Genomic DNA, 113,189 nt, shown 5'->3' with positions numbered 1-113,189 from the left:
TCCGGTTCCTCGGCCGGGACCGTGCCGAGCAGGCCGTGGGCGTGGCAGTAGTCGTCGTCGAAGATGGTGTTCCAGTACCGCCACGGTCCGTCGGGGAAGATCGCGACGATGGTTCGGCCGGGGGCGGTGCGGGCCAGCCAGCGGGCCACCAGGGTGACGGCGCCGGTGCTCCATCCGCCCGAGACGTAGTGCTGGGCGGCCAGGGCGCGGCAGGCCCAGACCGCTTCGGCGGGGCTGACCCAGTGCACCTCGCTGAAGGCGTCGTAGGCGACGTTGCGCGGGTGGATGCTGGAGCCGAGCCCGCGCATCAGCCGGTTACGGGCGGGCTGCCCGAAGATGGTCGAGCCCACGGTGTCGACGCCCACCAGCTTCAGATCGGGGAAGTGGTGGTGGAGCACGCTGTGGATCCCCGCGCTGTGGCCGCCGGTGCCGACCGAGCACACCAGCGTGTCGATGTGGGGAAGCCGGCCCAGCAGCTCGTGCGCCAGCCCGGCGTAGGCGTCGACGTTGTCGGGGTTGTTGTACTGGTCGGGGCAGTAGGAGCCGGGGAGGTCGGCCAGCAGGCGCTGCACCCGCTCACGGCGGGCCTGCTGCCAGCCGCCGACGGGGTGCGGCTCGGTGACGATCTCCAGGCGGACGCCGTAGGAGGAGAGCAGCCGGCACATGAGCGGCTCCATCCCGGGATCCCCCACCAGCACGACCGGGTGGCCGTAGACGATGCCGGCCAGGGCCAGGCCGAGCCCCAGGGTGCCGCTGGTCGACTCGACGACCGTCGCGCCGGGCAGCAGCTCTCCTCGTGCCCGGGCCTGGCGGACCATGTGCAGGGCTGGGCGGTCCTTGATCCCGCCCGGGTTGAATCCTTCGAGCTTGGCCCAGAATCCTCCTCCCCCCGGTACGAACGGCTCGGAAATGAATGTCAGCGGGGTGTTGCCGACGGCGAGGGAGAGCGAAGAACGGCCCGTGAGCGAAAGCTCTTCTGGGCGCGCGAAAGTAACGTGTGATGACATTGGTGAATCCCCGAGGTGAAAGACGCAGTTCGCGGGCACGACTGACCGTCCGCAAATTTGCTTGGATAATTGCGGCTTATGGAATCGCGGGTCCTATATGCGCATCACGCAGAGATTTTCCAGGCAGGGCGCGGGCAAGCGGGCCGCGCCCGCCTGGGCGGACGGGGCCTCGCCGGCGGACATCGGAGAGGGGACGGACGTGGCGGCCGGCATCATCATGGTCGGCGTGCCCGCCGGGGTGATCGCCGAGCAGCCCTGTTCGGTGCCGTGCTGGTGGTGGGGCGGCAGCTTGCGATGCAGGCAGTCGACGCCGTGCGCGGCGCTCTCCACCAGGTGAGCCCTGTAGGCGACGTGCTCCGACATCTCCACGGCCGCACATGCGCCTCCGTGGGCGAACACCACACCGAGGAAGGCGATGAACGCGAGCGCCGCATGCGCCAGCGATCGGCCGGCGCCGGATGCGGCCGGCCGCCGGGAACGGACGGTTCGTGTCGTGAGCATCACGAGTGATAATGCCCGCACGCTTGCGGAACGCGCCCGGGGAAGTCAAAGATTCCGGTAAAGCCGCCGTCGTCACTCGCCCTGTCGGCTGTTCTCATCCGTGCGGACGTCGTTCAGTTCGGAGAGGCTTACCAATACGGGGAAATGACTGCCGAATCGCTCACTGTTTCCAGGTGGTGTTCATATGGTCCTGTCGAGGCGCCGGATCGTCACCGGCCTCGGTGCGTCGTTGGTCGCCGGCCCCGCGGTCGCCGGCGTGGTGCCGGTGGTGCCTGGTGGCGCGGCCGTGGGGGAGTTGGCCGGAGACGAAGGATTCTGGGCTGCCGTCGCCGGGCAGTTCCGCGTGAGCTCGGACTTCGTCAACCTGGAGAACGGCTACTACGGGGTCATGCCCGAGCCCGTCCGCCGGGCCTACCACCGCAATGTCGACCAGCTCAACGAACAGAACTCCCATCTGCTGCGCATCACGTACAAGGCCGCCGCCGACAAGGTCCGCGACCGCATCGCCGGCCTCCTCGGGGTGACCAGGGACGAGATCGCGCTTACCCGCGGCGGCACCGAGGCCCTGCAGAACCTCGTCTCCGGCTACGGCCGCCTGCGCCCCGGCGACGGCGTCATGTACGCCGACCTCGACTATCACAGCGGCCAGTACGCCATGAACTGGCTCCGCTCCCGGCGCGGCGTCCAGGTCGTACGCATCGTCATCCCCGAGCCCGCCACGCGCCAGGCGGTGCTGGACACCTACGAGCGCGCCCTGCGCGAGCATCCTGAGGTCAGGTTGCTCCTGCTCAGCCACATGAACAACCGCACCGGCCTGGTCACGCCCGCCCGCGAGATCGTGGCCATGGCCCGCCAGTGGGGTGTCGACGTGATCGTGGACGCCGCGCACTCATGGGGCCAGCTCGACTTCACCCTCCCCGACCTCGACGCGGACTTCGCCGTCTTCTCGCTGCACAAGTGGATGGGCGTGCCGCTGGGCGCCGGATTCCTCTACATCCGCAAGCGTCGCCTGGCCGACATCGACCTCCTCTACGCCGACGAGACCTACCCCGCCACCGACATCCGCTCCCGCGTCCACTCGGGCACCATGAACGTCGCCCCGTTCCTCACCGTTGACGCCGCTCTGGACTTCCACGAATCCCTCACCGCCGGTGCCAAGCAGGCCCGCCTGTGCTACCTGCGCGATCGATGGGTGCACGCGCTTCGCGACGTCGCGAACCTGGAGGTCCTCACTCCGGACGAGACCGGCATGTACGGCGCCATCACCGCGTTCCGCGTGACCGGGCGCACCACGGAAGCCGACAACACCGCCATCGCCGACCGCCTGATGAAAGAACACCGGATCTTCACCGTCGCCAGGACCGGCATGTCCGGCGGCGGCGCCGTTCGCGTCACGCCTGCCCTGTACACCTCCGCGGATGACATGGATCGGCTCGCGGCGGCGCTACGCGCGATAGCCGGACAAAACCGATGAAACTGAACGCCCTATATCTTGCTCGTGTGAACGGTTCTTCAGGTGATGGTGTGCTGGCGATAGACGGCTGCACGGTCAAGGTGGTCGACGGCGAACGGGTGACCGCCGTGCGCGAGCGGATGCCGGCCTCCGAGGACCTGACCGACACCGCGGACATCTTCGGGCTGCTGTCGGATCCGAACCGGCTCCGCCTGCTGGTGGCGCTGCTGGACGGCGAGTTGTGCGTGTGCGATCTGGCCGCGGTGACCGGTCAGAGCGAGTCGGCGGTCTCCCATGCCCTGCGGTTGCTGCGGGCGCACCGCATCGTCGCCGCGCGTCGCGCCGGGCGGATGGCCTACTACCGTCTGGAGGACCCGCACGTGCGGATGCTCCTCGACCTGGCGCTCGCCCACACCGAGCACACCGACGCCATCCATCCCGAACGCGACGGGAACACCTGACAGGCACGTAGTCCCGCGCCGGGTCATGGGCGGACGGTGCCGGCCGGGCGTGGCCTGGTGTCGCGCCCGGTCAGCCGGCTTCTCCGTCAGCGCTCGATGAACACCGGGTTGGAGTAGAACCACAGGTCCGCCCACGGGTCGGAGCCCTTCGGGTCGGGCTGGGGCTCGAGCTCGCCGGTGTTGGTGCCGCGGACGCGGACGTACATGGGGCCGTCGATGTCGCGCAGGGTGTGGCGGACGACGATCTCGTCACCCTGGCGCCGCCACTGGTTCGGGCCGTACCGGGCCTCGACCTTGGTGGTCGGGTTGGTATCGGAGGAGCGGTCCTCGGCCGGGCCGGTGACGCGGCCGGTGATGATGTCGACGCGGTTCACCTGGGGGCGCTCGCCCTTGGCGTTGGCCGTACGCGGCATGCGGAAGCGGACCTCGACCTCGGCGTCACGGTCGCGGCCGCGCAGCTGGAGGGTCTCGCCGACGCTCGCGGTGTTGCCGTTGGCCTGGCCCTGGGCGTGTCCGGTGCGGGACACCGTCAGGTCGAGCTGGTCGATCAGGTCGCCGATGACGACGAAGATCCGGCCGCTGCGCAGCCCGTCGAGGATGTCGGCGTAGTCCCAGCCCGCGTGCACGTACGTCTTGGAGTACTCGCCCGGCCAGAAGTCGCTGCCGCCGTCGCTGTAGTGGACGTGGGAGTCGGACGTGGAGGTGATCCACCAGCGACGTCCCTCGCCGAGCAGCGAGTCCCACAGGCCGCCCAGCCGGGCGGTCATCTGGTCGAAACCGCCAATCGTGGGGTGGTTGCCGTAGCCGCCGCGCACGCCGGTCGGCTTGATGCTGCCGTCCTTGTTGAGCGCGCCGGCCTGGTGGCCGGGAGCGCCCTCGAAGCCGTGGGCGATGTCCGGCGCGGTGTCGTTCCAGTTGCGGAACTCCGCCGGGGTGTCCTGGCCGTAGACGCCCAGCCCGGTGGCGGAGCGGGCAGGGTGGTTGGCGAACAGCAGCGGCTTGTGCGGCAACTGCTGCATCACCCGCAGGGCCTCGAGCATCTTCTGCTCGGTGTTGAAGCTCGGGTCGGCGGGGAACGGGTCGCGCGCGGAGAACTTGCTCTCCAGCTGGAACAGGATGTCCCGCTCGGTGGTCACCTTCGGGATGATCAGGCTGGAGTGGTCGGCGGCGGGGGTGTCCAGTTCCATGCCGTAGAACTGCAGCACCTTCGGCACGGACCGGCGCGCTTCCAGGAGGCTCGGGTAGCGCTGCTCGGCGTCCAACTTGGAGTGCAGCGGGCCGCCGTGGTCGGTGGAGACGATCCAGGCGAGCCCGAACTGCTGCGCGTGCGTGGCGTTGACCGAAAGAGGGTAGATCGCGTCCCCGCCGATGATCGGCTTGGGCGGGGTGGTGGAGTTGTCGTAGCCGACGCTGAACTCGCTGTGCACATGGTGGTCGCCCGGCAGCCAGCGGCGGCGACCACTGCCGGGTCGCCGGTCATCGGCCCAGGCCGGACCGGTCAGGCCGCCGACGGCGACCGCGCCGACCAGACCACCGGTCACGGCCAGCAACCGCCGTCGCGTCACAGATTCGGGATTCTCAGAAGCGGACATCGGGGCTAGTTCCTCTCCAAAGGGCGCCATACATCCGCATGAGTTCATCGATCTGACGTGACGGCCTGCTGAAGGGTCACCGACCCTTCAGAGAACAGTGGCGAACCGACGATGACCATGGTCGCTCCGCGCAATTTCTACGCGATGTCGAACTCAAGCCGTCGGACGCGCGTATCTCGTTCTGACGACGGCCGCGACCCCTTTGTGGAGGCAGCCCGAGAGTCCTCAAGTCCGGGCCACATCCACAGACGGAGAGAGGGATTATGAGACATCAACATGGCTCCCGCGTCCGACGAAGGACGGCGGGCATGCTCACAGCCCTGGCTGTCATGAGCAGCGGCCTCACGGCCGGCGCCGCGAACGCGGCGACAAGCGGGGCATCCGGTACGGCCTTCGCGCCGGCCATCTCCTGCCCCTCTGTGGCGGACAGACTGGGCCAGGTGCCCGATCGCGCTCAGGCGGAAGTTCAGCGGAATCTGCAGCAGTTGGAGAGCCAGATCGCTGAGGCCAATCGGCGGCTGGCGAGTTCGGCGGGGCAGGGCGGGGCCAACTTCGTCCAGAATGCGATTCTCGGACCGTTGAGAGACAAGCGGACGGCGGTCCTGCAACGGATCCAGATCGCCTTCCAGCGCGCCGGCGCCCAGGCTCCGACCGGCCTCCAGAACCTGGCCACCTGCACTGTGCAGGACGACGGGACCGGAAACAACAACGGCGACCAGGGCAATGGCAACCAGAACAATGGCGACCAGGGCAATGGCGACCAGAACAACGGCGACCAGGGCAACGGCGACCAGGGCAACGGCGACCAGGGCAACGGTGACCAGGGCGACGGTGACCAGAACAACGGCGACCAGGGCGACGGCAACCAGAACAACGGTGGAGCCGCTGGTCAAATCGTCTGTCCTGAGGTGGCGGACAGGCTGGGCCAGGTGCCCGATCGCGCTCAGGCGGAAGTTCAGCGGAATCTGCAGCAGTTGGAGAGCCAGATCGCTGAGGCCAATCGGCGGCTGGCGAGTTCGGCGGGGCAGGGTGGGGCCAACTTCGTCCAGAATGCGATCCTCGGACCGTTGAGGGACAAGCGGACGGCGACCCTGCAACGGATCCAGATCGCCTTCCAGCGCGCCGGCGCCCAAGCTCCGACCAGCCTCGGAACCCTGGCGGCATGTGACCTGCGGAACGGCAACCCGGGGAACGGGAACAACGGCAACAACGGCAACGGAAACAATGGAAACGGCGGCAACAACGGGAACAACGGCGATGGCGACAACAACGGAAACAATGGAGACGGCGGAGGTCAGGCCAGGGGACCCGTCCCGGAGGACTTCGTCGACATCCGTTCCGTGCAACCGAATGTGAGAACACCCCGCACGCAGCAGAACGGCTCCAGAGGAACGTTCAGCGTGGACTGCGGGCGCAACGAGAGGCGGATCTTCAACTCCGACAACGTCATCGTGGCACCCGGCGTGTCCAACGGCGCGCAGCACACGCACGACTACGTGGGAAACGTCTCCACCAACAACCAGTCCACCAACGAGAGCCTGCTGGCGGCCAGTACCACCTGCCGCAACGGCGACAAGTCCACGCACTACTGGCCCGTACTGAGGGCTCTGGGGCAGGAGGAATTCGACGCCAACCGGCGAGGTGGCGGGCTTGACCTGAACGTCGGCAAGATCCTCACCCCGGTCTCGGTGCAGATCACCTTCAAGGGCAACCCGACCGGCAAGGTGGTGGCGGCTCCGCAGTTCCTCCGCATCATCACCGGCAACGCCCGGGTCGGCGGAGCCGAACCCAACGCGGGATGGACCTGCACCGGGTTCGAGAACCGCCAGTTGACGGACAAGTACCCGCTCTGCCCGAGAGGCAGCAGGCTGGTGCGGGTCTTCGATTTCCAGAGTTGCTGGGACGGTCAGAACGTCGACAGCGCCAACCACCGCACCCATGTCACTTTCCCCCAGGCCGACGGCAGTTGCCCGCAGGGCTTCCAGCCCATCCCCGCGCTGGAACACCGGCTCGTCTACAACGTGCCGCAGGGCCCCAATTTCGCCGTCGACACCTTTCCCGAGGAACTGCACAAGCCGGTCACCGACCACAGCGACTTCATCAACCTGATGAACGAGCAGCAGATGGGACGGGTGGTCGACTGCATCAACAGCGGCAGGCGCTGCCGCTGACCCTGCACTAAGACCGTGGCGGAAACGAGGTTCGGCGTGGCCAGGCGACTGGCCACGCCGTCCTCGTCGCCAGGAGCAAGGCCAAATCAGGTGCGAGAAAGGGCAACATCATGGCTGGCTTCTCCCGACCGCGATGCGCTCAAGGCGCGGCGCGTCTGACCGGTGTCACCAGGAGGCGAGATCGCGGCGGCATCGTCCTGCCGCTGGCCGTCGCCGCGGCGCTCGCACTCACCGGATGCGGTGTGCAGGCCGAGGCGGACAGCGGGCCGAAATCGGCTGCCGGCGCCGCGGCCGGGGGAAGCGCACCCCGCACGTACACCGTCGAGCAATTGGCGGCCACCATCGGCTGCACGGCCGAGATCACCCTCAAGGCACTGGACTACAGAAAAGGGGAATGCACCAGAGACGGGATTCCCTATGTGTTCCTCGATTTCGTCACGGCCGAGGGCCAGCGTGAGTGGCTTGACTACGCCGAGATGTACGGCGGCCTCTACCTCGTCGGCGATCGATGGGCGCTGTCGGCCAAGTCCAAGTCCTTCATGCAGGAATTGAGCAGGAAACTCGGCGGCAAGGTCGAAGAACACGGCCCTGGCGCCTCCACCCCGTCCCCGAGCTGACGGGGCGCTCCCCGAGCCGTCGGGGAGCACCCGATCTCGCGCTGACGCCCTGCACGTGCTGAACACGGCCGGACCGTGGTCAGCCCAGGCCGTACCTGGCGGCCCATCCGGCGAGCTTGTCGCATTCGGCGCTGGGGCAGCGTACGAGGTCGCCGCTCCGGACGAACAGCCTGTTCTCCCTGTAGCCGAGTTCGCCCGCGTCCAGCAGCCGGTAGAAGACCTGCCGGCTGCCACCCGACCTGACCTTGTTGTAGAAGGGCGTGGAGATCGCGTCACCGGCGGGCCGGTCGTAGCGGAAGTCTCCCGTCAGAGTCCTGCCGAAGCCGGTCAGGCAGGTGGCGTAGCCGATCTTCGCCGAGATGGGCTTCATCGCGAAGCCCGCCATCAGGCCGTGGTCCTGGTAGCGATAGAGCTGCGCGCCTCCTACCTCCTTCACCCGGGCCTTGCAGCGCTTGGCGGAGGGCCCGGCGGCGGTGTCCTGACGCGTGAACGACTGGGACGGCTTGGCAGCGCCCTGGTAGCTGTACGTGAAGCTGGTGACCTTCGACGGTTTGGCGGTGTCGGCGCACTGCGGTGTGAGGTTGAGCGTCGGCCCGGAGCCCGCATTGCCGACCATGCGCTGCGTGATGCCCTCCCCCCGCCTCACCAGCACGAGGTGATACTCGCGGCCTTCGACGGTGGCGGGGTGGTACGCCCTGATGTCGGCTGACCTGCCGCCGGCCTGGACGAAGTGACCCGCCCAGTCGGCGCGGGAGGTCCCGCAGCCGTCAGTGGCGGCGGCCGAGGAGGTGGTCGCCGGCCCGGTTGCCGCGAAGGTCGCGGCGAGCGGCATGGCGGCCAGGGCGGTGGTGAGGCGACGCTGCACGACTCTCCCATCTCCGAAAGTGAGTGTCCGACTACTTAGAGTATGCGGAGAGTGTGGAGGTATACAGCTCCTGCCGGGCGTGTCACGTCCAATCTGTTGCTCGACCCCCTGCGGCTGCGGGCCGTTTCCGACGGGGCGTTCGCGGGCGACCTGCCGGGGCCGTGCACGCCGACCTCGGCAGGAAGACGCTCAGCCGAGCCAGGAGGTGATCTGGGTCATGGCGGTCGAAGACCAGCCGAGCTTGAGGTGGTTGAGTGTGAGCGTCGCGGTCGCGGCCCGGTTCGCGATGCCGTCGCCCGCAGCGCAACTCGCCACGAAGACGGCGCCGTCGGACGGCCCCGTGTGCTCGTTGTGCAGCAGCGCCATGTCCGGCATGTTGCCGCACAGCTGGTAGACCGGCACGCTCGACGGAGTGCCGGCGTCGATGAGGGGGCGTACCAGCGAGCCCCTGTCGATGGCCCACTGGATCCCGCGGCCGGCGGTGTAGAAGCCGGTGCCGCCGTAATAGGTGGTGTACCAGTCCTGCTCGGCGGTGGACAGCGGGTAGACGTCGTCCCAGCGATAGAGCATGTCGTCAGAGCCCGGGTAGGCGTCGCCCTCGTAGCTCAGCTCAGGGTGGTTGCGCCATAGGCCGTAACAGACCATCTGGGAGTGGGGCGCGGGCGCATTCAACGACCCCCCACATTCCGGAAATATGGCGAAATCGTGGGTCCAGCCGTGCCGGTACCCCCAGTCGAAGCCCTTGTTCGGCCCGCCGAGGAGGACGAGCTTCCTGACATCGCCCGAGTAGGCCGTGCCCCAAGGCTTGCGCAGCGACGAGACGTACATGCGCGCGTTGAACGCGCCCTTCGACCAGCCGATCACGTCCACCTGCGCAGCACCCGTCTTCGCCCGGATCCTGGCGACGGCGTCGTAGATCTGCTCCGCCCAGTAGTAGCCGTCCCCTGTGACGTGCGGGAAGCCGATCGCGAACACCTTGTAGCCCTGCCCGGTGAGGTGCTGCATGAGCCCCGTGGTGGGGCAACCGGCCTGGCCGCAGCCGTACGAGCCTCTGGCATTGGGGTTGGCCCAGGCCAGATCGGCGTCCTGGTTGGCGCCGTGCACCAGCAGCACGGGGGTGCTCTTGGCTCCTGTCTGCCAGCCCGGCGCGTGGTACAGCAGGAACCGTGAGGAGTGCGGCCGGGCGACGTCACCGAACAGGCGCCTGGTCTGCCCCGTCTGATCGCCACGCCCGTCGGGCGGGTAGGTCTCGGCCTGGAACCCGGTGGAGTTGTCCTTGAGGCGCTCGACCAGCGCCCAGCCGTTCTCCAGGCCCGAGGTGTAGGTGGCCTCCAGCGTCACCGACGCCGCCGCCGTCGCGGCGCCGGGCGTCGTGAACACCGCTCCGGCTGATAAAGCGAGGGCCGCTACCACTCGGCTCCACGAACGTCGTCCCATCAGACCTCCCATGAAGCTCGGATAAGCCACGTTCGCCCGATCCGGAGGCGCGGGTCAATGTGAGCCGCACCCATAGCCCTGTGTCGGGGTCGATGTCCCCGGGAGCGCCCCGTCGTCCCAGGGCGGGCTCCAGGCCGCACCGCCGCCGAATCGCGCTACTTTGGGCGATGTGATCGGCGCAGTGGTGATCGACGTGGACGACACGCTCTGCCTCACCGAGGCGGCCTATCACGAGGGGAACACGCGCTTCATGAAGCCCGACCCCCGGGCCTTCGACGAACTCCTCGCCGCCGCAGGGCTGCGGCCGGACGAATGCGTTTACGTGGGCGACTCGCCCGGTGACGCGCAGGCGGCCAACGGCGCCGGCTTACGCTTCATCGCCTGCCTGCAGAGCGGTATCAGGAAGCGCCAGGATTTCGCCGCTCATCGAGTCGACGCGTTCATCGACGCGTTCCCTGACGTGGTGGAGGCCGTCGCGAGCCTCGACGGAGCTCGATCCTGATCACGGCCCACTGATCGTCCCTTCGCAGATAATCCGCTCCGGGACGACTTGGGTAGGCTGGCGGCATGACGGCAATGGCTCCCGCGCGTACTGAAACCGACCTGTCCTTCCTGCTCGACCACACCGGCCACGTGCTGCGGACCCAGATGACGGCGGCGCTCGCCGAGATCGGGCTGACGGCGCGCATGCACTGCGTCCTGGTACACGCGCTGGAGGAGGAGCGCACCCAGATCCAGCTCGCCGAGCTGGGCGACATGGACAAGACCACGATGGTGGTCACCGTGGACGCGCTGGAGAAGGCCGGCTACGCCGAGCGCCGCCCGTCGAGCACCGACCGGCGGGCGCGGATCATCGCGGTCACGGACGCGGGCGCGGCCATCGCCAAGCGCAGCCAGGAGATCGTGGACGGCGTGCACCGGGCGGCGCTCGGCGCGCTTCCCGACGACGAGCGCGAGGTTCTGGTGCGCGCCCTGAACCGCCTGGTCAGCGGGCATCTCGCCACCCCCGCCGAAGGGCCCCAGCAGACGCGCCGGGCACGGGAGCGCGCAAATTAGATCCGAAGAGGATCGTCTACTACGGAACTATCTGCTACGGTCTCTCTTGTCGACTTGAGACGGGAGAGACCATGTCGTACGTGCGTAACTCGCGGTGGACCGCGCTGGGGGTGCTGTCCGCCACGGGACTGATGACGATCCTCGACGGCAGCATCGTGACGGTGGCGATGCCCGCCATCCAGCAGGACCTGGGCTTCTCGGGCGCCGAGCTGAGCTGGATCGTCAACGCCTATCTGATCCCCTTCGGCGGGTTGTTGCTCCTGGCCGGGAGGCTGGGTGATCTGATCGGGCGCCGGACGATGTTCCTGGCCGGAAACGCGATCTTCACCGCCGCGTCCGTGCTGGCGGGCGCGGCCACCGGGCCCGGCCTGCTGATCGCCGCCCGGTTCCTGCAGGGCGTGGGCAGCGCGCTGGCCTCGGCCGTGGTCCTGGGCATCCTGGTGACGCTGTTCACCGACGCCAGGGAGCGGGGCAAGGCCATCGCGATCTTCAGCTTCACCGGGGCGGCCGGCGCGTCGATAGGCCAGGTCCTGGGCGGAGTGCTCACCGACGGCCTGAGCTGGCCGTGGATCTTCTTCGTCAACGTGCCGATCGGCGTGATCACCATCGCGCTCGCCCTGATGGCGCTGCCCGCCGACCGCGGGATCGGCCTGGCCGCCGGCGCGGACATCGCCGGTGCCGTGCTGGTGACCGCGGGTCTGATGCTGGGCATCTACACCGTCGTCAAGGTCGAGGAGTACGGCTGGCTCGCCGCCCACACCCTCGGTCTCGGCGCGGTGTCGCTGGCCCTGCTCGCCGGCTTCGTGGTGCGTCAGGCCAGGGCCAAGGCCCCGCTCATGCCGCTGCGGATCCTGCGCTCGCGCAACGTGGTCGGCGCCAACCTCGCCCAGATGCTGGCCCTGTCGGGCATGTTCGCCTTCCAGGTCCTCGTCGCGCTCTACATGCAGCGGGTCCTGGGCTACGGGGCGCTGGACACCGGCCTGGCGATGCTCCCGGCCGCAGTGGGCATCGGCTCGATCTCCCTGTTCGCCTCGGCCCGGCTCAGCGCCCGCTTCGGCGCCCGTGCCGTCCTGATCACCGGCCTGGCACTGCTCATCGCGGCGATGCTCCTGCTCACCCGGGTGACGGTGGACGCCGGCTACGTGACCCACCTGCTCCCGGTGATGGTGCTGATCTCGGGTGGCGGGCTGGTGCTCCCGGCGCTGGCCACGCTGGGCATGTCCGGCGCCCGGGAGAGCGACGCCGGGCTGGCCTCCGGCTTCTTCAACACCACCCAGCAGGTGGGGATGGCCATCGGCGTGGCGGTGCTGTCCACGATGGCCGCCTCGCGCACCGGTGAGCTCCTGACCGCCGGAGCAGGCCAGGCCGCCGCGCTGACCGGGGGATACCGGCTGGCGTTCGGCATCTCCGCCGGGCTGCTGGTCGCGGCGTTCGCCGTGGCGCTCACCGTCCTGCGCCGGCCTGCCCCGGTCGCCGCCGACCTGCCCGTCGCCGAAGAGAAGACGGCCGCTGCCTGAGACGGGCCCCCTCCGCCCGGCGTGCTACGGCGCGCCGGGCGGTCTTCGCGCCACCGCTCGCACTCGCATTCGGCGGGCAGGTCGATCGACCAGTTGCCTGCCGTACGCGGCGGCCGGCCGAGCGATGCCCGAATGCGCATGTGACCAGCCCGGTAAGCGACCATCGATGCGGTCAGGCGGCGATCTCCGTCAGCGAACGGTCCCGGGTGCGGACGCCGAGGCGGATGATGCCGGCCGCGATCACGAGCAGTCCCACCATCACGAACGACGCCGGCCGTGCCCCGAAGGCGGTCAGCACGGGCAGCACCACGAGGGGTGCGACGGCGCCGCCCAGGTGGCCGACCCCGTCCGCGATGGCCGACGCCGTGCCCCGTGCCCGGGTGGGAAACACCTCAGCCGTGTAGGTGTAGGCGGGGGTGGCCATGAAGGCGATGCCGAACGAGCTGAACAGCGCCCCGACGGTGGCGACCGTCTCGCCCAGGTTGAGGGTGATGAGCAGCAGCGAGGCCGCGAACACCAGCGTGCCGATGATGACCATGGTGCGGCGTTCCATCCGCTCCACCAGCAGCACGGCGGCGAGCCCGGACACCAGCGGCATGGCGCGGGTGAACACGCTGACCAGAACCGCGTCGGAGGTCGAGATGCCGATGCCTTCGAGGATGAGCGGCAGGTAGCTGGCATAGCCGTACATGGCGATGTAGAAGGCGAACCAGAAGCCGAGCACGATGAGCATCCGGCTCCGGTACGGGGGCCGGAACAGGGCCCGGGCCGGCAGCCTCTCGTCGGTGGCCGCGGCGGTTCCGGCGGCGTCGGGGACGGAGACGGCGCCGCCCGGGGGCAGGCCGACGCGGGATTCCATCCGGCGGACGATGCGGTCGGCCTCGGCGGGACGGCCCATCGCGACCAGCCAGCGCGGCGACTCGACCAGCGCCTTGTCGTTGATCAGCGGCAGCACCAGGAGCACCAGACCGCCGAAGGCCAGCAGGTACCGCCACCCGCTGGAGGAAGCGGACAGCACCGGCAGCGACGCGAACCCGATCACCAGGAGCAGTACGGTGCCCACCATGTACAGGCGTGACAGGTAGCCGCCGCGCTGGTGCTTGGGCGCCAGTTCGCCGATGTAGGCCGAGCAGAGCGCGAGCACGGCGCCCATGCCGCAGCCGGTCAGGAACCGGAAGAACGTCAACGACCACACGTCCCACGAGAACGCCGTGAGGAATCCGCCGAGGCCGAGCGCGGCGATGGTCAGCGCGAGGCCCTTCTGCCGGCCGTGCCGGTCGGCGATGTGCCCGAACGCGTACGCGCCGACGCAGTAGCCGACGAGGTTCCACGTGACCGGGTACCCCAGCTCGGCCCCCGCCAGCCCGAGATCGTCCCGCATGGAGGGCAGCGTGATGGTGAGGACGGAGATGTCATAGTTGGCGAAGAAGAAGCAGAGCATGAGCGCGAACCACGCGGCGCGGCTGAGCCCGACCTTCGCCATGGCGTCGATGCGGGCATCGACGTTGCCGGCCGACACGGACACTGGCGAGGGGGGCTCCGGGGCGGGCGCGTCGGGGGGTGTCTGAGACATCGTGGCCTCCTAGGGGGTAGCGCAAGGGCACCGCTGCGGTGTCAGGGCACGGGCGGCGAACGCTTCACACCGGCCCTCACGCTGGCCCTCACGCTGGCAGGGTGAAGGCGGTGAAAGGCCTCACGTAGCGGTGTGCGTGGAACCGTAAGCAGGCCGCGCCGCCGGTGACCATTGCGCTTCGCGCACGTGCACGTATGCGAAAGCGCAACGTGCCCCAAGGTCAGAGGGTCAGGCGACGCCCGGCCCACTCCTGGCGTGCCACGCGGACGAGCTCCCGCACGACGTCGTCCTGCCGCGCCCGGGACCGGTGCCAGGCCACGCCGAGCAGGAAGTCCAGGTCGTCGCGGAGGGGGACGACCGCGAAGGCCGGGTCGTCGTAGACGCGGGCGCTGCCGCCGTTGCGCGGGTCGATCGTCAGCGTGACCCCGCCGTCGCGGCGGAGGTGGCTGGCCAGCATGACCGCGTCGTTGTTCGGCATCTGGTGGAACGAGGTGATGCCGGCCCTTTTGAGCCGCTCGTGGAACAGGTTGACCGCCACCGGCTGGGGCGTGGGCGGGGTGATGGTCAAGGTGCGGTGCGCGAGGTCCTCCAAGGTCAGCTCGGATGCGGTGGCCAGCGGGTCGTCGGCCCGCATCGCCGCCCAGAACAGGTAGCGGGCCACCACCAGGCTGTCGAGCCGGGGCCGGTCCAGCGGCAGGTGGACGAGGGCGGCGTCGAGCTCGCCACGCTCCAGGGCCGGCAGCAGCTCGGCGGACTGCGCCATCGTCGCTTCGACCGTGTGGGAGGGGAGCGCCTGCTCGGCCAGCGCCAGGAAACGGTCCATCACCGTCGGCGGGCACAGGTGCGTGCCGCCCACGCGCACCACCCGGCTCCTGGCAGCCCCCTTGAGCACGTCCCTCAGGCCGTCCAGCTGCTCCAGGATGTCGCGTACCCGGCCCGCCAGGATCGCGCCGTCAGAGGTGAGCTCCACCTGGTGGTAGCGGCGGACGAACAGGTCGACGCCCAGCTCCCGTTCGAGCTCCTTGACGGAGCGGCTGACCGGCGAGGGCGTCAGGTGCAGCCGCTCCGCGGCGCGGCCGAAATGGAGCTCCTCGGCGACCGCGAGGAAGCACCGAAGCTGCTGTACGTCCATGACCTGGAGTTTCGTGATGGTCGATGCCGCACGTCAACCACGTACGTTGCCGATTGGGACGCGTGGCACGTTGCCGATTCGGACGTTTTCCGGCGGGGCTCGGCATGGCAGTCTCACCTCAGGAACCTGTCCCCGCCGATCCGGACGCGTCGCCGCTCACGGGCCCCGGGACAGGTCATGTCCGGCGTACTCCGCACACACAAAGTGGGGTGATTCACCATGCCCGCAGCCGGGGACCTTCCCCTCACCGGTCTCCGCGTCATCGACCTGGCCGACGGCAAGGCCGAGATGTGCGGCCGGTTCCTGGCCGACCTCGGAGCCGACGTGATCCGCGTCGAGCCTCCGGGAGGCGCGCCGACCCGTCGGCGCGAGCCGCTCCACGACGGTGTGAGCCTCTACTTCGCCACGCACAACGCCGGCAAACGCGGCATCACCCTGGACCTGCACGACCCCGCCGGCCGCGACCGGCTTCTCGGCCTGGCCGCCGGGGCCGACTTCCTCATCGAGACCGAACGGCCCGGCACCCTCGACGGGCTCGGCCTCGGCGCGGACGCGCTGCTCGCGCGCAACCCGGCGCTCGTCGTCATCTCGATCACCGACTTCGGGCAGAGCGGCCCGTACCGGGACTGGGCCGGCACCGACTGGACGCACATGGCGCTCGGCGGTGTGCTGTCGCGTTCCGGCATCCCCGGCCGCGCGCCGGTCGTGCCGCCGGGCCCGCTGGCGTACGAGTCGGCGGCCGTCCAGGCCGCGTGGGCGGGCCTGCTGGCGTACACGAACAGGCTCGAAACCGGGCGCGGTGACCACGTCGACTGCTCGGTGTACGAGATGACCGCGCAGGTCCTGGACCCGGGCTTCGGCATCGGTGGCTCGGCCACCGGCGGCGTGCCCGCCACGAGACTGCCGCGTGGCCGCCCCGACGCCGGCAGCCTCTACCCGATCTTCCCGTGCGCGGATGGATATGTACGGATCTGCGTGCTGGCCAGGCGTCAGTGGCGGGGGATGTTCGGCTGGCTGGGGGAGCCCGAGGAGTTCGCCGACCCCAAGTACGACACCCTCGCGGGCCGCTACGGCGCCACCGAGCGGCTGCACGCGTTGATCGGCGACCTGTTCAAGGACAGGACCAGGGACGAACTCGTGGCCCAAGGCCAGGAGCGCGGCGTGCCGATCGCGTCGCTGCTCGACCCAGGGGAGGTGCTCGCCGGCCCGCATTTCCGCGCACGAGGCGGGCTGGTCGATGCCGAGATCGCGCCCGGCCTGACCGGCCGACTGCCGTCCGGGTACGTCGAGCTGAACGGCGTACGGGCCGGGTTCCGCGGCCGGGCCCCCGAAGTCGGGGAGCACAACGACGAGGTCTTCGCCGAGACGCCGCCGGCCACCCCGGACCCGGTCGAGGGCGGGCCCCGGCGGCGGCCGCTCGACGGGCTCCGCGTGCTGGACCTGGGCGTCATCGTGGTCGGCGCGGAACTTGGCCGGCTGCTCGCCGACCAGGGCGCGGAGGTCATCAAGATCGAAAGCCGGGCCTACCCCGACGGCAGCCGGCAGTCGCTGACTGGCGAGACCATCAGCGCCGGCTTCGCCTGGGGCCACCGCAACAAGCTCGGCGCTGGGATCAACCTCCGCTCGCCAGAAGGGCTGGAGCTCTTCAAACAGCTCGCCGCCTCCTCTGACGTGATCCTGTCCAACTTCAAGCCCGGCACGCTGGAGTCGCTGGGGCTCGGCTACGACGTCATCAGCGAGCTGAACCCCCGGATCGTCATGGCGGACAGCAGCGCTCTGGGCCCGACCGGGCCGTGGAGCCGCCGCATGGGCTACGGCCCTCTCGTGCGTGCCTCCACCGGACTGACCGGACTCTGGCGTGACGTCGGCGTCGAGGCGGGGTTCTGCGACGGCATCACCATTTATCCGGATCACATCGCCGCACGGGTCGGTGCCGTCGCCGTGCTGGCCGCGCTGATCCGGCGGCGGCGTACCGGGAAGGGCGGCACGGTCAGCGTCTCCCAGGCCGAGACCATCCTCACCCAGCTGTCCACGAGCCTGCTGCGCGAGTCGCTGGAGCCCGGATCGTTCACCGCCCATGGCAACAGCGGCGAGTGGGACGCGCCCCAGGGCCTCTACCCGTGCGCGGGGGACGACGAGTGGTGCGTGGTGAGCGTCGAGGACGACGAGCAGTGGCGGAGCCTGTGCGGCGTCATCGGCCGCGCCGACCTGCTCGCCGACGCGCGGCTCGCCACCTCCGCGGGCCGCCGCACGCACCGCGAGCTCGTCGACGCCGCCGTGACCGCGTGGACGGAGACCGCCCCGCCCCGCGAGGTCATGGAACGGCTGCAGGCGGCGGGTGTGCCGGCCGGTGCGATGCTGCGCGTGATCGAATACCTCGACGATCCCCAGCTCACCGCCCGCGGTTTCCTGCGCGAGATGCGCCACCCGCACATCGGGCACCCCCTGCGGACCGAGAACGGCCCGGCGACCTTCGGCGGGGTGGCCGACCCGGAGCTGCGCCCGGCGCCCCTGGCGGGAGAGCACACCCGGGTGGTGGCGACGAAACTGCTCGGCCTGGCCGAGCCGGAGATCCAGGCGCTCATCGAGGCGGGCGTGCTGGAAGAACCAGCTGAAGGGAGTTGACCATGGGTGAGCCCGCCGCGCTCGTCGAGCGCCGCGACCACGTCATGTTGATCACGTTGAACCGGCCCGAGGCGCGCAACGCGGTGAACGGGGCGATGACCCGCGCCGTCGGCGAGGCCCTGGACGAGGCCGACGCGGACGCCGGGATCCGGGCCGTGGTGCTGACCGGGGCCGGGGACAAGGCGTTCTGCGCCGGTGCCGACCTCAAGGAGGTGGCCCGCGGGGAGCTCTCCACCGAAGGGGTCAAACCGCATTGGGGCTTCGCCGGGTGCGTGACGCATCCGATCGCCAAGCCGGTCATCGCCGCCGTCAACGGGTTCGCGCTCGGGGGCGGCACCGAGATCGCCCTGTGGGCCGACCTGGTGGTCGCCGCGGAGAGCGCGCGGTTCGGCCTGCCCGAGGTCAAGCGCGGCATCATCGCCGGCGCGGGCGGCGCGTTCCGGCTGGCCGCGCAGCTCCCGACCAAGGTGGCCATGGAGATCCTCCTGACCGGCGAGCCCGTGACCGCCGCCGACGCCCTGCGGCTCGGCCTGGTCAACCGGGTCGCCCCGCAGGACCAGGTGGTGCCCGCCGCGCTCGCCCTGGCCGAGGCGGTCAGCGCCAACGCGCCGCTCGCCGTACAGGCCAGCAAGCGGATCGCGCGCGGCATCGCGGACGGCACGGTCGCCTCGGAGCAGGCCGCCTGGGAGCGGACCGCCGCGGAGGCGGCCACGTTGATGCGGTCGGCCGACGCGAAGGAGGGGCCGCGCGCCTTCGCCGAGAAGCGCGCCCCCGTCTGGGAGGGCCGATGAAGCGCGCCCCCGTCATCGCCGGGCTCGGCATGACCGAGCTGGGCAAGGTGTACGGCAGGACCGCCCCCGAGTTCGCCGCCGAGGCCGTCCGGCTCGCCGCCGCCGACGCCGGGATCGACCTGCACGAGGTGGACGGCCTGCTGACCAACACCGGCATCACCGGCGACGTCGGCCTGGGCCTCCAGCGCGATCTCGGGCTGCGCCACCTGCGCCTGCTGTCGGAGGTGCAGGCGTACGGCTCGTCGGCCGGAGCCATGGTGCAGTACGCCGCCATGGCCGTGATGTCGGGCATGGCGGACATCGTGGCCTGCGTCTTCGCCGACGCCCCGCTGCGGGACAAGTCGTCAGGCGGCGCCGCCGCCTACGCCGCCGCGGGCCGGCGGCCGACCGGCTGGCAGGGCCTGACCGCCGCCTCGGGCATCTACAGCGCCAACACCATGTACGCGCTGGCCGCCCGCAGGCACATGCAGAATTACGGCACCACGAGCGAACAGCTCGGCCACATCGCCGTCGCCCAGCGCGCCTGGGCGGCCGGGAACCCCCTGGCCCAGATGCGCGACCCGATCACCATCGAGGACCACCAGAACTCCAGGTGGATCGCCGAGCCGTTCCACCTCCTCGACTGCTGCCTGGTCAGCAACGGCGGCGTCGCCGTCCTCGTCACCTCCGCGGGCCGGGCCGCAGACCTCGCCCGGCCCGCCGTCCACATCCGCGGCTGGGGCCAGGCGCACCCGGGGTACGTCATGGGCAGGGACAGCGAGTTCGGCCTGGTCAGCGGCGCGGCCCTGTCGGGTTCCACGGCGCTGAAGATGGCCGGGATCACGATCGCCGACATCGACGTCGCCGAGTTGTACGACTGCTACACCTACACCGCGCTCATCTCGCTGGAGGACTACGGCTTCTGCGCCAAGGGCGAGGGCGGGCCCTTCGTCGCCGGCGGCGCGCTCGGGCCGGAGGGGAGCCTGGCCGTGAACACCGGCGGCGGCCAGCTCTCCTCCTACTACATGTGGGGCATGACCCCGCTGTCCGAGGCCGTCATCCAGGCCCGCGGCCAGGGCGGCGACCGCCAGGCGCCACGCAACGACATGATCCTGGTCAGCGGCAACGGCGGCGTCCTCGACCACCACTCCACCCTGATCCTCAGCCCGCACGCCCGATAGGAGCACGCCGATGCCCGTGGGAATCGTCCACCGCGACGCGGCCACCGCCGAGTTCTTCGACGGCACCGCACGCGGCGAACTGCTGATCCGGCGCTGCGCCGCCTGCGGCGCCCACTCCGCGCCGCAGGCGCGCACGTGCCCGCGATGCGCCTCGCCCGAGCTGTCCTGGACGGCCGCGGCCGGAACGGGCCTGGTGGTGAGCTGGTCCGTGGTGCACGCCAAGGGCGCGCCGCCGTTCGTGGTCGGCATCGTCGAGCTGGACGAGGAGCCGTGGATCCAGGCCCAGATCGTCGAGATCGCGCCCGAGCACGTGTACGGCGGCCTGCGCGTACGCGTCGCCTTCGAACACCCCGAAGGGGGCGAGGCGATCCCCGTGTTCCACCCGGCCTCGTGAGCCCGCGCGGCGGGGTGGATACCCTGGCCGGGTGGACATCCAGCAGCTGCGTTACTTCGTGGTCGTGGCAGAAGAGCTCCACTTCGGCCGCGCCGCCGAGCGGCTGCACGTGACGTCATCCCCGCTGAGCCGGCGCATCCGCGAGCTGGAGAAGGAGCTCGGCCACGACCTGTTCGACCGTCGTTATCACCAGGTCGAGCTGACCTCCTTCGGACGGACGTTCCTCGATCCCGCCCGCGACGTCCTGGCCCGCTTCGACGCGCTGTCCGAGCTGGCCGCCGGAGCCGCCCCACCGCCGACGGTCGTGCGCGTGGGGGCCACGCCGCTCGCCCCCGCCCAGGTCCTGGACCTGGTCCTGGAGACGTTCGCGGAGGTCAGCCCGGAGATCGAGCTGCCGGTGACCCTGGAGCCGTCCGCGGGGCTGCTCAGCCTGCTGTCGACGCGCAGGCTGGACATCGCCGTCGTCCACCTGCCCGTGGAGGCCGGCGACCTCGCCAGCCTCGCGCTGGCGGAGTACCGCTTCGCCGTCGCCATGCGCGCCGACGACCCCCTCGCCGACCGGCCCCGGATCACCCTCGCCGACCTCGCCGACCGGCAGATGCTGCTCACCTCGCACAAGGTGCATCCCCTGGTGATGAACGGGCTCCGCGACCACCTGCGCGCGGGCGGCGTCACCCAGATCCGCGAGCTGCCGCACAACGACGCGGTCCAGGTCGCCGCGCACGTCACCCATTCCAGAGCCCTGTCGTTGACCACGCTCAGCACCATGTCGGGCCGCATCTTCGGCGAGGCGGGCCTCGTCCTCGTGCCGCTGCACGACCCGGATCTCCACTTCCGGCTCGGCGTCGTCTGGCCCGCGAACGCGGAAGCGCGCGGCGGCCCGATCGCGAAGGTCCTCGACGCTCTGCGCACCCGGCGCGGCGACTCCCTCGCCATCCTCTGAGGACGTGCCCTGCCCTCCGACCCTCGATAATGGGCCTGTCCGGAGCCGCTCCACGGGCTCCCCGAGGTGAGGACGGTCGATGACCTTCACCGTGCCCCCCACCCGAGGCGAGGCGGCCGCACGGCAGTTGCGAGCCGAGATCGTCAGCGGTGTGCTGCGTCCCGGCGAGGTCATCAAGGACGCCGAGATCGCCTCCAGGCTCAGCCTCAGCATCACGCCCGTTCGCGAGGCGATTGCCCAGCTCGTCACCGAAGGGCTGATCGAGGCGGTGCCCAACCGGGTGCGCAGGGTCGCTCCCGTCACCCGCGAGAGCGCGATCGAGGTGATCGACGTGATGGGCGTGCTCGGCACCGCCGCTCTGGAGCGGGCGATGCCCGCGCTGACGCCCGACCTGCTGGCCCGGATGCGGGCCGAGCTCGACGCGATGGACGCGGCGCTGGCCATCGAGGACTCCGCGGCCGCCACCGCGGCGGGCACGCGGTTCACGCTGATCATGGTGCACGCGGGCGGCAACGGCGAGCTGGAGGCGCTGTGGAACCTGGTGATCGCCAGGGCACAGCGCCTCATGATGCTCACCGCCGCCAGCGGGTTCTGGCCGCTGTGGCAGTCCGGTTACGGCGAGACTCTGACCCTGCTGGAGGCCGGCGACCGCGCCGGCGCGCTCCAGCGGTTCGGGCAGATCTTCGTCACCGTGAAGGAGCACCTGGCCGAGGGGACGGCCGACGGGGTGATCCTCGGCGGTCAGGTGGAGAGCACGAATCCCGCATAGCCGTCCGCCGTGACCTGATCGCACTTCTGCCGGTAGGCGCCGACGCCGCCGACGTACGGCATGAACACCCGTGGTTTGCCCGGGATGTTGGCGCCCAGATACCAGGAGTTGGCCCGCGGGTAGAGCGTGTGGCCGGCGACCTCGTTGACGTGGTCCACCCAGGCGTCCTCGGCCGGCGGGTCGGCGTCGATGGTGGCGATGCCGTCAGCCCGCAGCCGCCGCAGGCAGTCGGCGATCCATTCGACGTGCTGCTCGATGGAGACGATCATGTTGCTGAGCACGGACGGGCTGCCGGGTCCCGTGATGGTGAACAGGTTGGGGAAACCCGCCGTCATCAGCCCCAGGTACGTACGCGGCCCGGCCTCCCACTTGCGCCGCAGCGACAGGCCGCCCTTGCCGGTGATGTCGATGCCGAGCAGCGGACCGGTCATGGCGTCGTAGCCGGTGGCGTACACGATCGTGTCGGCGGCGTACTCGGCGTCGGCGGTGCGCACACCGGTCCGGGTGATCTCCTCGATCGGCGCGTCGCGGACGTCGACCAGGGTCACGTTGGGACGGTTGTAGGTGGCGTAGTAGCCGGTGTCGATGCAGATCCGCTTGGTGCCGATGGGATGGTCCCTGGGCGCCAGCAACTCGGCCACCCGCGGATCCGTGACGATCTCGCGGATCTTCCCGCGGACGAACTCGGCGCTGATCTCGTTGGCCTCAAGATCGATCGCGGTGTCGCCGAAGGAGCCGAGGAAGGCCACGTCGCCCTTGGCCCAGCGGCTCTCGAACTCCCGCAGCCGATCTTCCTCCGTCGCCTCCAGCGCCGATGCGGTGTTGGAGGTGCCCATGACGCCGGCGGCGGAGGTGCGCATGGTGGCGCGGAGCTCGGCGTAATTGGCCTTCACCCACTGCGCGTACTCCGGCTCCATGGGCCTGTTCCACGCGGGCAGGCTGTAGTTGGCGGTGCGCTGGAACACCGTCACGTGCTCCGCCTGCGTGGCGATCACCGGGATCGCCTGGATGCCGGAGGACCCGGTGCCGATGACGGCGACCCGCTGCCCGGTGAAGTCCACGCCCTCGTGCGGCCACCGCCCGGTGTGGTGGCTGGGCCCCTGGAAGGAGCCGGCGCCGGGGAAGGCGGGTATCCGGGCCGTCGACAGGCAGCCCACCGCGGTGATGAGGTACGTCGCCGACACGTGGTCGCCGCGGTCGGTCTCGACGCGCCACAGGTTCGCGGTCTCGTCGTAGCCGGCGCGGGTCACCCTGGTCTCGAACCGGATGTCTTTACGCAGGTCGAAGCGGTCGGCGACGTGGTTGGCGTAGAGCAGGATCTCCGGCTGGGACGGATAGCGCTCGCTCCACTCCCACTCCTGCTGGAGCTCCTCGTCGAAGGAGTAGGAGTACTGCATGCTCTCGACGTCGCAGCGGGCGCCCGGGTAGCGGTTCCAGTACCAGGTGCCGCCGACGCCGTCGCCGGTCTCGAAGACGCGGACGGTCAGGCCCAGGCCGCGCAGCTTGTGCAGCATGTACATGCCGGCGAAGCCCGCGCCGACGACGACGGCGTCGACATTCATCGCAGGCTCCCGTCGATCGCCTCGACGACCATGGTGATCGCCGCCGCGCTGCCCGGCAGCACGTTCACCATCGTGAAGAAGGCATGCATCTGGCCCTCGAACCGCTTGAACCGCACCGGTACGCCGGCCTCGCGCAGCCGCTCCGCGTAGGCCTCGCCCTCGTCCCGCAGCACGTCGTGCTCGGCGGTCAGCACGACGGCCGGCGGCAGGCCCGACAGGTCCCGGGCCCGCAGCGGGGAGGCGTCCGCGTTCGCCCGCGTGGCCGGGTCGGGCGCATAGTGGTCCCAGAACCAGATCATGCTGTCGCGGCTCAGCATGAGCTGGTTGGCCGGGTCGGTGTAGGAGGCGTTGTCCAGGTCGTGATCGGTCACCGGATAGACGAGGATCTGCAGCGCGATGGCGGGGCCGCCCTCGTCGCGGCTGCGCTGGGCCACAACGGCCGACAGGTTGCCGCCCGCGCTGTCCCCGGCCACGATGATCGGCAGGCCCGGCTCCCCCGCGGTGGCCCAGCACAGAGCGTCGTAGGCGTCGCGGGCCGCGACGGGGTAACGGTGCTCGGGGGCGAGCCGGTAGTCGACCAGGACGACGGTGCAGCCCGTCCGGTGCGCCAGCGTCCGTCCCAAGGTGTCGAACTCGTCGAGGGCGCCGATGACCCAGCCGCCACCGTGGTAGTACACGATCACCGCCCGCGGGTGCTCGACCGGGACCAGCACGCGTGCCCCGAACGATCCGCCGTCCGCCGCCTGGATCACGACCTCCTCCACGCCGGCCATCTCCGGGCCCTTGCCGTACAGCTCGCCGAGCGCGCCGCCGAGGGCGCGGGCCTCCACGGGTGTCATCTCGTGCAGCGGCTTGCCGCCTGCTTCGTTCATCTGCTTGAGGAACTGGGCCGTCGCGTCGTCAAGGGACATGGAAGGGTCACCTCACCGGGGCCGTGGAGTGATCTGCATCACCCGGAACGTGTCCTGAATGTAAAATGCAGGATGCATTCAGTCAACGAACGGTGCCCGGCCGGGGAAGAGCGGGCCGACCCGACCGTCTCGATACCGGTGCCGTTCTTCTTGGACGACTTCAGGGTGTAGGTGGTGTCGTTGGCGATCATGCGCGCCGGGGACGGTCCAGCACCGACCGAGGGGACCGGAGCCGCCGATCAGCGACCCTTTGCCGTCTGAGGGGGTTCGCCCGGGTAGGGAACGCCGGTGTTGATCAGGGCGAGGAGGCGGTCGAGGAGACCGGTGTCGGTGGGGGTCTGCTCGCTGGCCCAGGCGATGGCGTTGGTGAGCATGAGGAGGTCGGCTGTGTCGAGCCGCGCGGGGGCGTTGCCGTGCTGTTGGGCGCGGCCGAGCAGGGCGGCTCCGGTGGCGTGGATCGCCTCGTGACAGGCGGCCAGTGCGGTGCCGGTCTCCGGGGTGGGCTTGGCGATCATCTCGGTCGCGACCAGGCCCCGCATGGCGGTCGCGTGGCGGGCGACGGCGCGTAGCCAGGCGCGCAGCGCCTCGTCGGGGGATGGGTGTTCGAGCAGTTCGCGGCCTTGGGCGCAAAGGGCCTGGACGTCGCCGCCGATGATGGCGACCAGGAGGGCCTGGAGGTTGGGGAAGTGGCGGTAGAGCGTGCCGGGTCCCACGCCGGCCTGTTGGGCGATCTTGTTGAGCGAGGCGTGGGGGCCTTGTTCGGCGAACACCGCCCGTGCCGCCAGCAGGAGCCGCTCGCGGTTGTCACGGGCGTCGGCACGCCGTGGGCGTCGGCCGTCCCCAGGACTGCTCTTCATGGTTGCCCCCGGGTTGATAAGCGGAGAAGTTCTCCGTACTCTAGCGGAACCTAAGCGGAGACCCTCTCCGCGTGTGATGGGAGCGGCGGGATGAGAATCGGGTTGGCAGTCGGCGATCTGCGGGGACCGGTGACAGCCGGGGAGCTCGTCCGCCAGGTTCGCAGCGCTGCCGAACACGGGCTGAGCAGCGTGTGGGCGTCTCAGGCGTTCGGCTGGGACGCCCTGACGGCCTTGGCCGTCGCCGGTGCCCAGGTGCCGGAGATCGAACTGGGGACGGCCGTCGTGCCCGTTCCGCAGCGCCATCCCCTCGTCCTGGCCGGCCAGGCGCTGAGCGTCCAGGCGGCCACGGGCAACCGGCTCACCCTGGGCATCGGGGCGGGGATCTCGATGATGGTCACCGACATGTACGGCCTGCCCGCCGATCGCCCCGCCGCCCGGATGCGCGAACACCTGTCGATCCTGCGTCCGCTGCTGCACGGTGAGGCGGTCTCCCACCGAGGCGAGACCCTGACGGCCGTGGGCCAGGTGGCTGTCGCGGACACCACACCGCCGCCGGTGCTGCTGGCCGCCCTGGCTCCCGCGATGCTGCGCCTGGCAGGAGAACTCGCCGACGGGACCGTGACCTGGATGACCGGCCCCCGGACCCTGGCCGACCACATCGTGCCCTCGATCACCAAGGCCGCCGAGGCCGCGGGCCGCCCGTCGCCGCGCGTGGTCGCCGGGCTGCTGGTCAGCGTGACCGACGACGAGCACGGTGTTCGCGGGCGGATCGCCGAACAGTTCGGTCTGGCGGGCCAGGTCCCCGAGTATCGGGCGGTGCTGGACCGGGAACGGGCCGCCGGCCCGCAGGACGTCGTCATCGTCGGGGACGAAGCCCAGATCGAAGGCCGGCTGCGACGGCTTCACGACGCAGGCGTGACCGACTTCTTCGCCGCGCCCTTCGGCAGCCCGGACGAACAGGACCGCACCATCGACGTGATCGCGGCCCTGGCCCGAACCAAGCGCCACCACAGCTGACCCGGCGTGTGCCTTTCACGCATCCGGTCGAGCGTCGCGCACGGCCCGATCAGAGGGGAACATTCCGGTTCTTGGTGAGCCAGGCCAGGTTCGCTTCGTGACGTTCGCGGGTCAGACGCTCTTGTTCGAAGAGCGCCTCGGTTTTGGTCAACACCAGGGTGTACGGGCGGCCCTGCCGCCTGGTCTCGTGACGGACGGGCAGCTCCGCGTCATCTATTCGGGCGTGGACATGCCTGCGCTTGTCCTTTGCGAGCGGCCAGTCGAGAGCACGCCGTTCAGGATGCCGGAGGAACGAGCCGAGCACCTCGCACAGCTCGCACGCGCATCCGGTGGGCAGCTCGATCGACCAGTCGCCCGGCGCGCGTTGTGGCTGCGCCAGTAATGCCCGGATCCGTTCGGCACAGTTGATGGCCAGCTCGTCGAAGCCCGCCTGGTGCGTCCCGGCGGCGCGCAGCGTGGCCATCGCCAGTAGGTGCGCCCGATCACCGTCCGTCCGCGCGAGCTTGTGGGCGTGCTCCAGTACGCCCGTCGATCCCAGCTGGGCCGCGGCCGCGATGATTCCGGAGCATGGCGCCCCCAAGGAGGTCAGCCATGCTTCTTGCCGGGAGGTGAGAGGCCCGTCGAGCGCTGGACCGACCTGGCGCGCGAACATCGTCCACGACAGATCGACGATGCGGCGGGCGGCCGTGGTGGAGGGGCTCCCCTCCACCGAAAGCGCGGCACACAGCCGTGGGAGATTCTCGAGCCATTCCAGCGGCGCCCGGGCGAGGCCGTAGGAGCCGGGTCGCCAGCCCTCGGACCAGTCGTGCAGCAGACCGTCGATCCAGGCGTCGCCGTAGTGCGCCGCCAGGCCGGCGAAGGCCGGGCCGTGTCCGGGGACCAGCCGCTCCAACGCGAACGGCCGCAGCAGCATGGCGGCGATCTGCGCGTCATCCAGCTCTCTGGCTGCCTCCAGCGCCTTGTGGAGAAGTTCGGTTTGGCCGGGGTATCGGCCTGCGGCGTGCCAGAAGGACTCCAGCGACCGCGCCGCCTCACGGGCCTGCGCGCTCTCCCCGGCGCGGGCCATCGCGGTGAGTTCGTCCAGCGCCCACCCTGGAGACGCCTCGGCCCGGCTGGCGAAGCCCTGGCCCCGTGGCCAGATGACCAGCGCCGCCCGCCGGTACCAGCGGTCCAGGGTGTTGCCGTAGTTGCCCATGTAACCCTCGTACTCCGAGGAGTAGGGCGTCAGATCAGCCGTCGGGGTCGTCGAGGCCACCTCGGCGTCGCTGAGGTCCAGCGAGATGTCCTCGAGCTGCCCTGTTTCCGGGCCGATCCAGTGGGCGAGCGTGGTGGAGGTCTCGATCAGATCCTGAAGGACGTACTCCCTGTCGTCCGCGCTGCGCGAGTCCTCGTGGTCGTCGGGGTCCTCGTCCTCATAGTCGCGGTACCACGCGTCCTCGTCCTCGTTGGGATCGTAGGCGTCCCAGGTCTCCTGGATCTCCGCGAGGGCCAGGGTGATCTCGCAACCCGCCCGCTCCGCCGCAGCCCGCAGCAGGGCGCCCCGCGGGGCGTCGGAGCCCTTCAACCGGGACCAGCTCAGCCCGCGGGCGGTGTACTCATGGTCGAGAAGGTACGCCAGCCGCGTCGGCGGATCGCCTGTGCGAGAGCTGTACGGCACGACGACCGGGGTGGTGAAGTGCGTGTGAAGGCAGGCCGCGAGATCACTGACCAGCGGATGCTCGGCCGCCGCGGCCTGGCTGTCGCCCGTCAGGAGCAGGTTGTAGGTGAGGGTGACGCGGTTGCCCGTCTTCACGGGGAGAACCTGGTGGCGGCAGTCGGCGTAGAAGGCCACCAGCGAGACCGCGGACTTCAGCCCTCGGTATTTCGTGGACCGGCCCTGATGCTCGACGACGAGCTCCCCGCCGGTGTGCGCGGACGGCAGCGTCACCACCAAGGTCGCGACCATGGCGTCGTCCTTCTCGGAGTCCTGGTGCGCGACGAAGAACTGCCCGGTCTCGTACAGGAGCATCGAGTGCAGCTCCGGCGTGAGCTCGCAGTGCGGCGGCAACCCCAGCTCCGCCCGCATCCCGTCGAGGACGGCCGCGAACGCCTCCGTCCACTCGACGCGCGCCAACTCCTTGGGAATCTCCCAGGTGTCGCGAACCTCCGGGTCGGTCAAGGTATGCTCACCGCGCCCGAACCGCGCACGGCGGCCGAGTTCTCGTAGCTGGGAAGCCTGCTCGTCGGAGACGGGGAACCGCAGCGGGCCGACCCCATCGACCACTACCGACAGATCGGTCTTGGAAAGCTTTCGATAGACGCTGGACGCGGCCGGCTCCGCCGACGCATCGAGCAACTCGGCCAGTCGTTCACGGGCCATGCCGGGCACGGAATTCCCTTCTCTGTCGCGGAACCAAAGCTACTGCGTGGGGAGAGCGCTCCGGTGGGGGCTTTCAGGAACGCCGTCCGCGGATGCCGAAGACCACGACCGGGAACTCCCGCGCGGTACCGCCAACTGATCACGGAAGCAGGCGGTGGGCGAGTCGTTCGGCGTTGAGCGCGCGCATGGCATCGTCGACGGCTTGCCGGTCGGTGAGGTCGATGCCGCGGTCGGTGAGGGCGGCGGCGATCTGTTTGGCGGGGCCCCAGGAGGTGTGATCATCGAACGCCTGGCGGAACTCGTGCAGGTGGACGTCTACGGCGTCGACGACTGGGGTGATCCATCGGGGATCGACGCCGCGCTGGTCGAGGACGTAGGTCAACCACTGGCGCAGGACGTCGGGGAGGGCCGTTCGCTGGGCGGCATCGAGGATGGCCTTGCGGGGCAGCCAGTCGGTGAGCAGCAGCATGACCTCGGCCGGGCTCCAGGCCAGCGGGCCGGAGATGATGTGGCCTTCGCCGTAGTCCAGGAACAGCTCGGCCAGTGACCTGCTCACCTCGTCGTCCAGGTCGTTGGCGGTGGTGAACTGCTGGATCAGGCGGTGGCGTTCGGCCTCGGGCAGCTGTTCTCGTTCGGGCCAGGCGGAAAGGTGGTCGCGGCAGCGGGACCAGGCCAGCGCCCGGTTGTCGACGAAGTTCTCGTCGTCGTTGCGTGGCCAGGTGATGTCGGTGGTGCGCAGCGCATCGGCCAGGTCGGCGAGCACGTCGGCCACCGGAGCCTGGCTGATCGGCATGGGGACCTCGTCGGATTCGAGTGGTTGGTCCCACTGCGCGGCGGCGCCGGGTTCCAGGATCGCGAGCTTGCCGATCATCAGCCCGCCGGGATGGAGGATCTGGGCCATCAGCGTGTGGGGGTGGGGTCCGTCGTAGTCGATGAGCAGCACCTGTTCGCTGTCCCACACATCTACCGCGCGCCACGCCGCCACCGCGGTCCACGCCGTGTCCGCGGACATGGCGGTGTGCCAGGGCGGCAGCGGCTGGGTCTCGGCCAGGATGTCGATCGTCTCGGCCAGCATGGTGACGTCGGTGACGGGTGCGACCCGCGCCAGCGCGGCGATCACGGCCAGGCCGTGCGGCGAGGGTGTGGTGGACGCCCTGCCGGTCACCTCCATGCACAACCGGTGCTCGGCCTCGCGTTCGCCCAGCTCGGCGGTCAACCATGCTCCGCCGAGCCAACCGCTGGCCCAGGTCTCGGCCATCAGCGGATCGGCCAGGCCGGTGAGCTGCCGGGCATCACGCAGCAGCAGGTCCGATCGGCGCGGCGCGAGGGGCGAACGACGGACCGGTCTGCTGCTGGTGGCCTTGCGGCGGCCGCGGCTCTTGGGCATGCTCCAGTTCACCACACCGGCGAACGTGTCGCATTCTGACCGGGGCGGCCAGATGGCCGCCCGTGGTCGTTTCGTCGCCACCCGGGAGCTGTCGATCGCGCTGTCCGGGGATCAAGGCCAGGAGCTGATCACCGTCACCATGCTGGTGTGACGGGAAGGAGCATCAGTCAGGTGACGGAGGCGGCGAACGAGGGTCCCGGGCTAGCGTCGGCGGCATGAAGCTGATCAATGACCACCTGGCCGTCAAGGCCCGCGTGCTGCCTCCTACCGGCGACGGCTTCCTCATGCTGGCCGGCGAGGTCGGCACCTGGCGCGGCGGCTACTTCGCCTCCCCTCCCATACAGCTTGCCGGCCACCTCAAGGCCCTGACCGCGGGCATCGAGGCGTGCGAGGCGAACGTGTTCCGCGCCGTCCTGCGCACACCCGGCGAGGGCGACGAGTTGCTGGCCGCCCGCGGGATCCGCCCGGCGCGCTATGACATCGTCGTGCTGTTCCGCATGGCGTCCGTGGAGGCCGCGCTGGCACTGCGGGAGAGCATCGCCTACAAGGAGATCGCCAAGGCCGTGGGCACCGGGGCCCGCCGTACCCACGAGATCGTCGCCGCCAGCGCCGGACGGCTGGGCGACGTCGATCACAGCCGGAACCACTGCTTCCTGTTCAACTACTTCTACGCCGACGACCGCGAGACCCTGCTGAAGGTGTGGGAGTACACCGCCGGGTGGTTCCAGGCCAAGACCGCGCTGCCCGACTCCGCGCTGATGCAGCCGGTGGAGGGCGAGCCCGCCGACTACGGGCTGGTCAACCACGCGAGCTGGCCGAGCTGGCGGACCTTCCTGCCCGGCCTGATCTTCCGGCCGACCTTCCGCGGCTTCGTGCTGGCCAACTTCAAGGCCAACGGCGTTGCCGCGCAGCCGATCATCTATCGCCGCGTTTGACCTTGCTCCTGCACCATCCCTCGTCGGGCCGGACGCTGGGCGTCTCTCGCGGCCGACGGGTGACCGAGCTGCGCGCCTCCCACTGACCTGGAAGGATTACTCATGTCCAAGACCGTCCTGGTGACCGGCGCCTCCACCGGAATCGGCCGCGCCACCGCCCTGCTACTGGCGCGCGAGGGCTTCACCGTCTACGCCGGCGTGCGCAAGGACTCCGACGGCGAAGCGCTCGGGCCCGCAGTCACCCCGATCAAGCTCGATGTCACCGACGCCGGCCGGATCGCCGACGCCGCCGAGCGCCTGGGTCACCTCGACGCCCTGGTCAACAACGCCGGCATCGGCGTCACCGGTCCCCTGGAATTCGTGCCCATGGACGCGCTGCGCCGACAGTACGAGGTCAACGTCTTCGGCCAGGTGGCCGTCACCCAGGCCATGCTGCCGATGCTGCGCGCGTCGAAAGGCCGCGTCATCACCGTCGGCTCGGTGGGCAGCTGGATCACCCTGCCCTTCGGCGGGCCGCTGTGCTCCTCCAAGCACGCCATCCGCTCGCTCAACGACGCGCTGCGCATGGAGCTCAAGCCGTACGGTGTCGCAGCGGTCCTCATCGAACCAGGCTCGATCCACACCGACGCGGTGGACAAGCTGGAAGACGAGGTCGAACCCCGCCTGGCCTCCCTCGGCCCGGAGGGCAGGAGGTTGTACGGCACCGCCTACCGCACCATGACCACCGCCGGCCTGAAGGAGGAGCGCTCCGGCTCCAGCCCCGACGTGGTCGCCCGCGCCGTCCTGCACGCCCTGACCGCCCGCAAGCCCCGCTCCCGCTACCCGGTCGGCAAGAAATCGCGGCTGATGAGCACGCTCGGCCGCATCGTCCCCCAGTACACCCTCGACCGCCTGCGCCTGCGCGCGCTCGGCCTGTCCTGAACGGAGCCCACCATGACGCAACTCGCCGGGGCCGACGCCCTCATCTCGCTCGATCCCGTCTTCGCCAGGCTCGCCGTCGGCGCCGGGCACAACCTGTGGAACCTGGCCCACCTGACGACGCGGGAGAAGGCCTTCGTCTGCCTGACCGCCGACCTGTGCCACCCGCACCTCGACCTACCCCTGGCCATGCACGTGCAGATGGCCCTGGCCAACGGTGTCGAACCCGAGTCGATCAGGGAGCTCTACCGCCACCTGGCGCCCTACGTCGGCTACCCCGTCCTGGTTACCGCCTTCCGACGCCTGGCCGAGCTCGGCCTGCCCGCGGCGCTGGACACCGACCCGGTCGAGCCGGTCCCGTTGCACGGTGCGTTGGCGCATGCCGTACGCGACCTGGAGGAGGTGGATCCGGGGCTGGCCGCCTTCACCGAGGACCAGCTGGCCCAGCGCTGGGCCAGGCCCGGCCTCACAGTTCGCGAGCGGGCCATCGCCTGCCTGGCCGTGGACGTCCTCTACCAGACCCTGGGCGAATCCCTGCGCCTGCACGCCGAGCTGGCCAGGGGGGCGGGGGTCACCGACGAGACCATGCGCGACCTGCTTCAAGGCATGGCCGAGTTCGGTCTCCCGCGTGCCTGGGCCGCCGCTCGCTCTCTAAGCCTCCTGCCGATCCGGCACGAGGAGGGCACCGGATGAACGGCGTCGCCGCGCAGCCGATCATCTATCGCCGAGTGTGAGCCGCGCCAGCTCGGCGCGCGAGGCGACGCCCAGCTTGGGGAAGGCCTTGTACAGGTGAGAGGCGACCGTGCGAGGGCTCAGGAACAACTGCGCGCCGATATCCCGGTTGGACGCGCCCGTGACCGCCAGACGTACCACCTGGAGCTCCTGCGGGGTCAGCACGGCCAGCGGATCCCCGGCACGGGAATGGTCCGGCAGGGAATGCCCGGTCGCGCGCAGCTCGGCGGCGGCGCGGGCGGACCAGGGGGCCGCGCCGAGCCGGTCGAAGGCCTCCATGGCGGCCTGGAGCTGGGTGCGCGCCTCGGCGCGCCGCCTGTGGCGGCGCAGCCACTCCCCATGGACCAGGCGGGTGCGCGCCTCGTCGAAGGGCTGACCGTCCTCGGCGTGCAGCGCCAGCGCCCGCTCATACAGTCCCCCGGCCGCGCTGTCCGGGGCCACCATCGCGCGGATCCGATGGAGGACGGCCAGCGGCGCGGCCCGGCCCGTGGACTCGGCCCACTCCGCGTACCGCCTCAGCCGGTTCCGCGCCCGCCGCGGATCCCCCACCCGCACGGCGGCCTCGACGAAGTTCGGCCAGGAGTACCGCCACAGGAAGGCGTGGCGCGTGGGACCGGCCATCGCCCGGTCCACCCGTTCGAGCACCGCTTCGTAGCGGCCCAGCCCGAGGTCGAGGATCACCCGCGCGTACTCGGCCCAGCAGACCCCCGGCATCCACCGGCGATGATCGGCGTCGCGGATCGCCAGCTCCGCCATCGCCTCGCATTCCTCCTCCACACCCGCGACCGCGGACAGCCAGGCGTGCACGCCCGCCAGGTAACCGCGCCACATCGGCTGGCCGACATCGGCTGCCAGGGCCAGGCCGGTGGTCGCCGTGGCCCGGGCGGACCGGTGCTGACCGTCGAGGAGCTGGGCGATGGTGAGGATTGTCATGGCCTGAGGCAGGCGTCCCAGACGTCCTTCCGCCCGGCATTCCTCGACGAGCGCGGTCGAGCTTCCGAGCATGCCGCCGGAGTCGGCGCGGACGATGGCCTGGAAAGCGATGAGAAAGCGCAGCTCGGGCGGTATGCGCTCGGCCTGGTCCGGCATGGGGTAGGCGAGCGTGGTCACGGCTTCACCTTCCAGGATCAGGCGGAAGGCGTGGTTGATCGTGCGCACGACGGCGGGCAGCCCTTCGCCGTCCGGGCACAGTTCCTCGCTCCGGCGGGCCAGCGCGAGCTGGTCCGGGTGGGTGGCGCTGGCCCAGGTGTAGTAGCCGGCCATGCTGAGCAGCGACAGCCTGACGGGCAGGTCGTCGGCCGCCTCGGCTCCCTCGTGCAGCAGCCGCACGGCCTCCAGGGGCCGACCGGCCTCGATCTTCAGTTTCGCGCGCACGCAGGCGAGCTCTGCCAGGACGGCGCCCTTCAGCGCCGTCGCCCCGGCCTGGTTTCGTGCCCGGTCCACGAGTTCACCCGCGCGCTGCCACAGGCCCGCCTCGGTCGCGGCCTCGGCTGCTGCCGTCCAGCGGCGTACGGCCTGGCCGGGATCGGCGGACAGCTCGGCCGCCCGCGCGTAGGCCGCCGACACCGCAGCCTGACCGCCGCGTTGCCGCGCGCGCAGCGCCAGGTTCTCCAGCTTCCCGGCCACCTCCTCGTCGGGCTGCAGGGTGACGGCCGCCAGGTGCCAGGCTCGCCGGTCGTCGTCGACCGTCTCGGCCAGCGCCCGGTGCGCGGCCATCCTGGCGGCGATGTCACAGGCCAGCAGTACGGCGGTGCGCACCAGCGGGTGGTGGAAGGCGACGCCCTCAGGGCCCACCCGGACCAGGCCCGCACGCTCGGCTTCGGCGAAGTCGTCCAGCGAGGCGCCGAGCAGGCCGACCGAGCGGGCCAGCACATCCAGCTCGTCGTGGTGATCGAGGGCCGCCACCAGCAGGCAGGAGCGGGTGGCCTCGGGCAGTGTCGCGATCCGGTCGCGAAAACCGATCAGCACCCTGTCCGTCACCGGCTGTGCCGTACCGAGGGAGAACGACAGCGGGACGAGGGCGCCCTTGCGCTGCTCCGGGGTGAGCATGCGGGGTAGCTCGATCAGCGCGAGCGGGTTGCCCTTGGCCTCGGCGACGAGCTGGTCGCGTACGGCAGGCGGCAGGTCCGCCGCCTGCTCGGCGAGAAGGCTCTGGGCGTCTTCGGTGTTCAGCTCGCCCAGTCGCAACTCGGGCAATCCCCTGGAGGAGAAGTCGCCCTCCCGCGCGGCGAACAGGACGGCGACGGGCTCGGCATGCAGGCGGCGCGCGGCGAACAGCAGCGCGTCGGCCGACTCGCCGTCCAGCCACTGCGCATCGTCGACCAGGCAGAGCACCGGGCCCGCCAGCGACAGCTCCACGAGGAGGTTGAGCGTCGCGAGCCCGACGAGGAAACGGTCTCCCCGCGTGGCGCCGCCGAGGCCGAGCGCACCTCGCAGCGCCTCCGCCTGCTGCTGCGGCAGCGCCTCGACATGATCGAGGACAGGGTGGAGCAGCAGGTGTAAGGCGGCGAACGGGAGATCGGCCTCGGACTCGACACCGGTCACCCGCAGCACTCGCGCATGCGCTCTCGCGACGGACTCCAGGAGTGCCGATTTGCCGATGCCCGCCTCGCCGCGGACGACCAGGGCGCCGGACCGGCTCACCAGCAGCTCATCGATGACGGACTGCTCCACCTGACGCCCGTGCAGCATGGCACTCCAAAACCTCATGTGATGTAGGAAACGCTACGGCCTGCGGAGGGGCCGAGGACGGCAAGAGGAATCGCTGAAACTACAAGCGATCGTTGTCACCAAGATCTACTCAGTCGAACGGGGCGAAGTATTTCGCGCTCGCTCATGTCGATCAGGTGAGTCATCCGAAGACCCTCTCCGGCGCACTCTGGTGCAGGCCATGACCCTGGACGCGTCGGTTGTGAGGAAGCTCCAGCCATGGTCGGTCGAAGCGATGGAGTCGAGCCGGACCGGAGTCCGTCGTGTATGCGGACGCCTGGAAATCCTGCTCAGCGGCCGACCGGATCCTGCCGGACGGTCACGGCACTCCAGGCAGGCGGTCACGAGAAACCTCGATTGTTCGCTCATGCGCCTTCCATCACACCGTTGCGGATGTCCGGCGGCAGAAGTCGATCTGGTCGGTGACCACACGTTCCCGGAGGCTGGGGTCGGTGTAGAACGTGAAGTGGGTGCCGGGGTAGGTACGAAGTTCGCCTCGCGGCGCACGGTCGGCCAGCACCCTGGTGGTCTCCAGCGGCGTCTCCCGGTCCTCGGCGGCGACGCAGACCAGCAGCGGGCAGACCAGGCGTGCCGCTGCCTCGTCGGGCCGGTAACGCATCATCCTCAGCAGGCCTCTGGGTGCGACGCTGTTGCGCCACAGCGTCTTTCCTCCACCGGTGAGGGTCTGGATGTGCTGCTCGGCCTCGGGGGTGGCGGTCACGGCGAGTTCTCCGGGCTGTCCCACCATGGGGATGTAGTAGGGCCGCAGGCCCAGCTTGCCCCGTAGCGCGTCCCAGACGATTGCGCCCAGCAGCCGTAACGTGTCACCGGCGGAGCGTCCCTCGACCTTCTTCGGGAATCCGTTGAACGGAATCTGCGCCACCACGCCGGCGATCCGGGGATCGCTCGCGGCCACGGTGATGGCGTGGGCGCCGCCCAGCGAGTTGCCCCACAGCAATATCCTGCTGGGGTCGATCCGCTCGTGCCCTCGAGCGAAGGCCGCGGCGGCGTGGACATCGACGAGCTGGCCGTCGATGTCGGGAAGTTGGCGCGGCTCGCCGCCGCTCTCGCCGAACCCTCGGTAGTCGAAGGCCAGTGCCGCGAAGCCCTCGGCGGCGAAATGCTCGGCGTAGTCGAAGAGCCGGTCCATCGTCCCGCTGAAGCCGTGGCAGAGCACCACGCACGGCACCTGCCCAGAGCCGGCAGGCAGGTAGAGATAGCCTGCGCACCGGACGCCGCCAGAGGTGAAGGACACCCTGGTTCGCATACAGATCATCCCCGCCGCAATAGACTGACTGCCGGTAAGTAGCCTAGCAAAAGAACTGACCGCTGGTAAGTGAGGCCCATGACATCCGAGCGGATTCTGGAGGCGGCGCGCGCCCTGTTCGCCGCCCGCGGCTACCGCGCCACCTCCATGCAGGCCATCGCCGACGAGGTGGGCATCACCAAGGCCGCCCTCTACTACCACTTCGACTCCAAGGAGGAGATCCTCCACCAGCTCACGGTGCCGCTGCTGGACGAACTGGAGGCGGTGCTGGCCCGGGCCGAGTCGCACGACAGCGCCGAGGAGGTGCGGTGGCGGGCGATCGAGGGCTACGTCGACGTCCACCTGCGCCACCGCCAGACCCTCACCATGCTGGTCAAGGACATGACGCTGCTGGTGCAGGCGCCCGTCGCCGACCGCTTCCGCGCCGCCATCGCCCTGGCCAACGAGTTGGTGGCCGGTCCAGGCGGGGGGCTCGAGCAGCGGGTGCGAGCCTCCCAGGTGGTCGCCGGGCTGGCCGATCCGGTGGTGCTGTTCCGCGACGAACCGGCCGAACCGCTGCGAAGCCTGATCCTGGACGGCGCCAGGGCGCTGCTGGGTGAGCCGGCCGCGCCGCGGACGCGCGGGCGCGCTCGGGGACGGAGCGGCGGACGACGCGCCATCCTCACCGAGGAGCAGGTCGCGCAGGCGCGTTCCCTGTATGCCGACGGCCGCAGCGCCGAGGAGATAGCCGCCCGGCTCGAAGTCTCCAGAGCGACCATCTATCGCCATCTCAAAAACTAAACATTGTGAGATTTGATTTTGAGACGAGATCTGGTTGGTACCTCCTGGCGCATCAAGATGATCCTGCGGGGGCTCGAGAACTCGAATCACCTGCAGAGCAGAGGCCTTCGTCCGGGAGCGGCACATCGATCACGAGGCAGTGCTCAAGGTCTCAGGTGCGTGGAGCAGCGTGCTCGGGGCGAGCAGTTTGATCCGACTGAGATCACCGTCAATCGCGGCCATGGCGGGACAACCACCTGCTGTTCGGGTCTCTCCGTTACGCACATCAGCGTCTGCCGGCCTGCCGCAACGAGCGACCGGTGCTCGCCCTGGACACCGAACACCTTTCAGGACCGTCCCCACGGCCTCGAGGCGATCAGCGAGGAGGAGTGAGCGGAGTCGGTCGTCGTGGCCCTGGGCGGAGACGAACTCGCAAGGCGCGCGGTCGCCGAGTTCATCGCCGCACCGTTCACGGTGGATGACGAGGTCAGGGCGCTGCTGGCGAAGGCACAAGAGTGAGTGCCGGTGGTGCTGGTGACCAACGCCACGGACACCTTGGACGAGCACCTGGACCGAGTCGGACTCTCCCACTCCGCCGACGCCGTGGTCAGCAGCGCCCAGGTCGGGATGGCCAAGCCTGACCAGCGCAGCTACGAGATCGCCGCAGACGCCGGCGCCGCGCCAGAGCGGTGCCTGTTCATGGACGACCGGCTGGAGAACGTGGGGGCGGCCAGATCGCTCGGAATGACCGGTGTCCACTGCCGAACGATGTGAGCGCACCGTGTGAGCCGGATCACTCGCCGGGTCTGTCACGATGCCCTGCGCCGGCCCGTCCAGACGCATGACCGCTTTCCCCGGACAAGCCGAAGGATCACCATGGTTCGCTCTGGCAACCCTCCTGAGACCGCCGTCGCCCAGCCGGTGCGCAAGCGGCGGCGCCGGCTTCGCTGGTTCGCGGCTGCGACAGCGCTGTTGGTGGCCGCGATGTTGTTCGGCGCGTACGGCTGGCAGCCGGCCGAGGACGGCCGCGCCTTCCGCTCGCCGTACCTGGCCCAGGTCGGCTCACGTTACGCAGACACCCCGATCGCCCGCTTCCACTACGTCCAGGCCGGATCCGGCACCCCAGTCATCCTGCTCTCACCCGGCGGCACCTCGGTCATCGGCTGGAAGGAACAGCTCAACGTGCTGGCCCGCGACCACACCGTCTACGTCGTCGACCTCCCCGGCCAGGGCTACACCCAGCTGAAGGACCACGGCTTCGCCTTCGACCTGGACGCCATGACCACCTCCGTCGGCGCGTTCATGGACGCCCTCGGCGTACGGCAGGCCGCCCTGGCGGGCAACTCCTGGAGCGGCGGCTGGGCCCTGGCCTTCACCCAGCGCCATCCCGACCGCGTCACCAAGCTCGCCCTGCTGGACGCCACCGGGCTGGACCTGTCGGGCGCCTGGATGTGGGAATCCCTGAAAATCCCCGTCATCGGCGAACTGGCCGTCAAGCTGTCCACCGGCAAATCCACCGTCCGCGGCCTGGCCGAGGGCATGATGGTCAACAAGCAGCGCGTCACCGACCAATTGCTGGACGAGTGGTGGGCGCCGATGACCTTCCACAACAACATCCGCGCCACGTACCTGCTGGAACGCCGTCTGGACTGGGCGCAGACCGAACGCGCCCTGCCCACCACCAAGACCCCGACCCTGGTGTTGTGGGGCACGCAGGACACCATCCAGCCCGTCGAACGTGCTCACCGTTTCGCCGAGCTGCTCCCGAACGAGCAGCTCGAGATCTTGGACGGCTGCGGCCACGCCCCCCAGCTGGACTGCCCCGAACCGGTCAACCGCCACCTCCAGACCTTCTTCGCCGACCCACGGTGACCAGTTGTCCGCGCGTTCCGTCCCCTGGGTTCCGCAGTTCGTAGTCACACGTGGCGAATGGACAGCGAGAATCTGCAGGTAGATGGTCTGTAGTGGGCTTCGAGATGCCGCGAAGGGCCGAGAGTGTAATAACACGACTTTGAAATTTCTGGTACTCCAGCTCAGGCTTCGTGATTGTTTGTAGTCATGGACCTGCGGTTCACGCAGCGAGCCAACGCCGACGGCGGCGTCATCCGATACGTCGCGCTGGCGCACAACCGGCGCGTGGACGGCAAGATCAAGCCAGACGTGCTGATGAACCTGGGCCGGGTGGACCGCCTGGACATGGGCGGCCTGCTCGGGCTGGCGGCCTCCAACCGTAAGCACTTCGGCGGCGGCCTGGACGACTCCGGCCAGGCCGATGACGCCGTCGAGGTCGGCCGGCATGCCGGCAGCGCGCCGATCGAGGTGGTTGATTCCTGTTTCCTCGGCGCCGTCTGGCTGCTGGAGGGCTTGTGGCGGCAGCCGGCCGTCGCCTCGGCGATCAAGAAGGAAGCCGACGGCCGGCGCTTCACCACCAACATGGAACGCGTGCTGTTCGCACTGGTCGCCAACCGCGTGATCGCGCCGATGAGCAAGCTGTCGGCCGCCGAATGGGCCGGCCAGGACGTGATCATCCCCAACCTGGTCGTGATGGACGATGATCAGGCCTATCGGGCGATGGACCTGCTGGTGGAGGCCGACACCCAGGGCGAGGTTCAGGAGGCGGTGTTCTTCGCCGTCGCCCACCTGCTCAACCTCGAAGTCGACCTGCTGTTCTTCGATACCACCTCCACCTACTTCGAACGCGATGAGGAAGAGGTTGGTGAGCAGGCGTTTCGCACCTACGGCAAGGCCAAGGATCATCGTGACGACCTGCCGCAGATCGTCATCGGGCTGGCGATCACCCGCGAGGGCATCCCGGTCCGCGTGGGGTGCTGGCTCGGCCACACCAACGACCAGAGCGTGCCGGCCGAGGTCAAGGACGACATGTGCGCCTGGGCACTGGGCCGCGTGATCACCGTGGTCGACCGCGGCTTCTCCAGCGCCGACAACCTGGCCTACGTGCGCCGCGCGGGCGGCCACTACATCGCCGGCATGCGCATGCGCGACGGCGGCGCCCTGGTCGAGCAGGCACTGTCGCGTCAGGGCCGCTACCAACAGGTTCGCGACAACCTGCGGGTCAAGGAGGTCCGCCTCGACGGCGCCGGCGACGTCAGGTTCATCATGTGCCACAACTCCGATCAAGAACAGCGCGACCAGCAGCACCGCGAGCAGGCGATCACGCGGATCGAGGCCGAGTTGGAGCTGATCAAGGCCCAGCGCGCGTGGAAGGCGGGGCGCGAGCTGAGCGCCAAGGCCCGTGAGAAGGCCGAGGCTGTCCACGTCCGCGCCGAGTGCGCGCTGCGGGACCATCCCACGCTCAAGCGGTGGATCCGCCAGCAGAGGAACGGACGGCTGGTGATCGACCGGGCCAAGGTCAAGGCGGAAGAACGGCTGGACGGCAAGTACCTGCTGGCCACCAGCGATCCCGGCCCTACACGCGTTCCTCCAGGTCAACCCTCAATTTCGAGCTCACGTGTGACTACTGACTGCGGAACCCGGGAGCCCGTCGCCGGGCATCCTGTATCGCGCCTGGCACGCGTGATTAGCGCTCGTGCTCGGCGATGAGCACCTCAGGCCTGGCGCCATCCGAGGAGCCAGAGCCGCCTGAGCGGATGGACGGCTTTCCGACGACCGAGATCATCGGCGATCTTGACGGCTCGTTGGCGCGTCCACCGGTCGCACGTGGTGTCGGCGGCCAACGCGGCGCACAGTTCGACGGCGCGGGCATCGCCCTGGTCGGCCAGGGCTTTAGCCGCATTGACACGGTCCCAGTCCCTGAGTGTGGTGTCGGCGGCCAGCGCGGCACACACGTTGGTACCGCGCGGGTCGCCTGTCTCGGCCAGTTCTTTGGCTGCCGTCACCCGGTTCCTGGCGTCCACGGCGGTTTCGGACGCCAGCATGGCGAGCAGTTCGGCGGCGCGTGGGTCTTGTAGTGCGATCAGGGCCTTGGCCGCCGTCACCCGATGGCCGCCGTTCGTCATGGTGTCGGTGGCCAGCATCGCGCACAGGTCTCCGGCGCGGGCATCTCCGAGTTCGGCCAGGGCCGTTGCCGCGCCTGCACGAGATTCTCCGTGCAGCTCGGGGTTCGTGATCATCTTGGCGAGCAGTTCGGCGCCGCGAGGATCCCCCAACTGGGCCAAGGCCTGTGCGGCGAGCGGGTGGTAGCCGCCGCCGAGCGTGGCATCGGTGGCGAGACCGGCGTAGAGGTCGGCGGCCCGCGGATCGGCAAGGCGCGCCACCACGTGGGCCGCTTCCAGCCGGTGGTGACTGTCCGGGGTGGGTGCGCAGGCCCGAGCGATGTACACGTCGCCGGCCCGTGGGTCGCCCAGGTCGACCAGCGCTTGGGCAATCTCCCCCAGGTATGAGTGGTCGGCGGCCAGGTCGGATGCGAGATTGGCGTAGGCGTCGGCGGCGCGTGGGTCACCGAGACCGGCCAGCGCCTCGGCCGCTCGGAGCCGCCGCGAGGTGTACACATCGGGGTCGGCGGCCACCGCGGCGTAGGTGGCAGCCGCGTCCGGATCTCCCGCGTCGGCCAGGGTCTTGGCCGCGGTGAGCCGTTCCTCACCCAGCCGAGGATCGGCGGCCAGCGTCCGGTAGATTTCGGCCGCGCGCGGGTCCCCCGCATTGGCCAGGGCATCGGCCGCTCGCAGGCGGGAAGAGGAGGGCAGGGACGAGTCTGCCGCCAAGGTGAGGAAGACGTCGATGGCGCGCGGGTCCTTCACCCGCATGATCAGGTCGGTCGCTTGGTCCAGGTACCGATATGTGCGCGTGACGGTGCGGTAGGCGTGCCGAGTCATTGTGTGCACGCGACGGCGGTGGCGATGGGTCTTGGTGAGTTTCGGTTCGCGGGCCATCTGGGCGTAGATGTCGATGCTGCGCTGATCTCCCAATCTCACCAGCGTCGCCAGAGCGTCCATGCGGTCATGTACCCGGACATTGGAATCGGCGGCCAGGGTGGCGCACAGCTCCGCCGCGCGCGGATCGCCCAGTTCGGCCAGCACGGCTGCCGCAGTGGAGCGCTCTCCGGTCGCGGTGGGCTCTGTGGTCCGAACCAGAGTGGCGCACAGGTCGGCGCCGCGGTGATCTCCGAGCCTTGCCAGCACGTGGGCGGCAGGCACGCGATCACGCAGGAGCGTCGGGTGGAAGGCCCACTGGGCGCACAGGTCGATGGCGGCCTGGACGACGGGGGCGGGAAGGGTGGTGCCCAGTTCGGCTTGACCGGCGATGAACTGACAGCCGCTTATGCCCGCCCGGGCAGAAGCCAGGCGAGACATGCGGGGAAGGGCGGTCGCTGGGCTCTGCTGCTGGGCGAGGTCGAGCAGGAAGCCCGCGAAGGAGGACTCCTCGCTGGGCGGCGGTTGCCAATAGCGCCACAACCACACACGCGGCCGCACACCTGGTGCCTCGTACCGGCCGTGCCAAGGGTAACGGGCGGGCCGGTGGAAGAGTGTCCGCAAGGCGTGAGCCGTGGCCTTGCGGTCGCGGGTGGCATGCCGGGCGGCCAGGTATTCAAGGACGGTTTGGTGCAGGAAGGTCAGCTCGCCGGCACGCAAGATCAGCAGGCCGCTGCGGCGCAGGCACATCATCACGAAGGCTCGCCAGTGATGGGCGGCAACGGGGACAGGGCGTTGGACGTCGGGATGGGCTTCGATGATGTCGATCGCCTGGCGTGTGTCGCCGTTGTGGCGCTCAGCCGCCAGGTGCGCGATCAGGTCATCGAGGCGAGCCAGGACGAGTTCGGCGCGGGCGTGTACGGCCGGGGAGTTGTAGCGTTCCAGTCCCGTGAGCCGGTGGGCGCCGATCTGCTGGGGGCGGACCGGGTACTGGCGCTCGCGCAGCAAGGAGATGAACTCGCCGAAGATGTCCCCGCGGCTGGCTGGGAGCGGCTGCTCAGGCCGGGCGGCGTGCAACTGACACAGCATCGACATCATCAGCGGGATGCGCGCCAGTTCGCTCAGTCGTGTGCTGCGCAGGTCGTGTACGAAGCGCTGCGCGGCGGGCTCCGGCTCGGGCAGGCCCAGGGCGCGGAACCAGCCGCACGCCACTGTCTCCACCTCCGCGGCCTCGAAGGGCTGCAGGTCATAGTGTGGTACGCGCGAACCCAGCAGGTGCAGTTCGCTCTGCGGAAGGGGCCGGCTGGCCACGACGAACCGATACAGGTCGGCGTGCGGACCGTCCGCGATCGCGGCCAGCATGCGTAGGACACGACGGCGGGCCTCGACGTCGAGGATCTCGTCTAGACCGTCCACCAGCACCAGCCAGCGCGTCCCCACATGCGGCGCGGTGGCGAACACCTCTGCCGGCAGCTGGGACAGCCCGTAGGCGGCCAGCTCTGCCTTGACAGCGTCGGCCAGCGCTTCGGGCAGCGAGCGGTCGGGCAGAGCTGCGGCGGGCACCAGTACCGGGACATTCTCCCCGCCTCTGCCGTCGATCCACTGCTCGACGCCGTGCGCCAGCCGCATGTGCAGCAGACTCGACTTGCCGCCTCCGGGCCCGGCTGTGATGACACACGTGTGTTCACCGGCCAACGCCTCCTCGGCAGGCACTGGGCCGACAGCGACGGTCGGCGGCGCCTCGTCACCTTCGCGCGGGCTCTGCTGCGCTGACAGGCCCTGGACGCGCTGACGGACGTAGACGGTGGCCAGAGGTGGCAGGTCATCATTCTCGCCGTCGACGTCGGCGGAGGTGGTCAGCACTGCCTGGTACGGATGCTCGCGTGCGGCGCGTAACGCGGCGTGCAGGTAGTCGTCCAGACGTCGTACCCGCGCGTCGGCCGTGTCCCGCAGCCGGTGCAGCTCCTGGAGAGCGTCTCCCGTCAGCCGCAGAGCGACAGCCAGCAGGTCGAGAGTGGCGACGGTGGGCACCGACTTGCCGTTCAGGATGGTGCTGACGGCCCCTGTGGAGATGCCCGCCTTCTTGGCCAGATCGGCCTGACGCATCCCATTGCCGGTCATGGCCGCCCGCAACCGCGCGATCAGCTCGGCGTGGGCACCTGCCGGACCCGCTTTCTTTGCGACGCCCACCGGCCCCTCCCCGACCTCGCGATTCATCCTGGTTCAGATCGCCCCTTTGAACGCTTTCCGAGACTACATCTGGAGCCGGGCGACCGGCCGGTCCGTGCCTGAACCGACACTGACAGCGACAGCAAGGGAGCACCCGTCATGCTCGACCCCGCCCACCTTCCCGTGATCGTCCTCATTGCGACTCCGGTCGTAGCAGGCCTGCTGGCCCGGCTGTTGCGCAGACCTCACGGCGTCCTGGCAAGCCTCACCCGCGACCTGCTCGATCTGATCAGCCTGCGCATGGTGCTGCGCGACACCGAGCCTGGCCAGCGGGCCACTCTCCTCAACGCCCATCGCGCCTGGCGGGCCACGCCTGCCGCAATGCCTCAGCGGACACCGTCCGCCAGGCGTAGATCACCCCGCTGAGGGCGTCGCAGCTGACGCCGCCGGCCTGATACCACGTCAGCAGGAAAGCGTGCTCTCTGGGTGACCATCCCTTTGCTTGTTCTGCCGCTCAGCAACCGTGTTGAAGAGCCGCATCCTCTTGGTCTGGCGCTTGTTGTCGGCGCCCTCCACGACTTTCAGCGCCCGATCATCTTCGGTATCGGCGATCCAGTGACCGCCTTCGGCGAGTGCCATGAAGATCTTTTCAACCGAGGCAACGGGGAACGGCTCTTGGAGTGTTCTGATGATGTTGCTGGTCAGGCTTCCGATCATGTAGGTCGAGGGTCAGGCTGGCAGCATGATGGGGCATCGTCCCGAGCGGCCGGTGGGGCCGGATGTGTGGGACACCTGCCGGGAGTTGATCCCTGCGGGCAGTGTGTACACGTTTTTGGCCGAGCATCGTGATGAGCTGTTTCCCGAGGAGATGTTCGCCGACCTGTATGCCGCGACCGATGGCCGACCGAGTGTGCCGCCGCAGGTGCTGGCATGTGTGACGGTCCTGCAGGTGCTGCTGCACAGCTCCGATCCCGAAGCCGCGCTGGCGCTGCGCTGTGATCTGCGGTGGAAGGCCGCCTGCGGGCTGGGCTGACAGCCACCTTGACCGACCTCCACGAGCGTCAGGAGCGCCTCAACCAACAGCTGGCACCGATCCATGCGCAGGCCCAGGCCCTGGGGGAGGCTGTGCGCCAGACCGCAGCGCAGGCCCCGCACTCAGACACCTGGCCACAGGTACGTCGACGCCACGCCGAGTTGCTGCGCACCTTCGACGTCAGCCTCCGCACGGCACGAGAACGCGATGTCGCACGTGCCCGGGTACATGTTCATGAGCAACGCCGAGCCCAAGCCGCCGCCCAGCACGAGCTCATTGCCATCCAACGCGAGATTGTGCGCATTGGCCTGGCTCCTGACCAGCGCGACCTCGAACAACTCGGCACATCACGGCGCGCCGACGCCCGGCAAGAGACAGGTCCGCACGCCCACGGTGGCGGCATCGAGCAGCGTGGCCCTTCACAGGCATACCAACCACCGCGCCGTCCCAATGGCAACGATCCCCGTCGTGGACAAGGACTAAGCCGATAACCAGCAAGATCGGACGGACACTCTCGCCCAGCGGACCGTTGCGCTCTGGCGGAGAGTCCAGGAGGTCATACGGTGATGCCCCTGATCGTAGTGAGATTTCGACGCCACCTTGTTTCTCCTCGCAGGCCGAGCGGCCGTCGCTCGCCGCGGGTCCAGGTAGTCGTTCCTCGCTGGGCTCGGTCCGCTCCACCTGGACCCACGGCTTCACGGCGGCCGCTCGGCAACTGACGAGGAAAGACCACGGAAGGGCTCTGAGGGGGTGCGTGGCATTGTCCAAGTGCGGCTTCAGAAGCGTGTTGGCGCCGTGCAAACTTAGATCGACCGGCAAATGGATCACTTCAGGCGTCAGATGGTGAAGCGGTGGTCCCTAGCGATGGCGGGTCGTCGAGCGTCGGATGAGCATGCGGAGCGTGACGAAAGCGGCGGCGAGGTATAGGTAGAGGCCCACGGCGCTGCTGCTCTTCGCCCTGTGGGTGAGCACGTCCGGGCCCTGTTCGAGGCCGGGTGGCACAGAACGAGCTCATGCCTCCAGGCTGAGGGCGGAGTTCATGGTTGAGCAGGCCCGGCGCAAGAGCGCGGGCAGTTCGCCCGGTGTGCAGTCGGGCAGCCATTCGTCCAGAGCGCAGCGCCAGGTGGCCACGAAGAATTCGATGAGGAGCCGCAGTTCGAGACGGTTTTGTTCGTCAAGTCGGCGCGCGATCTCGGCTTGGACTTCGGCGCAGTGCCGCAGCGTGTACCCGTCGAGTGCGGGTGAGCCGGCGATCAGCCGGAGCGTGAGCGGGAAGCGCCGGTACCAGTCCTCGTCCATGCGCTCCAGAGTGGTCAGCATGGCAGCGAGGAAGACATCGGCCAGCGGCCCGGACTTCTCGATGCCGTCCAAGACTTCCAGGTAGATGTCCCAGAGCTGCTTGACGGCGGTGAGTGCCACGTCCTCCTTGGAGTGGAAGTTGCGGAAGAAGGTCCGCCGGGACACCTCCACCTGCTCCAGCAGCGCGTCCAGCGGAGTGTTGTCGAATCCGCGTTCGCCGAAGAGCGTGACGGCGGTGTCGATCAGTGCCTGGCGAGTACGCAGCTTTTTGCGTTCGCGCAGGGTGGCGGGCTGTTCAACGGTCGTCATCACGATCACTGTACCAAGTGCGCCGAGATCACGCTTATGCTTCTGTGGAGCAAATGCCACACTGTGGCATTTTATGAAAGGGGATCTTTCTGTGCGTGCACTCGTCGTGGATCACACCTCACCTGGTCACTTGTCACTGACGGACGTCCCTGCCCCGCGACCCGCCGCCCACGAGGCGCTCGTGCGGGTCGAGGCGGTCTCGCTGAACTTCGGTGAGGTCTATGAGGCCATCCGTCCGGAGCTGCCGGACGGCACCGTGCTCGGATGGGACGCGGCTGGCGTGGTCGTCCAGGCGGCCGCGGACGGTTCAGGTCCGGCCGAGGGAGAGAGGGTTGTCACCCTCGGGGGGGAGGCCGGCTGGGCCGAGTTGCGGGCCGTACCCGCCGCCCTGCTCGGCACCGCGCCAAGGGACGCCGATCCCGGCGCGTTGAGCACCGTTCCCGTGGCTGGGCTGAGCGCCCTGCACGTGCTACGTCAGATGGGATCGCTGCTCGGTCGCCGCGTGATGGTCACCGGTGCTTCCGGCGGTGTCGGCCGCTACGCCGTCCAGTTGGCCGCCCGCGCAGGCGCGCACGTCGTTGCCATCAGCCGGAGCACCGCTCAGGCGGAGGGGCTGCGATCCCTGGGCGCCCACGAGGTCCACCCGGAGCCGGCCGCCGTGCAGCAGCCCGTGTCGGCCGTCCTTGACAACGTCGGCGGACAGCACCTCGTCGACGCCTTCGCCTCCCTGTCGGCCGGCGGCAGTCTCATCAGCGTAGGCCGCTCCTCCGAGGCCGACGCGGTGCTGTCACCGGATGCCCTGCTGGGCACCGAAGGACGGCACGACCGGTCGATCCGCACCTTCTTCCTCTTCGGCGACCCCACCACCGACTTCTCTGCGGATCTGACCTGGCTGGCCGGAGAGATCGCCGCAGGCAGCCTCGATCCGGGCATCAGCTGGCGCGGCCCCTGGACTCGCCACTCCGAGGCAGTCAAGGTTCTGCTCGACCGTCGCCTCCACGGCAAAGCCGTCCTCGATCTCAAGTAGCCGGCTGGTGTGATGCCGTCACAACCTCCGTTCGTGGCGTACGACGCTGACGGAGGTTAAAGACGGGCTGCGACCGACGGGCGAATGGTGGTGCCGGGTACGGGACAGGCGCAGGCTTGAATGATCATGGAGTTCTCTACGCTCAGTGATCACTGGAGGGCCCGTGCCTGCTGTGCCATCTTGCCTGCTCGACCCCCTGTGGGACCAGTTCGCCGCCCTGCTACCCGCGCGCGATGACTATGCGCCGACCCACCCGCTGGGCTGCCACCGTCTCCGGGTCCCGGACCGAATCGTCTTCGAGCGCATCGTGCAGGCACTGGTCCACGGCACTGGATACGAGCGGATCGCCAGTCCGGGCTGCTCGGACCGAACCATTCGGCGCCGCGTCAAGATCTGGTCGCAGATGGGCATATCAGAGCAGGTCCACGCCATGGCGTTGCAAGCGTACGATCGGATGATCGGCCTCCATCTGGCCGAGATCTCCGTGGACGGATGCATCACGAAAGCTCCCTCGGGCGGTGAGAAGGCCGGACGCTCCCCAGTCGACCGAGGCAAGCAGGGACTGAAGCGATCGGTGGCCTCCGACGCGGCCGGGGCCCTTTGGGAATTGTCTCCGCAGGCGCCAACCGGCACGACTCGCCACTGCTCGGCCCCACCCTCGAAGCAACGAAAGCACAGGTAGGAGCACTCCCCGAGCAGGTGAACGTCCATCTCGACCGGGGCTACGACAGTGCCAGAACCCACGCCTTGCTCGACGAGTTCGGCTTCACCGGCGAGATAGCCCGCAAGGGCGTGCCCGCACCGATCCAGGCTGGCAAGCGGTGGGTGGTTGAGCGGTGCCACTCATGGATGAACGGTTACGGCAAGCAGCGGCGCTGCACCGAAAAGAGCAGCAGCGTCGTGGACTTCTACCTTTACCTAGCCGCCACTTTCGTCACGCTCCGCATGCTCATCCGACGCTCGCCGCCCGAGGCCCAAGCACTCGCCATGGCACGCCGCCAGCTCGCCGAGTGCGACCGCAAGCTCGCCCAGCATCGAGCTGCCCTTGAGGCGGGCGCAGACCCGGCGCTCGTCGCCGGATGCCAGGAAGAGCTTGTCCGCAAGAGCGCGGCCGAGCAATGTCTCAGCCGCGCGCACGTACTGCCTCAGAGGCGGCTGGGGCGGGATGAGCTGGCGGAGATCACGCACAGGCTTGGAGACATGGTGCGAGTTCTCTCGAATGCTGACCCGATCCGGAAGGCCAAGATCTACGCGAACATGGGACTGCGGCTGATCTACCACTCGTCAAAACAAAAAGTCCTGGTCACGTGTACACGTGACCAGGACCCCATAGGCGATCGGTTTGTGTCCGAGGGGGGACTTGAACCCCCATGCCCATCACTGGGCACTAGCACCTCAAGCTAGCGCGTCTGCCTATTCCGCCACCCGGACTTGGTGCCTGCACGCGGGACCGTCATCTCGCGTCGGCTCAGTAAGGTTAGCAAACTCTGAGGGGTGCGTCATACCAAGAATCCACTCGCCTCTTCGGGGTGTCTCCCGGAGGCGGGAGATGGGGCGGGTGAGGGCTCCTGATGGGGCTTTGGTGGCGTACGTAAGAGGGTGTTGGGGCAGTTGGTGGCGCTTTGGGCCATGGGGAGTTGGTGAATTTCTGGGTCTCCGATGAAAAGGCCTTGCGGCAACCTTGAGTGCTGCTACGGTTACGGACCGTTGAGGGGTGAGTCCATGGACCGGCCTCACGACAAATGAGGCCGGTTCTGGAGTGCGGGAGGTCACGTGGCGCGCATGGTGGTGCAGCGGAGGGCTGTTGCCCTCGGTGCGCATCGCCTGCCCGTGACCGTCCCGGCGCAGGACGAGACCACCGATCGGGTCGACCGGATGGCGCGGTTCGCGGCCGGTGCCCGTCGGCTCGTCGTGCGGGCAGTCACGATTGGCGCCCTGGTGGCCGCCGGGTGGCTGTTTGCGCTCGTCTTCGGCATGATCACCGCCGCCCCGGCGGCCGCCGAAGTGGCGACTCCGACGGCGGACGCGCAAGTGAAGTCCACGGCCGCGCAGCCCGTGGACGGCGATGTGTCCGCTCAGGTGTCTCGATCCCTCATCAGCCCGGATGGCGCCACGGCGTCCGACAACGACAACGCCGAGGCCATGGCCGGGCGTACGGTTGACGGGCTCAACAGCCAGCAGGATCCTGGCCTGCCAACACCGTCCACCGCCGGAAAGATCCTGGACACCAATGGCTTGGTGCCCAACGGCGGTGGCAGCGGCTCGTTCGGGGCCGCTGCGGGTGACGTCGCGAGGTCAGTGTTCGACCCGCGGCTGCAGGTGCTCCGCGCCCTCGTGGCGCGGGTGCCTGCCCCCGTCGTCCGCACAGCGGCGGACGACCCCTCTTTCTCGCCTGACTGACCCCGCCTGCAGCTGCCGGTCCTTTCGCTGACCGGCCCCTTTCCGAAACAACGCGGCTGAGTGCGGTCTGAACGCCTCTCCGCCGGCGGGTGCACAGCGTGCGCAAGGCGCACACACACGTCAGTTCAGCTGTTCGCGAATCCGAGGTCTCCGCTGTGCGTGAAACCTCGCACGGCCTCGGGCTGCCCGCGAACTGTTCCGTTCATCCCCCCAGAAGAACCACTAGGAGCATTCATCATGCGTACGTGGGCAAAGGCATCTACTCCCGCGGCTCTGCTCGCCGTTGCCGTCATGTCGTTCGGCCCCGGCACCGCGCTGGCCGACACCTCGGGCGACGCGTCCGTCGGCGGCGGCAACCAGGTCGACCTGCCGATCTCCCTGCCCATCGACATCAGCGGCAACTCCGTCGGCGTGGTCGGCAGCTCCGAGGCCTCCTCGCAGGGCGGCGCCCAGGTCGTCAACAAGGGCGGCATCCCCGGCAACAGGACCTCGGGCAACGCGAGCGTGCTGGGCGGCAACCAGGTGAACGCGCCCATCAGCGCCCCGATCAACGCCTGCGGCAACGCCGTCTCCCTGGTCGGCAGGTCCGACGCGGGCTGCAGGGGCGGCGCCGCCGTCCGCAACCAGGGCAAGGGCGGCGCGGGCGGTAACCGTACCTCCGGCGACGCCAGCGTGCTCGGCGGGAACCAGATCACCGCGCCGATCTCCGCGCCGATCAACGCCTGCGGCAACGCGGTCGCGATCTTCGGCGAGGCTACGGCGGGCTGCAAGGGCGGCTCCAGCGTCCACAACACCGGAGTGGGCGCGGGCGGCAACCGCACCTCGGGCAACGCGAGCGTGCTGGGCGGCAACCAGGTCGTCGCCCCGATCTCCGCGCCGGTGAACATCTGCGGCAACGCCGTCGCGGTCGTCGGACGGGCGTTCGCGGGCTGCAAGGGCGGCTCGACCGTCACCAACGGCGGCGGCCGGCACGGCGGTTACCACGGCCCCCACCGCCCCGTGGGCTCCTCGGGCAACGACACCGACGGGCGCTTCGGGGTGGGCAGCGGCAACCAGGTGATCGCCCCGATCAGCGTGCCCGTGAACGTCTGCGGCAACGCCGTGGGCAACGCGGCCGCCAGGTGCGAGGGCGGCTCCAAGGTCGAGAACACCCGCGCCGGGTCCGGGGCGGGCGGCAACGTCACCTCCGGCCAGGCGGGCGTCCTCAGCGGCAACCAGGTGGTGGCCCCGATCAGCGCCCCCGTGAACGTCTGCGGCAACGCCGTCGCGGTCATCGGGCGCGCGTTCGCCGGCTGCAAGGGCGGCGCCCGCGTGAAGAACGGCGGCACGGGAGCCGGCGGCAACCGCACCTCCGGCCGCGCCGGCGTGCTGAGCGGCAACCAGATCGTCGCGCCGATCACCGCTCCCATCAACATCTGCGGCAACGCGGCGGCCGTGCTCGGCGCGTCCAAGGCCCACTGCAAGGGCGGCGCCAAGGTCGACCGGACCGGTGGCGGCGGCAACACCACCTCCGGCCGCGCAGGGGTGCTCGCGGGCAACCAGGTCGTCGCGCCGATCGCCGCGCCGATCAACGTCTGCGGCAACGCGGTGGCCGTGCTCGGCGACGCCGCGGCCGGGTGCCTCGGCGGGGCGAACGTCGGCAGGCCGGACCACCCGCACGGGTACGTCCGCGGCGGCGTCGAGAAGACGGCCGAGAAGGGCTCCAAGGGCGGGCTGCTGCCCATGCTGCCCGCCGTCCCGGCCCTGGGCGGCCTGCAGGACATCGCCGGCGTCACCCAGCCGGCGCAGGACCTGACCGGGGTTCCGCGGCAGCTGGGCGTGACCGGGCAGCTCCAGGACGTCACGGGCACGGGCCTGACCTCGGTGCCGCTGGTCGAGGACGCCTCCCGTACGTTCGGCCTGCCGAGCCTGCCCGAGCTGCCCGGCATGCCCGCCCAGGCGCAGACCCCGGCCCAGCCGAAGAAGAAGACGCACGCGGCCGGTCAGGCCGACGGCGCCGGGCGTCCCGCCCCGTCGAGCAGCGCCGTGTCCGTGCTCGACCCGGCGACCGACCTGGTGGGCGGCACCCCGGCCGGCGGCGCGGTGACCTCGGCCACCCGTGGCCTGCCGGTCAGCGGCCTGATGAGCGCCGAGCAGCCCGCCGGCCTCGGGGGGATGAACTCGAGCTCCCTGCTCGCCCTCGTGCTCGGCTCGATGTTCGCCGCCTCGGCGACGCTGTTCGGGACCGCCCGCCGGTTCCGGCTCGGCCGGAAGTAAGGGAATCAGGCAGCACATAACAAGGACGGCTACCGCTCACAGCCTGTGAGCGGTAAGCGTTAGACGCTTTGCCCGTTCCGGGGGCGCGGCCCGGGGCGGGCAAAGCCATGTCCGGGGTCAAAGCGTGCTGCGCACCCGCATAACCTTGCGACGCAGCCGTACCTGACGGCTCCCGTCGGGGTACACACGTACGCGGGCCAGCTCCCACTGCCCGTACTCAGCGTGTTCGGTCAGCAGCTGACGTGCTGCTTCGCGAGTGAGGTCGCGTGGAATGAAGATATCCATGTAGGAGTAGTCGAGCACAACGATTAGTCTCCAGGGTGAGTCAGGGCGCCATGCCGCTCGATGGGGCTTATTCTGCGTGCTTGTGGGTGGACCCGGAAGCTAGTGGGTAGCCCGGGGGAAGGAAATTTCCGCGAGTCGGGTTACCTTTCAGTCTGTGCCGACTCCCGGCAGGGGGATTTGCAAAGCGAACAGCGAGGTAGGAAGCAGCGTGCCAGCCAAGAACGGCAGCGCCGGCGGAACACGCCTGGTGATCGTCGAGTCGCCCGCGAAGGCGAAGACGATCGCCGGGTACCTCGGGCGCGGCTACATCGTCGAATCGAGCATCGGCCACATCCGTGACCTTCCGGAGAAGGCCGACGACATCCCCGAGAAGTACAAGGGCGCCCCATGGGCTCGCCTCGGGGTCAATGTCGAGCACGAGTTCGAGCCGCTGTACGTCGTCAACCCCGACAAGCGGTCGCAGGTCAACAAACTGCGGCAGCTGTTGAAGGACGCCGACGAGCTCTACCTGGCCACTGACGAGGACCGCGAGGGCGAGGCCATCGCCTGGCACCTGCGCGAGGTGCTCAAGCCCAAGGTCCCGGTGCACCGCATGGTGTTCCACGAGATCACCCCGCAGGCCATCCAGGACGCCGTGGCCAACCCGCGCGACCTCAACCTGCGCCTCGTCGACGCCCAGGAGACCCGGCGCATCCTCGACCGCCTCTACGGCTACGAGGTCAGCCCGGTCCTGTGGAAGAAGGTCAAGCCCCGCCTGTCGGCCGGTCGCGTGCAGTCCGTGGCGACGCGGCTGGTGGTGGAGCGCGAGCGGGAGCGCATGGCGTTCACACCGGCCCACTACTGGGATCTGCAGGCGCTCTTCGACACGAACAAGGCCGAGGAGCGGCCCCGCGACTTCACCGCGACCCTCACGGGGGTCGACGGCAAGCGGGTGGCGCAGGGCCGCGACTTCGCCAGCACGGGGCGGCTCAAGAACGTCGACGTGCTCCACCTGTCCGAGGAGGCCGCGGGCGAGCTGGCCGGGCGGCTGAGGGGCGCGTCGTTCGCGGTCAAGTCCGTCGAGCGCAAGCCGTACACGCGCAAGCCGTACGCGCCGTTCCGGACGACCACGCTGCAGCAGGAGGCCAGCAGGAAGCTGGGGTTCTCCGCGAAGTACACGATGCAGGTGGCGCAGCGGCTCTACGAGAACGGCTTCATCACCTACATGCGTACCGACAGCATCACGCTGTCGGAGACCGCCGTGGCGGCCGCCAGGTCCCAGGCGATCAAGCTGTACGGGGCCGCGTACGTGCCCGACAAGCCGCGCGTCTACAGCAGCAAGGTGAAGAGCGCGCAGGAGGCGCACGAGGCGATCCGGCCGTCGGGCGAGGAGTTCCGCACGCCGGGCGAGACCGGGCTGTCGGGCGACATGTTCCGGCTGTACGAGCTGATCTGGCAGCGTACGGTGTCCTCGCAGATGAAGGACGCGGTCGGCGAGTCGATCACGGTCAAGGTGCGCGGCAGGTCGTCGTCCGGCGAGGACGTCGAGTTCAGCGCCTCCGGCCGGACGATCACGTTCTACGGGTTCCTCAAGGCGTACGTGGAGGGGGCCGACGACCCCTCGACCGACCGCGACGACTCGGAGAAGCGGCTGCCCAACCTGGCGGAGGGCGACGCGCTGAGCGTCACCAGGCTCGACGTGGCCGGCCACTCGACCAAGCCGCCCGCGCGCTACACCGAGGCGTCGCTGGTCAAGGAGCTGGAGGACCGCGAGATCGGGCGGCCCTCGACGTACGCCTCGATCATCGGGACCATCCTCGACCGCGGCTACGTGTTCAAGAAGGGCACGGCGCTGGTGCCGTCGTTCCTGGCCTTCGCCGTGGTCAACCTGCTGGAGCAGCATTTCGGCAACCTGGTCGACTACGACTTCACCGCCGAGATGGAGAAGGTCCTCGACGACATCGCCAACGACCGGGCGGAGCGGGTGCCCGAGCTGCAGCGCTTCTACTACGGCTCCGACGGCGACGAGGGCCTGAAGGAGATGGTCACCGACCTCGGTGACATCGACGCCAAGGAGATCAGCTCGTTCCCGATCAAGGGCACGGACATCGTGCTGCGGGTCGGGCGCTACGGGCCCTACCTCGACAGGGACGGCGCGCGGGTCAACGTGCCCGAGGACATGACGCCCGACGAGCTGACGGCGGAGAAGGCCGAGGAGCTGTTCTCCAGGCCGACGGGCGACCGGGAGCTCGGGCAAGACCCGGTGACCGGGAACATGATCGTGGCCAAGGACGGCCGGTACGGGCCGTACGTGACGGAGGTCCTGCCCGAGCCACCCGAGGAAGAGACGCCCAAGCGACGGACGAGGAAGGCCGACGCGCCCAAGCCGCGCACGGCCTCGCTGTTCAAGACGATGTCGCTGGACACGATCACGATCGAGGACGCGCTCAAGCTGCTGGCGATCCCCAGGCTCGTGGGCGAGCTGGAGGGCGAGGAGGTCGTGGCCTACAACGGCAAGTTCGGCCCGTACCTGAAGAAGGGCACCGACTCGCGCTCGCTGGCCTCGGAAGAGGACCTGCTGACGGTCACGATCGACCAGGCCAAGGAGCTGTTCGCGCAGCCGAAGCAGCGCGGCCGGCGGGCCGCGGCGGCGGCGCCGCTGCGCGAGCTGGGCGACGACCCCCACTCCAAGAAGCCGATCGTGGTGAAGGAGGGGCGGTTCGGGCCTTATGTGACCGACGGTGAGACGAACGCGTCGCTGCGCAAGGGCGACACGGTCGAGGACATCACGACCGAGCGGGCGGCCGAGCTGCTGGCCGAGCGGCGCGAGCGGGCGCCGGCGGCCAAGAAGACCACCACGAGGAAGGCGCCGGCGAAGAAGGCTCCCGCCAAGAAGCCGGCGGCCAAGTCGTAGGGCGAACCACGAGACCCGCGGGGCCGCCGGACGCGGTCCCGCAAGTAGCATCGATGCTGTGATCGTCTTGTTCTTCGCGGGCCTGATCCTGCTGGCACATCTCTATCTGTGGCAGCGGATGGTCCGTTCCACCACCGGCCCCGGGCGGCTGCGCAAGGCGCTGACGTGGGCCGTGGTGGGGCTGACGGTGCTCGTCGTGGTGACGTTCGCGGCCACGCGGATGGACTTCGGGCACTGGCTGGCCTGGCCGGGCTACATCTGGCTGGCGCTGATGTTCTACCTGATCGTCTTCCTCGTGGTGCTGGAGGCGCCGCGGGCGGTGGCCGCCCTCTTCCTGCGCAGGGCCGCGCGCAAGGCTGTGGCGCGCGAGGCGGCGCCGGTGCCCGTGCCCGCCATGGCGGGCGCCCCGGCGCCTCCCGAGCCCGCTCCGGGGGCGGCCACGATCAGCAGGAGGCTCTTCCTGGGGCGGACCACCGCCGCCATCGCGGGCGCGGGAGCGCTGGGCACGGTCGGGTACGGCATGACGAGCGCCCTGGGCGACCCCGTGATCGAACGCGTGAAGGTGGCCCTGCCGAAGCTGGACTCGCGGCTCGGCGGCCTGCGGTTCGCCGTGGTGAGCGACATCCACTTGGGGCCGCTCACGGGCAGGGGCCACACCGAGCGGATCGTCCGCATGATCAACGGACTCGAAGCCGACGTGGTGGCGATCGTGGGCGACCTGGTGGACGGGTCGGTGGCCCAGCTGGGGGCGCTGGCTCAGCCGCTGAAGAGCCTTGAGTCCCGCTACGGGGCATATTTCGTGACCGGTAACCACGAATACTTCGCTCCCAGCGGGCCCATGGAGTGGATCGAGGAGCTCGATCAGCTCGGCGTACGCTCGCTGCGAAACGAGCGCGTGGAGATCAGGCACCAGGGCGCCGTGCTCGACCTGGCCGGGGTCAACGACCTCAACGGCGCCGCCGCGGGCGACGGTCCCGACTTCGGCAAGGCGCTGGGCGGCCGGGACACCGGCCGGTCCACGGTGCTGCTGGCGCACCAGCCCGTCCAGGTCGACCAGGCCGCCCGACACGGCGTCGATCTGCAGCTCTCCGGTCACACGCACGGCGGGCAGATCGCGCCGTTCAACCTGGTGGTGGGCCTGCAGCAGCCCGTGGTCTCGGGTCTGGCCACCGTCGACGGGGTGCAGGTCTACGTCACCAGGGGCGCCGGGTTCTGGGGCCCGCCGGTGCGCGTCGGGGCACCGCCCGAGATCACGCTGCTGGAGTTGCGTGGCTGACTTTCCGCGAGCCACTGGTCACCTGCGGTCATGATGGCGTAGAGTATCCAACCGGATACTGATCGGAGGTGGGGGATGGTCTCCTCGCCTATGGAGGCGGCGCACGCCGCCTTCTGGGCCAAGCGTGGCGGGCAGCTGTTCAAGCAGGCCAGGCATGCCGCGAGCATGAACCAGCGGGTCCTGGCCAGTGTGAGCGGCACGTCGAGGACCACGCTGTCGGCCTACGAGCACGGCAGGAAGTCACCGACGCTGGAGACCGCGGGGCGCATTCTCGACGCGGCCGGCTTCCGGCTGGCGCTGGAGGCCAAGGTCGAGTTCGCCGCCCGCGCGAGTGGCGGGCGGACGTTCCACGTGCCGAGCCGGCTGCGGCGGCTGCCGGTCGGGGCGGCGCTGGGCGTCGTGCGGCTGCGTGACCGGATCTACGACCTGGCCGACCGGGAGGCGCGCCGGGCCGCCTACACCGCGCTGCTGTGCGAGGGCGAGCCCCAGGAGCTGCTCGATCACGTGGACGGGGTGCTGCTCGTCGAGCTGTGGAGCGAGCTGGAGCTGCCCGAGGAGATCCGTGCCGAGTGGGGGCCGTTGGTGGAAGAGGCCCGACTTGAGGCTGGAGTTATGAATTGATGATGCTTTTGGGGGCCTATTCGAGGCATGCGACCTGCACGCTGGCCCGCGAACGTAATACTCTCAGCCCCGAGTCAGCCGGGAATATCCGGCTCGCCTGTTGTCCGCCCACTTCCTGGATACGCTGAAATCATGACTGCCCCTGGCCGAAGCCGCCCGGCCCACGTGCTGGCCAATGCGCCGTTCAGACGGCTTTGGATGGCCATGTCGGTGTGCAGCCTGGGCGACTGGCTCAACATCCTGGCGCTGACCGCCCTGGCCGGTAACCTCACGCAGAGCGACTACCGTCTGCAGTCACTGGCGGTGGGCGGGGTGTTCATCGCCAAGATGCTGCCCGCCGTGCTGCTCGGGCCGCTCGCGGGGGTGTTCGCCGACCGGTTCGACCGGCGGCTGACGATGGTCGCGGCCGACCTGGCCAGGTTCGCCGTGGTGCTGTCGATCCCCTTCGTCCGCAGCTATGAGTGGGTCATCGTCGCGACCGTCCTGGTCGAGTGCGTCAACCTGTTCTGGGTCCCGGCCAAGGACGCCACGGTGCCCAACCTGGTGCGCAAGGAGGAGCTCGAGTCGGCCAACCGGCTCAACCTGCTGGTCACCTACGGCACCGCGCCGGTCGCGGCCATCCTGTTCGCGGCGCTGTCCCTGGTCGGCGACGTGATGAAGAGCACGGTGCCGTTCATGTCCGGCCAGGACGCCACGTCGCCGGCGCTGGTCGTCAACGCCTGCGCCTACCTCGTCTCGGCCGCCCTGATCTTCACGCTGCGCGACATCCCCAAGCGTGACGGCGCCGTCTCCGCGCCCTCCGTGTTCAAGCAGATCGTCGAGGGCTGGCGGTTCGTGGGCCGCAACCGGCTGGTGCGCGGGCTGATCATCGGCATGCTGGGGGCGTTCGCGGCGGGCGGTGCCGTGGTCGGCGTCGCGAAGATCTACGTCGAGGCGCTCGGCGGCGGCGACGCGGCCTACGGCGTCGTGTTCGGTGCGGTCTTCGTCGGCATGGCGCTGGGCATGTTCTTCGGCCTCCGGCTGCTGCGCGAGCTGTCGCGCCGGCGGCTGTTCGGCCTGGCCATCACCTTCGCGGGGCTGGTGCTGGTGGCCACCGCCCTGGTGCACAACCTGGCGATCGTGGTCATGCTGACCGTGCTGCTGGGGGCGTGCGCGGGCATCGCGTGGATCATCGGTTACACGATGATCGGGCTCGAGGTCGAAGACGGGCTGCGGGGCCGTACATTCTCGTTCCTGCAGTCCACGGCGCGGGTGACCTTGCTGCTCGTGGTCGCCGTGGCCAACCCGCTGGCGGCGATCTTCGGCGTCCACTGGTTGCGGTTCGGCGAGCTCGCCTACCGGTTCGACGGCTCCAACCTGGTGCTGGTCGTCGGCGGGGTGCTCGCGATGATCGTGGGCGTCCTCGCGCTGCGGCACATGGACGACCGGAAGGGCGTCTCCCTGGCCGGCGACGTGATCGCGGCGGTGCGCGGCGAGCGGTTCCCGGCCGAGGCGGCCGAGGCGGTGCCCGGGCTGTTCGTGGCGTTCGAGGGCGGCGAGGGATCGGGCAAGACGACCCAGTCGCGGCTGATCGCCATCTGGCTGCGTGACCAGGGCTACGACGTGGTGCAGACGCGCGAGCCGGGCTCGACCAAGGTCGGCATGCGGCTGCGGGCGATCCTGCTCGACGCGGCCGAGCGCGGGCTGTCGGCGCGTTCCGAGGCCCTGCTGTACGCCGCCGACCGGGCCGAGCACGTGGAGAAGGTGATCCGGCCCGCGCTCTACCGGGGCTCGCTCGTGATCACCGACCGCTACGTGGACTCGTCGCTGGCCTACCAGGGGGCCGGGCGGGCGCTCGACCCCAAGGACGTGTCCAAGATCAACGCCTGGGCCACCGGCGGGCTGGTGCCGCACCTGACGGTGCTCATCGACACGCCGCCGGAGATCGGGCTGACCCGGCTGGGCGGGGCCGCCGACCGGATCGAGTCGGAGCCGCTGGACTTCCACGAGCGGGTGCGCAAGGAGTTCCGTGCGCTGGCCGCGGCGGCGCCGGAGCGCTACCTCGTGGTGGACGGCACGCTGCCGTCCGAGGTGATCACCCGCCAGGTCCAGGACCGGATTCGCGAGATCCTGCCGGACCCGGTGCCGCAGGAGTCCGAGGATGCCACGGGCACGATGCCTGCCATTCGCGGCGATTGGACGATGCCGACCATCCGCGACTAGCCCCTCTTCGCGGACGCTGTCTCTCGGTGGCGGACGCCCCCCATGGCGGTGGGCGTAGTCCCCTGGGGTGCGGGCGCCCCTGGAGGTGAGAGCGCCCCGGGGACGGGTGGCGCGTCCCGGAGAGGGTGGCGGGTTCCGGGCGGGGCGCGTCCTGGGCGCGGCGGCGAGTCCTGGGCGCGGCGGCGTGTTCTGGAGGGCGCTGGAAGGTGGCGGCTCGGGGTGCGCGTACGGGCGTGGGGAGTGCCGTCGGCGGCTAGCCTTACGTCGTGGCAGTTTTCGATGACCTCGTCGGGCAGGACCAGGCGGTGGCCGTGCTGTCGCGGGCCGCGGCGGCGGCCGGGGAGGTCGTCAGGGGCGGGCGCGGCGCGGGCATGACGCACGCGTGGCTGTTCACCGGGCCGCCGGGCTCGGGCCGGGAGGATGCCGCCCGCGCCTTCGCCGCCGCACTGCTCTGCCCCGACGGCGGGTGCGGCCACTGCGACCAGTGCCACCAGGTGTTCATCGGCTCCCACCCCGACCTGGAGTCCGTACGCCCCCAGGGCCTGTCCTACAGCGTCAAGCAGACCCGCGAGCTCATCCTGCGGGCGGCCGGGGCGCCGACGCAGGGGCGGTGGCGGGTCATCCTGTTCGAGGACGCCGACCGGGCCACGGAGTCCGCCGCCAACGCCCTGCTCAAGGCCATCGAGGAGCCGCCGCCCCGTACGGTCTGGCTGCTGTGCGCACCCGCCCCCGACGACCTCATGATCACCATCAGGTCGCGCTGCCGGGTGGTCAACCTGACCACCCCAGCCACGGAGGCCGTCGCCCACGTGCTGGCCACGCGCGACAGCGTGCCGCTGGAAGTGGCCAGGTTCGCCGCCAGGGCCGCCCAGGGGCACATCGGCAGGGCGCGGGCGCTGGCGCTCGACGAGGGCGTCAAGCGGCGTCGTGAGGCCGTGCTGAGCATCCCGCGCTCGCTGACCGGGGTGGGGGAGTGCGTCTCGGCTGCCGAGCGGCTGGTCAAGACGGCGGAGGAGGAGGCCGCCGCGGCCACGGCCGCCCTCAACGAGAACGAGACCGCCGAGCTGCGCAAGCTCTACGGCGAGGGGTCCACGGGCAAGGGGCTCAACCGCGGGCTGGTACGCGGTGGGGCCGGGGCGCTGAAGGAGCTGGAGGACCGGCAGAAGTCCCGGGCCACGCGGATCAAGCGCGACTCGCTGGACGCGGCGCTGCTGGAGCTGGTGTCGTACTACCGGGACGTGCTGGCCATGCAGTTCGGGGCCCAGGTCGAGCTGGCCAACGACGACCTCCGCTTCGACCTCGACCAGCTGGCCAAGACGGCCACGCCCGAGGAGACGCTGCGGCGGATCGACGCGATCATGCAGTGCAGGGAGCGGCTGGCGGCGAACGTCAACCCGCAGATGGCCGTCGAGGCGATGATGCTGTCGCTGCGTTCCTGACTCGTGATCAAGGGCCGTTAGGCTGCCCGGGTCGATCGCGTGCGGATGAGGAGCGGCAGTGGCTGAAGAGGCGCCCCGGGGATTACGGCCGTTGATCGCCACGCTGCTGGCCGGGATGCTGATCCTCGTGGGTACGCCAGCCGCGGCGGACCCGGTGCCCGCCCCGGAGGTCAGCGCGAGCGACGAGTGGGAGATCGCTGTCTTCCTGTGCGTTCCGGCCACCTACGGCTGCCACAAGCGAGCCGCCACCGCGAAGCAGACACAGGCGCTCAGGACGTTCCTGGAGTCCAGGCCGGAGCTGAGCGACGTCCGGTTCGTCGATCGGGCGAGCGCGTACGAGAACTTCCGACATGACTTCGCCGGCAACAAGGCGCTGTTGAAGGCCGTGCGGGCGAAGGATCTCCCGGAGTCGTTCCGCCTGCGGGTGAAGAAGGGGGCCGACCGGGACCGGGTGAAAGCCGCGACAGTGCGGCGGCCCGGCGTGGACGCCGTCATCGACCCGGCCGAGATCTATGGCGAGCTGCAGAGCAAGCCGTCGGAATGGGACATCTCGATCGCCATCTGCGTGAAGAGTTCGTCCATGCCGGCCTGCCGGTCCGGGCGCGGCAAGGCGAGTGGAAAGGACGCGACGCCGGAGGAGAAGAAGGCCGTCGTCGCGGCGATCGAGGCGACGCCCGGGGTCGAGTCGTACGTTTTCGAGGACCAGGCGACGGCGTACCGGAACTTCATCGAGACCTACGCCGACAACGAGTCGCTCGTGAGCGTCACCAAGATGTCGGATATGCCGGAGTGGTACCGGCTGAAAATGCGGCCCGAGGTCGACTGGAACGCTGTGAGCCGCAGACTGGAGCGGCTACCAGGGGTGCAGCGGGTGTATAACCAGAGATGTCTCGACGACCAGCTCAAGCTGAGCGTGGAGTACGGGAGTCGTGACCTGCCCGACAGCAAGGTCTGCGCGCCGCGTCGGTAAATCCGCCGGGTGACGCGAGCAGCGGATGGGGCCGACGGGCGTCTCTGATACGTGGAAGTCGAACTACTCACCCAACAAGAGGCCCGGGCGCGGCAGCGAATAGACGTGGCGTCGATCTTCGCCGAGCACCACGTGGGCCTCGTCCGGCTTGCCCTGATCATGGTCGGCGATCAGTCGACCGCGGAAGACGTCGTACAGGAGGCGTTCGCCCGCACCCACGCCGGGCGCGGCCGGTTACGCGACGCCGACAAGGCGCTGGCCTATGTCCGCTCGGCGGTGCTCAACGGGTGCCGGTCGGTGCTGCGCAGGCGGGCGACCGTGTTCCGGCGGGCGGTGCCGTACGAGCCGCCCGTCTGGTCGGCGGAGAGCGCCGCACTGCTGGGCGAGGAGCGGCGCGGGGTGCTGCTCGCCCTGCGTGAGCTGCCGCGCAGGCAGCGGGAGGCGCTCACGCTGCGCTACTACTTCGACCTGTCCGACCAGGAGATCGCCGACACCATGAGGGTTGGAGCCAGCACGGTCAGGTCCACGATCGCGCGGGGGCTGGCCGCCCTCGGCCGGGCTCTCGGGGAGGATTCATGAACAGCGCGATGGAAGACAGGCTGCGTGAGGCCCTCGCCGAGGCGGGGTCGACGGTCGACGCCAGCACGCTCGGGCCGCTGAGGGCGCCGGAGCGGCGGTTCAGGGTGGATTTCCGGCTGGTGGCGGTGGCGGCGGCCGTGGTGCTCGCGGGGGCGGCGACCACTGCCGGGCTCCTGGGCGGTCCGGGTGACGAGAACCGTGCGGTGGCGGCCGATCCGCCCGCCGAGCGAAAGGTGATCGTCTTCCTGTGCGCGAAGTCGTCGGACCGGGAGCAGACGGCGTGCAAGGGCGCTGCCAGCACAGAGGAGAAGCAGCAGATCGAGGCGGCGGTACGGCAGTTGCCGGAGCTCGAAGAGATCAGCTTCGTGATGGGGAACCAGGCGTACGACGACTTCCGGCGCGATTTCGCGCGCAACAAGGCACTGCTGGCCGCTGTCGACGTCGACGACATCCCCGATTCGTTGCAGTTGACCCTCACGAAGGGTACCGATCCGCTCCGCGTGAAGGAGGTGCTGCGCGGGGTGCCAGGGGTCTTGAACGTCGCGGAATCGGCACCCGACGACGCCACTCCGGCGAGCAAATTCGATGTGAGCGTCTTCCTCTGCACCCCCTCGTCGGGCATGCAGTCCTGCGGCGCCGAGCGTAAGTCCGACGGCAAAGGCAGCTTCACCGTCACGAAGGAGGGGAAGGGCGTCACACCCGCGCAGAAGAAGGCCATCCAGAAGCTGATCACCTCTATGCCCGGCGTCAAGGAGGTGTTCTTCGAGGATCGGGAGGAGGCCTACGAGAACTTCCGCCACTCGTACAAGGACAACAAGGCGCTGATCGACGCCACAAAGGTCGGCGACATGCCGCAATCGTTCAGAGCCATCCTGCTGCCTGACGCCGACTGGAGCGAGATCGTCAGCAGGTTGAGGCGGGAACCAGGCGTGAGCCAGGCCTTCTACCAGGGATGCATACTCGACAGCAGTCGGCTGGCGGACCGCTACGGGTTGGTTCTGCCAGAGAGCAAGGTATGCCCGGTGGCCAAGTGACTCGGCGAACATCCGGACCCCGGCCCTCTCCCATGACCGGCTGACACACGTAATGTGGCAGGGAAGGTCGTACGACCCCTAGGCCGTCAGGAGGCGAGCTCGAGCCCATGGGAATGATCATGGCCGTGAGCTTCACCCGTTATGGGAGGCTCTACTACCTCGATCCCGGCGAGCACAGCCCCAAAGTGGGCGACAAGGTGCTCGTGCCGACCGACTCGGGTCCCGAGGTGGCGGAGTGCGTCTGGGCGCCGCAGTACACGAGCGAGGACATCGACGGGCTGCCCGTATGCGCGGGTCCGGCGGGCGAGGAGCACCTGGCCCGCGACGAGACCAACAAGCGCCGCAGGGCCGAGGCCCGCAGCGTGTCGAAACGGCTGATCAAGCGGCACACCCTGCCGATGAAGGTGGTCGGGATCGACTACCTCGACCAGGACAACGTCTACACGGTCTACTTCTCGGCACCGCATCGGGTCGACTTCCGCGCCCTCGTCCGCGACCTGGCCCGCAACCTGCGGGCCAGGGTCGAGCTGCGGCAGATCGGGCCCAGGGACGAGGCGCGGCTGCAGGGCGGCATCGGGCCCTGCGGCCGCGATCTGTGCTGCGCCACGTTCCTGAAGGACTTCGAGCCGGTCTCCGTACGCATGGCCAAGGATCAGGACCTCCCGGTCAATCCGCTGCGGATCGCGGGGGCGTGCGGGCGGCTCATGTGCTGCCTGAAGTACGAGCACCCGCTGTACCAGGAGTTCCGCGCCTCGGCTCCCCGGGCGGGGGCGAGCGTGGAGACCCCGCAGGGGCCGGGCATCGTGGTGGGCCACAACGTGCCGTCGGACTCGGTGGTGGTGCGCCTCAACGACGGGGGGCGGCGGTGCGCCTGTTCGAAGGCCAGCGTGTGCGCGCCGCGTAAGGCGTACGACTCGACGTACGGGGATCCGGCCGAGGCGTGATCGAGGGAGCGAGGACCCCTCGGGCTCCTGTAGACTCTTCCAAGTCGCAGAGCACGCCGCCTTAGCTCAGTCGGCCAGAGCACTTCACTCGTAATGAAGGGGTCTGGGGTTCGAATCCCCAAGGCGGCTCCCAGCTGAAAGGCCCTCTCGGATGATCCGGGAGGGCCTTTTTCGATCTCGTACAGCAGCGCCGTACAGCAACCGGGGCTGATCGCCATTCGAAGAGATCCTGACCCTCGCGACCCGAGGGGTCCATGCTGAGCAGGTCTTCGTGGAGCGATTGCACTGCACGGCCGGTGAGATCGCCAGCGGCTGTGGTCTCCATCAGCCGCCAGCCGGGGGAGTCTTCCGGCGCTTCGTCATCCTGACCGTTGGCGGTGAGGCGGTACAGCAGCCCGAAGACCGCTTCATAGGCCGAGGCGCGCGCAAGCTGAGCAAGGTCGTCGCGGTTTGCTCCGTTGGAGAGCAAGCGGTTCGCCGCCGGGTTCGTCGCCAACGAACCGGGAGAGGCCGGTTTGCTGAGCAGGTCAATGACACATGGCCGGAATGCTTGTCAAGGCGCTGAGAATATTGCCGAATCGCCCTGCTATGGCCGCCTCAAGTGCTCTTGTCACGCTCCAATGCTGACGTTTGGATCGAGGGGGTGATCTTCCGTAGCGCGTCGCAGGCGGCAGGTTCCGGATGCGTCCCCCGCGCTGCCGCCTGTCCCGTCCTGCCCGGTCCTGTCGTCGTGGGCAGGTCATCGGCCTGCGCCGTCCTCCAAGAGAAGGAGTCGTGACCTTGACCCTGCTGACCTACACCCTCATGACCGACCCGACGCCCCTGGAGGCGTCAGCGGCCGGGCGGTCCCCGTCCACGGGGACGGTTTACCTGATCGTCACCAACACCGGGCGGCAGGCGGCGTTCTGGCACTCGATCCAGGTACAGGTGCCCGTTGGCAACGGCGCCGGCCACCTCACCTCGGACTTCAAAAAGATCAAACCCAAGGGGGTGTACGGCACGCGGTCGGGCTCCCAGTCGCCGGTGAACGTCAAGCCGCAGGGCTCCGACACCTTCCAGGCCACCGCTCAGGGCGGGGGGAGAACCCGTCTCGACCCCGGCGACCACCTGGTGCTGACGCTGGAGAACGTCACCGTGGCCGCCGCCGCCGGGGTGGCCGTGCTGCGGGTGACCGAGAACAGCAGCAGTACCCAGGCCGGGCAACTGAGCAACCGGTACGCGGCGGTGCCGTTGATGAAGACCACGCCGAAGGAGATTCCGGCGCCGCGCGACTTCCGCCCGGACGACACCATGGTGAACGCCGGAACCAACATCGTGCTGCGCTGGGAAGGGTCCGACGACTTCAACTACAAGATCCTGTTCCCGGGCGGGCAGGCGACCGTCCCCCAGGGCGTGCGCTCCTGGTCACCGGCCGCCGCCGACGCCCCGAAGCGGGCCACCACGTACACCCTTGTCGCCACCTCCCGCACCACGCCCAAGCAGGAACACTTCCTCACCACGACCGTCGAGGTACGCGATCCCGTCCTGGAAACCCTCACCGCCACCACCGGCATCAGCACCCCTTGGGTCCAGGGGACGGCGAGCGCGACCGGAGGGCGGGTCACCTTCACCGGCACAGGGGCGGCGATCTCCACCAACTCCGGTGGCCCGGGAAGTGTGACGGCCGACAAGGTCAACGTTCAATGGGTCACCGCTTACGCGGTAACAGGGCCGGCCGGCGGTGACGGAAGCATCGCCTTCCGCGGGGGTGGGGTGGCCATAACGAGCTCGGCCGGTACCACGCAGTTGGGAACCGTGTTCGCTGACAAGGCCGAGTTCAACGGTGTGAGAACCGAATGGGTGCAGGGAAGAAGCCACGACGATGGGTGGATCAGCTTCCCCAAGGAGGGGCTGAACGTGCGCCGGGGAAGCGGACAAGACTGGGGAAACGTGTTCGCCGACAAGGCCGACCTCAACGGCGTGAACACGCGATGGGTGCAGGGAAGAACCGCCGCCGATGGATGGATCAGCTTTCCCACGAGTGGGCTGCAGGTATCCCGGGGCGGGACGGACACTCCCACTCAGGGCAATGTGTACGCCGAATCCATATGCGCGAGGGACGCCCCCTACGGGCAGGGCGGCGGGTGGATCAACCTCCACGACGAGGGGATGACTGTGTACTTGTCCAAGAACGGGAGTAACGGACTCGGGAGCGTGACGGCCTCCGGCTTCAACAGATGAACGAGTCGTGGGGCGCGGGCGGGCGGATCGCCGGAGCGAGTGCGGGTCACCAGCCTCGAGTGAAGCCGCCCTCGCTCCTTCACAGCCATTCCGCCCGGCCGCGCTTGATCCGGTAACCGCCCCTGCCGGAACGAGAGCGGCCGGACTCTGGCAGGGAGTTCAAGTCACGGCGGGGCCGCGGCGCTCGATCAGCACCACGTCTCGCCACATGCCGCGATGACGGTCGATGCGTTCGCGAGTGCCGATCATCCTGGCCCTGCACGGGCGTGCAGGGCCAGACTGGCAGTGCATTCGGGGAAGGTCCTTTCGAAGAGGATGATCATGATCCTCCCAGGTTCTTCTCTTTCCGCAGTGATGAGCAGCTTCAGGAGTACGCGCGCGAGTCCTTCGAGATCGTGGACTTCCACACCGTGGGACTTGATGAGGGGCGGTTTCAGTCGCTGACGTTGAGGCGCTCCGCGTGATCGTGGTTCCTTCCGTGCGGGAGCCAGTGGGTGAGGATCGCGGTGGTCGTCTCCGAGATCGGGCGGTCGTCCGGCCCGATTCGCTGAGCAGTCCCGAGACCACGTGACCGACGGAGGTCTTGCCGACGCCGCCGGCACCGATGATGAGCAGCGCAAGGGACGTGTTCCTGAAGAACGTCATTGTCCAAGCTTGAGGGGAATCTGATGGATGATCAGCGGTTCGCCGAGATCGCGCGGGCGGCCTTCGGGGACGGGCGGCGGACGGCAGGGGTCGAGCGGCTCAGGGGTGGGAGCAAGAAGGGCGTCTATCGGCTGTCGTTCGACGACGGGCCCGGCGCGATCGTCTATGTCTGGTCCCAGGAGGAGGACTTCTGGCCCGCCACGGCGGACGGCGACCCGGAGGCTCCGTTCGGCCATGCCTCCGGGTTGCCGTTCTTCGAGGCGGCCCATGGCGGGTTGAGCGGGCTCGGGGTGCGGGTGCCCGAGGTCTACCTCGTGGACCGGGCGGGAGGCGTCGCGGTGGTCGAGGACGTCCGCGGCGGGACGTTGGAGGCGTTGCTGCGGGACGATCCGGCGCGGGCGGGCCGGGTGATGGAGCGGCTCGCGGCGAGTCTGGAGGCCATGGGGCGGGAGCGGGTCCCATGGGTGGGGAAGATCGGGGGGAAGCGGCGGCGCTCCGCGGTCGAGGTCGTGCTGGAGCGGGCGCTGCGCGACCTTGACGAGGCGGCCGTACGGGTCGAGCGGATCGGCGCGGTTCGGGAGGAGTTCGAGAGCGCGCTGCGGGAGATGGCCGCAGGCGTCGAGCCGCGGGCGGACCATGGGCTGATCCACGGGGAGCTCGGGCCCGATCACGTGCTGGTGGACGACGACGATGAGCCGGTGCTGATCGACATCGAGGGCACGATGTTCTTCGACGCCGAATGGGAGCACGTCTTTCTGCGGATCCGGTTCCACGAGCATTACGAGCGGCTGCGGATCGACGGGCTGGACGAGGACAGGATGAGGCTGTACGAGCTCGCCCAGCATCTGTCGCTCACCGCGGGGCCGCTCCGGCTGCTCGACGGTGATTTCCGGATCGGGAGTTCATGCTGGGGATCGCGAAGTTCCACAGCGGAGAGGCGCTCGAGTTTCTCGCGGGAAGGCGATGAGTTCCGCGGGCCGGAGCAGTCCTATAGGCATGCGGAAAATCATCTATTCGATGCTGATCTCCCTCGACGGCTACGTGGAGTCCCCCAACGGCGACATCGGCTGGTCCGGGCCCGACGACGAGGTCCACGCTTTCATCAACGACATGTCCCGCGAGCTGGGCGGCTCCCTGTACGGCCGGCGGCTCTACGAGAACATGTCCGCCTACTGGCCCACCGCCGACCAGCGACCCGACGCCCCCGCGATCGAGGTCGACTTCGCCAGGACCTGGCGGGCCACGCCCAAGTACGTCTTCTCCAAGACCCTCGACGAGGTCGGCTGGAACAGCACGCTCGTCACCGGCGACCTCAAGGAGGAGGTGACCAGGCTCAAGCGGCAGGACGGTGGCGACCTCGACCTGGGCGGGGCCACGCTGGCGGCGAGCGTGCTGCGGCTCGGGCTGGTGGACGAGTTCCGCATCTTCATCCACCCGCTCGTGCTCGGCGCGGGCAAACCGTTCTTCCCCCAGCTCGACGCCTCCATCAGGACCCGGTTGCTGGAGACCCGGGCGTTCCCCTCGGGCATCGTTTACCTTCGGTACGAAGTCACGTAGCCTGACGGGAAACCCTTAGGAAGGTTTCCTATCGATTATGCGTGCCCTGCCTGCCTTAGCGGCCCTGCTGCTGATCACCGCCTGCGCCCCGGCTCCGGCCCAGGAGGCCCCGGTCAACGCCGAGGACGTGATGTTCGTGCAGATGATGGTGCCGCACCACCGGCAGGGCATCGAGATCGCCAAGGTGGGGGCGGAGCGCGCCACCACGCCGGAGCTCAAGACGTTGGCTGCGGCCATCGCCGGCACGCAGCAGAGCGAGGTCGAGCGGATGCTGCGCTGGCTGCACTCCTGGGACCAGCCGCTCGCGCCCCCGAACGGCGCGCACGATCACCATGGCGGCATGCCCGAGACCGACGTCAAGCGGATCCAGGCGCTGAGGAAGTCCAAGAACTTCGAGCGCGACCTGATCAACCTGCTCATCGCGCATCAGGACGACGCCGTGCAGATGGCCGCCGCCGAGGTGGCGGGCGGGGCCAATCCGGCCGCCAAGGAGTGGGCGGGCCAGGTGCGGACCTCGCGCAAGGGGCAGATCGAGATCATGATGAAGCTGCTGGAGCGGTGAGGAAGTCCTGGGGTAGCCGCTCGTAGCGTGTAGACGCCCGCACGGATAAGTGATTAGATCACTTGATATGTCCGAGGTAACGCGGCCGACGCTGTCCGACGCTCTGACCGAGCGCATGCTGGAGCTCATCCGTACGGGAAAGCACCGGCCCGGCGACAGGCTGCCCTCGACAAGGGAGCTCTCCCAGCGCTTCGCCGTCACCACCCCGACGCTGCGCGAGGCGCTCCGCAGGCTTGAGGCCACCGGGGCCATCGAGATGCGGCACGGCTCCGGCATCTACGTCGGAGCCGACATCGAGCGAGTGGTCCTGCCCAACCCCAACATGCGCGATATGCACGCCGCCCAGCTCCTTGAGCTGCTCGGCGCGCGGATCGTGATCGAGCCGCCGCTGGCCGCGATGGCCGCGCAGAACGCGGGCCCCGAGGAGCTGGCACCGCTCAAGCGGGTGCTCGAAGAGGCGAGCAGGCACCTGCGCGGTCACGACGCCCTCCTGCACGACGCGAACATGTCCTTCCACCGGGCGACGGCCCGGCTGGCCGGCAACAGCGTGCTGCACGAGGTCGTCGACTCACTGCTCACCGTCCACGGGCCCGAGCAGCGGGAGATCCTGCAGATCTTCGACGACCGGCGCCGCGACTACGACGAGCACCTGGCGATCCTGGAGGCCATCGAAGCACGCGACGCGGCGCAGGCCGAGGAGCGCATGCGGGCCCACCTGGTGGACGTGAAGACGGTCATAGAGCACAGGTTGCAATCCCCCTGATGTAAGACCCCTGATGAAACAAGGAGGCCGGTCCATGTTCCGGTCACGTGTGGTCACGCTCGGCGTGGCGGCGCTCGTACTGACCGCCTGCGGCGGAAACAGCGCGGAGCCGCAGAAGAAGAGCGAGCTGACCCTGTACAACGACAAGGGCGCCTGGACGAAGTACTTCGACGAGATGGGCGCCCTGTCCAAGCAGAGCATCGGCCTGGGCATGAAGCCGACGGGATACACGGACTCGGCCCAATACCAGGCGTTCATCAAGGCGTCGTTCCGCACGAACGTCAAGCCTGACCTGTTCACCTGGCAGACCGGGGGGATGCTGGAGGAGATCGTCAAGCAGAGGCAGGTGGCCGACACCACGGACATCTGGCAGCAGGCGATCCAGGCCGGCGACCTGTCGAAGGACCTCGCGCCCTACTACACGATCGACGGCAAGCAGTACTGCGTGCCGATGAACGTCGCGTACTGGGGCATGTTCTACAACAAAAAGATCTTCGACAAGTACGGCCTCACGGCGCCGAAGACGTGGGACGACCTGATCAAGGTGGCCGACACGCTGAAGAAGAACGGCGTCAAGGCCTTCTACCACACCAGCGTGCTGTTCTCCTTCGTCTGGTTCGAGCAGCTCATGGCCGGCTCCGACCCCGACCTGTACGACCGCCTGGCCACCGGCAAGGCCAAGTACACCGACCCGGGCGTGGTCCAGGTGATGGAGAAGTGGAAGTCGCTCATCGACGCCGGATATTTCATTAATCCGGGTGACAAGACCGACCCGGGCGACGTGCTGAAGAACGGCAAGGCCGCCATGGTCTCCTTCGGCACCTGGTTCAACACCAGCATGACCCAGCGGGCCATGAAGCCCGGTGAGGACTACGACTTCTTCGTCATCCCCAACGTCAACCCCTCTCTCCCCAAGACCTCGATGATCTTCGAGAGCGGCCCGCTCTGCTCGCTGACCAAGGGCGCCGACCCCGCCGCCAACCAGAAGTACCTCAAGTGGTGGACCACGCCCGAGGCGCAGGAGAAGTGGGCGACCAGCCGGGGTGACGTGAGCGCCAACCCCAAGGTGAGCATCTCGGACAAGGTGCTCAGCACCGTCACGAAGGACGCGGGCAGCGGCCAGTACCGCCTGGTCAACCGCTACTTCGAGGCCACGCCGCCGCCGGTCCTGACGGCCGCGCTGGACGGGTTCGGCAAGTTCGTGACGGAGCCCGGCAGCTACAAGGAGGTCCTGGAGACCATCCAGAAGGCCGCCGACGAATACTGGAGCACCCATCAGTGAACACGCGGGCTCCCATACTTGGGCGGTTCGGGTACGGATATGTGGCGCCCGCGGTCCTGCTGGTCGCGGGGCTGCTGTACGCACCGTTCCTGTGGACGGCCTACCTCAGCTTCACCCGCTACGACGGCCTTGAACCGGCCCAGTGGATCGGCGCGCACAACTTCGGCAAGCTGTTCGACGACCCGGCCCTGCTCACCTCGATCCGCAACACGCTGATCTGGGTCATCGGCACCATGGTGCTGCCCGTCGGGCTCGGACTGCTGGTCGCGGTGCTGTCGTACGACATCAAGGGCGGCGTGTGGTTCCGGGTGCCGTTCCTGCTGCCGTACGCGCTGAGCGGCGCGGGCCTGGCCATGGTGTGGAGCCCGATCCTGTCGCACGACGGCATCGCCAACAAGCTGCTCGGCGTGGACACCGCGTTCCTTCAGGACGCGCCGGTCAACACGCTGGCGATGCTGCTGGTCTGGACGTGGCAGCAGCTCGGCGTCAACATGCTGCTGTTCGTGGTGGGGCTGCAGTCGATCCCGAAGGAGCCGATCGAGGCCGCCAAGCTCGACGGGGCCGGCGGGTGGCGGCTGTTCAGGTTCGTCATCTGGCCGCTCATGAGGCCGCTGACGGCGGTCGTGGTCGGGCTCGCGCTGGTGGCCAGCCTGAAGACGTTCGACATCGTGTGGGTGCTGACGCAGGGCGGGCCGGGGCGCAACTCCGAGACGCTGGCGGTGACCATGTACAAGGAGACGTTCGTGGCCAGCGACTACGGCTACGGCTCGGCCGTGGCGGTGATGCTGACCGTGGTCACCGGGCTGGCGTCCTACCTCTACCTCAAGCGGCAGGTGACCCAGTGATGCGGCGTGCCGTTCTGGTCGTGCTCGGGCTGGTCTGGCTCGGGCCGACGTACCTGCTGCTCGTGAACGCCTCGCGCCCGGCGAGCTCGTACGATCCGGGCCGGGCGTGGGCGCCGTCGTCCGACTTCGCGCTGTTCGAGAACTTCGGGCGGGCGCTCGACAGCGCCAACCTGACGCAGAGCCTGGCCAGCACCGCGCTCTACGCCGTCGTCTCGCCCCTGCTCGGCGTGATCATCGGGGCGCTGGCCGGGTACACGATCGTGGTGCTGCGGCTCCGGCACGGGTTCTTCTGGTTCGTCCTGATCTTCGGGGGCACGGTCTTCCCCTCGCAGATGCTGCTCGTGCCGCTGTTCGTCGGCTACAGCGACGCCGGCCTGTACGACAGCCGCCTCGGCATGATCCTCATCTACACGGCGATCAACGTGCCGCTGGCCGCCTTCGTCCTGCGCAACTTCTACACGGGCGTGGCGTTCTCGATCTTCGAGGCGGCCAGGATGGACGGCGCGTCGACCTGGCGCATCTTCTGGGGCATCTACCTGCCGATCTCGCTCAGCGCGCTGACGGCGGTGTTCATCCTGGAGTTCACCTTCGTCTGGAACGACCTCATCTTCGGTCTGACCCTGAGCCAGACCGAGGACGTGCGACCGGTGATGACCGCCATCGCCGGGCTCATGACCGACGTGTACGCCGGCACGCCCGTGCCCGTCGGCCTGGCCGCGGGGCTCGTGGTCTCGGTGCCGACCGTTGTGCTGTTCCTCGCCACCCAGCGCCTCTTCGCCAGGGGCCTGTCTCTAGGGAGTGTTTGATGACGAGCCGGTTGCTCCAGCGAAGCCTGGGCAGTCCCGACTACGACGGGATCAGGCAGGCGCTGCGGGACGACACCTCGACACCGGTGATCAGCGTGCGCGGGCTGGAGGTTCGGGTCGCGGTGCTGCCGCTGTTCACCCACGACGGCCGGCAGGCGGTCAGGATGTCGAGCACCGAGCCGCTGACCCACGTGCTGGTGGGCGTGGACAGCGCGTCGGGCAGCGACGTGACGCTGCTGGTGCCCGAGGTGGACGCGCCGCGCGTGCTCACGCTGGAGTGCCGCGACGACGCGGGGGTGGTCGGCACCGCGCAGGTCACGGTGACCCCGCAGCGCAAGTGGAGCGTGTTCGTCGTCCACCACTCGCACCTGGACATCGGCTACACCGACCCGCAGGGCACCGTGCTCCGCCATCACCTCGACTATCTGGACGCGGCGCTGCGGCTGGCCGAGGAGACCGCGTCCTGGCCGGACGACGCCAGGTTCCGGTGGTCGGTCGAGTCGTCGATGCCCGCGCTGAAGTGGCTGGCCGCGCGGCCCGCCGACATGGTGGAGTCCTTCGCGGAGAAGGCCCGCCAGGGCGTGATCGAGGTGACCGCGCTGCCGTTCCAGCTGCACACGGAGGCGTGCTCGACCGAGGAGCTGCACCGCCAGCTCCGCTTCACCACGCAACTCGAGCAGAGGTACGGCTTCGCCACCAAGTCAGCCATGCACACCGACGTGCCGGGCGCGGTCGTCGGCCTGGTGGACGCGCTCCACTCGCACGGCGTGCGTTACCTGGCCGCGGCGCACAACTGGGCCGGTCGCTCCGTGCCCTACCTGCACGGCGGCGACAAGCTGACCAGGCCGTTCCGCTGGCGGGCGCCGAGCGGGAACGAGATCATCGTCTGGTTCACGGACACGCCGCACGGCATGGCGTACATGGAGGGCAACACGGTCGGGCTGACCGACTCCTACGAGCTGGCCGACGACCTGCTGCCGCGTTACCTGTCGGCGCTGGCCACGCGGGGGTACCCGTACGGGCCGGGGACGTTCGGCTGGCAGGGGCCGGACGCGCCGAAGGAGCCGTACGAGCTGGACGTGCTGCACCTGCGGGTGCAGGGCGCGCACGCCGACAACGCGGGCCCGTCGATCGTGCCCGCGTCGATCGCGCGCCGGTGGAACGAGGAGTGGGCCTACCCGCGCCTGCGCTCGGCCGTGAACAGCGACTTCTTCGAGCACGTCGAGGAGCGCTACCACGACCGGCTGGCCGTGCACGAGGGCGACTGGACCGACTGGTGGGCCGACGGGCTCGGCTCGGGCGCGCGCCCGCTCGGCTACGTGCGCCGGGCGCAGTCGGCTCTGCGGGTCGCCGAGACGCTGCACACGCTGGCCGGGGTGGACGCGACCGAGCAGGTCGACGCGGCCTACGACAAGGTCGCCCTGTTCAACGAGCACACCTGGGGCGCGGCCAACCCGTGGGAGGACGCCGAGGAGGCGGGCGACTCGGGCGGCCTGCAGTGGACGCGCAAGTCGTCCGGCGCCTACGACGCCCAGGACGACGCGGCGGACCTGCTGCACGCCGCGGTCCGCAGGTTCGGGGCCGCGCTGTCCGAGACAGGCACCGAGGGCGGCGCGCTGGCCTCGTTCGCCGTCTTCAACCCCGGCACGTGGACGCGGACCGACCTCGTGCGCGCGTTCCTGCCGAGGGACGTGGTGGGCGTGGACGTGCCGATCGCGCTGGTGGACTCGCGGACCGGGGAGACGCTCGCGCACCACGAGGAGCTCGTGCATCCGGACGACTGGCCGACGCGGCCCATCGGGCGGCACGTCCACGCGGTCATCCCCGACGTGCCCGGCTACGGCTACGCCCGCCTCGACGTCGTGCCCGGCGAGAGCCCGGCCCCCGAGCCGGTCGAGCTGGACCTGAGCGGGGTGATCGAGAACGAGTTCTACCGGGTGGCCTACGACGTGCGCGAGGGCTACGTCGGCTCGATCTTCGACAAGCGGGCCGGCCGCGAGCTGGTCAACCGCGACGCGGCGGCCGGCTTCGGCCAGTACGTCTACGACCAGTACGCCACCGCCCCGCATTTCAACCATTTGTCGGGACACGTCGGAGCGCACGACCGCACGCTCCTCGGCGACAGGGCCATCGGCAAGGGCGCCACGATCACCAAGGCCCAGCGCACGGCCGTCGGCGAGAAGCTGGTCGTGGAGCTGCACGGCAAGGGCGTCGACTGGATCCGCACGACGATCGAGCTGCACCGGGGCGTGCCCAGGATCGACCTGACCTACCAGCTCGCCAAGCAGGGCACCCCGGCCAAGGAGGCCGTCTTCCTGGCCTTCCCGTTCGCGGCCGGACCCGCCACCGCCTGGGAGTTGACCGGCGGCGTCGGCGGCCCCGGCGTGCCGCGCGTGCCCGGCTCGGCCGAGTACATGCTGCCGATCAGGCACTGGATCGCGTTCGAGGACCCCGAGCTGACCGTCGCCTGGGCCACGCTGGAGGCGCCGCTGGTGCAGCTCGGCACCATCCACATGCCGTACGCGCCGTTCCCGCCGACCCTCGACCAGGAGGACGGCACGGTCTACTCCTGGGCGCTCAACAACATCTGGGACACGAACTTCCCGGCCCAGCAGCAGGGCGAGACCACGTTCCGCTACGCCGTGACCTCGGAGGCCAGGGGCCAAGGGAGGCGCCTCGGCGCGGCGGTGGCCTCGGGGCTGACCGAGCCGTTCGTCGGCGCGCTCATCACCGACAGCCCCGACGTCACCGAGACGTATGTGTCCGTCGACCACCCCGACGTGCTCGTCACGTCCCTCGGGCGGGCGGGCGACGAGCGCGTGGTGCGGCTGCAGTCGCTGGCCGATGAGCCGGTCGAGGTGACGGTCGGCCTGCCCGGCCTGCGCTCGGCCCGCGGGCTCGGCGTGTCGGACGAGGTGGTCGACGAGACGGTCAAGGTACGGCTGCCCGCCTGCGGGGTGTCCGTTGTTTGGGGGACGTGTTCGTGAAGATCGTTGACATCAGGGCCACGACGGTCGCGGTGCCGCTGGAGGCGCCGCTGCGGCACAGCAACGGCGCCCACTGGGGCCGGTTCGTGCGCACCATCGTCGAGGTCGAGGCCGACAACGGGCTGGTCGGCCTGGGCGAGATGGGGGGAGGGGGAGAAAGCGCCGAGGCGGCGTTCCGCGCGCTGATGCCGTACCTGAAGGACCATGACCCCTTCCAGCTGGAGGCGTTGCGCTTCAAGATCGCCAACCCGACGGCCTCGCTCTACAACAACAGGACGCAGCTCCTCGCGGCCATCGAGTTCGCCTGCGTCGACCTCATCGGCCAGCACCTGGGCGTGCCCGCGTACGACCTGCTCGGCGGGCGGCTTCGCGACGCCGTGCCGTTCGCCTCGTACCTGTTCTTCCGGTACGCGGCCAAGGGGCACGGCGAGATCCGCACGCCCGACCAGCTCGTCGAGCACACCAAGCGCCTCAAGGCGGACCACGGGTTCACCGTGCACAAGCTCAAGGGCGGCGTGTTCCCGCCGGACTACGAGCTGGAGTGCTACCGGGCGCTGGCCGAGGCGTTCCCGGACGACCGGCTCAGGTACGACCCGAACGCCGTGCTGTCGGTGGCAGAGGGGCTGCGCTTCGGCCGGGCCATCGAGGGGCTGAACAACGAGTACCTGGAGGACCCCGTCTGGGGGCTCGAAGGGCTCCGGGCCATCCGCGAGCAGGTCAGGGTGCCGCTGGCGACGAACACCGTCGTCGTCAACTTCGAGCAGCTCGCCTCCAACGTCATGCGCAGGGCCGCCGACGTGGTGCTGCTGGACACGACGTTCTGGGGCGGCATCAGGCCGTGCGTGAAGGCGGCGGGGGTGTGCGAGACGTTCCAGCTCGGGGTGGCCGTGCACTCGTCGGGCGAGCTGGGCATCCAGCTGGCGACCATGCTGCATCTCGGCGCGGTGCTGCCGAACCTCACCTACGCCGCCGACGCGCACTACCACCAGCTCACGGACGACGTGATCGAGGGCGGGAAGCTGGCGTACTCGGACGGCGCCATCGCCGTGCCGTCCGGCCCGGGGCTGGGGGTGCGCCTGGATCCGGAGCGGGTCGCCCGCTACGCGGAGTTCTATCGGGAGACGGGCGGCTATCCGTACGACCGCGACCCCGGGCGGCCCGGCTGGTACGCCACTGTGCCGAACGAACGGTTCGCCGATCCCACCGTGTCCCTTGATCTAGCTCCATAATTGGGCGATATGTCGGAAGAAACGCAGCCGGCCCCGCCGGCTGACAATCTCGTCACCACCTCGCACACGCTCCCGTCCGGGCAGGCGTACACCGCCACCACCGGCACCATGGTGCTGCGCGAGGAGGTGATCGACGAGGGCAAGTTCGGGGGCCTGCGGCCCAAGGCCGAGATGTTCGTCACCTCGTACACGCTCGACGGGGCCGAGCCGCTGAGCAGGCCGGTCACGTTCGCCTTCAACGGTGGCCCGGGATCGTCGAGCGTGTGGCTGCACCTGGGCGTGCTCGGGCCGCGCCGGGTCGTGATGGGGGACGCGGGCGCGCTCCTGCCGCCTCCTTACGGGCTGGCCGACAACGAGGAGAGCCTGCTGAGCGTGAGCGACCTGGTCTTCATCGACCCGGTCTCGACCGGCTACTCGCGGGCGGCCGAGGGGGAGAAGCCGGAGCCGTACCACGGCTTCACCGGCGACATCGAGTCCGTCGGGGAGATCATCCGGCTGTGGACCACCAGGAACGGGCGGTGGATGTCGCCGAAGTTCCTGGCGGGGGAGTCGTACGGGACGGTCAGGGCGGCCGGGCTGGCGGACCACCTGCAGTCGCGGTACGGCATGTACCTCAACGGCGTGATGCTGATCTCCTCGGTGCTCGACTTCATCACCGGCGATTTCAACCAGGGCAACGACCTGGCCTACGCCCTCTATTTGCCGACTTATGCCGCTATTGCGCACTATCACGGGCTGCATGGCGACCGGCCGCTGGCCGACGTGCTGCGCGAGGCCGAGGCGTACGCCGAGCGGGACTACCTGTGGGCGCTGTCCCGCGGCAGCCGCCTCACCCGCGAGGAGCGCTCGGCCGCCGTCGCCAGGATCGCCGGGCTGACGGGGCTGAGCGAGGACTACGTCGACCGCGTGGACCTGCGGATCGAGCACATCCGGTTCTTCACCGAGGTGCTGCGCTCGCGCCGCCGGACCGTCGGCCGCCTCGACGGCCGGTTCACCGGCTGGGACCCCGACTCGGGGCGCGAGCACTTCTCCGCCGACCCCAGCATGAGCGCGATCATGGGCCCCTACAGCGCCGCGCTCAACCACTACCTGCGCACCGAGCTGGGCTACGCCAACGACCTGCCGTACGAGGTGCTCACCTCGCGAGTGCGGCCGTGGTCGTTCAAGGAGTTCGAGGGCGCCCACGTCACCGTGGTCGACAAGCTGGCCGACGCGATGCGGGCCAACCCGCACCTGCGCGTGCACGTGGCCTGCGGATACCACGACGGCGCGACGCCGTACTACGCCGCCGAGCACGCGTTCGCGCACCTGCCCGTGCCCGCGGAGCTGGCCGCCAACGTCGAGTTCAGGTACTACGAGGCCGGCCACATGATGTACGTCCACGAGCCGAGCAGGCTCCGGCAGTCAGCGGACCTCGCCGCCTTCGTGCTCGGCCAGCAGGGCTGACGCGCGGTCCAGGCGTTGTCTGAGGTTGTCGCGGAGCGCGGCGAAGCGGTCGGGGTTGTCCCGGATGACCGCCCGCTGGAGCTCCGCGTCGGCCGCGAACCAGGCCGCCACCAGGCCCGACGACCACTTGCACGTCGTGTCGGCGGTCGCGGTCTGCTTCTCGTCCTCAGTGACGGCCGACTCGTCCAGGTTCCAGCGGCTGTCGGCGATGGCGGCCTCGGGCGCCGGGTAGGAGTGGCCCGCCTGGCCCATGCACGACTCCCAGCGCTTGGCCGCCGCCGTCACGGACGGCTCCTTGGCCGCCTGCTCCAGCGTGAGCGAGTCCTGCAGGGCCAGCCACGGCCAGTCGGCCTTCTTCGCGCCCTTGTCCAGGGCGAGCGTGGCCCGGTCCAGGCAGCCGCGGTCCGCGGCGGTGCCGTACAGGCGATGCCGGGCGGGTTTGGGGAGCTTGCCGGCCCAGGTGCCCGTGGTGTCGGGCGAGGGCGGCCTGGCGAGGTGGTAGCCGTAGGTCTTGGCCGCTTCGATGTCGGCGACGCCGTAGCGGCGGGAGTTGCCGGGGTCCACCGCGGCGATGGTGGCAGGGTCCTCCGCCGGTGGGGCGATGGTGATGCCCTGCCTGTGCATGCACTGCACGACGAGTTGGTTGTGGGCGTTGCCCAGGACGGCCCGCTGCTCGGGAGTGGTCTTGTAGGCGTCGAACGGCAGCACCAGCTCCGACACCGAGGAGACGCCTTTCACCGGCGCTCGCGGCGCGGGCTCGTCGGCGGCGCAGGCCGTGACCGTGGTCAGCAGCAGTGCGCCCGCGAGGAGTCCGCGGCGGCCGGTTTCCGGCGGCCAAGCCCGGAAACCGGCACTCCCGTTATTGCTCAGCGGCACCAGATGTCGAGCGCGCTGGCGCGGTTGTTGCCGATGGCGTTGTTCGCCAGGAAGCCGTCGTTCGAGTTGTTCGTGAACGTGCTGTGGGCTCCCGTGTAGCCGGGGTGCTGCCAGAGGGTGGCGCTGCAGCCGATCCGGTTCCTGACGGAGCTGGTCTCGTTGTTCATGCTTTGCCAGGAGTTGCTGAAGTCCCAGTTCAGCCAGTTGTTGTCCTCGAAGTCCGAGTCATCCTGGACGAAGTCGCGCCAGTGATCGACCTGACCACGGTTGTAGTCGAAGCTGGCGTACAGGCAGACCCGACCGCCGTAGCAGGTCGAGCGGGGGCTGGCCACCGCTGCGGTGGCAGAACCGACCACTGTCAACATCGCGGCCGCGGCGACGATGCCGGCGGCCTTTCTGGATAGCCTCACAGGTCTCTCCTCGGTGAGTCGTTTCGACCTCGTAACCTAGCGTGCTTGATCGACTACGAGTCGCTATGACTCGCCGGTCGATCAAGGGCTGTGCGCCCGGAGCGGGTCGCGTGCCCGGCACGCCGAGGACCACTGGTATCAGCGGTACGACCTGGGAGTTCGTCGCATTGACGCAACACTTGCCAGCTTTGGTGCGCCTCCAGAGGAACCTGTGGGCTATTCGGGAAGGGCGGCCGGATTCTGCGCGAGCAGGCCGCCGTCCACCCGGTGCTCGGCGCCGGTGATGAACGACGAGCGCGGCCCCGCCAGGAACGCCACCAACTCGGCCACCTCCTCCGGGCGGCCCACGCGGCCCAGCGGGTGGGAGCGGCCCCACTGCGCGATCTGCTCCTCCTGCGAGAGCTCGCCCCGCCACAGGTCCGCCGCCCAGCGCAACATCGGGGTGTCCACCGAACCTGGGCAGACCACGTTCACCCGGATGCCGTCGGCGGCGTGGTCGAGCGCCATGGCCCGGGTCAGGCCGTTGAGCGCGGCCTTGCTCGCGGTGTACGCGGCCACCTGCGCCTGCGAGGAGAACGCCTGCACCGACGACATGATCACGATCGAGCCGCCGCCGCGGGCCCTCAGCTCGGGTATGGCCGCCTTGCAGGTGAGGTAGACGCCCTTGAGGTTGATGTCGAGCACTTCGTCCCAGACGTCCTCCGGGGTGTCCTCGACCGTGCCGTAGCGCTGCACGCCCGCGCAGGTGACGACGATGTCGAGCCCGCCGTACGTGGTCACGGCCAGGTCCACCAGGTCGCGCATCTCGTCGGCCCGGCGCACGTCGGCGACCACGCCGGTGACGCTCGCGTGTCCATGGTCGCGCTCGCTCGGGGCTCCGCTGTCGAGCACCGCGTCCTTGCCGATCCCGCAGAACACCACGGACGCCCCGCCGTCGGCCAGCCGGTTCACCACGGCCCGCCCGATGCCCATCGAACCACCCGTGACCAGCGCGACCTTCCCACCAAATTCGCTCACGCTTTAACCTCCGCGCGCAACCTCAACACCTTCGTCTCATGGGGGCCCAGGGCGAGGGCCGTGCCGTTGTCTACGGCGGCGGCCAGGCCGTCGGTCGGCATGCTGGAGAACGGTTCGAGCCCCAGCGTGTACGCCCGTCCCCACCAGGGATAGTCGGTGGACGCGCCGAGCTCCTGCCACATCCACAGGTACGGCAGGAGAGTCGCGTCCCACTCCACCCGCATACCGATATCCCCCGAAATTTCGTACCAACCCTCGTCGAAGCCCGTCAGGTAGACGATGTCGCTCGGCGACCCCGGCTCCTGCACGACGCTCAGATCGGTCTCGCCGCCGCCGTCGGCCGGGACGACGGGCCACTGCCACGGCCCGCCCGCCTGGACCCTCCGGCCCGCCGGACTTATCGCAGTCTCGTGGGGGATCACCTTGACGCCTTCCGGCAGCCTGATCCTGGCGCCGGGACGCAGGAACGGCAGGCCGTACACGATGTGCTGCCCCCACATGGCGTGCAGCGGCAGCTCGGCCTCGTTGGTGGCCCGGCCCTCGATCTCCAGAGCCGCCGTCCCGGACCTGAGCCTGAAGACCTTCTCCATCCGGTACGGCAGCCGCCGCGTCCGCACGCTGAGCCTGATCGCGACCTCGTCCTCGGAGTCGGCCACGACCTCCCACCGCCACGGCAGCCCGGAGACCTCCCCGTGCTGCGCCAGCCGCGCGCCCCGGTACTCGCTGGGCGCGCCGCCGTTCGGGAAGATCTCCTGCCAGCCGCCCTCGTAGTGGTCGATGAACTGGGCGACGTCGTCGGCCGCGCCTTGGAGGTGGTCGTGCGGATCGCGCAGGCCCTGCGGGGAGAGCCAGACGAAGTCGGTGTCGGTGGGCTTGTGCAGGAACTCCACCACGTCGCCGCCCTTGTCCGGCACGACGGTCACGCGCAACCGCTCGTTCTCCAGCACGACCGCCCGCAGCCCGTCGATCGTGACGGGCCGCAGTCGGGCCGCCCAGTTGCGTCTCACTGGAAGGTCACATCCAGGAATCTCGGCCGGTAGATGGTCACGTCCCGGTAGTGGTCGGTGTTCACGAAGCTGTTGACGTTGTAGGAGATCACGAGACCGTTGCCCGCGACCTCGGGGTGCGCGTGGGCGTTGTAGGTGAAGATGTTCCCCTTGGTCTCGGGGGTCGTGTAGACGTGCTGCTTGCCGGTGAACGGGCCGAACGGGGAGCACGAGGTGTAGGCCACGATGTTCGGGCTCAGGACCTCGGTCGTGTCATGCGTGATCAGGACATATCCCGATCCGACCTTGGTGACGCTGTACTCGTTCGCGACGCCGCTCATGATGCGCGCCGAGTCGGTCTCGTTCGGCGACCAGGTGCCGTCCGCCTTCAGGAACTCCCAGGTGCCCAGCAGGCTCTGCCCCTTGACCCGCGCGACGTGCATGTACTTGGGCGAGCCGAGGTCCTCGACGCCGTACACGTAGGTGTATCCGCCGTCCTTGAGGATCGCGGAGGCCCACGCCACGCCGTGCCCGGACGGCAGGTCGGTGACGCCGATGGGCTCGTTCAGCCGCCCCGGGGCGAACCTGGCCACCACGTTCCGGTGCCAGCGCCAGTCCCACGCGCCGGTGCCGTAGCGCTCGTACTCCTGGTAGGTGACCTCCACGAGCCCGCCGGCCACCGTCGCGTCGCCGGCCCAGTACCAGTGGTTCTGGTCGCGCGGCGGCATCACCGCGGTCGGCGCGGCGGCGGTGCCGTCGTGGATCGTGGACAGCTTGCCGTTGCGCTCGACGGCGAAGGAGTTGTTCAGGAAGACCGTGTCCCCGCCCTCCCCGACCACGGGCGGGCGCGAGCCGTCGGCGTTCACCCGGCCGAGGAACGTGTCGGAGAAGACCCACAGTTCCTTGCCGCTCGGCAGCTTGACCGAGTAGGTGCCGTCGGCGCCCGTCCAGTCGTCCAACCGGCTGTTGTCGTTTCCGTAGTTGGTGAAAAGGCTGGTCAGCCGGGCGTCGACGGTGGTTGTCTTGACGGTCGGGCCGCACGCGGCGCGGGTCGCGGCCGGCTGCTGCTGTTGCTGCGCCACCGACGGGATGGGTTTGGGCGGGGCTGCCCAGGCTTGCTGCGGTACGGCCGTCAGGCCGACCAACGCGATGGCGAGGGGTGCTAAGGCGGAGCGGAATCGCGTCATCACTCGTCCTTGGGGAGGGAAGTTCCCTACAGTTCTAGTCATTAGATCACTTACTGTCTAGGGCCCTCTCACACTCGGCCGAATTGGATCGTGGGAGTTTCGGGGGTGACCCTCGGCGGGCTGCACTATGGTTGGTGACTTCCTGAAATATCCGTATATATCCGTTATGGAGGTCGTATGCCGGTCACTCGCCGGGATCTGCTCAAGGTGGGTGCGGGAGCCGCGGCGGCGGCCCTGGCGGGCACGGAGACGGCGGCTGCCGCCTCCGCGGCGGGCCGGTTCGACCTGGCGGCACCCGCCGGCCAGCTGATCTGGAAGAAGGCGCTGTACGACGAGACGGTGCTGCAGTCGTTCGCCTTCGACAACGCCAACGGGCACATCTACCTGGCCCAGCTCAAGAACGGCTCGGGGTCGGCGGCGGCCGGGGATCTCTGCGTGACCAAGCTGAGCCTGTCCGGATCGGTGCTCGGCCACATGTACCTCAAGGGCTTCGGGCACGGCGTGCAGATCGGCGTGGAGCCGTCGGGCGGCTCCGCCTACCTGTGGACGGAGACCGACGCGGTCGGCGACGGCGCGGGGAACGCCTGGGGGCGACGCCTGGCGAGGTTCAAGTTCGTCAACGGCCAGACGCTCGCGTCGTCGTCCTCGGCGCTGACCAAGTACACCTTGATCTCGGGCGCCACCAGCACCACGTGCGCCATCGACCCGTCCACCAACCGGCTGATCATGCGGTGCCGGGTCGGCGGCCAGGCGCGCTTCGTGGCGTACTCGCTGGCGGCGGTGAAGGCGGGCACGGCCACGAAGCTGTACGACGTCGCGCAGCCGTCCGGCCTGGGCGTCTTCCAGGGCTACACGGCCTACGGCGACTACCTCTACCTGCTCGACGGCACGGCCTACAGCGGCTCCAACCCCGCGCCGGGCAACACGTACCTGACCTGCGTCGACCTGCGCACGGGCGCCAAGGTCCAGCGCTCGCTCAGCCAGGCGGGCAAGTCCCTGGACTTCCGCGAGCCGGAGGGCCTGGCCATCCAGATCGTCTCAGGGCGGCCCCGGCTCTGCCTCGGCCTCGCCTCCGGCGCCGCGGGGGCTCGCAAGGCCAGCATCTTCTACAAGAGCACGCTCGTCTGAGGACCGGGCACGATCCTCGGCGGCGGAAATCCGGATGACGCGATAGTGGGCAGACATACACTGCGGGTATGAGCGCGATGCGTGAAGAACTCCACTCGCTGGTCGATCAGCTGCCCGACGATCGGGTGCAACCGGTGCTCGCGCTCGTCCGCGAAAATCTCCTGGCGAGCCGCCGCACGCAGGCGGCCGCGTCCTTGGAGCGGATCCGGGACCGGATGCGCGGTGTGACAGGTGTCGATGAAGAACTGGACCAGCTCCGGGAAGGGTCTCGTGGCTGACGCCTACCTCGTCGACACCGGTGTGTTCCTGCGCTGGTTCGTTGATCAGCCTGGCCATGAGCATGCTCGCGAGGTTCAGGACGCGTTTCTCAACGGGCAGGTCGCGTAGGAGACGGCGGATTTCGCGCGGATCGAGGTGGCTGGGGTTCTTCGAAAAAAGGGACTGCTCTCCGGTCGGCTCACGCCCGAAGAATTCGTCGCGGCCGTGCGCTTGATCGACGAATTCGGGGTGAAGGTCCACGCGGTGGATGCCGACGTCCTGGAAAGAGCGGCGGGTCTCGCGGTGCGGCTCACCCTTCGCATGTACGACGCCGTCTTCGCGCAGCTGGCCATCGATCGAGGCATTCCCCTTCTCACCACCGACGTCAAGCTGTGTCATGCCGTGGAGGGCGTCGTAGAGACGGTGATTCTGCGCGGTGTGGCGTCCGGCTGAGTGGTGGAAAATGTGGTGACCGCGCCGGAAGGGGCCGGGTAACCTGCCGGAATGGGTCACGTCGAAGTAGGACATCTCACGTACGTGCTGCCCGACGGGCGGCCCCTGCTCGACGACGTGTCCTTCCGGATCGGTGAAGGCGTCAAAGCGGCTCTCGTCGGGCCCAACGGCGCGGGCAAGACCACGCTCATGCGGCTGATCGCCGGTGACCTCCAGCCGGTCGACGGCAGCGTGGCGAGCTCCGGCGGGCTGGGCGTGATGCGGCAGTTCGTCGGCAGCGTGCGCGACGGGAGCAGCGTGCGCGACCTGCTGCTCGGCGTCGCCCCGCCGGCGGTGCGCGCGGCGGCCGAGCGGCTCGACGAGGCCGAGCTGGTGATGATGGAGCGCGACGACGAGAAGACGCAGATGCGTTACGCGCAGGCCATCAGCGACTACACCGACGCGGGCGGCTACGACATCGAGGTGCTGTGGGACACCTGTACGGTGGCCGCGCTCGGCGTCCCCTACGAAAGGGTGAAATATCGGGACGTGTCCACGCTGTCCGGCGGCGAGCAGAAGCGGCTCGTCCTGGAGGCGCTGCTGCGCGGCCCCGACCAGACGCTGCTCCTCGACGAGCCCGACAACTACCTCGATGTCCCCGGCAAGGAGTGGCTGGAGCAGCAGCTCAGGGAGACGCCCAAGACCGTGCTGCTGGTCAGCCACGACCGCCAGCTCCTGGCGAACGCGGCCGACCGCATCGTGACCGTCGAGTCCGGCAACATCTGGATCCACGGCGGCGGGTTCGCCACGTACGCCGAGGCCCGCAAGGCCCGCAACGAACGCCTCGACGAGCTGCGCAGGCGCTGGGACGAAGAGCACGCCAAGCTCAAGGCCCTGGTCAACATGCTGAAGAACAAAGCGAGATACAACGACGGCATGGCCGCCGCCTATCACGCCGCCCAGACCCGGCTGCGCAAGTTCGTGGAGGCGGGCCCGCCCGAGACGCCCCCCAACGACCAGAACATCAAGATGCGGCTCAAAGGCGGCCGCACCGGCAAGCGGGCGATCACCTGCGAGGTTCTCGAACTCACCGGCCTCATGCGCCCGTTCGACCTGGAGGTCTGGTACGGCGAGCGCGTCGCCGTCCTCGGCTCCAACGGCTCGGGCAAGTCCCACTTCCTGCGCCTGCTGGCCGGAGAGCCGATCAACCACGACGGGGTCGCCAAGCTCGGCGCCCGCGTGGTCCCCGGCCACTTCGCCCAGACGCACGCCCGGCCCGACCTGCTCGGCCGCACCCCGGTCGAGATCGTCATGACCGAGCACGCCAAGCTCAAGAACGAAGCGATGAAGACGCTGGCCCGCTACGAGTTGGCGGGGCTGATCGCCGAGCAGCGGTTCGACACGCTCTCCGGCGGGCAGCAGGCGCGGCTGCAGATCCTGCTGCTGGAGCTGTCCGGGGCCACGTTGCTGCTGCTCGACGAGCCGACCGACAACCTCGACCTGGCCAGCGCCGAGGCGCTGCAGGCGGGCCTGGACGCGTTCGACGGCACGGTGCTGGCGGTCACCCACGACCGCTGGTTCGCCGCCGACTTCGACCGCTACCTGGTCTTCGGCTCCGACGGCACGGTCTACGAGTCGTCCGATCCGGTATGGGACGAGGCCAGGGTCGTACGCCCCCGTTAAAGAGTTGGTACGACAGGCGCGTGTCCTCTGCCAGCCGTACCCATGCACGGGTTATCACGGCAAAGTGATCCCGCGCAGCCGAACCGTCAGCCTGCTCGCACTCTGCGCACTCGGGGCGATCTGCCTCTCCGGGTGCGCGAGCGAGAAACGACCCGTGCAAGAGCTCAAGCCCCTTGCCCTCAAAGAGCAGGTCTCGAACATCGTCAAATCCGCCGACGGGTACGCCGTCACCTGGGCGGGTGTGCTCAGCAACGCCAACCCGTGGCACTTCGGCGAGCACGTGGTGGCCACCATCGTCGGACACGACGCCAAGGGCACCGAAGTGGTCAGGATGGACCAGCCGCTCGACGCCGTGCCGCCGGGCGGGTCGCTGGCCTTCACCGGCCAGGCCACCGCTTCCGAGAAGCCGGCGAAGGTGACGATCCAGTACCGTCCCGCGCGTTGGCGGCCGGCGGCGCGAATTCCCTCCGCGTTCCAGCGGTTTCCTGTCAGCCGCGTCCAGACATTGCCCCAGAAAGATGGTTCCTACCTTATTACTGGATATGTCGGGAATCCCTATCAAATGTCGGTCAGCAGCCTCGTCGTGAACGCGCTGCTGCGCGACAAAGAAGGCAAACTCCTCGGCGGCGGGAGCACATTCGTGGACGACGTCAAAGCCGGAAGTCCGCCGCGATTCATCCTCACCGTGTCGGGGCTCCCGCAGGGGTCGAAGGTCACGAGGACCGACATCACGGCCAGGACCTGGGGCTCGACGGGCCGTCCCTACGAGGAGCTGGCGCTCGCCGGAGCCGTGCCGATCCACACCGTCAAGCCGGTGACCGAACCGTTCCCGGTGGACCGGAGCACACAGGTCGTGGCGGAGCATAAACAATAAATTGGGCTAAATCCAAAGGCGCTGTTATGCCGACGCCCCGAAAGCGGTAGAACTACTAGTTACCAATCAATTACCTTCGGTCATATGAATGACCGCGTCCTGGTCGAAGCACTCCGCGCCCGTGACCCGGGCGCGCTCGCCGCCGTCTATGACACGTACGCGGAGAGCGTCTACCGCTACTGCTGGTCCCTCCTGCTGAACGCGGACAGCGCCCAGGTGGCGCTCCGCGACACGCTGATCGCGGCCGAGGCGCACGCGGGCGCGCTGGCCGACCCCGACAGGCTGCGCACCTGGCTGTACGCGCTGGCCCGCGCCGAGTGCCTGCGCCGCAGGGCGGCGGCGCCGCCAGGGCCCGCGGAAGCCCTGGCCAAGGCGCCGCCCCCGCACGACCCGGCCGACGCCGACCTGCGGATCATGGCCTGGAACGCCGTCCAGAGCCTGCCCGTCGCCGACCGCGAGGCCCTGGAGCTCACGTACCGGCACTCGCTGCCCGCGCCCGAGCTGGCCCAGGTGCTGGCGACGCGGCAGGTCGAGCAGGTCCTGGAGGGGGCGCGCGAGCGGCTGCGCGACGCGATCACCGCCGAGATCCTCGCCTTGAAGGGCCCGTACGACTGCCCGCGGCGGGCCGCGATCCTGGCCGGGTTCGCCGGCGAGCTGACCCAGGAGATGCGCGAGCGCCTGGTCCGTCACCTGCCGCGCTGCGAGACCTGCGCGCCGCACCGCACCCGCGAGGTGTCGGCCGCCAAGGTCCTCGACCTGCTGCCCCAGCAGCCGCTGCCCGACGCGCTCCGCCTCCGGGTGATGAGCTGCTTCGTCGACCCCGAGCTCCTGCCGTACCGCCGTTATGTCGCCAGGCGTACGGGCAACCTGGGCGCCGCCGGATTTCCCGTTCCCGCGCACAAGAGCGTTCGAGGGTGGCCTAAGGCGCTGGCAGGCGCGCTGGCGGCGGTCGCGGCCGTGGTGGCGATAGTGGTGATCTTCCAGCAGTTCGGGACCGAGGGGAGCGGGGTGTCGGGCGTGGCCACGGCCGCGTTCCCGGCCACGGGCGAACCGCCCGCCATCCGCCTGCCCTGGCGCTCCCGCCCGCCGGACGCGCCGGTGACGGCGGACCCCGTCCTGGACAACACGACCACGCGTCCGATCGGCGTCACCGGCGCCCCGATGCTGGTGCCGTCCGTCGAGCCGGTCCGCGACGCCGTACGTTCCTCGCCGCCGGACCGCACCTCCTCCACCCGCGTCCCCTCCAGCCCTCCCGGGCCCGCCGAACCGCAACCGCCGACCTACCTCCCCCCGCCCCCGCCGGCCCCGTCGACGCATCGCCCACCGGCAGGCGGCCCACCCCATGACCCGCCCACCGGTAACCCGCCGCCCTCCACCCCCGCCACCCGCACTCCCTGTCCCACCCCGACCCCCACTCCGCCCCAGACACCCACCCAAACCTCCACGCCACCCCCGACGACCACCCCCACCACCCCTCCGTCACCCACGACCACCGGCTGACCCCCTCGAACCGTCACGCGGGTGCCCGGCGGCCCTTTCGCCGTCTCCGCGCCACTCCACCCCAGAACATCGAGCCCGCATGGTCCGATCACGTTACGTGAGTGAATTGCCGGGAACTGTGTGCATAGAGTAACCATGTGTTTCTGGGGGGACCAATGCGCGCATTTCGGGCTGGGCTCCTCGCGTGCTGCCTGGTCGTCGCTTCGTGCCCACCCGTCGCGGCCGATCCTGCCCCCTCCTCGCGGGAGGTGCGGAAGGCGCGCCAGATCGCGCAGGACCGTTCGCGGGAGCTGGGGGCGGCCAGCGCCCAGCTGGCCACGGCGCAGTCGCGGCTGGACGTGATGGCGGCCGCGGTGGAGCGGCTGGTCGAGGCGTACAACGGCGAGCTGGTCAGGCTCAAGCAGGCCGACCAGACCTACGCGCAGGCCAGGGCGCGGCTGGCGGGGGCGGACGCGGAGGTCGAGCGGGCCAGGCAGGCCGTCGCGCTGCTGGCCGCCGAGGGCTACGGCGGGCTGGGCCTGATGACCCCGGTCGTCAGCATGCTCGTCGACCAGGGCGACAGGGAGGGGGTCCTGCGCCGGGCGAGCCTGCTGGCGCAGCTCAGGGGAGAGCAGACGGCGATACTCGACCGGATGCGGGACACGCAGGAGGTGGCCGCGATCCTGCGTACGCAGGCCGCGAACGCCTACGCCGCCCACCGGGTCTTCTCGGAGCGCGTCGCGCTGGCCAAGGCGGTGGCCGAGCAGGCGGTGGCCCGGCAGCGGCTGGAGACCGCGAAGCTGCAGGCCCGCACGGTGGTCCTCCAGCGCCGGGTGGACGCGGCGCGCAGCCGCGCGGAGCTGCTGGCCAGGCAGCGGGCGGCGTCGACGCGGAACCTGGTCACCGGGGGCTCGGCCATGGGGGACGTGGCGGCCAATTGGGCGCTGACCCAGCTGGGCAAGCCGTACGTGTGGGCGGCCGCGGGCCCGGACACCTACGACTGCTCAGGGCTCGTGATGCGGGCCTGGGAGAAGGTCGGCGTACAGCTGGACCACTGGACGGGCACCCAGTGGACGTCGGGCCCGCACGTGCCGATGGACCAGCTCAGACGGGGCGACCTGCTGTTCTTCGGCTACGTCAGCAGCGACCCTGGCACCATCCACCACGTCGGGATCTACGTCGGCAACGGCCAGATGGTGCACGCGCCGCAGACCGGCGACGTGGTGCGGGTCGCCTCGATCTGGCGCGGGGACCTGGTGGGCGCCACCAGGCCCCGCTGAGGGGGTCAGTGGTGACCCTCCTCCTTGGCCCGGCGGAAGGAGCGCTCGATCTCGGCCTCGGCCTCGATGCGGCCGACCCAGTTGGCGCCCTCGACGGACTTGCCCGGCTCCAGGTCCTTGTAGACCTCGAAGAAGTGCTGGATCTCCAGGCGGTCGAACTCGGACACGTGATGGATGTCCTGGATGTGGTGCATCCGCGGGTCGGTCGAGGGGACGCAGAGGACCTTGTCGTCGCCGCCCTTCTCGTCCGTCATCCTGAACATGCCCACCGCCCGGCAGGTGATGTAGCACCCGGGGAACGTCGGCTCCTGCAGCAGCACCAGCGCGTCCAGCGGGTCGCCGTCCTCGCCGAGGGTGTTCTCGATGAAGCCGTAGTCGGCGGGGTACTGCGTGGAGGTGAACAGAAGCCGGTCGAGCCTGATTTTCCCGGTCTCGTGGTCCACTTCGTACTTGTTTCGATTGCCCTTCGGAATCTCAACGACGACGTCGAACTCCACCGCGGTCCTTTCTCATGGGCCGAGTCCGCTTCACCGGGCAACGCCAGGTTCGGCTTCGTCTCCCGCACTCAAGCCCCCGGGAACCCCCGGCTGGGCGTTAATGTCTCGTAGGCGAACACAGGAGAGAGGCAGACGACGTGGCGCGGCACGACCGGTGGGTGATGTTGGCCACTCTCGCCGTGCTGCAGGCCCTGACGATCGTCATCGGCGTTTACGCGATGACCACCGACTTCAGCCTGGGCGCGTTGACGAGGCAGTCTCCACCGACCAAGCCGACGGCGTCCCCGCCGGAAGGGTCTCCCTCCGTCCCCGTGGTCACCTCGGGGCCTGTGCTGGCCCAGCTTTCGGTGAGGTCGGGGGACGGACCTCTCCCGACTAAGGGTACTTTGACGCGTCGGCTCACCAGCGCCCTGGGTGACGATGCGCTCGGCTCCCGTGTGGGCGCGGTGGTGCTCGACGCGGCCACCGGCGAGCGGATCTTCGCCGCCAACGCCGACACCCCCATCGTCCCGGCCTCGACGACGAAGATCGTCACCTGCTCCGCGGCCCTCGCCTCCCTCGGCCCGGACGCGCGGCTGTCCACCAGGGTCGTCCAGGGGGCGAAGCCGGGCACGGCCGTCCTGGTCGGGGGCGGTGACCCGATGCTGGCCGGGCCGTCGGCGAAACCGACGTACCCGAAGCAGGCGAGCCTGGCCACGCTGGCGGCCCGCACGGCCGCCACCCTTAAAGCGCAAAACGTTCGAAAAATCACCCTTTCATACGACACCTCGTTGTTCGTCGGTTCGGCGATTGCCCCCGGCTGGAAGCCGAACTACGTCCCGGACGGCGAGGTGGCGCCCGTCTACGCCCTGACCATCGACGAAGGCCGCCAGAACCCGCGCTTCCACCAGCCCCGGGTCTCCAACCCGCCCCAGTACGCCGCCGACGCCTTCGCCAGGTTGCTGACCAAGCAGGGGATCACGGTGTCCAGGTCCGTACGGGCCGGCAAGGCCCCGGCGAGCGCTCCGGAGCTGGGCCGGGTGGACTCCGCCCCGATCTACTCGCTCGTCGAGCACGCGCTCACCCGAAGCGACAACGACATGGCCGAGGCCCTGGCCAGGCAGGTCGCCGTCAAGGAAGGTCTGCAGGCGTCGTTCGAAGGGGGCGCCAAGGCCGTGGTCGCGGTGCTCCAGCGGCTCGGGGCCGCGCAGGGGATCTCGCTCTCCGACGGCAGCGGCCTGTCCACCCGCAACCGCATCAGCCCCAGCGCCCTGGCCAAGCTGATCGCCATGTCCGGCTCGGCGAGCCAGCCCGGCCTGCACGCCGTCGCCTCCGGCATGCCGATCGCGGGCTTCTCCGGCACGCTCGGCAACGGCCGGCGGTTCACGTCCAGTGACAGCAGGGGGGAGGTCGGGCTCGTCCGCGCCAAGACCGGCACGCTGAACAACGTCAACACGCTGGCGGGCATGGCGACCACGAAGGACGGGCGGCTGGTGACGTTCGCGTTCATGGCCGACCGCGTACCGGGCTCGGCCGAGCCCGTGCTCGACCGTCTTGCCGCCATCGTGGCCAGGTCTTGAATCTCCTCCCGCCCATGGCGCTCCTTCGCGCGGTGGGCGTGGAGCACGTACGGTGGACGGTATGCAGGTGATCGACTGGGATCTGGCCGTCACGACCGGTACGCGCCTGGTGCGCCCCGGTCCTCAAGTGAGCCGGGAGGAGGCCAGGCAGGCCGTCGCCGAGCTCCGTACCCTGTCGCGTGAGGCCGAGGGCCACGTGCGCGAGTTCACCAAGATCCACACAGAGACCGCGCCGCAGGCCGCGACCGTCGTCGACCGGCCCGGCTGGATCAAGGCGAACGTCGAGGGCTTCCGCGTGGTGCTCGAGCCGTTGACCGAGCGCATGGGCAGCAGCGTCAACCAGCCGCCCGCCATCGTCACCGCCGTGGGCTCCCGCATCACGGGCGTGGAGGTCGGGGCCGTCCTGGCGTTCCTCGCCTCGCGGGTCCTCGGGCAGTACGAGCTGTTCCTCCCGCCCGACCCCACCGGCCAGGAGCCCACGGGTCGCCTGACGCTCGTCGCCCCCAACATCGTCCACGCCGAGCGCGAGATGGGCGTCGACCCGCACGACTTCCGCCTGTGGGTGTGCCTGCACGAGGAGACGCACCGGGTGCAGTTCACGGGCGTGCCGTGGCTGCGCGAATACGTCCGGTCGCAGATGACCGAGTTCCTGCTGGCCTCCGACCTCGACCTGCCCACGCTCCTCGAACGCCTCCGCAGCGCCGCCGACACGGTGGCCGACGTGGTGCGCGGCGGGGACGGCAACCTCATCGACGCCATCCAGTCGCCGGGGCAGAAGGAGATCCTCGACCGCCTGACCGCCGTGATGACCCTGGTGGAGGGGCATGGCGACTTCGTCATGGACGCGGTGGGCCCGTCCGTGGTGCCCTCGGTGGGCGAGATCCGCGCCAGGTTCGCCCAGCGGCGGGAGGGCGGTTCCCGCCTCGACCGCACGGTGCGGCGGCTGCTGGGGATCGATCTCAAGATGAAGCAGTACGCGGAGGGGTCGGCGTTCGTACGGAAGGTGGTGGACCGGGTGGGGATGGATGGCTTCAACAAGATCTGGACCTCTCCCGAGACGCTGCCGACGACCCAGGAGATCGCCGACCCGGACGCCTGGATCAGCCGCGTCATCGGCACCCCGGCCCTCCCGGCCTAGCCTCCACCCGCCCCCGGCGGATCACGACGGGCTCACCGCCCCGCTGACGGGCGGGCGGTCATAGGGCTGCGCCGGTGTCGCGTGGTGCAGGTGAGCGAGGCCGGCGTTCCGTCCCTTGGAGCGCCGCGTCGGCGGGGCGCGGGTGGCGTTGTGGTGGGTGGGGGCAGGCGAGAATGGTACCCGTGGGTCCACATCCAGCCGTAGCCGACGTGCGCAAGGCAGTGCGGGAGGCACTGGCCGACGTCAGGAAGGGCGCGCTGGTGCTGGTCGCCTGCAGCGGCGGAGCCGACTCCCTGGCCCTGGCGGCGGCGCTGGCGTTCGTGGCGCCCCGGATGGGCCTCAGGGCGGGCTTGCTCACCGTGGACCACCAGCTCCAGCCCGGCTCGGCCGAGCGGGCGCGGACGGTGGCGGACATCGGCGCCCACCGGCTGGACCTGAGCCCGGCCGAAGTGCTCACCGTCACGGTCGGCGCCGAGGGCGGGCCCGAGGCGGCGGCGCGGGACGCGCGGTACGCCGCGCTGGCCCAGGCGGCGGACCGGCTCCAGGCGGAGGCGGTGCTGCTCGGCCACACGCGCGACGACCAGGCGGAGACGGTGCTGCTGGGCCTGGCCAGGGGGAGCGGGGTCAGGTCGCTGTCCGGGATGGCCGCGCGCGGCGGGCGCTACCGCAGGCCGCTGCTGCACATCCCCAGGGCCACCACCGTGAAGGCCTGTGCGGCCCTGGAGCTCGACCCCTGGGACGACCCCCACAACGAGGACCCCCGCTACACGAGAGTCCGCGTGCGGAGAAGGATCCTGCCCGTCCTCGAAGCGGAGTTGGGCCCGGGGGTGGCCGAGGCGCTCGCGAGGACCGCGGGGATGGCGCGGGAGGACGCCGACGCCCTCGATCAGTGGGCCGAATCGGCGTACCAGAATTGCGCTCTTAGCGATATTCCGGGACCGGTGACACTAGCCGTACCAGAGCTGGAGAAGCTCCCCGACGCCGTCAGGCGGCGGGTGCTGCGGCGGGCGGCAATCGCGGCGGGAGCACCCTCAGGCGCCCTCTCGGCCACGCACGTGCTGGCCGTGGATCGGCTGGTCACGAGCTGGCACGGGCAGAAGGCCGTGGACCTGCCCGGGGGTCTTTCGGCCGTCCGGCGGTATGGCACCCTGATACTCGCCATCAGTCCCATCGCATAAGGAACCACAGGTGGACGCTGCCGACATGGGCAATGACCTGGAAAATGTCCTCATTCCCGAGGACGAGCTCCAGGCCAAGATCAAAGAGCTTGCCGGGCGGATCGACGAGGACTACGCGGGCAAAGACTTGCTGCTCGTGGGCGTGCTGAAGGGCGCCGTCATGGTGATGGCCGACCTGGCCAGGGCCCTGCACGTGCCCGTGCAAATGGATTGGATGGCGGTGTCGTCGTACGGCGCGGGCACGAGGTCATCCGGCGTCGTACGCGTGCTGAAAGACCTCGACACCGACATCATGGGCCGCGACGTGCTGATAGTCGAGGACATCATCGACTCCGGCCTGACCCTGCACTGGCTGTTGGAAAACCTGAAGTCGCGTAATCCCGCCTCACTTGAGATCTGCGCCGCGCTGCGGAAACCCGACGCGGTGAAGGTGCCGATCGATGTGAAATACGTGGGGTTCGACATTCCCAACGAGTTCGTCATCGGTTACGGCCTCGACTACGCCGAGCGATACCGCAATCTGCCGTTCATCGGCACACTGGCCCCACACGTTTACAAGTAGCAATCTGGACCGCGGCCGGGAACACCGCGCAAGGTGACGTACGTTGATAGGGCAAGACCGGTGCAGCGGGCGGGTCCCCCCGTGCGCTCTGCCGGTGTACCTTCAGACTCCGGGAGGGTGACCGCGTGTCCCCCTCGGGTAGTCAGAAGTCGCGGTGCCGGATGCCGCGGCCCCGGGCCAGCCCGGGGTTCCAGGCCATGGTCAGGAAGGGACGGGCCCGCAAGGGGTTCCGCATCGGATGGATCTCAAGCGATTTACACGTGGGCCACTGCTGTGGATCCTGGGCATCGTCGTGCTGCTCCTCCTCGTCACCCAGCTTTGGAGTGGCGGCGGTAATTACAAGCAGGCCGACACGTCTCTGGTTCTCCAGCAGATTCGCGCCGGAAACGTCAGCAACGCCAAGATTGTCGACAAGGACAACCGGATCGAGGTGACGCTGAACAACCCGATCGCGGTCAAGGCCGGCGACACCCCGACGAGGCTGATCCAGTCCGACTGGGTCACGGGCTACGGCAGCAAGCTGACCGATGAGCTCCAGGCTCAGGTCGACGCGGGCAAGACCAAGAGTTTCAACACCGAGGTGCCCCAGGAGAACTTCCTGGTGAGCATCCTGGTGAGCTTCCTGCCGATCGTCTTCATCGTGCTGATCTTCCTGTTCATCATGAACCAGATGCAGGGCGGCGGCTCCCGGGTGATGAACTTCGGCAAGTCCAAGGCCAAGCTCATCACCAAAGACACCCCCAAGACGACTTTCGCCGACGTCGCCGGTGCCGACGAGGCCATCGAGGAGCTCCAGGAGATCAAGGAGTTCCTGCAGGCCCCGGCCAAGTTCCAGGCGATCGGCGCCAAGATCCCCAAGGGCGTGCTGCTGTACGGCCCGCCCGGCACCGGCAAGACCCTGCTGGCCCGGGCCGTGGCCGGCGAGGCGGGCGTGCCGTTCTACTCGATCTCCGGTTCCGACTTCGTCGAGATGTTCGTCGGTGTCGGCGCCTCCCGGGTGCGCGACCTGTTCGAGCAGGCGAAGGCCAACGCCCCGGCGATCATCTTCATCGACGAGATCGACGCCGTCGGCCGCCACCGCGGGGCCGGCCTGGGCGGCGGTCACGACGAGCGCGAGCAGACGCTCAACCAGCTGCTCGTCGAGATGGACGGCTTCGACGTCAAGGGCGGCGTGATCCTCATCGCCGCGACCAACCGGCCCGACATCCTCGACCCGGCGCTGCTGCGCCCGGGCCGTTTCGACCGGCAGGTCACCGTCGACCGCCCCGACCTCGAGGGCCGCAAGGGCATCCTCAAGGTCCACGGCCGCGGCAAGCCGTTCGCCCCCAACGTCGACCTCGACGTCATCGCGCGCCGCACCCCCGGGTTCACCGGCGCAGACCTGGCCAACGTGATCAACGAGGCCGCCCTGCTCACCGCGCGGGCCGACCAGAAGCTGATCACGATGGACGTCCTGGAGGAGTCGATCGACCGCGTCATGGCAGGGCCCGAGCGCAAGTCGCGGGTCATGTCCGACAAGGAAAAGAAGATGATCGCCTACCACGAGGGCGGTCACGCGCTGGTGGCGCACGCGCTGCCCAACTCCGACCCGGTCCACAAGATCACGATCCTGTCCCGCGGCCGCGCCCTCGGTTACACGATGACGCTGCCGATGGAGGACAAGTTCCTGGCCACCAGGTCGGAGATGATGGACCAGCTCGCGATGCTGCTGGGCGGCCGCGCGGCGGAGGAGCTCGTCTTCCACGAGCCCACCACCGGCGCCTCCAACGACATCGAGAAGGCCACGGCGGTCGCCCGCCGCATGGTGACCGAGTACGGCATGAGCGAGCAGCTCGGCGCCCGTAAGTTCGGCACCGGCCAGGCCGAGGTGTTCCTGGGCCGCGAGATGGGCCACGAGCGCGACTACTCCGAGAAGATCGCTTCCACGATCGACGAGGAGGTCCGCCGGATGATCGAGACGGCGCACGACCAGGCGTGGGACATCCTGGTCGAATACCGCGACGTGCTCGACAACCTGGTGCTGGAGCTCATGGAGAAGGAGACCCTCTCGCGCGAGCAGGTGCTGGAGATCTTCGCCTCCGTGGTGGTCAGGGCGCACCGCCCGTCCTACGCGGGCTACGGCAAGCGGCTGCCGTCCGACCGTCCGCCGATCCTGACCCCCAAGGAGCAGTCGGCCAACGGCTCGCTCACCGCGGGCCACCAGGACGCCCTCCCGTCCGGGGACAGTGTGTGACTCAGTACGACGTAGACCTGGGCCGGATCGAGAAGGCCGTACGCGAGATCCTCTACGCCATCGGCGAGGATCCCGACCGTGACGGCCTCCTCGACACGCCGGCCCGGGTCGCCCGCGCCATGGCCGAGCAGTATTCGGGGCTCGGCCAGAAGCCCGAAGACGTCCTGACGAAGGTCTTCGACGTCGATCACGACGAGATGGTGCTCGTCAGGGACATCGAGGTCTACTCGACCTGCGAGCACCACCTGGTCCCGTTCCACGGTGTGGCCCACGTGGGCTACATCCCCAATGACCGCGGCCAGGTGACGGGCCTGTCGAAGCTGGCCCGGCTGGTCGACGTGTTCGCCCGCCGTCCCCAGGTCCAGGAGCGCATGACGTCCCAGATCGCCGACGCTCTCATGCGGGTTCTGGAGCCGCGCGGAGTCATCGTGGTGGTGGAGGCCGAGCATCTGTGCATGACGATGCGCGGCGTACGCAAACCGGGGGCCAAGACCGTCACCTCGGCGGTTCGCGGTGATTTCCGCACGAGCGACAAGACCCGATCTGAGGCGATGGCGCTCATCCTGGGTCGTTGATGACCGAACGGGGTACCCACGATGTCAACATGTGTGGGGGAGCGCCTAGGCTTGGCCCATGACTAGCGTGCCCATCAGCGTGCCGGGAGGTGCGGATCGGTGCCTCGTCATGGGTGTGGTGAATGTGACACCCGATTCGTTCTCCGACGGCGGCCTGTGGTTCGACGAGGCGGCCGCCATTCAGCACGGTCTTGAGCTGGTCCGGGAGGGGGCCGACCTGGTGGACGTGGGCGGCGAGTCCACTCGCCCGGGCGCGGCCAGGGTGTCCCTCGACGAGGAGCTGGCCAGGGTCGTCCCCGTGATCAGGGCGCTCGCCGCCGAGGGCGTGGCCGTCAGCGTCGACACGATGCGGGCCGAAGTGGCCAGGGCCGCGGTCGAGGCGGGGGCGCGGCTCGTCAACGACGTGAGCGGCGGTCTCGCCGACCCCGAGATGCCGCGGGTGGTGGCCGCGACCGGCATCCCGTACGTCGTGATGCACTGGCGCGGCCACAGTCATGACATGGACAACCGCGCGGTCTACGCCGACGTGGTCACAGAGGTGCGCGAGGAGCTCAGCAAGCGGGTCGACCTGGTCCTGGCCGAAGGCGTCACGGAGGATCAGATCGTGCTGGACCCCGGCCTGGGCTTCGCCAAGAACGCCGAGCACAACTGGGCGCTGCTGGCCGGGATCCCCCAGCTGGCCGAGCTGGGTTTCCCCCTGCTCATCGGGGCGTCGCGCAAGCGGTTCCTCGGGCGGCTGCTGGCCGGCCCCGACGGCACGCCCCGGCCGTTCAGCCGCAGTGATGACGCCACGCTGGCCGTGACCGCGCTGGCCGCCCAGGCGGGCGCCTGGTGCGTGCGCGTCCACGAGGTCAGCCCCAATGCCGATGCCGTACGCGTGGCCGCCGCATGGAAGAGAGCCGGAGCCAACACATGAGCGTCGACACCGCCGCTATCGAGACGGTGAACCAGGAGTTCTACTCCGCGATCGAGAACGCGGATCTCGACAAGATGACCGAGATCTGGGCCGAGGACACCGCGGACGACCAGGTGAGCTGCGTGCACCCGGGCTGGACCCTGCTCAGCGGCCGGTCCGAGGTGCTGCGGTCGTGGGCCCTGATCATGGCCAACACGACCTACATCCAGTTCGTGCTGACCGACGTCGCCACGACGGTGCTGGGCGACGTGGCCGTGCTGACCTGTGTCGAGAACATCCTCACCGCCGGCGAGGAAGGTGAGTCCAGCTTCGCCGCGGGCAAGGTGGTGGCCAGCAACGTCTACATTCGCACGTCGCAGGGCTGGCGGCTGTGGATGCACCACGGTTCGCCGGTGTTGCAGGGAGATGACGACGAGGAGGAGGAAGGCGAGCTTGAGCCCTGATCGCATCGCTCTCAAGGGCCTACGGGCCAGGGGGAGGCACGGCGTGCTGCCTGCCGAGCGGGAGCTGGGGCAGGAGTTCGTCGTGGACGCGACGCTGTTCCTCGACACCGCGCCGGCGGCGGCCGGCGATGATCTCACCAAGACCGTCCATTACGGGGAGCTCGCCGAGGCGCTGGTCAGGGTCGTCGAGGGCGAGCCGGTCGAGTTGATAGAGACGCTCGCGCAGCGGCTGGCCGACGTGTGCCTGGCCGGCGAGCTGGTGAGCAAGGTCGAGGTGAGCGTGCACAAACCGGCGGCGCCCATCCCGCTGCCGTTCGACGACGTGGTCGTGACCATTGAGCGGAGCCGCGCATGAAAGTCGTCCTCGCTCTCGGCAGCAACCTGGGGCCCCGGTTCCAGACGTTGCAAGGTGCCGTGGACACCCTGTTCGATGCCCCGGGGCTGGAGTTCGTCCAGGCCTCGCCGGTCTACGAGACCGACCCTGTGGGCGGTCCCCCGGGACAGAAGCCGTATCTCAACGCGATCGTGATCGCGGAGACCACCCTGCAGCCGCGCACGCTCCTGGAGCGGGCGCAGGGCGTGGAGAACGCCTTCGGGCGGGTCCGCGCCGAGCGCTGGGGGCCGCGCACGCTCGACATCGACCTGATCGTGGTGGGCGACACGGTCTGCCAGGAGCCGGAGCTGACGCTGCCCCACCCCCTCGCCCACGAGCGCGCGTTCGTGCTCGTGCCGTGGGCGAAGGCCGACCCCGAGGCCGTGGTGCCCGGGAAAGGCCGGGTGGTGGAGCTGCTGGCAGGGCTCGACCAGCAGGGGGTACGCCTGCGCGACGACCTGAAGCTGCAGAGGCCCGATTGAGGCCGACCCGTCCTGGCCGCCTGGCCAGCATCTTCGTCGTCGTCGCGCTGATCGCGTGGGCAGTGGTCAGGCTCACCTACGCGGACCTGCCCCTGCTGCCGTGGACGGCGATCCCGACCGTGCTGCTGCTGGCCATCGGCGAGGGCTACAGCGCGTGGGTCACCAAGGCCAGGATCGCCAGGAAGCCGGACACCAAGCCGGTGGAGCCGCTGTCGGTGGCCCGGCTGGCCGCGCTGGCGAAGGCGTCCGCGTACGCGGGGGCGGTGTTCGGCGGGTTGTTCGCCGGGTTCGCCCTCTACACGGTGCAGATCCTGGACCGGGAGACGCCGCGGTCGGAGTTCTTCGTCGCGACGGGGTCGTTCGTGGCCTGCGTGGCGCTGATCTGCGCCGCCCTCTATCTGGAGCACGCCTGCCGGATCCCCAAGGACTCGGACGACCACAAACCCGACTAGGAGCGGCGCTCCCTCGCGAAGAGGTAGATGACCGGGGCGGTGCAGATCAGCGGGCCGAGGATGGCGATCGGGCGTTCCAGCCACCATTTCAGGTCGGGTGGGATCTCGGTGCCCAGGGTGCCGAAGAGCCACCACGACAGGCCCAGCGCGATGGCCATCCCGGTCGTGTGGAAGAGGAAGAGCGGCAGCGAGTACCGGTTGATGAACTCGTTCACCCGGCGCCAGCCCGGACGCTCCAGCACGCGCTCCATCGACGGCCGCAGCACCTCCACCAGCCCCACCTGGAACAGCAGCAGGGCGACGATCACGAACGTGGGCGGCGCCATGTTCGACCACTTGTCGCCGGGGACGCCCACCATCGACCCCGGGTAGATGCCCGAGTAGACCAGGCCGAACAGGGCGAACAGCCCCGTCCAGAGCACCGCGATGTCATAGCGCCTGGGCAGGATGACGATCCGGTCGTAGAAGAACCCGGCCTGGTGGGCGAGCCCCCAGATGAGGAGCATGTTGAGCCAGCCGACCCAGTCGACCCCGTACCGGAAGCGCACCACGTCCACCACCAGGGACGCGCCGCCGAGCCAGATCAGCGTCAGCACGTCGTAGCGGCGGTGCAGCCAGAGTGCCACGGGCAGCAGCGCGATCAGTACGAGGTAGACGCCGAGGAACCACAGCGGGCTGAGCACCAGCAGCACGACCCGCCACATCCAGTCCACCCGGAACGTGAACGTCACGACCGCCCCGATGGCGATCCACACTCCGGACAGGAAGAGGGCGGGTAAGGCCAGCGCGCGGATGCGCCGCCAGACGAACGAGCCGATGCCGGCGCCGCGCGCCCTGGCCCGCTCCCAGGACAGCAGGTGCACGTGGCCGCCGACGTAGAAGAACAGCGGCAGCACCTGCAGCAGCCAGGTCAGGATCCACAGCCCCGAGGTGAAGCCCAGCGGGCTGGTGGGCTCGGGGCCGCTCGGCTTCCACTCCAGGATGGTGAACGCCCAGTGCCAGACCACCACGACGCACAGGCTCAGGGCGCGGAGCCAGTCGACGTACTTGTCGCGCTCGGCTTTCACTTGTCGATGTCACCCACGACGAAGAACATCGAGCCGAGGATGGCCACCATGTCGGCGACCAGGTGGCCGGGGAGTATCTCCCGCAGCACCTGGACGTTGCTGTACGAGGCCGAGCGCAGCTTGAGCCGCCACGGGGTCTTGTCGCCCTTGGAGACCAGGTAGTAGCCGTTGATGCCGAGCGGGTTCTCGGTCCACGCGTACGTGTGGCCCTCCGGCACCTTGAGCACCTTCGGCAGGCGCTGGTTGATCGGCCCGGGAGGCAGCGAGCGCAGCCGCTCGACGCAGGCGTCGGCCAGGTCGAGCGAGATCTTGAGCTGGTCGAACAGCACCTCGAACCGGGACCGGCAGTCGCCGGCGTGCCGCGTGACGACCTTCACGGGCAGCTCGGAGTAGGCCAGGTACGGGTCGTCGCGGCGCAGGTCGAAGTCCACCCCGGAGGCCCTGGCGATGGGGCCGCTGACGCCGTACTGCGTGATCTGCTCGCGGGTGAGCACGCCGACGCCCTTGGTGCGGGCGATGAAGATCTCGTTGTGCAGGATGAGGTTCTCGATGTCGGGCACCCGGCGGCGGGTCTCCGCGACGGCCTCCGACACCCGGTCGAGCCAGCCGAGCGGCAGGTCCTCCTTGAGGCCCCCGACCCGGTTGAACATGTAGTGCATGCGACCGCCGGAGATCTCCTCCATGACGGCCTGGATGCGCTCGCGCTCGTTGAACGAGTAGAACAGCGGCGTGATCGCGCCCAGCTCCAGGGGATAGGAGCCGAGGAACATCAGGTGGTTGAGCACCCGGTTGAGCTCGGCCAGCAGCGTACGCGCCCACACGGCCCGGACCGGGGGCTCCATGCCGAGCAGGCGTTCGGCGGCGAGCACCACGCCCAGCTCGTTCGCGAACCCCGACAGCCAGTCGTGCCTGTTGGCCAGCATGATGATCTGACGGTAGTCGCGGACCTCGAACAGCTTCTCCGCGCCCCTGTGCATGTAGCCGATGATCGGCTCGGCGGCGGTGATGCGTTCGCCGTCGAGCGTCAGCCGGAGTCTGAGCACACCGTGGGTCGACGGGTGCTGCGGGCCGATGTTGAGGATCATGTCCTCGGTGGCCAGCTCTTTCGCACCCGCGCCGATTCCGACCACACGTTCCGTCATATGGCAATGCTGCCACCGCCCCGGTTGATGATCCAGGGTGGGGCCGGGTCAAGGAATGGCATGGAAACGCATCCCTAACTCGGACACGGGGAGGAATACCAGGAACGGGGGGAGATAACACCATGAAGAAAGTTGTGTTTGATGTCGCTGCCCTGATCGCCCGGGTGGTGACCGGCGTGATCTTCTTGGCGCACGGCTTGCAGAAGTGGGAAGGCGGCCTCGGGGCCACGGGGCAGGCGTTCAAGGGGATGGGGATCCCGATGCCCGAGCTCGCCGCGGCGTTCGCGTCCGTCGTCGAGACCGTCGGCGGCCTTTTCCTGATCCTGGGCCTGCTGGTGCGCCTGGTGGGGTTCCTGTTGCTGGTCAACATGCTGGGCGCCATCATGTACGTGCACGCGGGGCACGGAGTGCTGTCCACCACCGGCGGCTGGGAGCTGCCCGGCGCGCTCGGGGCACTGGCCCTGCTGTTCCTGGCGCTCGGGGGCGGTCGGATCGGGATCGACGGCATTTTCGCCGCGATGTTCCGCCGGCGCTCGGAACGCCTGGACGCCGAGGAGGAGCGCGCCGCACAGGTACGGCGTCCGGAGCCGTCGAACGTCACGACCAGGACCACCAGGCCCGCGCCGACCGTGGAGCAGGCCGAGGCGCCACGGGTGCCCAGGCAGTCGGCCGAGCACCACGCCGGCGGGATCAACGACGACGACATGAGGGACATCGACGCCCTGGTCTCCGACGAGCCGCCGCCGCACCGCAAGCCGCCGAACCGCTCCGACGCGGTCTGACGGCTCGCCCACCGGCTCCTCAGCGGCTCGCTCGCCGGCCTCGCTCGCCGGCCTCGCTCAGCGCCTCGCTTGTCGGCTCGCTCAGCGGCTCGCGAGGTCTCGCACTGCCGCGACCAGCCGGTCCACGTGCTCCTGCGTGCTGCCGATGCCGATCGAGGCCCGCACCGCGGAGGCGGTGCCGTCCTCGCACCCCCCGGCGTGCTCATGGTCGCGCCCGCTTCGGCCTTCGCTCTCTCCGGCCGAGCTCCTGCGCTCCGGCTCGCCGAGCAGGTGCCGGACGAACGGGTGCGCGCAGAACTTGCCGTCGCGCACCCCGATGCCGTACTCGCTGGACAGCGTCTCGGCCACCTCGCGGGCCGAGTAGCCGTCCACGGTGAACGACACGATGCCGACCCGCGGGTGGTCGTCCCCCCACAGCGACAGCTCCCGCACGCCCTCGATCGCGGCCAGCCCCGAGCGCAGGCGCGCGATCAGCCGCTCCTCCTCGCGCACGAGCGCGGTCCAGCCGGTGGCCGTGAGCGCGTCGCAGGCGGCGGCCAGGGCGATGGCGCCCAGCACGTTCGGGGTGCCCGCCTCGTGCCGCGGCTCAGGGTCGTCGTGCCACTCGGTGTCGTCGCCCACGGACCGCACCGCGCCGCCGCCCTTGAGGTACGGCTCGCCCGCCGCGAGCCAGTCCCGACGCCCGACCAGCACGCCCGCGCCGAACGGCGCGTACAGCTTGTGCCCGGAGAAGGCCACGTAGTCCAGGTCGAGCGCGGTCAGGTTCAGCCGCCGGTGCGGTACGAGCTGGGCGGCGTCCACCAGGATGCGGGCGCCGTGCCGGTGCGCGACGTGGGCCAGGGCGGCGATGGGCCAGAGCTCGCCGGTGACGTTCGAGGCGGCGGTGACCACGAGCAGCTTGGGCCCCTCGATGCCGGCCAGCGCTTCGTCGGCGGCGCGGACGGCCTCGCCGGGGAAGGCGGGCGGCGCCAGCCGTACGGACTTCTGCCAGGGCAGGAGGGAGGCGTGGTGCTCGGTGTCGAAGACCACGGTGGTCGTGTCGGCGGGCAGGCAGCGGGACAGGAGGTTGGTGGCGTCGGTCGTGTTGCGGGTGAAGATCACGGCGTCGTCCGTGCGGGCCCCGACGAACGCCCGCACCGTGTGGCGGGCCTGCTCGTAGCGGGCGGTGGTGAGCTGGGAGGCGTAGCCCGCGCCGCGGTGGACGCTGGAGTAGGCCGGGAGCGCGGCGGTGACGGCGGCGCTGACCGGCTCCAGACAGGGGGCGCTGGCGGCGTAGTCGAGGTTGGCGTAGCCGACGAGCCGGCCGCCCTTGACCGGCACCTCGAGATCGGCCCCGAGCACGGCGGGGATCGGCCGGCTCGTGACGGCGGGAGCCTCTTCGGCGGCGGCGTGAGCGGGGACGGAGCTGAAGATCGTCAGGGTGGACATGGCACATCTCCCTCAGGGCCATCGGACCCCTGGAAGCAGCCATGGAGCCCGCGCTTGCCCGCCACGCCTCGTGACGGACCAGGTCTTCACCCGGGGCACCCCGCCGCGGACGCGAGGGTTGCCGGCCAGCTAGCCGGGGCTTGTCGCTGGCACTCATGACCTACGGCGGAGACTATAACCCAATCCCCTCCATCGATCGCAAGTCCGCGAACTTCTTCGGGGTCCGGCTCGTTGCTACCGGAAACCCCGCTCGTATGTCATGGAGGTGCGCAGATGTTGGACTGGGTGACCGACCCGCAGATCTGGATCGGTTTCTTCACCCTTGTCGCCCTGGAGATCGTGCTGGGGATCGACAACATCATCTTCATCTCCATCCTGGCCGGGAGGCTACCTCCCGAACAACGGGACAGGGCCCGGGTGCTGGGGCTGGGCGCGGCCCTGATCACCCGGCTGCTCCTGCTGCTCGCCCTGTCGTGGGTGGTGCAGCTCACCGAGCCGCTGTTCGCCGTCTTCGGTCACGAAATATCAGGACGCGACCTGATCCTGCTGCTCGGCGGCCTGTTCCTGCTGGGCAAGAGCGTCACCGAGATCGGCCACAGCATGGACGGCCCCGTCGGCAAGGACGGCAAGAAGGCCGCGGCCGCCTCCTTCGCCTCCGTGATCGTCCAGATCATGGTGCTGGACATCGTGTTCTCGCTCGACTCCGTCATCACCGCCGTCGGCATGGTCGACACGCTCGGCGTGATGATCGCGGCGGTCGTGGTGGCGGTGCTGGTGATGCTGTTCGCCTCGGGGCCGATCAGCAGGTTCGTGGACCGGCACCCGAGCATCAAGATGCTGGCGCTGGCGTTCCTGGTGCTGATCGGCGTGGTGCTCATCGCCGAGGGCTTCGGCCAGCACATCCCCAAGGGCTACATCTACTTCGCGATGGCGTTCTCGCTCGTCGTCGAGCTGCTGAACATCCGGGCGCGGAGCAAGCGGGCGGTGCCGCAGGAGGATCCCACTCCATAAGATGAAATAGTGCGCTTTGACCCTTGGGATCCGGATTTCGTGGCTCGCCCGTACCGCGTGTACGACGAGCTGAGGCGCGAGGCGCCGGTGAGCTACTTCGAGCCGACGGACCAGTGGCTGATCTCACGTCACGCCGACGTGAACGCCCTGCTCAGGGACCGCCGCCTGGGGCGGTCCTACCTCCACGTGGCCACCCACGAGGAGTTCGGCAGGCCGCCGGAGCCGGAGTTCCACGAGCCGTTCTGGCGCGTGATCAGGGCGGGCATGCTCGACGTGGAGCCGCCGGTGCACACCAGGCTGCGCCGGCTGGTCTCCAGGGCGTTCACGCCGCGCATGGTCGAGTCGCTGCGCCCCCGGGTGCGCGCCATCGCCGAGGGCCTGGTGGACGCGTTCGTGGAGAAGGGCGGCGGCGACCTCCTCGCCGAGGTCGCCGAGCCGCTCCCGGTGACGGTGATCGCGGAGATGCTCGGCATCCCCCACGCCGACCGCCACCTGCTGCGCCCCTGGTCGGCGGACATCTGCGGCATGTACGAGCTCAACCCGAGCCCTGAGGCCCAGCACACGGCGGTGCGGGCGGCGTCCGAGTTCGCCGGCTACCTCAAGACCCTGGCCGCGGAGCGCCGCCGGGCTCCGGGCGACGACCTGATCAGCGCGCTGGCGCAGATCGACGAGCTGACCGAGGACGAGCTGGTCGGCACGTGCGTGCTGCTGCTCAACGCCGGCCACGAGGCCACCGTGAACGTCACGGGCAACGGCTGGTGGGCCCTGTTCAGGAACCCCTCCGAGCTGGCCCGGCTGCGCGCGGACCGCTCGCTGCTGCCCACGGCCGTCGAGGAGGTCATGCGCTGGGACACGCCGCTGCAGATGTTCGAGCGCTGGGTGCTGGAGGACATCGAGGTCCATGGCGTCGAGATCCCGCGCGGGTCGGAGGTGGCGCTGCTGTTCGGCTCGGCCAACCGCGATCCGGCGGTGTTCGAGGACCCGGACCGGCTCGACGTGGGGCGGGCCGACAATCCGCACATCTCGTTCGGAGCCGGGATCCACTTCTGCCTGGGCGCGCCGCTGGCCCGCATCGAGCTCATGGAGTCGTACGGCGCGCTCCTGGACCGGGCGGCCAAGCTCGAACTGCGGCAGGAGCCGAGCTGGAAGCCCGGCTTCATCATCCGGGGGCTGCGGTCGCTGGAGGTCACCGCCGCTGGCTGAGCCAGCCGAAGCCGCCGAGCCCCGCCGGATCGATCAGCTCACCCTCCTCCGACGCCCTGGCCAGTGCCCGGATGTAACCACGCGGATCGGTGCGGGCCCGGTCGATGGGGGGCCGGGTGCCGGTGATCCCCAGAGCCCTCAGCGCGTCACGCTGTGTGGACAAGGTTGTGGATATCGCGCCGGCCCCGCGACCGGCCTCGGCGCACGCGTCAAGAGCGACATGAGCGGTGATATCGCAGGTCCCATCGGGGATCGGGGCAACGACCGCGCCGTCGCGGTAACCGGTCAACGTGCCACAGAGCGGCCGGTTATCCACAAGGTGTGCATAATCAACGGCAATCGCTCGGCCCCTCGTGAGGCGCCCCAGGACGGAGGCCCACGCCTCGTCGCGAGGGCGGCCGATCTCCGCTCGGGAGCCCACCCGGGTCAGCGGCCACCACCGGTCGAGCCAGGCGCGGTCGTCCGGCTCCGGCGGGTCGCCGAGGCGCTCCTCGCCCGTGCGGATGTTCACCATGATGAGGCGCGGCCCGGCCGCGGTCTGCTCCGCCACGTCGAGCGGCACGTTGTCGAGCCACTCGTTGGCGATGGCCAGGCCCGTGATGCCGGTGGGCACGCTCCGCCGCCAGGCGACCCGCTCGGGCAGGCCCTCCGGACGGGGGGAGAGGTCGACGGCGGTGACGCGGAGCCGGTCGCGCAGCGCCGGCTCGGCGGCCGCCAGCACCTGCGTGACCAGCGTGCCCTCGCCCGCGCCGATGTCGACCAGGTCGAGCACGTCGGGACCGCCGAGCTCGGCGTCCACCTTCGACAGCAGCGCCAGCACCGCGCCGGCGAACGCCGGGGAGGCGCTGACCGAGGTCCGGAAGTGGCCTGAGGGGCGTTCGCGAAGGTAGAAGCCGTCCTCGCCGTACAGCGCGCGTTCCGTTGCGGCACGCCAGGTGAGCCACATGCTCAGGACTATCTCATGACTTTCGAGTGACACGCATCGTCATCATTTGGCTACTCATTGTCGCCGACTTGAGGTACGTTTACAGAATGTCACCGAGTGGTCGCGTTGCGCCAACCCCCAATTGGCACAACGGATCGCTTCCGAGCAAGCACCGGCGGCCCAGGCCGCCAAACCGAGAGGAGCCCTCGTGCTGAAGAAGGTCATTGCCGTCACAGGAGCCGTCGCCATGCTGTCGCTCGCGGCCCCGGCGCACGCCGACACGACCAGCGGCAACGGCAGCGTGCTCGGCGGCAACCAGCTGCACCTTCCCATCGCGATCCCGATCAACGTCTGTGGCAACGCCATCGCCGTCATCGGCGCCGCGTTCGCCGGCTGCAAGGGCGGCGCCAACGCCTACGTGCCGAGCCACCACTGAAAGAGGAAAGAGTCCGGGCCGGCACTCGTCCGGCCCGGGCTCGGATCCCGGCTGGTCGGTCGGCGAGCGGCCAACCGGTCGCACCTCCAAGAGGTCACATCCCGCGGGCGTCGGGTCCTGGATGAGGGGACTCGGCGCCCGCTGCCATGCGATGAAACCCCTCTCCTCATCTCTTCCGACAGGGGGTGCACTTTTTGTATCCCCTTGTCGCTTTTGTCGTTAACTCAACGGGTGGCAAAACCGCGGTCACGTGGGAGCCCCCGGGCAAGTCGCGGACCGTACCCTACGGTCCGCCACTCGGAGGGGCCGTTACGCTGGTCGGCAGTGCCACAACAGAAGCCTGCTCGTCGGACCGCGATCCCGCGTGTCGTGCCTGGTTGAGGCCGGGGCGACGGTCCGCCCCGCAGGTTTCTCCTCAGCAGGTCAGGGGTGTGACGTCATGGACGCAGGGGATCGCCCGGCACGGCTGACTGTCGGCGTACTCGGGGCGGGCAAGGTCGGCTCGGCCCTGGGCGCCGCACTGGCTCAGGCGGGGCACCGGATCGCGGCCGCGAGCGGTGTGTCGGACAACTCACAGCGATGGGCGGCCGACCGGCTGGGGGTCAAGCCGTCCAGGCCCGACGAGGTGGTCGCGGCGGCCCAGCTCATCCTGCTCACGGTGCCCGACGACGCGCTGCCCGACCTCGTCAACGGGCTGGCCACGACAGGGGCCGACCTCCAGGGCAAGCTGCTGGTGCACACCAGCGGGGCCTACGGGCTGTCCGTGCTCGAACCGGCGGCCAGGGCCGGCGCGCTGCCGCTCGCGCTGCACCCGGTGATGACCTTCACGGGCCGGGACGACGACCTCAACAAGCTCACCGGCATCTCGTACGGCGTGACCGCCCCCGACATGCTGCGGCCGATCGCCGAGGCGCTCGTGATCGAGATGGGCGGCGAGCCGGTCTGGATCGCCGACGCCGACCGCGCGCTCTATCACGCGGCGCTGGCCGGGGCCGCCAACCACATGGTCACGCTCATCGCCGAGTCCCAGGAACTGCTGGGGCGCATCGGCGTGGAGCACCCGGGGCGGATGCTGGGCCCGCTGCTCGGCGCGGCGCTCGACAACGTGCTGCGGCTGGGCATCGCCGGGCTGACCGGCCCGGTCGTCCGCGGCGACGCCGGCACCGTGCGCAAGCACGTGGACGCGCTGATCCTGGCGGCGCCCGAGGCGGCCGACGCCTACATCGCGCTGGCCCGGCTCACGGCCGACCGCGCGCTGGCCGCCGGACTGCTCAAACCGGAGGAGGCGGAGCGGCTGCTCGATGCGCTGGGGGGCAATATATGGACCTGACAACGCGATTAAGGGGCGCTTTTTATGGAGCTGATCGTCGCCAGGGGTCGGGAAGATCTGGTCAAGGCGCGGCGCGCTGGTGAGGTGGCTCTGGTGCCCACCATGGGCGCGTTGCACGAGGGGCACAGGTCGCTGATCAGGCAGGCCCGCGCCCGTGCCGATCAGGTCGTGGTCAGCATCTTCGTCAACCCCCTCCAATTCGGTCCAAGCGAGGATTTTTCCCGCTATCCCCGTACGTTCGACGCCGACCTGGACGTGTGCCGGGCCGAGGGCGTGGGCGTCGTCTTCCATCCGGACGCGGGGGAGATGTACGCGTCCGACCGCCAGGTGAGCGTCTCCGCGGGCCACATGGGCTCGATCGTCGAGGGCGCCTTCCGTCCCGGCCACTTCGACGGCGTGCTGACGGTCGTGCTCAAGCTGTTCAACCTGGTCCAGCCCGACCTGGCGGTCTTCGGCCAGAAGGACGCCCAGCAACTCGCCCTCATCCGCCGCATGGTCGCCGACCTCGACCTGCCCATCGAGATCCTGGGGTCGCCGACCGTACGCGAGCCCGACGGCCTGGCCCTGTCGAGCCGCAACCGCTACCTGTCCGACGACGACCGCCAGGTGGCGCTGGAGCTCTCCCGTGCCCTGCGGGCGGGCGCGGCCGAGCTCACCCCGGCCAGGGTCCGCGCGGCGGCCGAGGCGGTGCTCGACGCGGCCGGGTCCCGGATCGCGGTCGACTACCTGGCGCTGGTCGATCCGGCGACGTTCGCCGAAGTGGACGAGTCGTACGCGGGGACGGCCGTGCTCGCGGTCGCCGCCACGGTGGGCACCACCCGGCTGATCGACAACGTCACCCTGACCTTGAATCCCGCCTGAGGCGGATTACCGTCGGGTCATGACCGACGAGGAGCTGCGGGACGAGTTGCTCCGGCGCATGGAGATGGACCAGGCGATGCGCGACCCGGCCAAGGGGGTTCCCGGAGACCGGCGGCTGGCGCGGTTGCAGAAGCTCGACGAGGGCAACACCGCCTGGCTCTACTCCGTGGTCGCCACCCGCGGCTGGCCGCTGGTCTCGCAGGTCGGGCACCGGGCCGCGCGGGCGGCCTGGCTGCTGGCCCAGCACGCCACCTCCCGCCGGGCGCAGCTGGTCCTGCACGAGGCGATGGCCGAGGCGGTCGAGCGCGAGGAGGCCTCGCCGGGCGACTTCGCGTACCTGGAGGACCGCGTACGCGTGCGCTCGGGCCGTCCCCAGCTCTACGGGACCCAGTTCCACGACGGCGCCGGCGGCCTGGAACCCATGCCGATCGAGGACCCGGACCTGCTCGACGAACGCCGCGCGGCCGTGGGGCTGGAGCCGTTCGCCGAGTACGAGGCGTTCATCAGGAAAACAGAGGGCCGCTGAACGTCCACTCCGCGCCAGGCGTTATCGTCATATTGACGAAATCCCTCAGTGAGGAGTGCCCTGATGAGCGCACCGGCGATTCCCCTGCGGTTGACCGCGCCCGCGCCCGGCTGGACCGTCGAGGCGGACGTGGTCGTCATCGGCTCCGGCGTCGCGGGCCTGACCGTGGCCCTGCGCCACGCGGAGCTGGAACCGTCCGCCAAAGTGCTGGTCGTCACCAAGGACGTGCTGGCGGCAGGATCGACCCGGTGGGCCCAGGGCGGCATCGCGGCCGTGCTCGATCCCCGCGACACCCCCGACGAGCACCTGAACGACACGTTGATCGCCGGGGTCGGGCTGTGCGACGTCCAGGCGGTGCGCGCGCTCGTCACGGAGGGGCCCGGCGCGCTGCGGCGGCTCATCGCCCGCGGTGCCCGCTTCGACCGCACCCCCGACGGGGAGCTCCAGCTCACCAGGGAAGGCGGGCACCGGCGGGACCGGATCGTGCACGCGGGCGGCGACGCCACGGGCGCCGAGGTGCAGCGGGCGCTCATCGAGGCCGTGCGCGCCTCGGAGATCGAGGTGATCGAGCACGCGCTGGTGCTCGACCTGCTCAAGGACGCGCGGGGCCGGGCCAGGGGCGTGACGCTGCACGTCATGGGCGAGGGCGCCCGCGACGGGGTGGGCGCGGTGCGCGCCAGGGCGGTGGTGCTGGCCACCGGCGGCATGGGCCAGGTCTACTCGGCCACCACCAACCCCGCCGTCTCCACCGGCGACGGGGTCGCGCTCGCGCTGCGGGCCGGGGCCGTGGTGCGCGACATCGAGTTCGTCCAGTTCCATCCGACCGTGTTGTGGCTCGGCGAGGGCTCGACCGGCCAGCAACCGCTGATCTCCGAGGCGGTCAGGGGCGAGGGCGCGTACCTGGTCGACCACGAGGGCGTCCGGTTCATGCGGGGCGCGCACGAACTGGCCGACCTGGCGCCGCGCGACGTCGTGGCCAAGGCGATCATGCGCAGGATACGTGAGACGGGCCGCGACCACATGTACCTCGACGGCCGCCACTTCGGCCGGGAGAAGTGGGAGACCCGCTTCCCCAC

At 69.6% G+C, this 113,189-nt stretch carries 103 protein-coding genes, 2 tRNA genes, 2 pseudogenes and 1 riboswitch (2 of these 108 cut by a window edge); of the genes and pseudogenes, 74 read left to right on the top strand and 33 right to left on the bottom strand.

Annotated elements, in window-relative coordinates; genetic code table 11:
• Together ACIBQ1_RS26235 and ACIBQ1_RS26230 are read right to left on the bottom strand one after the other, a co-directional pair.
• A protein-coding gene (locus ACIBQ1_RS26235) for a PLP-dependent cysteine synthase family protein (protein ID WP_397281476.1) crosses the window boundary here: on the bottom strand, window positions 1-1,007 show its 5' portion. It extends 85 nt beyond the left edge of the window; 1,007 of the gene's 1,092 nt are visible here — the first part of the coding sequence; it begins with the start codon at window positions 1,005-1,007; the stop codon falls past the left edge of the window.
• 93 nt (window positions 1,008-1,100) lie between these two features.
• Window positions 1,101-1,508, bottom strand: coding sequence for a hypothetical protein (locus ACIBQ1_RS26230; protein WP_397281474.1), 408 nt, complete (start codon window positions 1,506-1,508; stop codon window positions 1,101-1,103).
• 184 nt (window positions 1,509-1,692) lie between these two features.
• Between ACIBQ1_RS26230 and ACIBQ1_RS26225 the strand changes: the two genes are divergently transcribed.
• Window positions 1,693-2,982 carry an aminotransferase class V-fold PLP-dependent enzyme gene (locus ACIBQ1_RS26225; protein WP_397281473.1) on the top strand — a complete coding sequence of 430 codons (1,290 nt, stop codon included), beginning with the start codon at window positions 1,693-1,695 and terminating at the stop codon, window positions 2,980-2,982.
• A gap of 50 nt (window positions 2,983-3,032) precedes the next feature.
• A complete protein-coding gene (locus ACIBQ1_RS26220; protein WP_397281471.1) occupies window positions 3,033-3,422 on the top strand; it encodes an ArsR/SmtB family transcription factor in 390 nt (129 codons plus the stop codon).
• Between the two features lie 86 nt (window positions 3,423-3,508).
• On the opposite strand, the gene ACIBQ1_RS26215 is transcribed toward ACIBQ1_RS26220, so the two are convergent.
• Window positions 3,509-5,014, bottom strand: coding sequence for a phosphoesterase (locus ACIBQ1_RS26215; RefSeq protein ID WP_397281469.1), 1,506 nt, complete (start codon window positions 5,012-5,014; stop codon window positions 3,509-3,511).
• Between the two features lie 308 nt (window positions 5,015-5,322).
• Between ACIBQ1_RS26215 and ACIBQ1_RS26210 the strand changes: the two genes are divergently transcribed.
• Together ACIBQ1_RS26210 and ACIBQ1_RS26205 are read left to right on the top strand one after the other, a co-directional pair.
• Entirely contained in the window at window positions 5,323-7,185 is a 1,863-nt protein-coding gene (locus tag ACIBQ1_RS26210) for a DUF1996 domain-containing protein (protein WP_397281467.1), read from the top strand.
• A gap of 110 nt (window positions 7,186-7,295) precedes the next feature.
• Window positions 7,296-7,802: a hypothetical protein gene (locus tag ACIBQ1_RS26205; RefSeq protein WP_397281465.1), complete on the top strand. Its 507-nt coding sequence runs from the start codon at window positions 7,296-7,298 to the stop codon at window positions 7,800-7,802.
• A gap of 79 nt (window positions 7,803-7,881) precedes the next feature.
• On the opposite strand, the gene ACIBQ1_RS26200 is transcribed toward ACIBQ1_RS26205, so the two are convergent.
• Both ACIBQ1_RS26200 and ACIBQ1_RS26195 read right to left on the bottom strand, forming a co-directional pair.
• On the bottom strand, window positions 7,882-8,667 hold the full coding sequence (locus ACIBQ1_RS26200) for a hypothetical protein (protein ID WP_397281464.1): 786 nt from the start codon (window positions 8,665-8,667) through the stop codon (window positions 7,882-7,884).
• A 189-nt stretch (window positions 8,668-8,856) separates the two neighbouring features.
• Entirely contained in the window at window positions 8,857-10,047 is a 1,191-nt protein-coding gene (locus ACIBQ1_RS26195; RefSeq protein WP_397281462.1) for an esterase/lipase family protein, read from the bottom strand.
• Window positions 10,048-10,273: 226 nt separating this feature from the next.
• Between ACIBQ1_RS26195 and ACIBQ1_RS26190 the strand changes: the two genes are divergently transcribed.
• From ACIBQ1_RS26190 to ACIBQ1_RS26180, 3 genes are all read left to right on the top strand, one after another.
• Complete coding sequence (locus tag ACIBQ1_RS26190; protein ID WP_397281461.1) at window positions 10,274-10,606, top strand: HAD family hydrolase; 333 nt, start codon at window positions 10,274-10,276, stop codon at window positions 10,604-10,606.
• A 65-nt stretch (window positions 10,607-10,671) separates the two neighbouring features.
• Window positions 10,672-11,160, top strand: coding sequence for a MarR family winged helix-turn-helix transcriptional regulator (locus ACIBQ1_RS26185; protein ID WP_397281458.1), 489 nt, complete (start codon window positions 10,672-10,674; stop codon window positions 11,158-11,160).
• A gap of 71 nt (window positions 11,161-11,231) precedes the next feature.
• Window positions 11,232-12,677 carry an MFS transporter gene (locus ACIBQ1_RS26180; RefSeq protein WP_397281457.1) on the top strand — a complete coding sequence of 482 codons (1,446 nt, stop codon included), beginning with the start codon at window positions 11,232-11,234 and terminating at the stop codon, window positions 12,675-12,677.
• A 172-nt stretch (window positions 12,678-12,849) separates the two neighbouring features.
• Here the strand turns inward: ACIBQ1_RS26180 and ACIBQ1_RS26175 are convergent, their stop codons facing one another.
• Together ACIBQ1_RS26175 and ACIBQ1_RS26170 are read right to left on the bottom strand one after the other, a co-directional pair.
• The gene (locus ACIBQ1_RS26175) at window positions 12,850-14,250 is read right to left on the bottom strand and encodes an MFS transporter (RefSeq protein WP_397281455.1); all 1,401 of its coding nucleotides are present in this window, start codon (window positions 14,248-14,250) and stop codon (window positions 12,850-12,852) included.
• 220 nt (window positions 14,251-14,470) lie between these two features.
• Complete coding sequence (locus ACIBQ1_RS26170; RefSeq protein ID WP_397281453.1) at window positions 14,471-15,382, bottom strand: LysR family transcriptional regulator; 912 nt, start codon at window positions 15,380-15,382, stop codon at window positions 14,471-14,473.
• Between the two features lie 219 nt (window positions 15,383-15,601).
• Here ACIBQ1_RS26170 and ACIBQ1_RS26165 point away from each other — a divergent pair, with 219 nt between their 5' ends.
• The 6 genes from ACIBQ1_RS26165 (at window position 15,602) to ACIBQ1_RS26140 (ending at window position 22,064) form a co-directional block, all read left to right on the top strand.
• Window positions 15,602-18,007 (top strand): CaiB/BaiF CoA transferase family protein, encoded by a 2,406-nt coding sequence (locus tag ACIBQ1_RS26165; RefSeq protein ID WP_397281451.1) that lies wholly within the window; start codon window positions 15,602-15,604, stop codon window positions 18,005-18,007.
• 2 nt (window positions 18,008-18,009) lie between these two features.
• Window positions 18,010-18,798: a crotonase/enoyl-CoA hydratase family protein gene (locus ACIBQ1_RS26160; protein ID WP_397281450.1), complete on the top strand. Its 789-nt coding sequence runs from the start codon at window positions 18,010-18,012 to the stop codon at window positions 18,796-18,798.
• Window positions 18,795-19,958, top strand: coding sequence for a thiolase family protein (locus ACIBQ1_RS26155; RefSeq protein ID WP_397281448.1), 1,164 nt, complete (start codon window positions 18,795-18,797; stop codon window positions 19,956-19,958). The genes ACIBQ1_RS26160 and ACIBQ1_RS26155 overlap by 4 nt, the downstream gene beginning before the upstream one ends.
• Window positions 19,959-19,968: 10 nt before the next feature.
• Entirely contained in the window at window positions 19,969-20,352 is a 384-nt protein-coding gene (locus tag ACIBQ1_RS26150; RefSeq protein WP_397281446.1) for a Zn-ribbon domain-containing OB-fold protein, read from the top strand.
• 31 nt (window positions 20,353-20,383) lie between these two features.
• Complete coding sequence (locus ACIBQ1_RS26145; RefSeq protein WP_397281445.1) at window positions 20,384-21,295, top strand: LysR family transcriptional regulator; 912 nt, start codon at window positions 20,384-20,386, stop codon at window positions 21,293-21,295.
• 79 nt (window positions 21,296-21,374) lie between these two features.
• On the top strand, window positions 21,375-22,064 hold the full coding sequence (locus ACIBQ1_RS26140) for a GntR family transcriptional regulator (RefSeq protein WP_397281443.1): 690 nt from the start codon (window positions 21,375-21,377) through the stop codon (window positions 22,062-22,064).
• On the opposite strand, the gene ACIBQ1_RS26135 is transcribed toward ACIBQ1_RS26140, so the two are convergent.
• The 3 genes from ACIBQ1_RS26135 to ACIBQ1_RS26125 all read right to left on the bottom strand — a co-directional run bounded on the left by ACIBQ1_RS26135 (window position 22,037) and on the right by ACIBQ1_RS26125 (window position 25,394).
• Window positions 22,037-23,626, bottom strand: a complete 1,590-nt coding sequence (locus ACIBQ1_RS26135) for a flavin-containing monooxygenase (protein ID WP_397281441.1) — start codon at window positions 23,624-23,626, stop codon at window positions 22,037-22,039. The genes ACIBQ1_RS26140 and ACIBQ1_RS26135 overlap by 28 nt on opposite strands.
• A complete protein-coding gene (locus ACIBQ1_RS26130) occupies window positions 23,623-24,537 on the bottom strand; it encodes an alpha/beta hydrolase (protein ID WP_397281439.1) in 915 nt (304 codons plus the stop codon). Before ACIBQ1_RS26130 ends, ACIBQ1_RS26135 begins: the two co-directional genes overlap by 4 nt.
• Before the next feature lie 239 nt (window positions 24,538-24,776).
• Window positions 24,777-25,394: a TetR/AcrR family transcriptional regulator gene (locus ACIBQ1_RS26125; protein WP_397281437.1), complete on the bottom strand. Its 618-nt coding sequence runs from the start codon at window positions 25,392-25,394 to the stop codon at window positions 24,777-24,779.
• A 90-nt stretch (window positions 25,395-25,484) separates the two neighbouring features.
• Between ACIBQ1_RS26125 and ACIBQ1_RS26120 the strand changes: the two genes are divergently transcribed.
• On the top strand, window positions 25,485-26,411 hold the full coding sequence (locus tag ACIBQ1_RS26120) for a TIGR03564 family F420-dependent LLM class oxidoreductase (RefSeq protein WP_397281435.1): 927 nt from the start codon (window positions 25,485-25,487) through the stop codon (window positions 26,409-26,411).
• A gap of 49 nt (window positions 26,412-26,460) precedes the next feature.
• Here ACIBQ1_RS26120 and ACIBQ1_RS26115 read toward each other — a convergent pair whose 3' ends face one another.
• Window positions 26,461-28,770 carry a 2OG-Fe(II) oxygenase gene (locus ACIBQ1_RS26115; RefSeq protein ID WP_397281433.1) on the bottom strand — a complete coding sequence of 770 codons (2,310 nt, stop codon included), beginning with the start codon at window positions 28,768-28,770 and terminating at the stop codon, window positions 26,461-26,463.
• A 139-nt stretch (window positions 28,771-28,909) separates the two neighbouring features.
• The gene (locus ACIBQ1_RS26110) at window positions 28,910-30,157 is read right to left on the bottom strand and encodes a hypothetical protein (RefSeq protein ID WP_397281430.1); all 1,248 of its coding nucleotides are present in this window, start codon (window positions 30,155-30,157) and stop codon (window positions 28,910-28,912) included.
• Window positions 30,158-30,182: 25 nt separating this feature from the next.
• Between ACIBQ1_RS26110 and ACIBQ1_RS26105 the strand changes: the two genes are divergently transcribed.
• From ACIBQ1_RS26105 to ACIBQ1_RS26090, 4 genes are all read left to right on the top strand, one after another.
• Window positions 30,183-30,308, top strand: a complete 126-nt coding sequence (locus ACIBQ1_RS26105; RefSeq protein ID WP_397281428.1) for a hypothetical protein — start codon at window positions 30,183-30,185, stop codon at window positions 30,306-30,308.
• 64 nt (window positions 30,309-30,372) lie between these two features.
• Entirely contained in the window at window positions 30,373-31,092 is a 720-nt protein-coding gene (locus tag ACIBQ1_RS26100) for a hypothetical protein (protein ID WP_397281426.1), read from the top strand.
• Between the two features lie 102 nt (window positions 31,093-31,194).
• Complete coding sequence (locus tag ACIBQ1_RS26095) at window positions 31,195-32,013, top strand: SDR family oxidoreductase (RefSeq protein ID WP_397281424.1); 819 nt, start codon at window positions 31,195-31,197, stop codon at window positions 32,011-32,013.
• 12 nt (window positions 32,014-32,025) lie between these two features.
• The gene (locus ACIBQ1_RS26090) at window positions 32,026-32,703 is read left to right on the top strand and encodes a carboxymuconolactone decarboxylase family protein (RefSeq protein ID WP_397281423.1); all 678 of its coding nucleotides are present in this window, start codon (window positions 32,026-32,028) and stop codon (window positions 32,701-32,703) included.
• A 21-nt stretch (window positions 32,704-32,724) separates the two neighbouring features.
• Here ACIBQ1_RS26090 and ACIBQ1_RS26085 read toward each other — a convergent pair whose 3' ends face one another.
• Both ACIBQ1_RS26085 and ACIBQ1_RS26080 read right to left on the bottom strand, forming a co-directional pair.
• Complete coding sequence (locus tag ACIBQ1_RS26085) at window positions 32,725-35,451, bottom strand: LuxR C-terminal-related transcriptional regulator (protein ID WP_397281421.1); 2,727 nt, start codon at window positions 35,449-35,451, stop codon at window positions 32,725-32,727.
• A gap of 379 nt (window positions 35,452-35,830) precedes the next feature.
• A complete protein-coding gene (locus ACIBQ1_RS26080) occupies window positions 35,831-36,718 on the bottom strand; it encodes an alpha/beta hydrolase (protein WP_397281420.1) in 888 nt (295 codons plus the stop codon).
• Window positions 36,719-36,796: 78 nt separating this feature from the next.
• Here ACIBQ1_RS26080 and ACIBQ1_RS26075 point away from each other — a divergent pair, with 78 nt between their 5' ends.
• The 4 genes from ACIBQ1_RS26075 (at window position 36,797) to ACIBQ1_RS26060 (ending at window position 41,038) form a co-directional block, all read left to right on the top strand.
• Window positions 36,797-37,498, top strand: coding sequence for a TetR family transcriptional regulator (locus ACIBQ1_RS26075; RefSeq protein ID WP_397281419.1), 702 nt, complete (start codon window positions 36,797-36,799; stop codon window positions 37,496-37,498).
• A 504-nt stretch (window positions 37,499-38,002) separates the two neighbouring features.
• Window positions 38,003-38,251, top strand: coding sequence for an HAD-IA family hydrolase (locus ACIBQ1_RS26070; RefSeq protein ID WP_397281417.1), 249 nt, complete (start codon window positions 38,003-38,005; stop codon window positions 38,249-38,251).
• 102 nt (window positions 38,252-38,353) lie between these two features.
• The gene (locus ACIBQ1_RS26065; RefSeq protein ID WP_397281416.1) at window positions 38,354-39,349 is read left to right on the top strand and encodes an alpha/beta fold hydrolase; all 996 of its coding nucleotides are present in this window, start codon (window positions 38,354-38,356) and stop codon (window positions 39,347-39,349) included.
• A gap of 324 nt (window positions 39,350-39,673) precedes the next feature.
• Window positions 39,674-41,038: an IS1634 family transposase gene (locus tag ACIBQ1_RS26060; protein WP_397281414.1), complete on the top strand. Its 1,365-nt coding sequence runs from the start codon at window positions 39,674-39,676 to the stop codon at window positions 41,036-41,038.
• A 5-nt stretch (window positions 41,039-41,043) separates the two neighbouring features.
• On the opposite strand, the gene ACIBQ1_RS26055 is transcribed toward ACIBQ1_RS26060, so the two are convergent.
• Entirely contained in the window at window positions 41,044-44,523 is a 3,480-nt protein-coding gene (locus ACIBQ1_RS26055) for a helix-turn-helix domain-containing protein (RefSeq protein WP_397281412.1), read from the bottom strand.
• Between the two features lie 111 nt (window positions 44,524-44,634).
• On the opposite strand from ACIBQ1_RS26055, the gene ACIBQ1_RS26050 reads away from it, so the two are divergent.
• Entirely contained in the window at window positions 44,635-44,901 is a 267-nt protein-coding gene (locus ACIBQ1_RS26050) for a hypothetical protein (RefSeq protein ID WP_397281411.1), read from the top strand.
• A gap of 36 nt (window positions 44,902-44,937) precedes the next feature.
• Here ACIBQ1_RS26050 and ACIBQ1_RS26045 read toward each other — a convergent pair whose 3' ends face one another.
• Window positions 44,938-45,192, bottom strand: coding sequence for a hypothetical protein (locus ACIBQ1_RS26045; RefSeq protein WP_397281409.1), 255 nt, complete (start codon window positions 45,190-45,192; stop codon window positions 44,938-44,940).
• Between the two features lie 25 nt (window positions 45,193-45,217).
• On the opposite strand from ACIBQ1_RS26045, the gene ACIBQ1_RS26040 reads away from it, so the two are divergent.
• The gene (locus ACIBQ1_RS26040; protein ID WP_397281407.1) at window positions 45,218-45,508 is read left to right on the top strand and encodes a transposase; all 291 of its coding nucleotides are present in this window, start codon (window positions 45,218-45,220) and stop codon (window positions 45,506-45,508) included.
• A gap of 122 nt (window positions 45,509-45,630) precedes the next feature.
• Here ACIBQ1_RS26040 and ACIBQ1_RS26035 read toward each other — a convergent pair whose 3' ends face one another.
• The 3 genes and pseudogenes from ACIBQ1_RS26035 to ACIBQ1_RS26025 form a co-directional block, all read right to left on the bottom strand.
• Complete coding sequence (locus ACIBQ1_RS26035; protein ID WP_397281406.1) at window positions 45,631-45,846, bottom strand: hypothetical protein; 216 nt, start codon at window positions 45,844-45,846, stop codon at window positions 45,631-45,633.
• Between the two features lie 520 nt (window positions 45,847-46,366).
• Window positions 46,367-46,462, bottom strand: a pseudogene (locus ACIBQ1_RS26030) (IS5/IS1182 family transposase); the annotation flags it as partial.
• A 57-nt stretch (window positions 46,463-46,519) separates the two neighbouring features.
• Window positions 46,520-47,116: a TetR/AcrR family transcriptional regulator gene (locus tag ACIBQ1_RS26025; protein WP_397281518.1), complete on the bottom strand. Its 597-nt coding sequence runs from the start codon at window positions 47,114-47,116 to the stop codon at window positions 46,520-46,522.
• A gap of 73 nt (window positions 47,117-47,189) precedes the next feature.
• Here ACIBQ1_RS26025 and ACIBQ1_RS26020 point away from each other — a divergent pair, with 73 nt between their 5' ends.
• Both ACIBQ1_RS26020 and ACIBQ1_RS26015 read left to right on the top strand, forming a co-directional pair.
• Window positions 47,190-48,143 (top strand): zinc-binding dehydrogenase, encoded by a 954-nt coding sequence (locus tag ACIBQ1_RS26020; protein WP_397281405.1) that lies wholly within the window; start codon window positions 47,190-47,192, stop codon window positions 48,141-48,143.
• 163 nt (window positions 48,144-48,306) lie between these two features.
• Window positions 48,307-49,106, top strand: a pseudogene (locus tag ACIBQ1_RS26015) (IS5 family transposase); the annotation flags it as partial.
• Here ACIBQ1_RS26015 and ACIBQ1_RS26010 read toward each other — a convergent pair.
• Window positions 49,062-49,331 carry a hypothetical protein gene (locus tag ACIBQ1_RS26010; protein ID WP_397281404.1) on the bottom strand — a complete coding sequence of 90 codons (270 nt, stop codon included), beginning with the start codon at window positions 49,329-49,331 and terminating at the stop codon, window positions 49,062-49,064. The pseudogene ACIBQ1_RS26015 and the gene ACIBQ1_RS26010 overlap by 45 nt on opposite strands.
• A gap of 157 nt (window positions 49,332-49,488) precedes the next feature.
• Window positions 49,489-49,574: transfer RNA gene (locus ACIBQ1_RS26005), tRNA-Leu, on the bottom strand.
• 351 nt (window positions 49,575-49,925) lie between these two features.
• On the opposite strand from ACIBQ1_RS26005, the gene ACIBQ1_RS26000 reads away from it, so the two are divergent.
• Entirely contained in the window at window positions 49,926-50,543 is a 618-nt protein-coding gene (locus ACIBQ1_RS26000; RefSeq protein ID WP_397281516.1) for a hypothetical protein, read from the top strand.
• 237 nt (window positions 50,544-50,780) lie between these two features.
• Window positions 50,781-52,799, top strand: a complete 2,019-nt coding sequence (locus ACIBQ1_RS25995; RefSeq protein WP_397281402.1) for a chaplin family protein — start codon at window positions 50,781-50,783, stop codon at window positions 52,797-52,799.
• A gap of 117 nt (window positions 52,800-52,916) precedes the next feature.
• On the opposite strand, the gene ACIBQ1_RS25990 is transcribed toward ACIBQ1_RS25995, so the two are convergent.
• Window positions 52,917-53,084, bottom strand: coding sequence for a DUF5703 family protein (locus ACIBQ1_RS25990; RefSeq protein WP_397281515.1), 168 nt, complete (start codon window positions 53,082-53,084; stop codon window positions 52,917-52,919).
• A gap of 208 nt (window positions 53,085-53,292) precedes the next feature.
• On the opposite strand from ACIBQ1_RS25990, the gene topA reads away from it, so the two are divergent.
• The 11 genes from topA to ACIBQ1_RS25935 all read left to right on the top strand — a co-directional run bounded on the left by topA (window position 53,293) and on the right by ACIBQ1_RS25935 (window position 67,262).
• Window positions 53,293-55,977 carry a type I DNA topoisomerase gene (topA, locus tag ACIBQ1_RS25985; RefSeq protein WP_397281401.1) on the top strand — a complete coding sequence of 895 codons (2,685 nt, stop codon included), beginning with the start codon at window positions 53,293-53,295 and terminating at the stop codon, window positions 55,975-55,977.
• Window positions 55,978-56,035: 58 nt separating this feature from the next.
• Complete coding sequence (locus tag ACIBQ1_RS25980; protein ID WP_397281400.1) at window positions 56,036-57,253, top strand: metallophosphoesterase; 1,218 nt, start codon at window positions 56,036-56,038, stop codon at window positions 57,251-57,253.
• Window positions 57,254-57,328: 75 nt separating this feature from the next.
• Entirely contained in the window at window positions 57,329-57,874 is a 546-nt protein-coding gene (locus ACIBQ1_RS25975; protein WP_397281399.1) for a helix-turn-helix domain-containing protein, read from the top strand.
• 132 nt (window positions 57,875-58,006) lie between these two features.
• On the top strand, window positions 58,007-60,076 hold the full coding sequence (tmk, locus tag ACIBQ1_RS25970; protein WP_397281398.1) for a dTMP kinase: 2,070 nt from the start codon (window positions 58,007-58,009) through the stop codon (window positions 60,074-60,076).
• Between the two features lie 266 nt (window positions 60,077-60,342).
• Window positions 60,343-61,515, top strand: a complete 1,173-nt coding sequence (locus ACIBQ1_RS25965) for a DNA polymerase III subunit delta' (protein WP_397281397.1) — start codon at window positions 60,343-60,345, stop codon at window positions 61,513-61,515.
• Between the two features lie 58 nt (window positions 61,516-61,573).
• On the top strand, window positions 61,574-62,485 hold the full coding sequence (locus ACIBQ1_RS25960) for a permease-like cell division protein FtsX (RefSeq protein ID WP_397281395.1): 912 nt from the start codon (window positions 61,574-61,576) through the stop codon (window positions 62,483-62,485).
• 51 nt (window positions 62,486-62,536) lie between these two features.
• On the top strand, window positions 62,537-63,064 hold the full coding sequence (locus ACIBQ1_RS25955; protein ID WP_397281393.1) for a SigE family RNA polymerase sigma factor: 528 nt from the start codon (window positions 62,537-62,539) through the stop codon (window positions 63,062-63,064).
• Window positions 63,061-64,098: a permease-like cell division protein FtsX gene (locus tag ACIBQ1_RS25950; protein ID WP_397281391.1), complete on the top strand. Its 1,038-nt coding sequence runs from the start codon at window positions 63,061-63,063 to the stop codon at window positions 64,096-64,098. The genes ACIBQ1_RS25955 and ACIBQ1_RS25950 overlap by 4 nt, the downstream gene beginning before the upstream one ends.
• Window positions 64,099-64,211: 113 nt before the next feature.
• Complete coding sequence (locus ACIBQ1_RS25945) at window positions 64,212-65,042, top strand: stage 0 sporulation family protein (protein WP_397281513.1); 831 nt, start codon at window positions 64,212-64,214, stop codon at window positions 65,040-65,042.
• A 55-nt stretch (window positions 65,043-65,097) separates the two neighbouring features.
• Window positions 65,098-65,171: transfer RNA gene (locus ACIBQ1_RS25940), tRNA-Thr, on the top strand.
• 645 nt (window positions 65,172-65,816) lie between these two features.
• Window positions 65,817-67,262: a hypothetical protein gene (locus ACIBQ1_RS25935; RefSeq protein ID WP_397281390.1), complete on the top strand. Its 1,446-nt coding sequence runs from the start codon at window positions 65,817-65,819 to the stop codon at window positions 67,260-67,262.
• 641 nt (window positions 67,263-67,903) lie between these two features.
• Here the strand turns inward: ACIBQ1_RS25935 and ACIBQ1_RS25930 are convergent.
• A complete protein-coding gene (locus tag ACIBQ1_RS25930) occupies window positions 67,904-68,686 on the bottom strand; it encodes a hypothetical protein (protein WP_397281389.1) in 783 nt (260 codons plus the stop codon).
• A gap of 217 nt (window positions 68,687-68,903) precedes the next feature.
• Here ACIBQ1_RS25930 and ACIBQ1_RS25925 point away from each other — a divergent pair, with 217 nt between their 5' ends.
• The 9 genes from ACIBQ1_RS25925 to ACIBQ1_RS25885 all read left to right on the top strand — a co-directional run bounded on the left by ACIBQ1_RS25925 (window position 68,904) and on the right by ACIBQ1_RS25885 (window position 79,384).
• Window positions 68,904-69,464 (top strand): dihydrofolate reductase family protein, encoded by a 561-nt coding sequence (locus ACIBQ1_RS25925; RefSeq protein ID WP_397281388.1) that lies wholly within the window; start codon window positions 68,904-68,906, stop codon window positions 69,462-69,464.
• 37 nt (window positions 69,465-69,501) lie between these two features.
• On the top strand, window positions 69,502-70,026 hold the full coding sequence (locus ACIBQ1_RS25920; protein WP_397281387.1) for a DUF305 domain-containing protein: 525 nt from the start codon (window positions 69,502-69,504) through the stop codon (window positions 70,024-70,026).
• Between the two features lie 67 nt (window positions 70,027-70,093).
• Window positions 70,094-70,789 (top strand): FadR/GntR family transcriptional regulator, encoded by a 696-nt coding sequence (locus ACIBQ1_RS25915; RefSeq protein ID WP_397281385.1) that lies wholly within the window; start codon window positions 70,094-70,096, stop codon window positions 70,787-70,789.
• 34 nt (window positions 70,790-70,823) lie between these two features.
• A complete protein-coding gene (locus tag ACIBQ1_RS25910) occupies window positions 70,824-72,071 on the top strand; it encodes an ABC transporter substrate-binding protein (protein WP_397281384.1) in 1,248 nt (415 codons plus the stop codon).
• Complete coding sequence (locus ACIBQ1_RS25905) at window positions 72,068-72,916, top strand: carbohydrate ABC transporter permease (RefSeq protein WP_397281383.1); 849 nt, start codon at window positions 72,068-72,070, stop codon at window positions 72,914-72,916. The genes ACIBQ1_RS25910 and ACIBQ1_RS25905 overlap by 4 nt, the downstream gene beginning before the upstream one ends.
• A complete protein-coding gene (locus ACIBQ1_RS25900) occupies window positions 72,916-73,722 on the top strand; it encodes a carbohydrate ABC transporter permease (RefSeq protein ID WP_397281382.1) in 807 nt (268 codons plus the stop codon). The genes ACIBQ1_RS25905 and ACIBQ1_RS25900 overlap by 1 nt, the downstream gene beginning before the upstream one ends.
• Window positions 73,722-76,709: a glycoside hydrolase family 38 C-terminal domain-containing protein gene (locus tag ACIBQ1_RS25895; protein WP_397281380.1), complete on the top strand. Its 2,988-nt coding sequence runs from the start codon at window positions 73,722-73,724 to the stop codon at window positions 76,707-76,709. The genes ACIBQ1_RS25900 and ACIBQ1_RS25895 overlap by 1 nt, the downstream gene beginning before the upstream one ends.
• Window positions 76,706-77,938 (top strand): enolase C-terminal domain-like protein, encoded by a 1,233-nt coding sequence (locus tag ACIBQ1_RS25890; RefSeq protein ID WP_397281379.1) that lies wholly within the window; start codon window positions 76,706-76,708, stop codon window positions 77,936-77,938. Before ACIBQ1_RS25895 ends, ACIBQ1_RS25890 begins: the two co-directional genes overlap by 4 nt.
• Window positions 77,939-77,947: 9 nt before the next feature.
• Complete coding sequence (locus tag ACIBQ1_RS25885; RefSeq protein WP_397281378.1) at window positions 77,948-79,384, top strand: S10 family peptidase; 1,437 nt, start codon at window positions 77,948-77,950, stop codon at window positions 79,382-79,384.
• Here ACIBQ1_RS25885 and ACIBQ1_RS25880 read toward each other — a convergent pair.
• The 5 genes from ACIBQ1_RS25880 to ACIBQ1_RS25860 all read right to left on the bottom strand — a co-directional run bounded on the left by ACIBQ1_RS25880 (window position 79,343) and on the right by ACIBQ1_RS25860 (window position 83,860).
• Entirely contained in the window at window positions 79,343-80,260 is a 918-nt protein-coding gene (locus tag ACIBQ1_RS25880) for a hypothetical protein (RefSeq protein WP_397281377.1), read from the bottom strand. The genes ACIBQ1_RS25885 and ACIBQ1_RS25880 overlap by 42 nt on opposite strands.
• A complete protein-coding gene (locus ACIBQ1_RS25875; protein ID WP_397281375.1) occupies window positions 80,251-80,670 on the bottom strand; it encodes a peptidase inhibitor family I36 protein in 420 nt (139 codons plus the stop codon). The genes ACIBQ1_RS25880 and ACIBQ1_RS25875 overlap by 10 nt, the downstream gene beginning before the upstream one ends.
• Window positions 80,671-80,886: 216 nt before the next feature.
• On the bottom strand, window positions 80,887-81,687 hold the full coding sequence (locus tag ACIBQ1_RS25870; protein WP_397281374.1) for an SDR family NAD(P)-dependent oxidoreductase: 801 nt from the start codon (window positions 81,685-81,687) through the stop codon (window positions 80,887-80,889).
• On the bottom strand, window positions 81,684-82,694 hold the full coding sequence (locus ACIBQ1_RS25865) for a DUF4432 family protein (protein WP_397281373.1): 1,011 nt from the start codon (window positions 82,692-82,694) through the stop codon (window positions 81,684-81,686). The genes ACIBQ1_RS25870 and ACIBQ1_RS25865 overlap by 4 nt, the downstream gene beginning before the upstream one ends.
• Window positions 82,691-83,860 carry a DUF4185 domain-containing protein gene (locus ACIBQ1_RS25860; protein ID WP_397281370.1) on the bottom strand — a complete coding sequence of 390 codons (1,170 nt, stop codon included), beginning with the start codon at window positions 83,858-83,860 and terminating at the stop codon, window positions 82,691-82,693. Before ACIBQ1_RS25860 ends, ACIBQ1_RS25865 begins: the two co-directional genes overlap by 4 nt.
• Before the next feature lie 177 nt (window positions 83,861-84,037).
• Between ACIBQ1_RS25860 and ACIBQ1_RS25855 the strand changes: the two genes are divergently transcribed.
• The 7 genes from ACIBQ1_RS25855 (at window position 84,038) to ACIBQ1_RS25825 (ending at window position 90,994) form a co-directional block, all read left to right on the top strand.
• Window positions 84,038-84,988 (top strand): teichoic acid biosynthesis protein C, encoded by a 951-nt coding sequence (locus ACIBQ1_RS25855; RefSeq protein WP_397281369.1) that lies wholly within the window; start codon window positions 84,038-84,040, stop codon window positions 84,986-84,988.
• A 68-nt stretch (window positions 84,989-85,056) separates the two neighbouring features.
• Window positions 85,057-85,266, top strand: a complete 210-nt coding sequence (locus tag ACIBQ1_RS25850; protein ID WP_397281367.1) for a hypothetical protein — start codon at window positions 85,057-85,059, stop codon at window positions 85,264-85,266.
• A gap of 136 nt (window positions 85,267-85,402) precedes the next feature.
• A complete protein-coding gene (locus tag ACIBQ1_RS25845) occupies window positions 85,403-85,699 on the top strand; it encodes a type II toxin-antitoxin system VapC family toxin (protein WP_397281365.1) in 297 nt (98 codons plus the stop codon).
• 51 nt (window positions 85,700-85,750) lie between these two features.
• Entirely contained in the window at window positions 85,751-87,361 is a 1,611-nt protein-coding gene (locus ACIBQ1_RS25840) for an ABC-F family ATP-binding cassette domain-containing protein (RefSeq protein ID WP_397281363.1), read from the top strand.
• Between the two features lie 154 nt (window positions 87,362-87,515).
• Window positions 87,516-88,235 (top strand): hypothetical protein, encoded by a 720-nt coding sequence (locus ACIBQ1_RS25835; protein WP_397281361.1) that lies wholly within the window; start codon window positions 87,516-87,518, stop codon window positions 88,233-88,235.
• Between the two features lie 84 nt (window positions 88,236-88,319).
• Window positions 88,320-89,735 carry a hypothetical protein gene (locus ACIBQ1_RS25830; RefSeq protein WP_397281360.1) on the top strand — a complete coding sequence of 472 codons (1,416 nt, stop codon included), beginning with the start codon at window positions 88,320-88,322 and terminating at the stop codon, window positions 89,733-89,735.
• Window positions 89,736-89,983: 248 nt separating this feature from the next.
• Window positions 89,984-90,994 carry an NlpC/P60 family protein gene (locus ACIBQ1_RS25825; protein WP_397281359.1) on the top strand — a complete coding sequence of 337 codons (1,011 nt, stop codon included), beginning with the start codon at window positions 89,984-89,986 and terminating at the stop codon, window positions 90,992-90,994.
• Between the two features lie 5 nt (window positions 90,995-90,999).
• Here ACIBQ1_RS25825 and ACIBQ1_RS25820 read toward each other — a convergent pair whose 3' ends face one another.
• A complete protein-coding gene (locus ACIBQ1_RS25820) occupies window positions 91,000-91,491 on the bottom strand; it encodes an inorganic diphosphatase (protein WP_185069348.1) in 492 nt (163 codons plus the stop codon).
• 386 nt (window positions 91,492-91,877) lie between these two features.
• Here ACIBQ1_RS25820 and dacB point away from each other — a divergent pair, with 386 nt between their 5' ends.
• From dacB to ACIBQ1_RS25765, 11 genes are all read left to right on the top strand, one after another.
• Window positions 91,878-93,050: a D-alanyl-D-alanine carboxypeptidase/D-alanyl-D-alanine-endopeptidase gene (gene dacB, locus ACIBQ1_RS25815; RefSeq protein ID WP_397281358.1), complete on the top strand. Its 1,173-nt coding sequence runs from the start codon at window positions 91,878-91,880 to the stop codon at window positions 93,048-93,050.
• A gap of 61 nt (window positions 93,051-93,111) precedes the next feature.
• Complete coding sequence (locus ACIBQ1_RS25810; protein ID WP_397281356.1) at window positions 93,112-94,188, top strand: zinc-dependent metalloprotease; 1,077 nt, start codon at window positions 93,112-93,114, stop codon at window positions 94,186-94,188.
• A gap of 173 nt (window positions 94,189-94,361) precedes the next feature.
• Window positions 94,362-95,366, top strand: a complete 1,005-nt coding sequence (gene tilS, locus ACIBQ1_RS25805; protein ID WP_397281354.1) for a tRNA lysidine(34) synthetase TilS — start codon at window positions 94,362-94,364, stop codon at window positions 95,364-95,366.
• Between the two features lie 10 nt (window positions 95,367-95,376).
• Entirely contained in the window at window positions 95,377-95,928 is a 552-nt protein-coding gene (hpt, locus tag ACIBQ1_RS25800) for a hypoxanthine phosphoribosyltransferase (protein ID WP_355366287.1), read from the top strand.
• 238 nt (window positions 95,929-96,166) lie between these two features.
• Window positions 96,167-98,161, top strand: a complete 1,995-nt coding sequence (gene ftsH, locus ACIBQ1_RS25795) for an ATP-dependent zinc metalloprotease FtsH (protein ID WP_397281352.1) — start codon at window positions 96,167-96,169, stop codon at window positions 98,159-98,161.
• Window positions 98,158-98,736 carry a GTP cyclohydrolase I FolE gene (folE, locus tag ACIBQ1_RS25790; RefSeq protein WP_192788835.1) on the top strand — a complete coding sequence of 193 codons (579 nt, stop codon included), beginning with the start codon at window positions 98,158-98,160 and terminating at the stop codon, window positions 98,734-98,736. Before ftsH ends, folE begins: the two co-directional genes overlap by 4 nt.
• Before the next feature lie 109 nt (window positions 98,737-98,845).
• Window positions 98,846-99,652: a dihydropteroate synthase gene (gene folP, locus ACIBQ1_RS25785; protein WP_397281512.1), complete on the top strand. Its 807-nt coding sequence runs from the start codon at window positions 98,846-98,848 to the stop codon at window positions 99,650-99,652.
• On the top strand, window positions 99,649-100,095 hold the full coding sequence (locus ACIBQ1_RS25780) for a nuclear transport factor 2 family protein (RefSeq protein ID WP_355366281.1): 447 nt from the start codon (window positions 99,649-99,651) through the stop codon (window positions 100,093-100,095). The genes folP and ACIBQ1_RS25780 overlap by 4 nt, the downstream gene beginning before the upstream one ends.
• The gene (gene folB, locus ACIBQ1_RS25775) at window positions 100,085-100,450 is read left to right on the top strand and encodes a dihydroneopterin aldolase (protein ID WP_397281349.1); all 366 of its coding nucleotides are present in this window, start codon (window positions 100,085-100,087) and stop codon (window positions 100,448-100,450) included. Before ACIBQ1_RS25780 ends, folB begins: the two co-directional genes overlap by 11 nt.
• Entirely contained in the window at window positions 100,447-100,950 is a 504-nt protein-coding gene (folK, locus tag ACIBQ1_RS25770; RefSeq protein WP_397281347.1) for a 2-amino-4-hydroxy-6-hydroxymethyldihydropteridine diphosphokinase, read from the top strand. The genes folB and folK overlap by 4 nt, the downstream gene beginning before the upstream one ends.
• Window positions 100,947-101,402 (top strand): DUF3180 domain-containing protein, encoded by a 456-nt coding sequence (locus tag ACIBQ1_RS25765; protein WP_397281346.1) that lies wholly within the window; start codon window positions 100,947-100,949, stop codon window positions 101,400-101,402. The genes folK and ACIBQ1_RS25765 overlap by 4 nt, the downstream gene beginning before the upstream one ends.
• On the opposite strand, the gene ACIBQ1_RS25760 is transcribed toward ACIBQ1_RS25765, so the two are convergent.
• Both ACIBQ1_RS25760 and ACIBQ1_RS25755 read right to left on the bottom strand, forming a co-directional pair.
• On the bottom strand, window positions 101,399-102,469 hold the full coding sequence (locus tag ACIBQ1_RS25760) for an acyltransferase (protein ID WP_397281344.1): 1,071 nt from the start codon (window positions 102,467-102,469) through the stop codon (window positions 101,399-101,401). The two genes, ACIBQ1_RS25765 and ACIBQ1_RS25760, sit on opposite strands and share 4 nt — an antisense overlap.
• Window positions 102,466-103,611 carry an NADH-quinone oxidoreductase subunit D gene (locus tag ACIBQ1_RS25755; RefSeq protein ID WP_397281343.1) on the bottom strand — a complete coding sequence of 382 codons (1,146 nt, stop codon included), beginning with the start codon at window positions 103,609-103,611 and terminating at the stop codon, window positions 102,466-102,468. The genes ACIBQ1_RS25760 and ACIBQ1_RS25755 overlap by 4 nt, the downstream gene beginning before the upstream one ends.
• A gap of 122 nt (window positions 103,612-103,733) precedes the next feature.
• On the opposite strand from ACIBQ1_RS25755, the gene ACIBQ1_RS25750 reads away from it, so the two are divergent.
• On the top strand, window positions 103,734-104,393 hold the full coding sequence (locus ACIBQ1_RS25750; protein ID WP_397281342.1) for a DoxX family protein: 660 nt from the start codon (window positions 103,734-103,736) through the stop codon (window positions 104,391-104,393).
• An 81-nt stretch (window positions 104,394-104,474) separates the two neighbouring features.
• Here the strand turns inward: ACIBQ1_RS25750 and ACIBQ1_RS25745 are convergent, their stop codons facing one another.
• Complete coding sequence (locus ACIBQ1_RS25745) at window positions 104,475-105,821, bottom strand: aminotransferase class V-fold PLP-dependent enzyme (RefSeq protein WP_397281341.1); 1,347 nt, start codon at window positions 105,819-105,821, stop codon at window positions 104,475-104,477.
• 45 nt (window positions 105,822-105,866) lie between these two features.
• Window positions 105,867-105,982: riboswitch (SAM riboswitch) on the bottom strand.
• A 112-nt stretch (window positions 105,983-106,094) separates the two neighbouring features.
• Here ACIBQ1_RS25745 and ACIBQ1_RS25740 point away from each other — a divergent pair.
• A complete protein-coding gene (locus ACIBQ1_RS25740; protein WP_397281339.1) occupies window positions 106,095-106,832 on the top strand; it encodes a TerC family protein in 738 nt (245 codons plus the stop codon).
• Between the two features lie 9 nt (window positions 106,833-106,841).
• Window positions 106,842-108,035 (top strand): cytochrome P450, encoded by a 1,194-nt coding sequence (locus ACIBQ1_RS25735; RefSeq protein WP_397281338.1) that lies wholly within the window; start codon window positions 106,842-106,844, stop codon window positions 108,033-108,035.
• Here the strand turns inward: ACIBQ1_RS25735 and ACIBQ1_RS25730 are convergent.
• Entirely contained in the window at window positions 108,019-108,981 is a 963-nt protein-coding gene (locus ACIBQ1_RS25730) for an SAM-dependent methyltransferase (RefSeq protein ID WP_397281337.1), read from the bottom strand. The genes ACIBQ1_RS25735 and ACIBQ1_RS25730 overlap by 17 nt on opposite strands.
• 187 nt (window positions 108,982-109,168) lie before the next feature.
• On the opposite strand from ACIBQ1_RS25730, the gene ACIBQ1_RS25725 reads away from it, so the two are divergent.
• From ACIBQ1_RS25725 to ACIBQ1_RS25705, 5 genes are all read left to right on the top strand, one after another.
• On the top strand, window positions 109,169-109,396 hold the full coding sequence (locus ACIBQ1_RS25725; protein ID WP_397281336.1) for a chaplin family protein: 228 nt from the start codon (window positions 109,169-109,171) through the stop codon (window positions 109,394-109,396).
• A 439-nt stretch (window positions 109,397-109,835) separates the two neighbouring features.
• Window positions 109,836-110,726: a Rossmann-like and DUF2520 domain-containing protein gene (locus tag ACIBQ1_RS25720; protein ID WP_397281334.1), complete on the top strand. Its 891-nt coding sequence runs from the start codon at window positions 109,836-109,838 to the stop codon at window positions 110,724-110,726.
• A 24-nt stretch (window positions 110,727-110,750) separates the two neighbouring features.
• A complete protein-coding gene (gene panC, locus ACIBQ1_RS25715) occupies window positions 110,751-111,587 on the top strand; it encodes a pantoate--beta-alanine ligase (protein ID WP_397281332.1) in 837 nt (278 codons plus the stop codon).
• A gap of 19 nt (window positions 111,588-111,606) precedes the next feature.
• Window positions 111,607-112,113: a DUF6624 domain-containing protein gene (locus ACIBQ1_RS25710; protein ID WP_397281330.1), complete on the top strand. Its 507-nt coding sequence runs from the start codon at window positions 111,607-111,609 to the stop codon at window positions 112,111-112,113.
• A gap of 63 nt (window positions 112,114-112,176) precedes the next feature.
• A protein-coding gene (locus ACIBQ1_RS25705; RefSeq protein WP_397281328.1) for an L-aspartate oxidase crosses the window boundary here: on the top strand, window positions 112,177-113,189 show its 5' end (the start). The gene runs 1,522 nt beyond the window's last position; 1,013 of the gene's 2,535 nt are visible here — the first part of the coding sequence; the start codon lies at window positions 112,177-112,179; its stop codon lies beyond the right edge, outside the window.

Origin of the sequence: Nonomuraea sp. NPDC050153, from assembly GCF_044460125.1 — a bacterium.
Classification (GTDB): domain Bacteria; phylum Actinomycetota; class Actinomycetes; order Streptosporangiales; family Streptosporangiaceae; genus Nonomuraea.
The sequence above is the reverse complement of the archived record's forward strand: the minus strand, read 5'-3'. Positions and strand labels throughout refer to the sequence as shown.

Bases quoted from the DNA above. Each gene is read 5' to 3' on its own strand.
- ACIBQ1_RS26230 (WP_397281474.1), bottom strand. From the start codon at position 1,508: ATGCTCACGACACGAACCGTCCGTTCCCGGCGGCCGGCCGCATCCGGC.
- ACIBQ1_RS26225 (WP_397281473.1), top strand. From the start codon at position 1,693: ATGGTCCTGTCGAGGCGCCGGATCGTCACCGGCCTCGGTGCGTCGTTG.
- ACIBQ1_RS26215 (WP_397281469.1), bottom strand. From the start codon at position 5,014: ATGTCCGCTTCTGAGAATCCCGAATCTGTGACGCGACGGCGGTTGCTG.
- ACIBQ1_RS26210 (WP_397281467.1), top strand. From the start codon at position 5,323: ATGCTCACAGCCCTGGCTGTCATGAGCAGCGGCCTCACGGCCGGCGCC.
- ACIBQ1_RS26205 (WP_397281465.1), top strand. From the start codon at position 7,296: ATGGCTGGCTTCTCCCGACCGCGATGCGCTCAAGGCGCGGCGCGTCTG.
- ACIBQ1_RS26185 (WP_397281458.1), top strand. From the start codon at position 10,672: ATGACGGCAATGGCTCCCGCGCGTACTGAAACCGACCTGTCCTTCCTG.
- ACIBQ1_RS26180 (WP_397281457.1), top strand. From the start codon at position 11,232: ATGTCGTACGTGCGTAACTCGCGGTGGACCGCGCTGGGGGTGCTGTCC.
- ACIBQ1_RS26175 (WP_397281455.1), bottom strand. From the start codon at position 14,250: ATGTCTCAGACACCCCCCGACGCGCCCGCCCCGGAGCCCCCCTCGCCA.
- ACIBQ1_RS26170 (WP_397281453.1), bottom strand. From the start codon at position 15,382: ATGGACGTACAGCAGCTTCGGTGCTTCCTCGCGGTCGCCGAGGAGCTC.
- ACIBQ1_RS26165 (WP_397281451.1), top strand. From the start codon at position 15,602: ATGCCCGCAGCCGGGGACCTTCCCCTCACCGGTCTCCGCGTCATCGAC.
- ACIBQ1_RS26160 (WP_397281450.1), top strand. From the start codon at position 18,010: ATGGGTGAGCCCGCCGCGCTCGTCGAGCGCCGCGACCACGTCATGTTG.
- ACIBQ1_RS26155 (WP_397281448.1), top strand. From the start codon at position 18,795: ATGAAGCGCGCCCCCGTCATCGCCGGGCTCGGCATGACCGAGCTGGGC.
- ACIBQ1_RS26150 (WP_397281446.1), top strand. From the start codon at position 19,969: ATGCCCGTGGGAATCGTCCACCGCGACGCGGCCACCGCCGAGTTCTTC.
- ACIBQ1_RS26140 (WP_397281443.1), top strand. From the start codon at position 21,375: ATGACCTTCACCGTGCCCCCCACCCGAGGCGAGGCGGCCGCACGGCAG.
- ACIBQ1_RS26135 (WP_397281441.1), bottom strand. From the start codon at position 23,626: ATGAATGTCGACGCCGTCGTCGTCGGCGCGGGCTTCGCCGGCATGTAC.
- ACIBQ1_RS26130 (WP_397281439.1), bottom strand. From the start codon at position 24,537: ATGTCCCTTGACGACGCGACGGCCCAGTTCCTCAAGCAGATGAACGAA.
- ACIBQ1_RS26125 (WP_397281437.1), bottom strand. From the start codon at position 25,394: ATGAAGAGCAGTCCTGGGGACGGCCGACGCCCACGGCGTGCCGACGCC.
- ACIBQ1_RS26120 (WP_397281435.1), top strand. From the start codon at position 25,485: ATGAGAATCGGGTTGGCAGTCGGCGATCTGCGGGGACCGGTGACAGCC.
- ACIBQ1_RS26115 (WP_397281433.1), bottom strand. From the start codon at position 28,770: ATGGCCCGTGAACGACTGGCCGAGTTGCTCGATGCGTCGGCGGAGCCG.
- ACIBQ1_RS26110 (WP_397281430.1), bottom strand. From the start codon at position 30,157: ATGCCCAAGAGCCGCGGCCGCCGCAAGGCCACCAGCAGCAGACCGGTC.
- ACIBQ1_RS26100 (WP_397281426.1), top strand. From the start codon at position 30,373: ATGAAGCTGATCAATGACCACCTGGCCGTCAAGGCCCGCGTGCTGCCT.
- ACIBQ1_RS26095 (WP_397281424.1), top strand. From the start codon at position 31,195: ATGTCCAAGACCGTCCTGGTGACCGGCGCCTCCACCGGAATCGGCCGC.
- ACIBQ1_RS26090 (WP_397281423.1), top strand. From the start codon at position 32,026: ATGACGCAACTCGCCGGGGCCGACGCCCTCATCTCGCTCGATCCCGTC.
- ACIBQ1_RS26085 (WP_397281421.1), bottom strand. From the start codon at position 35,451: ATGAGGTTTTGGAGTGCCATGCTGCACGGGCGTCAGGTGGAGCAGTCC.
- ACIBQ1_RS26080 (WP_397281420.1), bottom strand. From the start codon at position 36,718: ATGCGAACCAGGGTGTCCTTCACCTCTGGCGGCGTCCGGTGCGCAGGC.
- ACIBQ1_RS26075 (WP_397281419.1), top strand. From the start codon at position 36,797: ATGACATCCGAGCGGATTCTGGAGGCGGCGCGCGCCCTGTTCGCCGCC.
- ACIBQ1_RS26065 (WP_397281416.1), top strand. From the start codon at position 38,354: ATGGTTCGCTCTGGCAACCCTCCTGAGACCGCCGTCGCCCAGCCGGTG.
- ACIBQ1_RS26060 (WP_397281414.1), top strand. From the start codon at position 39,674: ATGGGCGGCCTGCTCGGGCTGGCGGCCTCCAACCGTAAGCACTTCGGC.
- ACIBQ1_RS26055 (WP_397281412.1), bottom strand. From the start codon at position 44,523: ATGAATCGCGAGGTCGGGGAGGGGCCGGTGGGCGTCGCAAAGAAAGCG.
- ACIBQ1_RS26050 (WP_397281411.1), top strand. From the start codon at position 44,635: ATGCTCGACCCCGCCCACCTTCCCGTGATCGTCCTCATTGCGACTCCG.
- ACIBQ1_RS26045 (WP_397281409.1), bottom strand. From the start codon at position 45,192: ATGATCGGAAGCCTGACCAGCAACATCATCAGAACACTCCAAGAGCCG.
- ACIBQ1_RS26040 (WP_397281407.1), top strand. From the start codon at position 45,218: ATGATGGGGCATCGTCCCGAGCGGCCGGTGGGGCCGGATGTGTGGGAC.
- ACIBQ1_RS26025 (WP_397281518.1), bottom strand. From the start codon at position 47,116: ATGACGACCGTTGAACAGCCCGCCACCCTGCGCGAACGCAAAAAGCTG.
- ACIBQ1_RS26020 (WP_397281405.1), top strand. From the start codon at position 47,190: ATGAAAGGGGATCTTTCTGTGCGTGCACTCGTCGTGGATCACACCTCA.
- ACIBQ1_RS26000 (WP_397281516.1), top strand. From the start codon at position 49,926: ATGGTGGTGCAGCGGAGGGCTGTTGCCCTCGGTGCGCATCGCCTGCCC.
- ACIBQ1_RS25995 (WP_397281402.1), top strand. From the start codon at position 50,781: ATGCGTACGTGGGCAAAGGCATCTACTCCCGCGGCTCTGCTCGCCGTT.
- ACIBQ1_RS25990 (WP_397281515.1), bottom strand. From the start codon at position 53,084: ATGGATATCTTCATTCCACGCGACCTCACTCGCGAAGCAGCACGTCAG.
- ACIBQ1_RS25975 (WP_397281399.1), top strand. From the start codon at position 57,329: ATGGTCTCCTCGCCTATGGAGGCGGCGCACGCCGCCTTCTGGGCCAAG.
- tmk (WP_397281398.1), top strand. From the start codon at position 58,007: ATGACTGCCCCTGGCCGAAGCCGCCCGGCCCACGTGCTGGCCAATGCG.
- ACIBQ1_RS25950 (WP_397281391.1), top strand. From the start codon at position 63,061: ATGAACAGCGCGATGGAAGACAGGCTGCGTGAGGCCCTCGCCGAGGCG.
- ACIBQ1_RS25945 (WP_397281513.1), top strand. From the start codon at position 64,212: ATGATCATGGCCGTGAGCTTCACCCGTTATGGGAGGCTCTACTACCTC.
- ACIBQ1_RS25930 (WP_397281389.1), bottom strand. From the start codon at position 68,686: ATGCTCGTGGAACCGGATCCGCAGAAAGACGTGCTCCCATTCGGCGTC.
- ACIBQ1_RS25925 (WP_397281388.1), top strand. From the start codon at position 68,904: ATGCGGAAAATCATCTATTCGATGCTGATCTCCCTCGACGGCTACGTG.
- ACIBQ1_RS25920 (WP_397281387.1), top strand. From the start codon at position 69,502: ATGCGTGCCCTGCCTGCCTTAGCGGCCCTGCTGCTGATCACCGCCTGC.
- ACIBQ1_RS25915 (WP_397281385.1), top strand. From the start codon at position 70,094: ATGTCCGAGGTAACGCGGCCGACGCTGTCCGACGCTCTGACCGAGCGC.
- ACIBQ1_RS25910 (WP_397281384.1), top strand. From the start codon at position 70,824: ATGTTCCGGTCACGTGTGGTCACGCTCGGCGTGGCGGCGCTCGTACTG.
- ACIBQ1_RS25900 (WP_397281382.1), top strand. From the start codon at position 72,916: ATGCGGCGTGCCGTTCTGGTCGTGCTCGGGCTGGTCTGGCTCGGGCCG.
- ACIBQ1_RS25895 (WP_397281380.1), top strand. From the start codon at position 73,722: ATGACGAGCCGGTTGCTCCAGCGAAGCCTGGGCAGTCCCGACTACGAC.
- ACIBQ1_RS25885 (WP_397281378.1), top strand. From the start codon at position 77,948: ATGTCGGAAGAAACGCAGCCGGCCCCGCCGGCTGACAATCTCGTCACC.
- ACIBQ1_RS25860 (WP_397281370.1), bottom strand. From the start codon at position 83,860: ATGACGCGATTCCGCTCCGCCTTAGCACCCCTCGCCATCGCGTTGGTC.
- ACIBQ1_RS25855 (WP_397281369.1), top strand. From the start codon at position 84,038: ATGCCGGTCACTCGCCGGGATCTGCTCAAGGTGGGTGCGGGAGCCGCG.
- ACIBQ1_RS25850 (WP_397281367.1), top strand. From the start codon at position 85,057: ATGAGCGCGATGCGTGAAGAACTCCACTCGCTGGTCGATCAGCTGCCC.
- ACIBQ1_RS25840 (WP_397281363.1), top strand. From the start codon at position 85,751: ATGGGTCACGTCGAAGTAGGACATCTCACGTACGTGCTGCCCGACGGG.
- ACIBQ1_RS25830 (WP_397281360.1), top strand. From the start codon at position 88,320: ATGAATGACCGCGTCCTGGTCGAAGCACTCCGCGCCCGTGACCCGGGC.
- ACIBQ1_RS25810 (WP_397281356.1), top strand. From the start codon at position 93,112: ATGCAGGTGATCGACTGGGATCTGGCCGTCACGACCGGTACGCGCCTG.
- tilS (WP_397281354.1), top strand. From the start codon at position 94,362: ATGGTACCCGTGGGTCCACATCCAGCCGTAGCCGACGTGCGCAAGGCA.
- ftsH (WP_397281352.1), top strand. From the start codon at position 96,167: ATGGATCTCAAGCGATTTACACGTGGGCCACTGCTGTGGATCCTGGGC.
- folP (WP_397281512.1), top strand. From the start codon at position 98,846: ATGGGTGTGGTGAATGTGACACCCGATTCGTTCTCCGACGGCGGCCTG.
- ACIBQ1_RS25780 (WP_355366281.1), top strand. From the start codon at position 99,649: ATGAGCGTCGACACCGCCGCTATCGAGACGGTGAACCAGGAGTTCTAC.
- folK (WP_397281347.1), top strand. From the start codon at position 100,447: ATGAAAGTCGTCCTCGCTCTCGGCAGCAACCTGGGGCCCCGGTTCCAG.
- ACIBQ1_RS25755 (WP_397281343.1), bottom strand. From the start codon at position 103,611: ATGACGGAACGTGTGGTCGGAATCGGCGCGGGTGCGAAAGAGCTGGCC.
- ACIBQ1_RS25750 (WP_397281342.1), top strand. From the start codon at position 103,734: ATGAAGAAAGTTGTGTTTGATGTCGCTGCCCTGATCGCCCGGGTGGTG.
- ACIBQ1_RS25745 (WP_397281341.1), bottom strand. From the start codon at position 105,821: ATGTCCACCCTGACGATCTTCAGCTCCGTCCCCGCTCACGCCGCCGCC.
- ACIBQ1_RS25740 (WP_397281339.1), top strand. From the start codon at position 106,095: ATGTTGGACTGGGTGACCGACCCGCAGATCTGGATCGGTTTCTTCACC.
- ACIBQ1_RS25730 (WP_397281337.1), bottom strand. From the start codon at position 108,981: ATGTGGCTCACCTGGCGTGCCGCAACGGAACGCGCGCTGTACGGCGAG.
- ACIBQ1_RS25720 (WP_397281334.1), top strand. From the start codon at position 109,836: ATGGACGCAGGGGATCGCCCGGCACGGCTGACTGTCGGCGTACTCGGG.
- panC (WP_397281332.1), top strand. From the start codon at position 110,751: ATGGAGCTGATCGTCGCCAGGGGTCGGGAAGATCTGGTCAAGGCGCGG.
- ACIBQ1_RS25710 (WP_397281330.1), top strand. From the start codon at position 111,607: ATGACCGACGAGGAGCTGCGGGACGAGTTGCTCCGGCGCATGGAGATG.